Source organism: Thiocapsa sp. UBA6158 (assembly GCF_002423035.1).
Taxonomy (GTDB): domain Bacteria; phylum Pseudomonadota; class Gammaproteobacteria; order Chromatiales; family Chromatiaceae; genus Thiocapsa.
In genome coordinates this window covers 1-80,880 of sequence record NZ_DIUM01000008.1, presented here as the reverse complement: position 1 = coordinate 80,880, position 80,880 = coordinate 1, and the positions used below count along the sequence as shown (strand labels likewise).

The following is an 80,880-nucleotide window of genomic DNA, read 5'->3' as shown; positions in this document are numbered from 1 at the left end:
GCTTGGCCGCGACCTTGGCGATCGGAAACCCGGTCGCCTTGGAGGCGAGCGCCGAGGAGCGCGACACCCGCGGGTTCATCTCGATGATGATCATCCGACCGTCGGCCGGGTTGATCGCGAACTGCACGTTCGACCCGCCCGTATCCACCCCGATCTCGCGCAACACCGCGATCGAGGCATCGCGCATGATCNNAGATGATGATGCAGTTGTCCGCGCGATCGCGGACCACCTCCATCTCGAACTCCTTCCAGCCCAGCGCCGACTCCTCGATCAGGAGCTCCTTGGTCGGGGAGAGATCCAGACCGCGCCGACAGATCTCCTCGAACTCTTCCTGGTTGTAGGCGATACCGCCGCCGCTGCCGCCCATGGTAAAGGAGGGCCGAATGATCGTCGGGAAGCCGATCGAGGCCTGAACCTGGATCGCCTCTTCCAGACTGTGGGCAATCGCCGAGCGGGGCATGTCCAGCCCGATCTTGCGCATCGCCTTGCGAAAGAGATCGCGGTCCTCGGCCTTGTCGATCGCCTCGCGCGAGGCGCCGATCAGCTCCACACCAAAGCGCTCGAGCACGCCCTCGCGCACCAAGTCGAGTGCGCAGTTCAGCGCCGTCTGGCCGCCCATGGTCGGCAGCAGCGCATCCGGGCGCTCGCGCTCGATGATGGCCGAGACCGCGCGCCAAGTGACCGGCTCAATATAAGTGGCATCCGCCATTTCGGGGTCGGTCATGATGGTGGCGGGATTGGAGTTCACCAGGATGACCCGGTAACCCTCCTCGCGCAGCGCCTTGCAGGCTTGCGCGCCGGAGTAGTCAAACTCGCACGCCTGACCGATCACGATCGGCCCGGAGCCGATGATCAGGATGCTGGAGATGTCGGTACGCTTAGGCATGGGGATTCATTCGCCGGTTAAACCGCGCCGAGCGCGGTATGCGATGTTTTTGGATGGGGTCGGCTCCGGCAGACTTGACGAGCGCTGGAGCCGGCGCGGTTTAAACGATTAGAAAACAGATCATTTTAGACCGCGTCCCCGCTAACGGCCGTGGATGCGCCAAGCGTCGAACACACTCGAGAATCAGCATCTCGCTCCGGGCGCGGTTTAGGCCTTGCGGGCGCGCATGAGCTCGATGAAACGATCGAAGAGCGGTGCGAGATCATGGGGCCCCGGACTGGCCTCGGGATGACCCTGAAATCCGAATGCGGGGCGATCCCGATGCCGGATGCCCTGCAGACTGCCGTCGAACAAGGAGCGATGGGTGGCCTCGACCGTCGGGGGCAGACTCTCCTCGTCGACCGCGAAGCCGTGGTTCTGGCTGCTGATCATGACCTCGCCCGTGGCGAGATCCTGCACCGGATGATTGGCGCCGTGATGGCCGAACTTCATCTTCAGCGTGCGCGCGCCGCAGGCGAGACCCAGCAGCTGGTGGCCGAGACAGATGCCGAAGAGCGGCATGTCGGTGTCGAGCAGCTCGCGGATCGCCTCGATCGCATAATCACAGGGCTCCGGATCGCCCGGACCGTTGGAGAGAAACACCCCGTCCGGCTTCAGACCCAGTACCGTCATCGCGGGCATGTGCGCAGGGACGACCGTGACATGACAGCCGCGCGCGGCCAGCATCCGCAGGATGTTGCGCTTGATGCCGTAGTCGTAGGCGACGACATGCAAGGGCAGACGATCGCCGACCGGATGAATGGACTCGGGATGGCCCTCGCCCAGTTCCCAGACGCCCTGGGTCCAGGGGTAGGTCTCGGACGTCGAGACCTCTTTCGCCAGATCCATGCCCTTAAGGCCCGGAAAACCCTGTGCGGCGCGCAGAGCCACCGCCTCGTCGATCCCGTCGCCGGCCTGAAGACAGCCGTTCTGGGCGCCCTTCTCGCGCAGCAGACGGGTTAACCGTCGGGTATCGATATCGGCGATGCCGACGATGCCCTGGCGCCGCAGATAGGCGTCGAGACGCTCGGTCATGCGGAAGTTGCTGGGCAGGATCGGCAGGTCGCGGATGATGAGGCCGGCGGCCTGAACGCGGTCGGACTCCTCGTCCTCCGGGTTGGTCCCGACATTGCCGATGTGGGGGTAGGTCAGGGTGACGAGCTGGCGCAGATACGAGGGATCGGTGAGGATCTCCTGATATCCGGACATGGCGGTGTTGAACACCACCTCGCCGACGCTCGATCCATCGGCGCCGATCGACGTTCCCCGGAAGACGGAGCCGTCCTCCAGCACGAGTACCGCGGGTTTTATCAAGGGTTTCTCCGGTCCGGGCGGGGGCGTGCAAGGGCCGAGACGCAAACGAGGGCGACGGCGCAATGACGCTTGGGCGGGCACACGGGCACCGCCCTGACCCGCCGGAATTCTAAAGAAGCCGCGCTCGAGTGTCCATGTGCACCGTGACGATCGCCGGTGACTTTATGGAAGGGCGGGACACCGCGGAGTCGGGGCGAAACCCGAAGTTCTGCCGGCAGCCAAGCCCGAAGCGAGACCTGCGTCTCGGACGCGGTTTAGAGCGCCTGCCGTGCCCAAGCGATGATCCCGTTCATGTCCATCGCGCCGGCCGTGCGCGCAACCTCCGCACCCCCACGAAACAGCGCCAGTGTCGGGATGCTGCGGATGCCGTAACGCGCACCTAGCGCCTGCGCCTCCTCGGTGTTGACCTTCACCAGACGCAGGTTCGGCTCGAGCCGAGCAGCGGCGGCCTCGAAGGCCGGCGCCATCATCCGGCAGGGTCCGCACCAGGGTGCCCAGAAATCCACCAAAAGCGGCAGATCGCTGCGCGAGAGATGACGCGCAAAGCGCAACTCGTCCAGCGCGAGCGGCTGGCCGAGAAACAGCGGACCGTGACACTTGCCGCATTTCGCGGCGGCACCGAGACGCTCCCGAGGGACCCGATTGACCGCGTCGCAGGCGGGGCAGACAACGTGAAGTGATTCGGACATAGCGATGACTCCTTGCGGTTGTTTCCGGAGACCCGGCTCGATCGGCTTGAATCGACCTCATCCGACAGCTATGTTCGACGGTTAGATCCACGCCATCCGATCCGTCTTTATGGAGTGTCCCGATCATGGCCGATTCACCGTACATTGTGACCGTCACGGCGGAGAATTTTCAGGCGGTCGTCGTGGAGGGCTCGTTCGAGCGTCCCGTCCTCGTCGATTTCTGGGCCGACTGGTGTGCGCCCTGCCGCATGCTGATGCCCATCCTCGCCAATCTGGCCGCCGAGTACCGCGGGCGCTTCATTCTGGCTAAGGTCAACACCGAAGAGCAACAGGCGTTGGCCGCCGAGTTCGGTATCCGCAGCCTCCCGACGGTGCAGTTGTTCAAGTCCGGGCGACCCGTGGATCAGTTCATGGGCGCCCTTCCCGAGGGTCAGATCCGCGAATTCATCGACCAACACATCCCGCGTGCCTCCGACGGGCTTTTGGCACAGGCGCAGGGGCTGCTGGTCGCGGGCGATCTCGACGGCGCCCGGACCCTGATCGATCGGGCACGAGAGGCGGATCCGGAGAACGCCCGCCTGGCGCTCGCCGAGCTTCAACTCTTGGCGGCTCGGGGCGAGCTTGCCGAGGCGCAGGCGGCGCTCGACAAGCTCCCGATCGAGCTTGCAGGCGAGCCCGAGGTCTTGGCGCTGCGTGGACAGCTGCGGTTCGCGACGGCACTCGAAGACGCTCCATCGGAATCGGACCTGATCGCGCAACTCTCGGATGACCCCAAGGACAGCCTGGCCCGCTACCAGCTTGCCGCACACCAGGTCATGCGCGGTGATTATGCGTCGGCGCTGGAGAATCTTCTGACCCTCATGAAACGCGACCGCGCCTTTCAGGAAGACGCCGCACGCAAAGGGATGCTGGCGGTCTTCGATCTGCTCGGCGGCGGCGACCTGGTCGCCGGGTATCGCGCCAAGATGATGAATGCGCTTTACTGAGTCGCGTCTCGAGCGATCCTCTCGGGTCCGAGGTGCTTTCGGCCTTGCGCGCGACAATGGCCTTTGAGCGACGCGACTCCGGATTTTTAGATGATTTTCGAGAAAGGATCCGCCGGCGTGTAGGGGCGAATGAATTCGATTCCACATCACCGCAGGTCTTCCAGACATGTGAAATCGTGATGCCCATTCTGCGACATCACCTTCAGTGGCGTCGGTCGCGGGGTCATTCGGCTCGATTTCGAAATAGAGCGAGGTCTTCCCAAGGATGGCCGCGCCATTGCGGTACATCAGACGTGGCCGGGCCCCGGGACGCGTCGCGGCATCCGCACACGCCGGCGACGGCAATCAGGATGTCTCCCGAAAACACCAAGGGGACGTAGGGACGCAACCAGCGCGGGATGCCGGCTTCCTGAAAGAGGTTCTTGAGGGTGCGCCGGCGGGACATCAGGCTCGGTCGGCAGCTCTGGCCGGTCGCGCCGAAACGCACCGTCGGAGCCGGCTCCGAGCCGTCGCTGACATCCTCCCATTGCAGCCATCCGAGCCCGGCCGGAAGCTCGAGCACTGGAGGCATCCCGCCCGGCGCACGAGGGATCCTCGATGCACCGGGCGGCGGCGGCAAGGGAGCAAGGGCGAAGAGGTCGTCACGATAGCGACGCACCTCGCAGCCCGACCAGGCGACCAGCGGATCGGCATCCGCACGGGCCGGAAGGACCTCGTCGAGGATGCGCGCGAGATGACGCGTGTCGGGCAGCACGAATCCGCGTCGACGCAGCCACAGTCGCAATATGGCCTTGCGGTGCGGGAGTTCCAGCGACCCGAGCGCCCGGATGCCGAGCGTACCCGGATGCCCGCCGGCGCACGCCTCCAGGAGCTCTGCCGCCACACCATCGACCAGTTGCGCCGCCTCGGCACAATGCCCCGCACTGCGCGCGAGGGTCACGGAGAGTCCCGGCCAGCGCAAGCGCAGCAAGGGGAGGACGCTGTTGCGCAGATAATTGCGGTCCATCAGCAGCGATGCGTTGCTCGGATCCTCGATCCACGACAGCCCGAAGGAGCGGACATACTGCTCCAACACCGCCCTCGGGACATCCAGCAGGGGCCGCACCAGACGGCCTCGCCCGAGACCCGCCTCCCGCGGCATCGCCGCCAACCCGTGAACCCCGCTCCCGCGCAAGAGTGCGAGCAGCAGCGTCTCGGCCTGATCGTCCTGATTGTGTGCCGTCAGCATGAGATCGCCCGGTCGCAGCACGTCGGCGAGGGCGCAATAGCGTGCCTCGCGCGCCGTCGCCTCGAGACTCGCTCCGTGGATGGGTTTGAGATTCAGACGGCGCACCACGAGAGGGACGCCGAGGGCGTCGCAGATGCGCCGACAGTGTTCGGCCCAACCAAGAGAGTCGGGGTGAAGACCGTGGTCGATGTGAATGGCCCGCAGTGTGCCGGGCGGGTGATCAGCTCGGGTGGCGGCCGCGTGAAGCAAAGCAGTCGAATCGGTTCCGCCGCTGAAGGCGACCCAGCCGTCGCCGCACGGGCCGAGTCGGCGCAGCGCCTCGGCCACGTGCTCCGGGACGCGCCCGGTCATGGCCTCACCGCGGCGCCGGACGTTCGTCCTTGAACTTGCCGTAGCCCATCAGGCGCTTGTAGCGCGCGGCGATCAGCACATCCGGATCGGTCCCGCACAGCTCGTCGAGACGGGTCAGGAGCGCTGCTTTGATCGAGGCGGCGGTCGCCTCCGGGTTGCGGTGTGCGCCGCCGAGCGGCTCCTTGATGATCTGATCGATCAGACCCTGCTCGAGGAGCTTGTCCGAGGTGATGGCCATCGCCTCGGCGGCGAGCTGGGCCTTCTCGGCGCTCTTCCAGAGGATGGAGGCACAGCCCTCGGGCGAGATCACGGAATAGGTACTGAACTGCAACATACCCAACCAGTCGCCGACGCCGATGGCCAGCGCGCCGCCCGAGCCGCCCTCGCCGACGACCGTGCAGAGGATCGGCGTGCGCAGCCTGGACATCTCGCGCAGGTTGCGCGCGATCGCCTCGCTCTGGCCGCGCTCCTCGGCACCGACACCCGGATAGGCGCCCGGCGTATCGATGAAGGTCAGGATCGGCAGACTGAAGCGCTCCGCCATCTCCATCAGACGCAACGCCTTGCGATAGCCTTCGGGACGCGGCATCCCGAAGTTGCGCAGGATCTTCTCCTTGGTGTCGCGGCCCTTCTGATGACCGATCACCATCACAGGCCGACCTTCGATCCGGGCCAACCCGCCGACGATGGCGGGGTCGTCCGCAAAGGCCCGATCCCCGTGCAGCTCGTGGAACTCGTCGAAGATCCGCCGCACGTAGTCCAGCAGATAGGGGCGCTGCGGATGCCGCGAGAGCTGCGAGATCTGCCAAGGAGTGAGCGCGGAGAAGATGGAGTCGGTCAGCGCGACACACTTGATATGAAGCCGCTCGATCTCTTCTTGGATGTTCAGCTCGTTGTCGAAGCGGACGAGCCGCAGCTCTTCGATCTTGGCCTCGAGCTCTGCGATGGGCTGTTCGAAGTCGAGAAAGTTCAGGTCCATAACCACAGGATCGTCGTTGGAAGCTGCGGGAGTCTGGCATTGCCGTCCTGCGAGTTCAAGCCGCCATCGACGATCTTCGGGTTGCCGGCATGGAGCGCAACAATGCGCAAGGCTGCGGGATGCGCGCACCCGGGCGATCGACCCGCACCGGATGAGCGACTAAAGCGCGTCAGCTCGGACGTTCGAGGATCTGGCCGAAGCAGCTCCATTCCGAAAACGACGCATACCGCTGCTGACGGGGTTTAGATGCGAATGACACCGGCCTCGAGCAAACCCACGAGGATCAGGTAGATCCCGATGACGTAGTTGAGGATGTTGGGCTTGACCAGGATGAGCACACCGGCAACCAGCGCGATGATGGGCTGCGCCTTCACCGCCTGCCCCTGATAGACCAGCAGGAGCCCGAGCGTCCCGACCGCGAGCAGGTAGATCGCAACGGCGTAGTTGAGGACGCGCGGAACGATCAGGATGATCAGGCCCGCCACGATCGCGAGCACGGCCTGCAACGGCCACTGCACGAGGAAGCTCGGGATCTCCATCGGCGTGTCACCTCTGCGTGTATGGTTGAAGCCCGGGATGCGGCCTCGATACGGGCGGATCGCGAGGACTCGGGGCCACTCGGGCGGATCAGGGGCTCGCCGCTCCGACGAGATCCTCCAGGATTCGCCCCATCAGACGATTGGCCTCGGCGTAGACGGCCGCATCGACCCGGCGAATCGCCGCCTCGGTCTGGATCCAAGCCGCGGGCACCAGCTCATCCCCGCAGTGACCGAGGATCGCCGCGGCGCTCTCCGGCGTGGCTTCCAGGTGGAACTGGAGCCCGACCACCTGCCCGCCGAAGCGGAACGCCTGGTTCTCGCAGGCCGCGCTGCGCGCCAGTCGCACCGCGCCGGGCGGCAGATCGAAGGTCTCGCCGTGCCAGTGGAAGACCAGGCTTTCGGCCGGAAACCGACAACAAGCGTCACCCGGGACCGCATCCTCGGAAACCCCTTGAATCGGAAACCAGCCGATCTCCTTCTCCGCATTGGGATAGACGCGGGCACCGAGTGCGTTTGCGATCAGTTGTGCGCCCAGACAAACCCCGAGCACCCGGACCCCGTGTGCGATCGCCTCGCGCAGAAACTGCTTCTCGGCACACAGCCAAGACAGCTGTGCCTCGTCGTTGACGCTCATCGGACCGCCCATGACGATGACCAGGTCGAGGCCATCCACCGGCGGGAGCAGGCCGTCGTCGTAGAAGCGCGTGTAGTCCGGGGTCACGCCGCGCGCCGCCAACCAAGGCGCCATCGAGCCGATGCCCTCGAACGGGACGTGTTGCAGAACCTGAACCCTCATCGATGGCCTCTTTGGCGGATGGTCATGTCGGCGGCGGCCCGCCTCGATGTGTGCGGCCGGCGCGCGCGGGTTCATTTGAAACGCAAAGGCGCGAATGACGCAAAGGGTTTTCGGTGCCGGTCGCGACCCGGTTGCGGATAGAATGGCGCCCGCCCATGACAGGATGTAGATCACCGATGCTGTCCATCGAAAACCTCTCGAAGCGTTTCGACACCTCACTGGATCACCCCCTCTTCGAGCAGGTCTCTTTGAGCCTCTCCCCGGGCGAATCGGTCGCCGTGATGGGCGAGTCCGGCGTGGGCAAGTCGACCCTGCTGAACTGCATCGCGGGTCTCGAGCCGGTCGACGGCGGCCGCATCCGGTTGCGCGACACCGAGGTGACCGCACTCGACGAGGATGCCTGCTCGCGGCTGCGTCGGCGCGAGCTGGGATTCGTGTTCCAGGCGTTCCATGTCCTGCCGCACCTGACCTTGGCCCAGAACGTCGCTCTGCCGCTGTGGCTGCTCGACGAGAAGGAGGCCCTCGCCGACCGTCGCGCCCGCGCCATGCTCGAGCGGGTCGGACTGGGTCGGCGCGGCGACGACTGGCCACGTCATCTCTCGGGCGGCGAGCTGCAGCGTGTCGCCATCGCCCGCGCATTGGTGCATACGCCGGCGGTCGTGCTTTGCGACGAGCCGACCGGGAACCTGGACCCGGATCGCGCACAGGGCGTGCTCGAGTTGCTCTTCGAGGGCATTCATAACGCCGGTGCAATCGGGATCCTGGTCACGCATTCGCGCGCGGCGGCCGCCCATGCCGATCGCATCCTGCGGCTGACCGCGAGCGGACTGGTCGAGGATGCGGGATAGGACGATGGGCCTCCTCGGATCCGACAACAGTGCTGCCCTGCGGCATGTCTTTCTCGCCAGTCTTCGGCGGCGCCGTTTGGCAACCGCGCTGTCTCTGCTCGCAATCGCGCTCGGCGTGGCGCTCGGGCTGGCGGTGCAGCTCATCCATACCGCCGCGCTCGACGAGCTCGATCGCGGGATGCGCTTGTTGAGCGGCGAGGCCGATCTTCAGGTGGTCGGTCCGCGCAGCGGCTTCGACGACGCGCTCTATGCGCGGATCGCCCTGCATCCGGCGGTGGCTGCGGCGAGTCCGCTCCTGGAGATTCAGGCACGGCTGCCGGGTCGCGACGAGACGTTGCGGGTGTTCGGGATCGATCTCTTCCGCGTCGCGCAGGTCACCCCTTCGTTGCTGCCCGTGGCCGAGACAGCAGAGACGAAGACGGACGATGCCCCCGAAAGCTCCGACGCGGATCGACCCGATCGACTCGCTGCACTCCAGCCCGATGCCGTCTTTTTGAGCCCTGCCGCGGCCACGCGACTCGGGCTGGATGCCGGGGATGAGGTCGCGGTCCAGGTCGGGCTCGGCGAGGCGCGTCTGCGGGTCGCCGGATCCGTGCCCGGCGCGGGGGTCGGGCAGGTGCTGGCCGTGATGGACATCGCAGGTGCCCAGGAGACCTTCGATCGGATCGGTCGCCTCACCCGGATCGATCTGAGACTCGCACCGGGGATCGAGCGCGGGTCGGTGCCGAAGCAATTGCGTACCCTGCTGCCGCCGGGCGTCACACTCCTGACACCGGAGGAGACGGCCTCCGAGGTCACGGGCGTGTCGCGCGCCTATCGGGTCAATCTGACCATGCTTGCCGCCATCGCGCTCCTGACCGGCGGCTTCCTGGTCTTCTCGACACAGTGGCTCGCGGTCGTGCGCAGACGCCGCGAATTCGCCTTCCTGCGCGCGCTCGGGCTCGACCGCGGGAGCCTGCGGCGCGGGTTGCTGGCGGAGGGCGCCTTGCTGGGGGTGGTCGGCGGCGTGATCGGCGTGATCCTGGCCTATCTGCTGACCGCGCTGGCCTTCAGCCTGATCGGCGGCGATCTAGGCGCGGGTTTCTTCCGAGGCGTCGCCCCGCAGATGCGCGTCGAGCCGTTGCTGACCCTGGCCTATCTCGCGCTCGGCGTGCTGGCGGGCGTGGCCGGCACCTGGTTGCCGGCTCGCGAGGCCGCGCAGATGGTGCCCGCCCGCGGCCTGCGGGCGGGCGACGAGGCCGAGGTCTATCAGGCACGTCCGCGCTGGGGTGCGGCACTGATCGCCCTGATCCTGGCCGCCTTGCTCTGTCTGCTGCCACCGGTCGGCGGTGTTCCGGTGTCGGGTTATCTCGCCGTCGCACTCATCCTGGTCGGCGCCGTTCTCGCGATTCCGGGGGCCACGGTCGGGGCGATGCGGCTCTTGCCGGCGCGGGGCTCGCTCGTCACCCGGTTGGCACGGGCGCGCCTCGCCGCGGCCCCGGGTCAGGCGGTCGTGGCGGGTGTCGGGGTTGTCGCCAGCGTCGCACTGGCGGTGTCGATGGCGATCATGGTCGACTCGTTCCGTGACTCGCTCGACGACTGGCTGACCCGGATGCTCCCCGCGGATCTCTATCTACGCGCATCCGACTCGGGCGCGAGCGGCTATCTGGATCCGGACGCCGTCGCGCGCGTAGCCGCGCTGCCGGGCGTGGCGGCGGTACGCCCGGTGCGCTTCGAGAGCCTGCGCATCGGCGAGGTACGCGAGGCGATCGCGCTGATCGCCCGACCGGTTCAGGACACCTCGGGTCTTCCGCTCGTCGCCGGTACGCTCGATCCACCCGACGGGCCGGGTACGGATCCGCCGACCTGGATCTCGGAGGCCCTGGCCGATCGGCTGGACCTCGGGGTCGGGGATCCACTCGCCCTGCCCATCGGCGAGCAGCTGCAAATCTTTCGCGTCGTCGGCATCTGGCGGGATTACGCACGCCAGCAAGGAGCGGCGGTGATCGAGCTTGCGACCTTCCGCGCCTTGACCGGCGATCGGCGTACCAATGATCTGGGTCTGACACTGGCGCCCAAGGCCGATCCCGTCCAGGTGATGACCGCCATCCGTGCAACACTCGGCGATCGGGTCAGCGAGATGATTTTGCCCGGAGAGCTGCGCGGCATGATCCTCCAGGTCTTCGATCGCACCTTTCTGGCGACTTATCTGATGCTGGCTGTCGCGGTGACGATCGGGCTCTTCGGCATCGGGACCACCTTCGCCGCGCTTGCGAGCAGTCGTCGCAAGGAGTTCGGGATCCTGCGTCATCTGGGTCTGCCGCGATGCCGGATCGGTGCACTCCTGGCCTTGGAGGCGGCACTGACCGCCGCGGTCGGCGTCGGCGTCGGCCTGGTCGCCGGCGGAGCGATCGCGCTGATCCTGATCGAGGTCATCAACCCACAGAGTTTTCACTGGAGCATGGACATGCAGCTTCCGTTCGGCCTGCTGCTGGTTTTCGGCTCGGCGATGATCCTACTCGCCGCGCTCGCCGCCAGACTCGCGGGTCGGCAGGCGATGCGGCAGGACGCGGTACTCGCGGTTCGGGAGGATTGGTGATGCGCGCCTGGCTTGCGCTGGTCCTGATGCTGGGCTGGCCGATCTCGTCCGTCGCGGCGAGCGACTTTGCCACGGTCGTCGAGGGGCGTTCCTTGGCCTTTCCCGCGGACACGGGCGCGCATCCGGATTTCCGCACCGAATGGTGGTACATCACCGGCTGGCTGACCGACGAGACCGGCAGCGAGCGTGGATTCCAGGTCACCTTCTTTCGGGTCGGGACCGGCATCGGCGCGGACAATCCGAGCCGCTTCGCACCGCGCCAGCTCATCCTGGCCCATGCGGCAATCGCCGATCCGGCCGCCGGGGCCTTGATCCATGCCGAGCGCATCGAGCGTGCGCTCGATCCCGTGGCCGGTGCAGCCGTCGGGCGGACCCGCGCCTGGATCGGCGATTGGGAGCTGGTGCTGGAGGAGGAGGGCACGCAGTATCGGACCCGCATCAGGTCCGACGCCTTCGATCTTGACCTCGCGCTGGCGCCGCCCGGCCCGCCCCTTCTCAACGGCCGCGAGGGCTTCAGCCAGAAGACGCCGGATCCGAGCAATGCGAGCTACTACTACAGCCGTCCGCAACTCGCCGTCGACGGGCGCATCCGCATCGAGAGGGCGGACCTGAAGGTCAGCGGACATGCCTGGCTCGATCATGAGTGGTCGAGCGAGATCATGCCCGCAGAGGCGCGAGGCTGGGACTGGATCGGCATCAACCTGCACGACGGCGGCTCGCTGATGGCCTTCCGGATGCGCACGGACGACGGCTCGCCGCTCTGGGCGGCCGCGACGCTGCAGGAGGGCACCGCGCCGGCGCGGATCCTCGTACCCGAGCAGGTGCGCCTTCTCCCTCGGCGCCGCTGGCAGTCGCCGCGCACGGGCGCCGAGTATCCCGTCGAGTGGACCCTGGAGATCGAGGGGCGGACCCTCCGCCTGGAACCTTTGATGGACGACCAGGAGCTCGACGGTCGACGCTCGACCGGCGTCGTCTATTGGGAAGGTGCGGTCAGAGTTTACGACGATGAGCGTGAGATCGGACGCGGATATTTGGAGATGACGGGATATGCGCAACGGCCGGACAACCTCTGAATAAACCGCATCCGGCATGACATGTGAGGAGCGAGTGGGCACGCGGGATCCCGGGTGCGGGCGACGTCGGCTGTGACGCGGTTTATGATTTGATTTCGGGGGATGCGGGCCGGAGATTTTGCCGAGCCGTGCGAGGCACAACCAAATGTCGCCTCGTAGGTTGGGCAAAGCGCAGCGTGCCCAACGGCTCCCTGCCATTCTGGCGCGGGATCGGGTCAGAGGGGACCAGAGGCCCCCGTCTGCCCACAGAACCGTGCGTACGGGTCCGTACACGGCTCCTCACGCAAGGCGTATCCACTGACTCACATCAAACCAGTGCGGTAACTGCTTGTCCGAACGAATGGCTTGTCCCAACTCCCCAATGAACCAGCCGACCGGGTAGGCCCGTGTCACCGCGAAGGTGTTTGAGAGCGCCCAGCGGCCCTTGTTGGAGAACACTGCGCCGGCCGCCTGGCGGCGTGGTACGCCACGCTTGACCAGTTTGCGGAAGAGATTGCGCCGGCTCTTTTGTTGATCCACCAGGCGGGACCGCAATCGTCGCCGAATATGGGCTTCGATCTTCTTGAGCTGGGCGGGGTAGTAGGTCATCGCAAAATAGCTCGACCAGCCCACGTACCAGCTGTTGATCCGCTCGATGCTCGTCTCCAGAGCCAGGTGGGTACCCCGCGGGGTCAGTTCCTTGACCTTGTCCATTGCCGCTTGCAGGGCCTTGCGGGAAATTGCAATGGTATCCCCCACAATGGTTAGCCCCGGAAACTTGACCCGATCCGAACGGGCCACTTGGCTTTTGTCGCGGTTCACCACCAGTTTCAATCTCTTCTCGATGTATCCGCCGATACTCGCCATCACCCGCTCGGCCGCCTTGGGCGTCTTCACGAAGATGTTGCAGTCGTCGGCGAACCGGCAAAATTCAAGGCCGCGTCGTTCCAGCTCCTTATCCAGCTCGTCCAGGACGATGTTGCTGAGCAGGGGACTGAGCGGACTGCCTTGAACGGCCCCTTCCGTGGAGGGGGTCACCAGGCCGTTGGCCATGATGCCGCTGCGCAGGATCAGCCCGACCAGGCGCAGGATGCGCGTGTCGGGAATCGTCTGACCCAGGCGGGCGATCAGCCGATCATGGTGAATTCGGTCGAAGAATTTCGACAGATCCAAATCCACCACATAGGGCTTACCCCCGGCCACGATCCGCCGAGCCGACTCAAGCGCCTGGCCTTGGCTCCGCCCGGGGCGAAAACCGTAGCTGTGCGCGGAGAACAGCGGCTCGAAGATCGGCTCCAACAGCAATTTCAGAGTGGCCTGAACCACCCGATCACGCACCGTCGGCACCCCCAACAGGCGGATGCCGTGGCCACCGGGCTTGGGGATCTCCACCCGTCGCACCGGTGAGGGTTTGTAAGTCCAGCTTTCCAACTCCGCGGTCAGCCGGCTTAGCTCTTCGTCCAGACGTCACTCGAACTCGGCAATCGTCACCCCATCAATGCCGGGGGCTCCTTTGTTCTTCCTCACGTTCCGGAATCCCGCCGCCAGGTATGCCCCGGCACACAGGTCCTCGAAGAGTCTGCGCTCGTCAGTCAATAGGTCTCTTCCGCTCATTTCACTCATCTCTTTGCATGGGCCTGTCAGCAACCACGCCGACGATTCACCCGATGTCTACGTCTCGGACACTCGCCGGCCCCACTTGGGCTGGTCTCGGACCCACAGTCTGTAACAAGCTTCATCGACCGCTTACGTGTTCAGCCCTTCACCTCCGACGTCCCTGTCGCTGACCCGGTGTTTTACCCTCGGCGGCGTCACCGCAACCTCATCGGCACCGGACTTTACGATGACTACGGCTTCGTCTGCAGGCCCCCGTCCCATCACGCACGCGTCTCCGCGTCGCTTAGGGCTTAAGGTGTCGGAGTTACACCGACCCGGAATCGACGGCCCTTCACCGGGTAAGCTAGTCGCCTCTGTTCCCGCCCACCGACCTTCTCTACGCACAGGGATTACGAGGAGATGATCGGGCTTCGGTGGTCCAAGGCACCTCGCCCAACCCTGTACGCCTCATCAAAGGTTCGCTCTCGCTTAGGTGGCGAGTTTGGACTCCGGCTTCCTTCAGATCCCTCATTGGCTCCCCTCCGGTAGCGGCCTTGCCATCACCCTCCTCCGTAAGGGGCAGGGGGAGTTTCTTCGGGCACCCTTGCCTTCGCCTACGTGTTCCCCTCTCCCAAGGGCCACGGTTGGACTTGCACCAACTAGCCGACTAGCATGCCGGTCACACTTGGGCACGCTGCGCTTCGCCCAACCTACCTTCAATTGCCGTTTTCGGGCTCGACGATTGCCCTGATGCGGCCCTTCGCGAGGCGTGCCTCGATGAGTGTGCCGGGCGGAGCTTCCTCGGGTGCTCGCACGATCTCGCCGTCCGGCAGGCGGGTGACGATGGCGTAACCGCGGGCGATTGTCGCCAGAGGGCTGCGGGCCTCCAAGCCGGCGACGGCACGCATCAACCGCTCGAGCCGTGTCTCGGCGAGACGCGTGCGGGCGCGGGCCAGGCGCTCGGCGAGCGCATCGACGGCGATTCCGAGCCCCTCCAGACGTCGTCCCGGCGAGACGAACATCAGACGCGCCGCCGCCGGGCGCAATCGAGACTTCGCCCGCGCCAGCCGATTCGATAGGAGCGAGACCAAGCGCTGCTCGAGCTGGTCCAGACGCTGCGCACGCTGCTGCAGGCGCGCGGCCGGGTGGAGCAACGCCAAGTGACGCACGACGGCGTTCAGCCGCTGGCGGGCGGCGAGGCGATGACGCGCATGGGCCGCGTCCAGACGCCGACTCAAGGCGACCAGGCGGTGACGCAAATGCTCGCCCGAGGGCGCCACCAGCTCGGCCGCTGCCGAGGGCGTGGCCGCACGTCGGTCGGCGACCAGATCGGCGATGCTGATGTCGCTCTCGTGCCCGACCCCGGTGACGACCGGGATGGCGGAGGCGCGAATCGCACGCGCGAGGGCCTCGTCGTTGAAGGCGTTGAGGTCTTCGAGAGAGCCACCGCCGCGGGCCAGGATGAGCACGTCACACTCGGCGCGGCCATTGGCCGCCGCCAACGCGGCGAGCAGCGACGCCGGGGCGGCCTCGCCCTGCACCTGAGCCGGATAGATGACCACGGGCAAGGCCGCGAACCGGCGCTTCAAGACGGCGAGCAGATCGCGCACCGCGGCCCCGGTGGGCGAGGTGATCAGACCGACCTGTCGCGGGAAGGCAGGAATCGGCTGTTTGGCGACCTCGTCGAAGAGACCTTCCGCGGCCAGCTTGCGCTTCAAGCGCTCGAACTCGAGCCTGAGCGCACCCTCGCCACCCGGCTCCATGTAGTCGATGACCAATTGAAAATCGCCGCGCGGCTCGAAGAGCGTCACCCGGCCGCGCACCAACACCTCTTGACCGTTCGTCGGGCGGAAGTTCAGGAGCATCCGCTTGGGCCGAAACATGGCACACCGAACCTGAGCCGCTGCATCCTTGAGCGTGAAATAGATGTGGCCCGAAGCCGGCTGGGCCAGATTCGACAGCTCGCCTTGGACCCAAAGCACGGGGAAGCTCCCGTCGAGCACCGCCCGCACCTCGCTCGCCAAACGGGCCACGCTGTAGATATCGCGGTGATCGTCGAGGGCACGGGCAGATCGTTCGAGCGGCATGGGCAGGATTCGCAATCAAAGGCTTCGATGAGATCGACGTCGGACGGAGTTTACCTGCGCCCGTTGAAATTCTATACTTTCGGGTTATTTTCCTGTTCTGGTCACTGATTGCGGAGCCTCCCCCATGCGCCTGATCCAGGAAGCACTCACCTTCGACGACGTCCTCCTTGTTCCGGCGCACTCGCGGGTGCTCCCGAACGAGGTCGATTTCCAGACCAAGCTGACCCGCGGAATTTCGCTCAAGATTCCCCTTGTCTCGGCCGCGATGGATACCGTCACGGAGGCGCGCCTGGCGATCGCAATGGCGCTGGAGGGCGGCATCGGGATCATCCACAAAAACATGAACGCCGAGCGCCAGGCCCGCGAGGTCATGGCGGTCAAACGCTACGAGAGCGGGATCATCCGCAACCCCATCACGGTCGGCCCCGGAACCAGCATCGGCGAGGTGATGAAGCTCACCCACGCGCACAACATCTCGGGCGTGCCGGTCACGGAGAACGGCCTGCTGGTCGGCATCGTCACGGGGCGGGATCTGCGCTTCGAGACCCGCATGGCCGAGCCGGTCTCGACCATCATGACCCCGCAGGAACGCCTGGTGACGGTGCGTGAAGGGGCAAGTCGCGAGGATGTGGTACGGCTGCTTCACGAACACCGTATCGAGAAGGTCCTGGTGATCAACGACCGCTTCGAGCTGCGCGGCCTCATCACGGTCAAGGACATCCAGAAGGCGAAGGACTTCCCGAAGGCCTCGCGCGACGCCCAGGAGCGGTTGCGCTGCGGGGCGGCCGTGAGCGTCGGCAAGGGAACAGACGAGCGCGTCGCCGCCCTGGTCGAGGCCGGGGTGGACGTGATCGTGGTCGATACGGCACACGGACACTCCCAGGGTGTGCTGGATCGGGTCGAGTGGGTCAAGGTCCGCTACCCGGAGGTTCAGGTCATCGGCGGCAACATCGCGACGGCGGATGCTGCCCGTGCGCTGGTCGACGCAGGTGCCGATGCGGTGAAGGTCGGCATCGGGCCCGGCTCCATCTGCACCACCCGTATCGTCGCCGGTGTCGGCGTCCCGCAGATCACGGCGGTCGCCAACGTCACCGAGGCGCTGGAGGGCACGGGCGTCCCCCTGATCGCCGACGGCGGTCTGCGCTTCTCCGGCGATGTCGCCAAGGTCATCGCTGCCGGAGCCAACAGCGTCATGATCGGCGGACTCTTCGCCGGCACCGACGAGGCACCGGGCGAGGTCGAGATCTATCAAGGACGCTCCTACAAGTCCTATCGCGGGATGGGCTCGCTCGGTGCCATGGGCTCTTCGGAAGGCTCCAGCGATCGCTACTTCCAGGAAAATACCGAGAAGGAAAAGCTGGTCCCGGAGGGCATCGAGGGTCGCGTGCCTTACAAGGGCAGCGTGCTGAACGTCATCCATCAGCTCGTCGGTGGTCTTGGCTCGAGCATGGGCTACACCGGATGCGCGACGATCGAGGAGATGCGCACCAAGCCCCAGTTCGTGCGCGTCAGCACGGCGGGGATGCGCGAGTCGCATGTCCATGACGTGCAGATCACGAAAGAAGCGCCCAACTATCGCATCGACAGTTGACGTCATGTTCCGGATTGCGCTCGGGGCGCAATCCGGCGCATGCCATCAAGATGCTTTTTTATGATCCTGGCATACCCTAAGGTGATTTCCGGGAATGGATCGGCTGGCGTATCGGTGCGAATTTATTCGCACGCACAGCCCTTCAGTTCATTCGGGCATGCGCAGACGGGACGCTGATTTCCGTAAATCACCTTAAAGATGCCGTTGCGACCGATCATCGTCGCCCCCTTGCGGAACCCTCTCCACGCCATGACCAATATCCACGCCGATCGCATTCTGATCCTCGACTTCGGGTCGCAGTACACTCAACTGATCGCGCGCCGTGTGCGCGAGGCAGGGGTTTACTGCGAGCTGCACCCGCATGACATGGGTGCGTCGGCGATCCGTGATTTCGCACCGAGCGGCGTCATCCTCTCCGGTGGTCACCAGTCCGTCCATCAAGAGGAGACACCGCGCGCGGATCCTCTGGTGTTCGAGCTAGGCGTGCCCGTGCTGGGCATCTGTTACGGCATGCAGACAATGGCAGCCCAACTCGGCGGCAGCGTCGCGCCTGCGACCCATCGCGAATACGGCTATGCCCAGGTGCGAGCACGCGGGCACTCGCGCCTGCTGCGCGATATCGAAGATCACACCAGCCCGGAGGGCTACGGCCTGCTGGACGTCTGGATGAGCCACGGCGATCGGGTCGAAGCCCTCCCCGCGGGCTTTCAGGTCATCGCCGAGACCACCAACGCGCCCTTGGCCGGCATTGCCGACGAGGAGCGCCGCTTCTACGGCGTGCAGTTCCATCCGGAGGTGACCCACACCCGCCAAGGCCAGCGGATCATCGAACGCTTTATTCGTGAGATCTGCGGCTGCGGACGTCTCTGGACGCCGGGCAACATCATCGAGGACAGCATCGCCAAGGTGCGCGATCAGGTCGGCAGCGACGCCGTCCTGCTCGGGCTTTCGGGCGGCGTGGACTCCAGCGTCGTCGCCGCCCTGCTCCACCGCGCCATCGGCAGCCAGCTGACCTGCGTCTTCGTCGACAACGGCCTGCTGCGGCTCGGCGAGGGCGATCAGGTCATGAGCACCTTCGCACGCCATATGGGCGTGCGGGTGATCCGAGTCGACGCCGAGGACCGCTTCCTCGGCCGTCTCAAGGGCGTGACCGACCCGGAGCAGAAGCGCAAGATCATCGGCAACACCTTTATCGAGGTGTTCGACGACGAGGCGAGCAAGCTCGCAAACGTGCAATGGCTTGCCCAGGGCACCATCTACCCGGACGTGATCGAATCCGCCGGGGCCAAATCCGGCAAGGCCACCGTCATCAAGTCACACCACAACGTGGGCGGACTGCCGGAAGAGATGAACCTCAAGCTCGTCGAGCCACTACGCGAGCTCTTCAAGGACGAGGTCCGCAAGATCGGCATCGAGCTCGGCCTGCCCTCCGAGATGGTCTATCGCCATCCCTTCCCCGGGCCCGGCCTCGGCGTGCGCATCCTGGGCGAGGTCCACAAGGACGACGCCGTCACCCTGCGCAAGGCCGACCACATCTTCATCGACGAGCTGCGCCGCGCCGGCCTCTACGATCAGGTCTCTCAAGCCTTTGCCGTTTTCCTGCCGGTACGCTCCGTCGGCGTCGTCGGCGACAAGCGCCAATACGCGCATGTCATCGCGTTGCGTGCTGTGGAAACACTCGATTTCATGACCGCGCGTTGGGCGCACCTCCCCTACGAGCTCCTGGACTTGGTGTGCCGGCGCATCGTCAACGAGGTGCCCGGCGTCTCCCGCGTCGTCTACGACATCACCGGCAAACCGCCGGGGACGATCGAGTGGGAGTGACCGCGCAGCATAGAAGGCCGTAGCCGAACAAGATCGGCCCAGGTAGCGCGTCGCTCCTTAGACCGGCTACTTTGGGGACTCGTGACACCCGCTCCGTGGTGTCACGCATGCCCTAGGAGCTCCGCGCCACCTGCCGATTCGGCCGCATTCCCAAACCAGATCTGCGATCGCAATGTCATGGATCGAGCGCAAACCTCCGCCGAGGCGCGTGCCTCGTCAGCGGAGCGCGGGAGCACGGCCGAATACTTCGGAAGCCGCGCGGCTCAGCTTAATTGATGGACCCTTCAAACGACACCGACGAGCACTGGATGCAATTGGCCCTGACCCTCGCCGACCGCGCCGCGGCGGAGGGCGAGGTCCCGGTCGGCGCGGTCTTGGTCCTGAACGACGCGGTCATCGGCGAGGGCTGGAACCGGCCGATCGGGACCCACGATGCAACCGCCCATGCCGAGATCCAGGCCCTTCGCGACGCTGGGCAACGCCTCGGGAACTACCGCCTCCCCGGCACGACCCTCTACGTCACCCTCGAGCCCTGCGTCATGTGCGCCGGCGCCATCATCCATGCACGCGTCGGCGAGGTGGTCTTCGGCGCATCGGATCCGAAGGCAGGCGCCTGCGGGAGCCTCTTCGACATCCTGCCGTCGGACGGGCGATTCAATCACCGCACCGGATGCCGCGGAGGCATCCTCGCCGAGGCGTGCGGCGAGACGCTGCGTAGCTTCTTCCAATCCAGGCGCCGACGACAGACGATAGACAAGTCAGGTTCATCGACTTACACTTAACAGCTTGTCGAAAGCGAGGAACTCGCACGACCGACAATCCTGGAGAGGTGCCGGAGTGGCCGAACGGGCTTGACTCGAAATCAAGAGAAGGCGCAAGCCTTCCGTGGGTTCGAATCCCACCCTCTCCGCCATTCAGAAAAAAACAGCCTTTAGATTCAGCGCCTTGAAAATCTCTGCCTGATCCAGTCCACCTCTGAGTCCACCTTTCTGCATTTGCTTGACCGGTTTTCGGCCTGGATTGACCCTCTTTCGAACCGTCGGTGCAACAACAACCCATGTAAAAACGGGAAAACGAGAGCGCGCCGAGGTCGAACTCCTCCCCGGTTGCGAGAGTCGCTCGGAGGGACCCGAGTCTTACCCCGTGCCCTCGTTCACGTCGACGTCTGTGGTCTGCGCCGACGCCTTCATCATGCGGGTGATGCCGCTGGCGTTGAGGACCGCGACCGCGCCTCGGAGCCGGATCGTCGGGTCAGGGTAACGAAGACTCTCCTCGATCACGTCGAGTGCAAGGTGAAGCATTTCGCCCATGCGACCGATGACCTCGCTGTGCGCGTCGGCGGTGATCCGCTGCACCAGCGCCGCGAATGCCGGTTTCCTTCTCCACCTGCTGATGGTCGATTCGTCGACGCCGACTTCATCGGCCACGTCGCACGCCTTGCAGCCGCACGCGAGCTGTCGCGCCGCCTCGATCTGCACCTCGGTCAGTCCGCTGTTGATGTCGACCGGCTCGGTCATGACGATGCCCTCGGTGCGATTTTCAAGAAACGCTGAGAATTTTTTGCTCTAGCCTACCAGCGCACGCGCAAAACCCGGCTCGTTGACCTCCTCAACGGGACCCGTGCCTTCGTGAGCGCCTCTCTGAGCCGTCGCCACGCCTTGCCTTTGATCCTGCCGCCTGTTGCTGCGCCGGCTCCTCTGGCGGGAGCCATGCCTTTAGGATGGTCTGCATCGTGTCGAGCGTGGGTGATTCGATTCGGTCTGTCATGCGGGTCGAGGGAAAAAGGGGCCAGGCTCAATTCATTCAAAATAGCAACTCGCCCTGCCCCGCAGCATCGGCCGATGGCGGCTCGTCCTGCTTGCGCGGCCTGCCCCGCTTACGCAATTCACGGCGCTGGCCGGTCATCGCTTCAATCTCCCGGTAGAAGCGATCGTTGCCGATGGGTTGATCTTGGTTGATGGCCAGCCGCAGATCGCCGAGCGGTTGGTCCTCGAGCGCTCCGCCGAACAGCTCCCGATAGGCGGCACGACGCGTTTCCTCGCCATTGCCGAGTCCGAGGTAGAGCGCATGCGGCGTCAGCAACGCGTCCGCCTCGCCGAGCGCGTTGGCCCGGTAGCTGGACCAGCGGTAAAGGGCGGGGCCCGCCACTAGGCCTGCGCGCACGGGGTTCAGCTCGATGTAGCGCTGGCAGAGCAGCAGATAGGTGTCGGCCTGGACCAGGGAGGATTTGTAGCGGCCGTCCCAGAGGGTGCCGGTCCGCCCGTAGGTGTGGTTGACGTACTGCACGTAGCGACGGCCGACCGAGATCAGCACCTGCGGCACGCGCTTGGCCTCTTCCGGCGTCAGCAGCAGATGGACATGGTTGGTCATCAGCACGTAGGCGTGCAGCCGGCAGCGCTCGCGCATCAGTGCCTCGTGCAGCCAACCGAGGTAGGCACGCCGGTCTTGGTCGTCGAAGAAGCACGCCGCGCGGTTGTGGCCGCGCTGCACGATGTGCAGCGGCAAGCCGTCGATATGGATGCGTGTGCGGCGGGGCATGGGGCGCAAGCATAGCAGAAAGTGAGCCTGGCCCCTTTTTCCCCCCGAGTCCTCTCCCCCTGCCCCGCCCCACCGCACGGCGCATCCCAATAAAGCACCCCCATCGGCAAGCCCAGCAGTCGATGCCTGAGATTGATCAAGCGCCCCGAGCCGGCAGTCGCAGAGCAGGATCGCCCGATCCGCGCCCTGCTCCACACACTCGACGAAGCCCTCGGCGGTCTTCGGTGGACCCATGGTCAGCACAGGTCACCGTGCCCCCGAAGCGCTCCTTCGGTCGGGCCGGCATCTCCATGGGCGGTTAATGGCGCAGACGCCCCGTGCCGAGACGCGCATTGCGGCGACAGTGTGCTTGGGATACGGTGTTCGACGACGAGGCATGGTAGGCCGCCTGCCCAAGAAACCCGCCGTATGTTTGATCTCTCGCTCATCAGCCCACCGCAGACCGAGATCCGGCGACCGACTCCCGAAAGCCAGCGGCGACAGCATGTCGAACGATCACGCGCCCCCCGCAAGCCCCCTACCCGTCCAGACGCTCGGCACCATGGGTGCGCAGATCACGCAGGTCGTGTCCTTGCTCGGGCGTTTCGGGCTGGGGTTCCGCCTTCATGACGCAGGCCGGCCGATTCCCGGCTCCTATTGGGGTGAATCGGAAGCCGGTCTGGTCGGCGACGTCCTGCATGCTACACCCGAGACGCCTCTGCACTCGGTTCTGCACGAGGCAGGGCATTGGATCTGCATGGACCCGGATCGGCGCGAGCGCCTGCATACGGATGCCGGCGGCGACGACCCGGAAGAGAATGCAGTCTGTTATCTCCAAGTGCTGCTGGCGGACGCCGTCCCTGGTCTCGGGCGCGAGCGCCTCTTCGCCGACATGGATGCCTGGGGTTACAGCTTTCGGCTGGGTTCGACCAAGCGTTGGTTCGAGCAGGATGCCGAGGATGCACGACTCTGGCTCCTGGCGCATGGCCTCGTCGATTCGGCGGATCGCCCGACGTGGCGGGTGCGCCAATGTCCTCCGCCGTCCTATACTTGAGAGATCGGATCCCCGCTGATGTAGGAGTCACCGATGCGTATCGCTCACCTGACCGTCGCGGTTTTGATCATCGTCGCTTCCGCCCCGACCTTCGCATGGGGTCCGTACGGACCGCCACCGCCCGGAGCGGCCTACCTTCCGGCCCCATCGTCCGGCGGATGGGGCGGCCCCGGTCCCTTCGGGGATCCGAATATGCCCTACGGGTGGGAGCCCTTCGGACCGGCGCCATTCATGGGCACGCCTGCGTTGCCTGCGCCGTGGAGCAACCCCTTCGCAGCACAATCGAACGCGCCTTCCGCGCAGCCCGCGGCCTCGAGCCGGCAGGCGAGACATCTGTCGATCGCGCGGCGAGCAACCCCCGACGCCTACCTCGTCGAGATCAGGCTTGCGAACATCGATCCCGCGCAGGTTCAAATCAGTTCAAGAGGGCGCGGATTGAGGATTGCCTATCGGACACGGGCCGAAGAGTATCGGGAAAACGGCTTCGGCGCGGGTGACGGCCGGGGCTACAGTGTCGTGAGCGGGTCGGCGAGTCAGCGTCTGACCTTGCCGCCGGACGCCGACGTCGCGGCCATGTCGCGCGAGGTGACCTCGGACCGGATCCAGCTGCGCATCCCGCGTATGGATCTGCGCCGATCGGCGCCTTGGCTTGGCCCATCGGTGCCCGAGCGTAACGCGAAATCAGGCCAGGACGCAGCTGCACCGGAGTGAGCAGTCATCCCATCGGCTATAGCCGAGGTGGTTTTCGGGGAGCATCGACCAACCCGGGGCGACTCAAGTTGCCCCTAACCCTCGCCCCCTGCCCGGCACTTCACTTACCGCCAACGATCAACCCATCAATCAGGAAACGCCGATGCCGTTCGATACACCTCAGGATGCCGAGGATGCCTTCTACGATGCGCTCGAGGCGGGCGACCCTGCGGCCATGGCCGAGGTTTGGGAGGACTCTGAGGGCATCGCCTGTCTCCTGCCGATGACGCCGCTGGTGATGGGGCGCGAGGTACTGCAGCTGTGGCGATCCATCTTCGAGCAAGCCGGGGCCTTCGACATCCAGGTGCGTCACCTCGCCTGGATCGAGGCCGGAGAGACCGCAATCCACCTGATCGAAGAACGGATGCAGAGCGGGGCACCGGGTCAGCCGGGCCCCGCGATCTATGGCACCAACGTCTTCAGGAAAGGGGCCGATGGCTGGCGCCTGCTGATCCACCAGAACTCGCCGACGCCGCAGGCGCCGAATGCACCGGGGGCTTGAGATCGGACCCGATCACGATGGGCTCGCCGTACGCCTCGATCGGCGCGTCCATATCGCAACGCTCGGCTGTCGGCTCAACGAGGCCGAATCCGAAGAGTGGGCCGAGCGTTTTCGCGACGCGGGTTTTCGCGTGGTCGATGCGAACGCCCCAGCCGACCTGGTGGTCGTCAACACCTGCGCCGTCACACAGGAGGCGGTGCGTAAATCGCGCGGGGTCCTGCGGCGCAGCCAACGCGCCAACCCGGGGGCGCGACTGATCGTCAGCGGCTGTCTCGCCACGCTCGGGGACGGGGCCATTTCGGCCGAGACCGGGGTCGATCTGATCGTCGCCAATCGCGACAAGGACCGCTTGGTCGAGATCGCGCTCGCCACCCTGAGCCTTCCGGCCATGCCCGAGACGGCCGCAACCGACGCCGCCGGAGCACTCTTCGCGCGCGGCCGTCAGCGTGCCTTCATCAAGATCCAGGATGGCTGTCGCTACAGCTGTACCTTCTGCATCACCACCGTCGCGCGGGGCGCGGAGCGCAGCCGGACCCAGGCCGAGATCATCGGCGCCATCCAACGGCTGGTCGAGCAGGGCATCCGCGAGGTGGTCCTGACCGGCGTGCATCTCGGCGGATACGGCAGCGACTCGGGCAGCACGCTCTCCGAGCTGATCGCGCGCATCCTCGGCGAGACCGGGGTCCCCCGTCTGCGCCTCGGCTCGTTGGAACCTTGGGATCTCGGCGATGCCTTCTGGCGATGCTTCGAGGATCCGCGCCTCATGCCGCATCTGCACCTGCCGCTGCAAAGCGGCTCTGACCGCGTCCTGCGACGCATGGCGCGGCGCTGCAAGACGGCGCAGTTCGCGAGCCTGGTCGAGCAGGGTCGTGCGCGCGTGCCGGACCTCAACATCACGACCGACATCATCGTCGGCTTCCCCGGCGAGGGTTCAGAGGACTGGGACGAGACGCTCGCCTTCGCCGAGTCGATGCGATTCGGTCATATTCATGCCTTTGCCTACTCGCCACGGACCGGCACGCAGGCGGCCGAGATGCCGGGACGGGTCGATAGCCAAACCAAACGTCGACGCTTGGACGCGCTGAAGGAGCTTGAGCTGCGCATGCGCGACGGGGTCCTGCGCGAGCAGATCGGCAAGACCGTCGAGATCCTCTGCGAGGGCAACCCCGACGGCGAGCGGCGGGAGACCCGATTCGGCTACACCCCCAACTACCTGCCGGTGCAGATCACGACGCACGGCACTGCGATCGAAGGCAATCAACTCGTCAAGGTCGGGCTTTCCGGATTGGACGGACGCGCGCTGGCCGGACGGCCGACGCAGCGGTGAACAAGCCGACCTGACCGAAACACCCGAGACCGGACTCAGAGGCCCCGATCGATCTGCTGCGCACGAGCCGCATTGAGCTCGGTAGCGACATAGGCAAGCGCGAGGCCCATCTCGCGCGTCCAGGACAGCTCGATGCGCCAGGCCGACGACGGCGTCCAGACATGCATGGCGACGCCTTCACCGCGACGGATCGCGACCAGACGGCGCCCGGGCGTGGTCGCATCGGGGGAGAAGCGGCTGCGGTCTTCGCCGAGACCATAGATGTCGCGCAAGGCGGCATAGGTCTCCTCGTAACGCAGTTGTGTGGAGACACCGAAGGCGCGCACGACCTTGTAGATCTTGCGGTTGAAGGCAAGCACATAAAGGCGGTCCGGACCATCCACGAACACCAGGGCCAAACTCGCGTCCTGCTCCTGGCGCACGAGCGGAGGCGGGACGCTCTGCAGCAGCGGCCCGACATCTCCGCCCAAACAGTAACGCCCGAATACCATCTTGAGGCACGGCTCGTTGGCGAAGACACCTGACGAGGCAAACGCAGCGATGAGAAGGGTGATTATCGCGGCGATTCGGATTCCCGTTGTTCTGCACATGATGTCTCCGAAGCAATCTTGAGAGGCGCGGGCCATCATCGGCTGCACCCGGCACCTTGAGCGATGAGTGCCGCGCCTTCTCCGACAAGCGGCGTCGCCGCCTCGCGAGTCAACGGATGTAGCGCCAGAGGCGCTCCCCAGAGCCGCTCCATCACCGCGGCGACCTTGGTCGGCTCGCCGCTCGTCCAGAAGCGCTCGGTCCCGACACGGCCGGGCGGCGCCAGCAATCCGGCCTCGCCCAAACGACGATGAACCTGCCGCGCAACGGCAGCGCCGGAGTCCAGCACGGTCGTCCGGGGTCCGGCGATCTCGCCGATCAGCTTGCCCAGGTGGGGATAGTGGGTGCAGCCCAAGACCAGGGTATCGGCACCCTGCGCCAAAAGCGGCTCGAGGTAGGCCGCCAACAGGGTTCGCGTGCGTTCGCCCTCCAGGTCACCGGCCTCGACCCGCTCGACCAGACCCGGACAGGCCTGGAGGAGGATCTCCGGTCCCTCCCCCATGCGCGCGAGCAGCTGCTTGAAGGTGTGGCTTCCCAGGGTCTGTCGCGTCGCCAGAACACCGACCACGCCCGAGCGGGTCTGCTCGATGGCCGGCTTGACCGCGGGTTCCATGGCGATCACCGGCACCGGATACCGGGTCCGAAGCACCCGGGCCGCTGCGCCCGTCGCGGTATTGCAGGCCACGACGATCGCCTTCGCCCCGCGTGCGAGCAGACGCTCGGTGACGGCAACGGCGCGCAGTTCGATCGCCTCGGCAGACTGATCGCCGTAGGGTGCATAGGCGGAGTCGGCGACATAGAGCAGATCTTCGTGCGGCAGCGCGCGACGGATCTCGCGCAGGACCGAGAGACCGCCGACACCCGAGTCGAAGACGCCGATGGGCTGATGCGACGTCATCGCGTGAGTGCTCTTGCCGAAGCCTGTTTTCGGGACATGATGTGAGGCATCAGGATCGCCGTGTTGATTAAAAAAGAGTTTAAACCGCGCCAGCTCCGATAGTCGTCGGAGCTGGCGCGGTCAAGCCACTCCGACACATGACGCATACCGCGCCGGACAGGGTTTAGCCCGGCTCCGCATCGCCGTTCGAGTTCGAAGGCGGACTCACAGATCGAACCGCGCCCAGACCGGACAATGATCCGAGGGCTTGTCCATGCCGCGAATGGCATAGTCGATATCGGCATCCAACAGGCGCTCGCGCAGGGGCGCGGTCACCAACAGATGATCGATGCGCAGACCATGCTTGGGGTCACGCTCGAAGCCGCGCGAGCGATAATCAAACCAGCTGAAGCGGTCGCCGACCTCGGGGTGCACCGTGCGATAGGCGTCAACCAGACCCCAATCGGTCAAGGTCTCGAGCCATTCGCGCTCCTCCGGGAGGAAGCTGCATTTGCCGGTGCGCAGCCAGCGCTTGGCGTTGTCCGCCCCGATGCCGATATCCAGGTCGAGCGGTGCGACATTCATATCGCCCAGCACCACGAGGTTCTGATCGGGCGTGCAGAAGTCGCGCAGATAGGCGGTGAGATCCGCATAGAACTTGCGCTTGTTCGGGAACTTGATCGGATGGTCACGGCTCTCGCCCTGCGGAAAGTAGCCGTTGATGACCGTGATGTCGCCCCCGTCGGGCAAGGGGTAGCGCCCGATGATGGCGCGACGCTGCGCGTCCTCGGCGTCCCCCGGAAAGCCTCTGATGACTGCAAGCGGCTCGACCTTGCTCAAGAGCGCGACACCGTAGTGCGACTTTTGACCGTAGAAGTGCGTCGCAAACCCAAGCCCCCGCACGAGATCGACCGGAAAGGCGTCGTCGGCAACCTTGCACTCCTGCAGACCAAGGACATCCGGATCATGGGCAGCCTTGATCGCTTCGAGCTGATGAGGTCGCGCACGAATTCCATTGATATTAAAGGAGATAATCTTGAACACGACGAAGACGCTCGCTCACCTCGTTGGCCGACATTGCGCGAAAAGGCTACCACGGCGACGGCGGTCATCCAAACCGGTCGTCCGCTGCGTTCGAGCTGCAGGATCCCGATCGAGTCGACGACTCCGGCTGGTGTATCTTGGAGACTCCCACAACAGCCGACCCGCTCTTATGAAGGCGATGATCCTCGCTGCCGGCCGCGGCAATCGAATGCGTCCCCTGACCGACCAAGTACCCAAGCCTCTACTCGAAGCCGGCGGTCGCCCCTTGATTCAATATCACTTGGAACGTCTGGCTGCGGCCGACATCCGCGACGTCGTGATCAACCACGCCCATCTCGGCGAGCAGATCGAGGCAGCACTGGGTGACGGCAGTCGATTCGGCGTCCACATCCGTTACTCACCCGAGCAAACGGCCCTGGAGACCGGCGGAGGCATCTTCAAAGCCCTACCGCTCCTTGGCCCGGACCCCTTCCTGGTGATCAACGGCGACATCTGGTCCGATATCGATCCGATCGGCCTGCACCTCGCAGGAACCGACCTCGCTCACCTGGTGCTGGTCGACAATCCACCTCACCACCCGAGCGGTGATTTCATCTTGACGGGCGGCCGGGTCCGAGTCGAGGGCGACCAAGACGAGCGAGAGAGGGAGAGGCGTCTGACCTTCAGCGGGGTCGGCGTCTACAGCCCGAGCCTGTTCGCAGGGTGTCGCCCGGGGGCCTTTGCGCTGGCACCGCTGCTTCGAGACGCAATGGCGCAGGGCCGTGTCGGCGGAGAGCATCACCGCGGATACTGGCTCGACATCGGCACGCCCGAGCGGCTCGCCGATCTGGATCGACTCCTTCGAGAGTGATCGCAGAGCGCTCGGCATACCCCCTCGACGCCTATCGAGTGGCCCGAGATCCGACCATAATGAAGCCTAAGTCAACCGTCACGGGGGACGAGGGATGGGCCAGGAGATTGCGGGGACGCATTTCACCCACCAGGACTTCGTCGAGTTCGCCGCCCGGCTGCGCGAGGAGACGGCGCTCTTGGAGGACTGGCTCGACTGCGATCGGTTCGAGACATCCGAGCCGACCGCGGGATTCGAGCTCGAGGCTTGCCTCGTCGATCCGCAGATGGAGCCGGCACCGCGGGTGGAGTCGCTGCTCGCAGTCCTGAACGACCCCTTAGTCGTCGCGGAGCTCGCGACCTTCAACGCGGAGATCAACGGCTCGCCGATGCCGCTGACGGGTGACTGTCTGTCTCGACTCGCGACCGAGCTGAGCGAGACGCTGCAACGCTGCGACCGCGTCGCGCAGACGCTGGGGACGCGTCTTCTGGCGATCGGCATCCTGCCGACCGTGCGCCCTCAGCATCTGGGCCTCTGCGCGATGACACCCCGACGGCGTTACCGCGCCCTCAACGAACAGATCTTCGCCTTGCGCCACGACCGCCCCCTGAGGCTCGAGATCGCGGGTCGCGACCGTCTCGCGCTGGAGTGGCACGATGTCATGTTGGAGGCAGCCGCGACCTCGTTTCAGATCCACCTCAAGGTGACACCGGGGGAAGCGGCGCGCGTCTACAACGCCTCGAAGCTCATCAGCGGACCCATGGTCGCCATCACGGCCAATTCGCCCTACCTCTTCGGACATGACCTCTGGGACGAGACCCGGATCCCGCTGTTCGAGCAGGCGGTCTCCCCGGGCGGCCCCATCCTGCAGGAACGCGTGAGCTTCGGCTTCCGGTATGCCGAGCGTTCCATCATGGAGACCTTTCGCGCGAACCTGGACCGCTATCCGGTCCTGCTCCCGCACCTCATGGCGGAGGAACCGCAGGCGTTGGCCCATCTGCGTCTTCACAATGGTACCATTTGGCGTTGGAACCGCCCGCTGATCGGCTTCGATGCGGCACGGCGAGCGCATCTGCGCATCGAGCACCGTGTGGTTCCGGCCGGTCCGACGGTGTCGGACATGATCGCCAATGCGGCCTTGTATCTCGGTGCCGTGCGCGATCTGGCCGATCAACCCGAGCCGCCTGAATCGCGGATCCCCTTCCTGCACACCCGCGCGGCCTTTTATGCCTGTGCACGCGAAGGACTGGATGCCGAGATTCAGTGGCTCGACGGCGCGATCCTGCCGGTCACAGGCATCCTCCGAGAGGATCTCTTGCCCCGAGCGCGGCGCGGGCTTCAGGCTGCAGGCATCGACCCGCTGGAGATCGCGCATTGGCTCGGCATCCTCGAGCGGCGGCTCGAAACGGGCCGAAGCGGCGCGCGTTGGCAACGCGCCTGGGTCGCGCGTCATGGCCCCGACATGGCCGGCCTGACCGGCGCCTACCTGGAGCAGCAGGGCTCGGGGCGGCCGGTACACGAGTGGGCCTTGCTCGGCTGATCGCATCGCGCCGAAGCCACGGATCACTCGCATCGACCACGACAGGCTCGACGGATACCCACACCAACTCGCGAATCGACGACCAAGACGCCATGCTCCAAGAGTTCGATCATCTTCCCGAAGGCATCCTCGAGGCCAAAAGCCATGAGCTGGATCGGCTGCTCGGCGCGCCGACCTTGATCCATCTGCCCGGCGCCCGCGAGCCCGCACTCTTCGTATCGGTACTCATGCACGGCAACGAGACGGTCGGGTGGGAGGCGATCCGCGCTCTGCTGCGCGAACGGCTCGAACGCTTCGGCGAGCTGCGCTTGCCGCGCGCTCTGAGCATCTTCATCGGCAATGTGAGCGCGGCGGCATCGGGGGTGCGGCGTCTGCCCGGACAACCGGACTACAACCGAGTCTGGCCCGGCACCGATCGCGCTCACACCCCCGAGCAGGATCTCATGGCGGAGGTCGTGCGCATCATGGCCGAACGCGGACTCTTCGCCAGTCTGGACATCCACAACAACACAGGCTCGAATCCGCATTACGCTTGCGTGAATCGAATCGACAACCGGTTTCTGAACCTCGCCAATCTGTTCGGGCGCATCGTCGTCTATTTCACCCGACCGGTCGGGGTACAGTCGCTTGCCATGGCCGAGCTGTGTCCGTCCGTCACGGTGGAATGCGGCAAGGTCGGGGAGCAGCAGGGGATCGAGCACGCCCGCGGCTTCATCGAAGCCGCGTTGCATCTCGCTCGCATCTCGCCCCATCCGGTCGCCCCGCAGGATATCGATCTCTTCCACACGGTTGCCCAGGTGAAGATCCGAGAGGATGTCGGGTTCGGATTCTCTCCGGAGGAGGCCGACCTTCAGCTCAATCCGGCCTTGGAGCATCTCAACTTCTGCGAGCTGCCCCGAGGCATGGCCTTCGGTCGCATCGCGCCGGGCTTGGGGATCGGTCTGGACGTGCGCGACGAGCACGGCAGGGATGTCGGCGAGCGCTATTTCCACGTCGAAGACCATGAGCTGCGTCTACGACAACCCGTGATGCCCTCGATGCTGACGAGCAACCAGGTCGTCATCCGCCAGGATTGTCTCGGTTATTTGATGGAACGCTACAGCGACCATCTACCGACCCAAGACTGAGGCGATTTCAGGAACCTTCCATGCCAGTTTGTGCTGACGACAGGAAGCACAACTCGCGCGAACGGTTGCTCGTGCCTCGCACGGCCCGGCACAACCTGCGGCACTCGGCGCTGCCGCGCCGGGGCGCTGTCGCCGCGGCCCGCCGTCAACCCTCCGCCGACGTCGCACTGTCGAGGACGTCGCTCGCCTGACGATCGGCATGGTAAGAGGAGCGCACCATGGGCGCGCTCGCGACGCCGGAGAACCCGATCGACTCGGCGAAGCGTCCGAGGTCTTTGAACTCGTCCGGGGTCCAATAGCGCTTCACGGGCAGGTGGTCGCGACTGGGCTGAAGATACTGGCCCAAGGTGAGCATGTCACAACCGTGGGTGCGCAAATCCCGCAGGGTCATCTCCACCTCCTCGCATGTCTCCCCGAGACCGAGCATCAACCCCGACTTGGTCGGCACGCCGGGATGAGCCGCCTTGAAGGCGGCGAGCAACCGCAACGAACCCGCGTAGTCCGCGCCCGGGCGCGCCTCTCGATAGAGCCGCGGAACCGTCTCGAGATTGTGGTTGAAGACATCCGGCACCCCGGCTCCCACGAATTGCGCAAGCGCTAGCGCCTCGCGCCCGCGGAAATCAGGCACCAGGACCTCGAGCTTGATTGCCGGACCGCGCTCCCGAACCGCAGCCAGACAAGCCGCGAAATGCGCGGCTCCGCCGTCGCGAAGATCGTCGCGATCCACCGATGTAATCACGACATAACGAAGGCCCATGGCCGCGATCGACTCGGCCAGGTGTCGCGGCTCGTCCGGATCGACAGGCTGCGGACGCCCGTGGGCCACGTCGCAGAAGGGGCAGCGCCGCGTGCAGATATCGCCCAGGATCATGAAGGTCGCGGTGCCGTGATTGAAGCACTCGCCCAGGTTCGGGCACATCGCCTCTTCGCAGACGGTCGCCAGCTTGCCCTTGCGCAGCAGACTCTTGATCCGGCTGACCCCTGCCCCGACGGGCGCCTTGGCCCGGATCCACGCGGGTTTGCGAAGGATCTCGGTTGCGGGCTCGATCTTCACCGGGATACGCGAGACCTTGTCGTGTCCGCGCTGGTGGGTTTCGGGGGTCGTTCGCGAAGGGGCGTGGAGCGATTGTTCGGGAGGCATGGCTGATCTCGGGAAAGCTCAAGAGAACAAGCGACATGATACGCATGCCCGGCGGGCGGACAAAACGTCTGCGGGGTGCTGTCGCGCGCGGCTGTCGATCGTGCGCCGGAGCCGATCGGAGCGCAGCGCGACCGATGGTCATTGGCCGCGATCGGGTGACGGGTTGGGGGTTGCTCGGCCGATCACCAGGTCGGTCTCGGTCAAGCTCGCCTGTCCGCGCGTCCGCTTCGCCGAACCGGCCCGTCGGCAGCCGATTCAGCGGGGGAACAGACGATTCATCAGCAGGCCGAACCAGGGCGTAAACCACTCGGGGCGACGCGCCAGAGCGCGCTGGATAGCCGGGACGGACATCCAGCGCCAAGCCCCGATCTCGGACGGATCAGGCCGGAGATCCCCGGCGTAAACGCCGAAGAAGACATGGAGATACTCATGCTCGATCAGACCCGATGCTTGGTCCTCGGCACGGTAGACGAGCTGGGTGCGCTCGACGAGCGGCACCCGGATTCCGAACTCTTCCTTCAGGCGACGGCCCGCAGCCTGCATCGTCGGCTCATCCGGCCTGGGATGGCCGCAACAGGTATTGGACCAACACGTCGCGAAGTGATACTTGGCATCGGCGCGTCGCTGCAGCAGGAGCCGGTCGGCCGCATCGAAGACCAGGATCGAGAAGGCTCGGTGCAATTGACCGTCGCGATGCACGGCGATCTTGCCGGCGCTACCGAGGGTCAGATCCCGGTCATCGACCAAGATCACCTGCTCGCAGGCGTCACGCTGCGCTGCGCGCTCCAGGGCGTCGGCGGCAAGCGGCGGTACGAATCGGGCACTCAAGGATAACCTCCAACGAAACATCTCATCGGGACGTCGCCGTCATGCGACTCAGGTACTGCAACCGAAGGTGTCGATCGCGGCACGCAGCTCGGCATGATGCCGGGCATGATCCTCGATCGAGATGCCGGCAGTGATGGCATCCCACGCCTGACGGAGGCTGGCGGCACCGCCGCGAGGCCCCATCGGGTGCCCGAAGACCCCGCGTCCCGGCACGAAGCCGAAATCACGCGTTCCGAGCGTGTCATGAACCCGCTTCAGCGTGCCGGCCCAATCGCTCCCGCCGGGCACCGGCAGACTCGGGCGCAGATGGCCCATCGGCTCGAGGCAGGCGGCGGCGTTGCGACACACCTCGGCGTCCGACATGAACATTCGCCCGCCGAAGCCCGGCATAATGATGACATCGAATCCGGCCAGTCGCTGCAGCTTGGTCATGACCAGGGAGCTGATGCCGAAATGTTCCAAGCGACTCAGCGCCGCAAGCATCGGGAAATGCGCCACCAAGGGCACTCGTGTGTGTTGCGCCAGCATCCGAACGGCACTCAAGCCCACCGGAAGAGCGTTTACGAGCAGGGCATTGGCACCGTTGCCGACAGCCGCGTCGTGCAGATCGCTCAATCGATCCACCTCGTCTGTGACGTTGGCCAGGTAGCCCTTCGGCGTGCCCGTCTGCGCTTCCGCGCGCCGCCGGGCGGCACCCAACAGTGCGGAGCGTCGTTCAAGGCTACACCAGTCGGTATCGCAAAGCATCTCGTCGTCTTTGGCGACATCCAGTCCGCCCAGCCATCCCTGGAGGGCAAGCTCGGCCATATCCTCCGGCGCCAATCCGATATTGGGCTTGATCACCCCGAAGAAGATCGGGCGGTCGTAGACCCCGAGCAAGTCGCGAAAACCTTCGACACCGTAGCGTGGCCCGTCGAAACGCCTCAAATAGGCATCCGGGAAATGAATGTCGAGCAACTTCACGACAGGGGCACCCGGCGAGAAGAAGGTGCCTTCGCCGCAGACCGCACTCAGGAGGTTCGGAATACGAGGACCGAAGTTGCGGTGGGGATGGGCGATGCGGACACGACACGCATGAATCTTGCCTTCGCCAGGCGCATTCAACCCGTAGCTGAAGTCCTGCAGGGTCGCATCGACGGCGAGTTGGACGACCTTTGCACCGAATTCCGCGCGCAAGTCCTCCGCCGAGCCGACCCGGCGCCACTGGGCGGTCGACTGCTCCGAGCAGAAATGTGCGACTGCAACGCGCGGGTCTCCCCGACACTCCATGTAATAGTCGAGACCTAGATAGGCGTCGGGATCCAGGGTATCCGCATCCGCGAAAAACCCTTCGAGATCGGCTGCCGTCATCCGCTATTGCTCTCCGCTGATCTGCATCAGAAGCCGACGCTCGTCGCGCGGGCCATCCAATTCAATGAAAAAGATCGATTGCCATCCACCGAGGAGCAAACATCCATCGGCAATCGGGATGGTTTCAGAGGCGTTCATGAAGAGTCCGAGCAGGTGGGAATGCGCGTTGAGTCGGCCGTCGACCGGGTCACGATTATGACGGAAATCCGTCTCGGCGGGAACGAGGCGGTGGAGGAAATCGAGCATATCGCGCTGCAACATCTGCTCTTTTTCGTTCAAGCAGACGAATGCGGTCGTGTGGGGTGAGAAGAGGGTCACTTGACCCTGCATGACACCGCTGTTTTGAAAGGCTGTTCGTACAATCGCCGTTATATCGATGATTTCGATCGGTGCGGCCGTGCTCAGGAGAATCGATTCGCAGGGGAAGAACATGCGGAACGCTTCGGGCGGAGTGATTGGAGCGTTGCGATCAGGGGCGGCGCCGACATTGCATGCCGCCCGCCCGAGACCGCAACTCCCGGCCTGATTTAACGGCCGGCAGGCAGGGGAGCCATCTGTGCGGCAGGCGTCACGGCAGCAGCCTTACCGGAGGCAGGCGCGCCGTCGGACAGCCAATTGAAGTCGGCCGTGCTGAGCAGGATGAAGTGGATCAACAGTCCGAGCACCAAGAGGAAACCGAACAAAGCCACCAGCGTTCTGCGCGGATCAAAGATCTGCCAAATTTTGTGCATGAGTTTATCTCCTGAAGACATAAAGCGGGACGGTGCAGATCGCTGCGCTCCTCCCGTCGGAATCCATCGCGAGTCTAAGGCGCTCGACTACAGCCAGGGGCGCCAGAGCCACGCAAGGATGTGAGCGACAATGACGACGCCGAAGAAGCCGGTCATGCTCTGCACGAAGATACCGTGAAATTCCTTCGCCTCTTCTTCGGTCAGACCGGACGTGCTTTTCACTTCAGCCATGGAATTACCCTCACTTGTCATGTTTTGGCCAGTTGGCCGTTACCGCGAACTTCCCCGCGGCGGGGACCACAGTGGAGCGGACCGCCCGTGCGCCCTTTGCGGCGACTCGGACGCTCCCGATGCGAACACCGGACTAAACGCCCCCGAGCCAGTTGAAGCCCGGACTGCTGAGCAGGATAAAATGGATCAACAAAGCCAGGACGAGCAAGAATGCGAACAAGCCTGCGAGTGTTCTGCGCGGATCGAAGATCTGCCAAATTTTGTGCATCTGTGTACTCCAGTGACTATCAGATGGGTGCTGCTGTATCAGCAAACGCCCGGCGGGCCTTCAATCGTTGCCCCGCTGCTCGGCCAGAACCAAGGAAGGGCACGGCCTGCTGAACCATCTCACCCGACGTGCGCCGGACCGGAATCCGGCGCTGCTTGTGGCCTCCGTGCCTTCGTCAGCCAGCCAAGCCGGCCGACGCGCTACAACGGCTTCGGCTGGGCCGCGGGCGCTGCGTCTGCCGCGGGCTCGACCGGAGGCGCTTCCTCGGGCGCCGCGGTCAGGGTCGGACCTGCAAGTGCGGGGTAGTCCTTGAGCATCTGAGCGCCGTAAAGTGGCTTATAAGCGCCCTGATGGCAGGTCGCGCAGCTCACACGGTAGGGGTCGCCTAACGGACCCTTCCGCGTTTCGGGCAACATCTCGTTCAACGGCCAGATGTATTCTTGGTTCATCTCACGCACATGCCGGATCGCATACCAAGCGGTGGTGCGCTGCGGGGTGCTCTGATCCCAAGCGAAGAAAGACCGACTGTTGTGGCAGAAGGTGCAGTTGACGCCGAGTGCGTCGGACATATGCATCATCAAGCCGTAGGTCCACTCTGCTTGCTTGGTCGAAGCCAAGTTGCCGCTCGGTAGGGCCGAATCGCCGATTACGCGGATCTCGTTCGCCTGATCGAGGAACGGCGTGAAGGGGTCGAACGGCAAGGACGCGTAGGCAACCGTCGATGAAGCAATGTTCTGGCCTGTCGGAGCCACACCGGATGGCAGATTCGGACCCGGATCAGTGGTCCAGACGTACTCGGGTACCGGCTTGCCCCGGTGACAGGTATAGCAAGTGACGCCCGTATCGGCGACATGGTCCTTCCATGCCGAATTGGCCTGCTGCGTCATCTCGAACATCTTGCGCGATACGACCTTCGTATAGATGTCATCCGACGCCCAGTTGCCGGGCACATGGCAGTAGTTGCAGCCCTGCTCGGGAGCGACCCAAGTCGTGACGGCTACCATCAGGCGGGTGAAATCCGCAACGGTGAGATCACTCAGGACCTGAACATTTTCATAGACCGCGGAGACCTTCGGCCCACCCGGCGGCGCCGCCGGAATAACCTCGGGAGGCTGGTTTGCTTTATAGCTTCGAGCCAGATCGCCGGGGTTCTGGACATGCTCCATCGCAAGACCGCGATAACCCAATTGCACCGTCTCGGGGGGCGGAGCTTCACAGCCCGCAACAAACACAGAAGCAACGACAGCCGCGAGTGGAATCGACGTGTAAGTGGACATCTTCATTGCGAAACCCCCTGCAACAGCGTCGGATCCACAGCGCCGTCAAGCGGATAGACGGGAGCGACACCATGCTTCACGGCCCACAGATACCAGTTGTCGACCACCGTGCCGGTCAGGAGAATCCCGATGCCTGCGGTGATGACTGTCAAGACTGCGAACCACCACGCCCAGCGATGAATCGATTCCATCGTGGCATTGAAGCCCATCGTCCAGCGCCAGAAGAGTGCTGCGCGCTCGGCTGCCGTGCCGCGATGCGTGATCTGGTCGATCTCGCGATCGCCACCGAACCGGCTGACGGCGAGGATCGTCGCGCCATGCATGGCAAACAGCAGGGCCGAGCCATACAGGAAGGCAATCGAGAGCATATGGAACGGGTTGTAATACAGGTTCCCGTACCGAATCGAGAAGGCTGCGGTCCAGTCCAGGTGAGGGAAGATACCGAAAGGCACCGCCTCCGCCCAACTTCCCATCAACACCGGGCGAATAAAACCCAGGCTCAGATAGAAGAAGATCGCCGCTGCAAACGCCCACGACAGCCACTGACTCAAACCCAGATCCGCTGCCCGCTTGTAGGTCCGGATCCACCAAAGGATAATGGAGGTAGTCAGGAAGAACCCGGCGATCAACCACCAGCCGCCGTCACCCAAAGGAGGGATGCTGAGGCCGTAGGACGGTGGTGGCGGCTCAAGTGCCAGCCAGAAGAAGTTCTTCACAAACTCTATCGGGCTCCAATTTACGGAAGCCGCCATGTTGAAGCCGATGATCTCGATGGCGATGAAGCCGAAGAGCAAGGATGCAACACCGGTGAATCCAAGATAGATGGGGCCGATCTGAGCATCACCGAGCTTACCTGCCCAATAGGAGAAGATCGGCTTGCCGATACGCGGCAGATTGCCTTTCGGCATAGGCGTTCCGGGATAAGCCGGAGAGCGCACCTGCACGCTTGTAAAAATGTTCTGATATTCAGCCATTGTTGTCTCCTAGACCCTACCAGAGCGGAAGCTCAAGCCACCAGTTCCACCATTCCGGCCAACCGCGCGTCCAGAAGGGTCCGCTGATCACGATACAGACGGCGCTCCAAAAAACCGCGCTCAGCGCCAGGAAGAGACCTAGACGATGGATACCAAGTGCGCCGACGGAGTAGCCGATCAAATCCCGGAAGAAGGTATTCTCGTGCTCGCCGGTCTTGACCGGTTCACCCTTCTTGGGATTGGTCACCGACAGGATCAAAGAGCCGTGCATCGCCAGCGCTAAAGTTGTGGTGAAGAAGAAAGTGATCGCGAGCATGTGGGCCGGGTTGTAATGGAAATGCAGGTATTGGTAACCTACATTCGAAACCCAGTCTAAGTGGCTCATGATTCCGTACGGGAAGCCATGACCCCACGCACCCATCAAGATGGGACGAATCACTACGAGCGTCACAAAGGCACCGATCGCGAAACTGAAGGCGAAGGGGACGTGGAAACCGATTCCGAGCTTGCGGGAAATCTCGACCTGCCTCAGCGCCCAGGAGACGAATGCCCCGATCGCGCAGAGTGTAATGAACTGCCAAAGACCGCCCTGGTCGAGTGGAGCCATTCCTAGGCCGTAGCTGAGATCCGGGGGAGCGATGTTGATCTGCCAGATATTGAATGTCTGCAGCTCAGGCGTCGGACCGAGGGTGGCGCCCCAGACGATCAAGAGCGTACCTAACAATGCGAAGAAGAACGCCGAGACTCCGAAGAAGCCGACATAGAACGGCCCCACCCAGAAGTCGAATAGGTCTCCCCCTATCAGCGTCCCGCCACGGACGCGGTATTTTTTCTCAAAACTGAGCATGGCCATCGTAAAATCCTCTGCTGGGGAGGCATCCGATTCGGCTGCCTCCTCTTAGCACTGTCGGCGGTAGGTGGGGCCTGGCGAATGGGTCCAGCCTCCCCTGCCACCCCCGTAAAGGACGCTATTGCCTTTGCGGCACAACGGGCGTCACTTGCATCTGACTGACCGCGGACTTGGCGGGGATGCCGTCTTCGAGCCAGTTGAAATCTGCAGTGCTGAGCAGAACCATGTGAATGGCCAGACCAAGGACGATCAGGAACGCAAAAAGAGCGACCAGGATGCGACGCGGATCCATGATCAGCCAGATTTTCCACAAGCTTTCGGTCGAGAACATATTCATTTCTCCTGGAATCAGGACGAGTTAGATGACCGTGCGACCGGCACCCTCGGGCGCCAGCGCTGAATTGGTTTTTTCTACAGCCAAGGGCGCCACAGCCACGCCAGGATGTGTGCAACGATGACGATTCCGAAGAAGGTGGTCATGCTCTGCACGAAGATCCCGTGGAACTCTTTCGCTTCTTCTTCGGTCATGCCGGACATGCTGGTGTTTTCAGCCATTGATCGATCCTCCAGTAGGAGATGAACCTAAGTAACGCCGCACCGACCCCGTGCGGCGGGGGTTTCGTCGCGGACCAACGGACCGCGACGGAGAAGCTGCTCGAAACGCCCGACCAGCCACTCGACTCCATCGTCCCGAATAAAGAGACGGGCAACTGATGTCGCGCGGGGCATGCGCTCCGTTCGACAAGTGAAACTCGCCAGCACCCGGCGAAATACCTCGCCCGTGAACCTCGACCTCCGCGGGAGTTTTGCGCGACGCAACCGGCGAGAGGCTCGGAACGTCGAATCTCGGATTGTTCAGGTCGGGTCTCACGGGTCCGGTACGAAAGCTTTGCAGGGTGACTGGATTACGTGTCAGTCTAGCTTGACTGACGTAGATGTCAATCTACATTTACACCCATTTGCGCCGCAGCTGCGCCCGGACAATCAACAGGCGCCACCCGCGCCCCGAGGGCGTGAGCTTGCCGGAGAAATGGCTGCGAAAACAGCTACGGAGGGTGTCGCGGCGAGCCAGTCGAGCCGGCGGCGCCGGCACAGAGCAGCAGCGCGGCGCGGCCGTGTCGCACGGCAGGCGACGAGACGGAGCCGGCAGACCCGGCGGGGTTGGATCGGGGATACGCACCACCACGAGCGCTGCGCGCTGTTGCGCGCGGGGCAGCGGCTTGCGCCGAACAGTAGAGGCGACAGCTAGAGCGAGCGCCGGGCCTCGAGGACGCGATCGAGACTCACCCGCTCATCCCCTGCATTGCGCGAGGCGCGCTCGGCGGCATCGCGCAGGCGCTTGGCGGCCGAGATGCGCACCAATACGGGCTGGGAATCGACGATGCGGTCAAATGCCGAGAGTGCGTCCTCGCCCCAGGGCAGCTCGCGATGGAGTCGGGCCGGGGTGGCGTCGACCTTGTCGAGATCGGTGCCGAGCGGAATGATGTTGAAGAGGGCATCGAAGAGGGCGTTGCAGACCTCCTGGACGAGGTAGGTCGCACCCGAGTAGCCCATGAAGGGCGTGCCGGTGTGACGTCGGATCACGGTGCCCGGGAACGACGCCGGGATGTAGGTCGCACGGGCGCCGATCTCGGACAGGTACATGCGCTCGTTGTAGCTGCCGAAGACGATCAGCGGCGTCTTCTTGTGCACCGCCTCGCGTACGGCATCGTTGTCCGGCTTCACGCCTGCCCTGCGCGAGAAGGCGAAATTGCACGGCAAACCCAGCTCGTCTTCGAGGAAATGACGCAGGCCCCGCGCATAAGTATCGGTGGCCACGACACCGAAACTGGCCGTGCCGAAGAAGTCCTGCGTGACCGACCGCCAGAGATCCCAGATCGGCTTGATGGTCGTGTGCTTTTCGCGCTCGATGAAGGGCTCGGGGTCCAGCTCGAGCAGCTCGCCGAGCGTGCGCAGAAACTTGGTCGTGCTGTGCAGACCGATCGGGGCCTGGATAAAGGGCCGCTCGAGCGCCTCGCAGAGGCTGCGCCCGAACTCGCGGTACATGCAGATGTTGACCTCTGCATTGACCAACTCGGGCACTCGATCCAGATGGCTCCCCAGCGGGAAGACCTGATTGACCGTCGCTCCGATCCCTTCCACCAGACGCCGGATCTCGGCGAGATCGGACGGGGTGTTGAAGGTTCCGTACATGGGTCCGATGATGTTCACGCGCGGGGGCTCGCCCGGCTTGCGCGGCTTGGCCTTGGGCATCCCGCCCTTCTTCAGGCCGTACTGACTCCACAGCCAGTACATGGCACGATTGGCACTCTGCCACTGATCCTCGTCGATGGTGCGCGGCAGGAAGCGATGGATATTGGTCCCTTCGGGCGTGACACCGCCGCCGATCATCTCGGCAATCGAGCCGGTGACCACCACGGCGGGGCGCTCGGGGTCCAGGGTGGCATAGGCGCGACGCATCGCCTCCTCGGTCCCCTTCTGGCCCAGCTCCTCCTCGCCCAGACCGGTGACGACCACCGGCAGCTCATGCGGCGGCAACCCGTCCGTGTAGTGCAGTACGGCGGTCACCGGGAGGTTCTCGCAGCCGACCGGTCCGTCGATGATGACCTGCAGGCCCTTGACGGCCGCAAACACGTAGACGGAGCCCCAATAACCGCCGGCGCGGTCGAGGTCGTTGATCAACATGAGTAAAACGTCCTCGTGACCGGACTCAAAGTGGCTTGACGACTGGGGAGAGGGCAGGCGCGGCGACCGACACGGGCGACTGATCCCAGATCCCGCAGGTCTCGCCCGCACCCACGCCATCGAAGAAGCTGCGCATGGCGGTGAATCGATGCCGATTGGCCAGCGCGGTATTAATGACCTGGGCCAGAGAACCGGCACCCGCGGGACCCATCAGCGGACGCGCCGAGATGAGATTGGTGAAATAGAGCGCCGGGATGCTCATCTCCTTGGCCGCTTGCACGACCGGCGTGGTCCCGATCGCGAGATCCGGCTCCAGCGCCTTCACTGCCGCGATGTCCTGCTCCAGAGACGCACGGAACTGAACCGGCACCCCGCGCGACTCGAGCCAAGCCAGATCCGCTTCGGACCAGGGTGTGCGCCCGCAGGCGGTGCCGACATAGGGAACATCCGCACCGGACTCGATCAGCAGACGCGCGACCAGCAGCTCGGAACCCTCGTAACCGGAGACCGTGACCCGGCCCTTGATCGGGCTGCCCGACAGGGCGCCGGCGATGGCCGGCAGGATCTTGTTCTTGGCCAGATCGACCTTGGCCTGTGCGATCCCGCAGGCCGCTCCAATCGCGTCGAGCCAGCTCGCGGTGCCCTCGCACCCGACCGGTGCCGAGCCGACGATGGGGCGACCCGCCAGGGCAAACTCGCGCGCGCTCGCGGTGTATTGAGGATGAATCGCCGCGGCAACCCGACAATCGAGCGCGCCGTACAGCTCGCGCCATTCGCGGGTCGGCACGACCGGACCGGGCGCCAGCCCCATGGGCTCGAGCATCATCCCGATCCCGACCGGGTCGGCCGGGAACATCTCACCGAGCAGGGTCACGGTCGGCCGCTCGCTGCGACCGCCGCGCGGTGCCTGCACCGGGCCTTGCTCGGCCTCGGTGCGCGCATACTGAAGCATGGCGCCGGCGAGCACGTCCTTCGCCTCGGCATGGGTCGGCACCCCGAATCCGGGCACGTCGATGCCGAGAATACGCACGCCGTTGAGCTCTTTGGGCAAGAGACGCAAGGGTACGCCGGAGGCGGTCGGCACGCAGAGGTTGATCACCACGACGGTATCGTAGTGATCCGGATCGGCGAGCTTGAGTACCGCCTCGCGCACGTCCTCGAAGAGCGCACCCGAGACCAGGGTCTCCGAGTCGAAGGGCACATAACCGACCGAGCGACGTGCGCCGTAGAAATGGGAGGTAAAGGTCAAACCGTAGACACAACAGCCGGAGCCTGCGAGTACCATGGCCGTGCGCCGCATGCGCAGCCCGACCCGCAAGGCGCCGAACGCCGGACACATGGTCTGGGGTTGATCGTGCGGTCCCTTCGGATAGTCCCGCGCGTAGCGCTCCAGCAACTCGCGGTTTCCCGCTGCGGCCGCGGCGGCGTGCAAGGTCTCGACGCCGCCGTGACAGCCACCGCCCTGCCCCGCGTCGGCCGCGCGATCACTGATCGGACCTTCGGCCTCGGATGGCTTAGACATCGTCGTAGATCACCTCGAGCGAGGGTTTCTTGAAGGTCGCGGCGCTGCACATGTCTTCGGGTGTCGCCGGCTCGAGCACGACATGACGACCGACCACGTCGCCCGTGAAGAGCCCCAGCAGGCCGTCCTGATCCAGCGGTTTGGGATGGATCGGCGGCGCCAGGCCCACGTTGGTCGCCAACTCTTCGAACAGCGGACCCCAGCGATCGCCCGGTCGGCCGATGATCTCGTAGTTCGCGCTCTTGCGCCGGATCTCGTCGTGGGCCGGTATGGTTGCAAGGATCGGGATCTCCACCGCCTTGGCAAAGGCTTGCGCCTCCCCGGTGCCGTCGTCCTTGTTGATCACCATGCCGGCCACACCGACGTTGCCGCCCAACCCTCGGAAATACTCGACCGCCGAGCAGACGTTGTTGGCGACATAGAGCGATTGCAGGTCGTTCGATCCGACCACGATCACCTTCTGACAGAGATCGCGCGCGATCGGCAGACCGAAGCCGCCGCAGACCACGTCGCCCAAGAAGTCGAGCAGGACATAGTCGAAGTCCCACTCGTGAAAACCCAGGCCTTCGAGCAGCTCGAAGCCGTGGATGATGCCGCGACCGCCGCATCCACGCCCCACGTCCGGACCGCCCAGCTCCATCGCGAAGACACCGTCGCGCTTGAAGCAGACGTCGCCGATGCTGACCTTGTCGCCGGCGCGTTTCTTCTCGCCCGAGGTCCCCAGGATGGTCGGACAGGCACGCCCGCCGAACAGTAGTGTCGTGGTGTCGCTCTTGGGGTCGCAGCCGATCAACAGGACCTTCTTGCCCTGCTGCGCCATCATGTAGGACAGGTTTGCCAGGGTGAAGCTCTTACCGATGCCGCCCTTGCCGTAGATCGCGATGATCTGGGTCTCCTTGATGGAGGGCGTGGCGATCGAGGGTGCGCCGACCGGATCCTTGGCCGATTGGCGCGCGGGCGCCAATGCGGGACTCTTGACGGATACACTCACGAGATCGATCTCCAATCCAAGATCATTTTCAGACAGTTGGGGTCACCGAACGCGGTGCGATAGGCCGCATCGGCATGGGTCGCGGGCTCGCGATGGGTGATGAGCCCGTCGAGTGAAAGGCGTCCCGAATCGACCAGTTCCTTGACCGCGACGATATCCGGCGGACGCCATTCGGCGGCGACTTGGATGCGCGTCTCGCGCATGAAGGCCGGCGGGAACGAGAAGGACAGAGGTTGGCTGTAGAAACCGGCGAGGATGACCTCCCCGCCCGGTGCCATGCGTGCGATCAAGGTATCGAGGATCCCCGAGTCGCCGCTGACGTCGCAGATGCGCCGATAGTCCGTGCGATGATCCTGATCCGGCGCGACGACTTGGTAGCCGTGGCCTTCGGCGCCGTGCGCGCGCTCCGGGTTCGTCTCCCAGACCGTCGGGCGAGCGCCCTCGGCCAAGGCCGCGATCCGCGCCACCAGTCGACCCAGCACGCCGTGACCGATGACGAGGTCGACAGGGCCGGCACTCAGACCGCCGATGGCGTGATAGGCCGTTGCCGCCAATGCGAGCAGCACGGCATCCTCCCCGAGCGCATCGCCGACCGGCACGGCACGCTCGCCGGGGAGCACGATGCGCGAGGCCGCTCCGCCGAACAGACCGCGCGCCTCGTTGTAGCAGCGCGCTCCGGGCACGAAGACGCGCTGACCGACCTCGAGCCCCGACCGATCGCCGGCCCAGGTCACGCGACCGACCGACTCGTAGCCGGGCACCAACGGATAGCCCATGCCGGGAAAGCTCGGCATGCGCCCGGACCAGAGCAGACGCTCGGTACCCGTGCTGATGCCGCTCCATTCGATCGCGACCATGACGTCCGCGTCGCCCGGCGCGGTGAGCGTCAGCGGTTTGAGGGCAAGGGATTCAGGCTGATCGAGAACGACGGCGAGGGTATCGAGGTTCAATGTTCGACCCTGATAGTGACAGTCAAAGACTTTGGAGTTTAACCCAACTCAAGCACGTCCGGCAGAAGCTGCCGGACTTTTCCATCGGACCGAGCTCACGCCATCCGTGTCGCGGCCAACAATCGCGTTAGGATTGGTCGCACGGTCGGCACCAGACGCACCGGATCGAAGACGTTGAGCCGCAGCATGTTTTCGATCTCCACCGGGGTGCGCGGTCGCCCGCTGCCCATGGCGAGGAGATAGAAACCGAAATAGGCGTCGCCGATCGGCTCGGCGCCGGGCGTACCGGACATCGGCTCGGCAACCAGAAGGGTTCCGCCGCTCGGCAGGACGCGCCGCGCGGCCTTGATGATCGCGAGCGCCTCTTCATCGTCGTGATCATGCAGCACCCGCACGAGAGAGACGACATCCGCACCCTCCGGCAAGGGATCGCGCATCACGTCGCCGCCGACCGCGGTCGCCCGATCCGCGAGCCCTTCGCGCTCGAAACGGGCACGCGCACGCTCGGCAACCGCAGGCAGATCGAACAGGATGACCTTCAGGTGCGGCCAACGCTTGGCGGCCGTCACCAGAAAGGTGCCGTCGCCGCCGCCGACGTCCAGGAGACATTGGTGGCCCTTCAACGAGTAGGCATCCAGCACATCGCCGGCGATCAGGGACTGGCTGTCGGACATGAGCGCCGTATAGCCGTCGATCGACTGCTCATCCACGCTCGCTGCGTCGGTGTTGGCCGCGTAAGACCAATAGCTCGACAAGGCCGTGCGCTCCACCTCGCCACGCAGCAGGGCGACCGGATCGGCGAGATCCGAATAGACCATCGCATGATGCTCGACCATGGCGGCGATCCCGGGGTTTCCGATCATGGCCGCGCCCAGCTCGCCCAGGGCGTAGCGCTTGTCCTCGCACAAGGCGACCAGACGCAGACTCACCGCTGCGCGCAGCAGGCGAATCGCACCTTCGGGCGGAAGCGCCATCCGCTTCGCCAGCGCGTCCGCGCTCTGCGGACCCTCCGCAAGGATCTCGAACAGCTTCAGGCGCACACACGCGAACAAGATCTGCGAGTAGACGAACCCGGCGACGATGTCGAACAGCTCGCGCGCGCGTCTCTGTGCGATCGGGCGGGTCAAGGGAAAGGCCGAGGCCCACCGCTGAAAAGAGCTGCTTGCCAGCAAACGGTTGCGCACAGCCAACCAGGAATCGAAGATCGACACGTCAACAACCTCGATGTATGAATGAGAAGGCCAAAGGCTAAACCGCGCCCGGTGCGGTATGCGATGTTTTCGGATGGGATCGGCCCCGGCAGATTTCACGACCGCTGGACACGGCGCGACTCAAGCGCGATCGGCGAGACCCTTGGGCATGATGTGGCGCGCCTCGGACATCAGGACCTCGGCGAGCTGCGCGGACCCCGGACAAGGCGGGATCGCATCGATGGCACCCTTCACCAGACCGCGAAGCAGCGCGACCGCGCCGTCCACGCCGAGCTCCCCTGCGGCGCTCGGGCGGTTCAGCACGGCATCGCGACCGACCGGCTTGCCGACCTCTTGCGCACTGGCGGCGACGTCGCGCAGATCGTCCGCGACCTGGTAGGCTTCGCCGATCTTGTCGCCGACCACACGCCAAGCGTCGGCATCGGCGCCGGCCACTTGAGCGCCGGCGGCGGTGGCGGCGGCAAAGAGCGCGCCCGTCTTCGCACGGTGATAATCTGCAACCGAGACCTTGGGTTCGCACTCCCAGGCCTGACCGGCGACGATGCCGGACGGCATCCCGACAGCTCGGCTGACGGTCATCAGCAGCGGCGCCAAACGCTCGGGGCTGTTGCCCAAGACGCGGGCAAGATGCTCGAAGGCGAGGACGATCAAGGCATCGCCGGCCAGTACGGCCAACGGCTCGCCGTAGGCCCGATGGACCGAGGGCAAACCCCGGCGCAACGGGGAATCGTCGAAACAGGGAAGGTCGTCATGGACCAGGGATGCGCAGTGCAGCAGCTCGATGGAGACGCCCGCGGCATCCGCCGCCTCGACATCCCGGCTTCCACAGGCCGCAGCGACCGCCAAACAGAGCCTCGGTCGCACGCGCGCACCGCCCGGAAAGACAGCATGGCGAACCGCCTCTGCAAGCCGTGGCGGACAGGCCGCCGTCGTGACCGACTCCAAGGCCGCTGCCAATGCCTGCTCGATTCGCATGGTTGGGTCCATCGCCGCTCCCCCGGTCGCCGCCGATCTGTAAATATTAGTTGACACTGACAAGTGTCATGTACAATAGACACGGACGCCAACGGCGTCAAATACAAATCGAAAGAGAGGCCATCATCGGATGCCCACAAAGAAAGTGATCGTCGTCGGCGCCGGCATCGGCGGACTCGTCACCGCGGTTCAACTGGCCTCGCGCGGCCTTGAGGTGCGTGTCCTCGAACGGGCTGCGGCCCCCGGCGGAAAGATGCGGGAGGTCGTGGTCGGCGATCGACACATCGACGCAGGACCGACGGTCTTCACGATGCGCTGGATCTTCGAGGAGATCTTCGCCGAGGCGGGCGCATCCCTGACGGACTATCTGACGCTCGAACCGTTCGAGATCTTAGCACGCCACGCTTGGAGCGAGCATGAGCGCTTCGACCTCTATGCCGACGAGGAGCGCACCATCGAGGCGATCGGCGATTTCGCCGGCGCGGCCGAGGCGAAACGCTACCGCGGCTTTTGCGAGCACGCGCGCACCATCTTCGAGACGCTCGACGGCCCCTTCATCCGCTCCTCGCGTCCGAACCCCCTCAGTCTGGTCAGTCGCTGCGGGATCAGCGGCTTTCCGGGCCTGCGTCGCATCAAGCCATTCGACAGCCTCTGGCAGTCACTCGGCGAGCACTTCAAGGATCAGCGTCTGCGCCAACTCTTCGGGCGCTATTCGACCTATTGCGGCTCCTCGCCCTTCCTCGCACCCGCAACCCTGATGCTGATCGCCCATGTGGAGCGCCAAGGCGTCTGGTCGGTCGAGGGCGGCATGCACCAAACGGCCGTCGCCCTGGCGCGGCTGGCCGAATCGCTCGGCGCAAGCATCACTTACGGGGCCGACGTGGCCGAGATCTTGGTCGAGCGCGGACGCGCGCGCGGGGTTCGACTCGGCTCGGGCGAGTCGCTCCGAGCCGACGCCGTCGTCTTCAACGGCGACGCCGCCGCGCTCGCCGCCGGGAACTTGGGGTCAGGTGTCGGACAGGCCGTGGCCAAGACTGCACCGTCCGAGCGCTCGCTCTCCGCCATCACCTGGAACCTGGTCGCACGCACCGAGGGCTTCCCGCTGTTGCGCCACAGCGTCTTCTTCTGTCGGGACTACCCGGCCGAGTTCGAGGACATCTTCGGCCGCGGCCAGGTCCCGCGCGAGGGCACCGTTTACATCTGCGCTCAGGATCGCGGCGCCCACGACGACGCCGCACCGCAGGGGCCCGAGCGCCTACTCTGCCTTCTCAACGCCCCGGCAAAGGGCGATCGGCACCCATTCGACACCGCGGAGATCGAGCAATGCGAGCAGCGGGCATTCTCACTCCTGGAGCGCTGTGGGCTCCAGGTTCATCGGATACCCGAGACGAGCGTCGTGACGACGCCGGCCGGCTTCAACCAGCTCTTCCCGGCGACGGGCGGGGCACTCTACGGCCAAGCGTCACACGGATGGAGGGCCTCATTCACGCGTCCGCCGTCGCGCAGCAAGGTGCCGGGGCTCTATCTGGCGGGGGGGAGCGCGCATCCGGGAGCCGGGGTGCCGATGGCGGCGATGTCGGGACGCCTGGCGGCAGCGACGCTGCTCGCGGACCTTGCTTCGACCTGAGGATCACGCCGGGCGGCTATCTCTGGTGGTATCTGGATGCGTTGAGCGACGACGGCGACCATGGTCTGACCATCATCGCCATGCTCGGCAGCGTCTTCTCACCCTACTACGCGTGGGCGCGGCGGCGCGGCAATCCGGACCCGCTCGATCACTGCGCGCTCAATGTTGCGCTCTACGGGAAGGCCGGAAAACGCTGGACCATGACAGAGCGCGGGCGCAAGGCACTGCGCCAGTCGCCGGGGCGACTCGACATCGGCCCGAGCCACCTGACCTGGGACGGTACGGCGCTGACCATCGAGGTCAACGAGATCACCGCACCCATCCCCTCGCGGGTGCGCGGACGGATTCGGGTGATCCCGGCCGCCGTCAACACGCGCGAGTTCACGCTCGATCCGGCGGGACGTCATGTCTGGTGGCCGATCGCGCCCATCTCGCGCGTCGAGGTCGATCTGGAAAAACCGGCGTTGCGCTGGAGCGGACACGCCTATCTCGACTCCAATCGCGGAGAGGAGCCGCTCGAAGACGCCTTCCAGTGTTGGGACTGGTCGCGCGCCAATACGCCGTCGGGCACCACCATGCTCTACGACGTGACCGCGCGTCACGGGACCGGCGCCGGCTTAGCGCTGCGCTTCAATGCCTCGGGCGAGGTGGATGAATTCACGCCACCGCCGCGGGTGCGCCTGCCCACGACCGGGATCTGGCGCATCAAGCGCGGGACCCAGTGCGAGCCGGGACATGACGCGCGTGTCGTGGCGACGCTGGAAGACACGCCCTTCTACGCGCGCTCGCTCGTGGAGACACGCCTGGCCGGCGAGACCGCGACCTGCGTGCACGAGAGCCTCTCGCTCGATCGCTTTGCCTCGCGCATTGTCCAGTTGATGCTGCCGTTTCGAATGCCGCGGATCGGGAGTTGAAACACCGCCGGGACGCGTCGACAGACGGCTTGCGGATTAAACCGCCAGGGCCCGGATCGAGATCCGATCGTACTTGCCCGAATCCAGAAGCGGGAGCGCCGGAACCCGCTTGAATGTGCGAGGCCGCTCGGCACCCGAGAGGGCACCGCAGCACCAGCGTTCGAACGCCGGCTCGTCGAGATCGCCGCTGTAGACCACCACCAAGCGATGCCCCCAGACCGCGTCATCGAGTGCGACGACAGCCAGATCCGCGACGCCGGGGGCCGCGCGGAGCAGCCCATCCACACGGGTCAGCGAGATGTTGTTGCCGCCGATGACCAGGACGTCGTCGGCGCGGCCGACAACGCAGAGCTCGCCGGCCGCGTCGATGCCGCCCAGGTCCGAGGTCTCGAACCAACCCGCCTCGAGCCCCTGACCGGGAAGGCGTGCGGGGTTGGCGTAGCCGGCCATCACCATGGGTCCGCGGACCCGCAGTCGGTTCGGGCCTTCGAGTCCGTCGCGCCGATCGATCTCCACACCCGGAAGCAAGGGACCCACGCGGCCGTCGGAGGGGACGCGCTCCAGCGCATGCGCCGAGGTCGCGATCTGAGACGTGGTCTCGGTCATGCCGTAGGTGAGGAAGAGCGGCCATCCGGCATCAAGTGCGCGCTCGGCCAGCACCGGACTCAGGGCTTGCCCACCCACCAGAACGACACGCAGCGACGGCGGCGGCGCGACGCCCGTCTCGAGCAGGCGACCCAACATCGGCGGCACCAGAGAAATATGCGTCACTGGACAACGCTGCAGATCCTCGGCAACGGCCTGCGCATCGAATCCCTCATGCAGGATCAGCCCCCCGCGGGCGAGCGCCCAGCGATGAATGATCGCCAGACCGCCGATATGGCTCAGACGCAAACAACCGAGCCAGACATCATCGGACCCGAAACCGAGGCGCCGATTCACAGCCGCAGCCGAGACGAGGAGATTCTCGCGGGTCAACATCACGACCTTGGATCCGCCGCTGCTGCCGCTGGTCTTCACGAGCAGGGCGAGCTCCGAATCCGAGGACCAGGGGCGCGCAGATACGGGCCCGACCGCATGCTTGATCGGGACCAGGGTCCTGGACTCGGGACACCAACGCCACTCCGCCCCGGTCGACGTCGCCAGCTCCAGGAGCTCGTTCGGGGTTAGACCGGTGCGATACGGCAGCAATGCCGCCCCGACCCGCATGAGCGCCAAGGTCATCGTCACCGACTCGATCGCGGGGGTATCCGGACAGAGGACGACCTGTCCCGGCCGAAGCCCCTGATGCGTCAGCGCGGCAACAGTCTCGCCAACAGGCGCGTCGCGCCCGACACGATCTCGTCGGGCACGATCCAGAAGGATGCCGCCGTGAATACCGAATGAATCAGACAAGGGGTGTGACGAACTGGATCGATTGCGACCGAATCGAGAGAGGCGGAGTCAGCAGCCGACGCAATCGAGACTACCAGCGGACCTCGAAGACGCAGGATTCAGCACCGTTGGCCTGGCAGGCAATCTCGGTGACACGCGCGTTCGGATGCACAAGGCGGGAGAACAGGCGCTCGAAGCTCCCGGCATAGAAATCACAAAGAGGCTCGTTGGCCATAGCGCCCCGGCAAATCGGACCATCCGTCACCGATAGCCTGGTCGGACGACCGGGCGTGCCGTCGAAGACGCCGCTGCCGACAAAAGTCCAAGCGTTGCGGCGAACGGCCGAGATCAGAACGCGGCTCGCCAAACGTGCCGGCAGGATCGTGAGGAGGCGCTGGACCGGACGCGGGATGCGATTGGCGAGGAGATAATCGCCCGTACGCAATCCCGCATCGTGCGACACCGGTCGGGCAACCTCGAGGCCCAATTCATCGCGCAGCGCGGCTTGGAGCCGGGTCACCTCGCGCTCGTCGACCATCTCGCTCGGGAGCGCCTTCAGATAGCGCTCGAGATCGGCGGCTCGAAACACTCGGGTAACGGCATCGTGGCCGCGAGCCGACTCCAATGCCTCGGCGACGCGGATCACGGCATTGGGTCCGACCCGTGCGGTTGCACCGAAATCGCTCGGCGCGTTCATAGCCCGGCCGTCGCGCGCCACTGGGTGCTTCCCCAGTCGACGGACGCGTCCTGCTCGACGCAGAGTCCGTGCAGCAGATAACGGCCTTCCTCGGTGACCCGAATCCCGTCGTCCGTCACCTCGAGCAAGCCGCGTCCGCCGTCGCGACAGAGGCTCTCGTATTCGCGCTCCAAGCCGTGCGCGGATGACGCGGGGAGCTCGAGGTTGCACATGAGATACAGGATGGCCTCCCGACGGCGCCGATCCTGATCGCTCAGCCGACGTCCCCAGGACACGGGAAGCAGCCCGGAAGACACGCAATGCTGCCAGGTCTTGAGGTCCGGCGCGTTCTGAACCAGCGCGCCGCCGACCTCGCCGATCCCGCTCGGCCCGAAGGCGAGCACCTGCTTGGCCGGCATCGGGGTGTAGCCGATCGCGTTGCGATAGAGTCGACGCTCGTCCTGAGCACTCGTCAGCTCGTCGGCCTCGCGCGCGAAGACGTCCAGGCCGACCCAGCGATAACCGGCTGCCGTGAAGGACTGAACGGCCTGATGGAACAAGGCCAGCTTCTCGGCCACCGAGGGCAGATGATCCGCACTGATGGCGTGCTGATGGGGCCTGCTCACGGGGTCATGGGCGTAGCTGAAACAAGCGATCCGGTCGGGCCCGAGCGCGACGATTTGGTCGAGTGTCGCCTGGAACCCCTCCGGCGTCTGGAAGGGCAAGCCGTAAATCAGATCGAGATTGATGCTCTCGAATCCGGTGTCGCGCGCCGTCAGAAAGACGTCGCGCACCATGTCGAGTGACTGGACGCGGCCGATCGCGCGCTGCACGTCCGAGTTGAGGTCCTGCACGCCGAAACTGATGCGCTTGAACCCGAGCCCGTAGAGAAGATCGAGCTGCCCTGCCGAGGTCCGGCGCGGGTTGCATTCGATCGAGGTACAGGCTTGCCCGGCAATTCGAAAGTGGCGCTCGACGATCTCGATCAGTCGAGCCAGTTGAGGCTCGTTGAGATGATTCGGCGTGCCGCCTCCGACGTGGAGCTGATCGGTGACCCGGCCGCGGCCGATGATGTCGGTGACGAGCCCCATCTCCCGGTCGAGGGTATCGAGGTACTGGTCGACCTTCTCTTCGCTGTGGGTGATCGTCGTGTTGCACGCACAGTAGAGACAGCGCACGTGACAGAAGGGCACGTGCACGTAGACCGAAACCTGCTCGTCGGGGCTGTCGCGCAGCCCCATGAGCGCTTCTTTGTAGTTCGAGTCCGAGAAGGCCGCGTCACCGCCCATTTGCGAGGTTGCCAAGACGCACCCCGGAGGCAAATGTCCGAACCGCTCGAGAAGCTCGACCGGTAGGCTTGAAGGGAGTGGAGGCGCCATGTCTTGAACCCGGTTAGTCAGGTTGGACTGCTGTCATCTTGGGCTTGGAGACGGCGGATTTGATCGGCAGATCCGATTCCGAAACCTGCAGATCATCCGGGGCACCGCATGCCACGATCTTGACCGGCGTCCCTTTGAAGTTCATGTCCGCGGACAGCTCGGGACGATCTCGCTTCAACTGAGCGATCTCATCGGCGGTCAGAACCTTGGACGCATCGAAGCCCAGATCCACCTCGGCCGACATCCCCTTCATCTTGAGCCGCTCGAGGTCGTAGAATTTCTTCGAGGCCGTGGTCTTGGCAAAGGCCTTGAGGCAGCCGAGCATGTAACGTCTACGAAACTTGTCCTTGATCCAAGGATACTCCAAGAAGCTCTTGCGCATGTAGAAGCGCGCATAATTCTTCAGGACGCCCTTGAGCACCTGCTCGCGCGTCATCGCCTCGGGCTTCATGATCGGCGTGACGAAATTGTACTTGGAGTAGTCGCGAACCTCCACCCTGTCGCCCAACTCCTCGAACAGCTCCGCGAAGGGCCACGGCGTGTACATGTTCCAGTTCGCCATATCGGGCTTCCAGTCCTGGGCGAGCTTGTAGGTCTCCTCGATGGTCTCGGGCGTCTCGTTCTCGAGACCCATGATGAACTGGACCTCGGCGACGATTCCGGCCTGCTGCAGGAGCTTGACCGCCAACTTGTTCTGCTCGACCGTGGTCTGCTTGCGGAAGGTATCGAGGTTCAACTGCGAGACCGCCTCGGTGCCGAGCGAGACATGAACCAGACCGGCTTTGCGGTACAAGGGCAGCAGGTCGCGGTCGCGCATGATGTCGGTCACGCGGGTGTTGATACCCCAGTGCAGCGGGAGATCGCGCTTGATCAACTCTTCGCAGAGTGCAACGAACTTCTTCTGGAAAATCGTCGGTTCCTCGTCGGCGAGGATCATGAAGCCGACGTTGTAGTCGCGAACCAGGGTCTCGATTTCGTCGACGAATTTCTTGGGATCGCGATGACGATATTTACGCCAGAACTTCCACTGCGAGCAAAAACGGCAGGTGAAGGGACAGCCACGCGCGAAGTTCGGCACGGCGACCCGACAGTTGAGCGGGGTATAGATGTACTTGTCCCAGTCGAGCAGGGACCAATCCGGCGTCAGGGTGTCCAGATCCTCGATGACGGGACGCGCAGGGGTTGCGACGACCTGGCCGTCGTCGTCGATGTAGGCGATACCCCAGATGCGCTTGCGATCTTGCCGATGGGTGCCCGCCTCGATGGATTGCAGGAGCGCGACCGCGATCTCCTCGCCCTCGCCACGCACGATGTAGTCGATCCAGGGCGCCTCGCTGAAGACCTGCGTATACATGAAGGTCGGATGGATGCCGCCGAGCACGGTGACGCAGTCCGGGAGCACCTCTTTGGCGATCTGGAGCGTAGTCTGCGCCTTGTAGATCTGCGGGGTGATGGCGGTCGCCAGAACGACGTCGGGCCGGTTGACGCGGATGATCTCGCGCAGCTTGTCGTCCGGAATATCGTAGGTCATCGCATCGATGAACCGGATGTTCGTCATGCCCGCGTGCTTGAGCGCACCGCCGATATAGGCGACCCAGCCGGGTGGCCAGTTTCCCGCGATTTCCGCACCACCACAGTGATAGTTCGGCTGGATCATCAATATACGCATGAGAATTCCTCAGGGACGGGTCGAACGGGCAACGGCCATTCGAGCCTGATCGCATCAGTCCGATCTCGGGCATAGCCGAGCCCTTCGTGCCGGCGGTATCAGCGATGACACCGGGACAGGATGCCGCCGCGCAGCGATGGCCTTGAGCTCTGCTCTATCCGAATCGGGTCGTTTGGTGTCGCGCCATCCGGGCGCGCATTGCTCTCTACCTTAGCTGATTCCCGACCAGCTCGATATGATTCGCGTCAACCGAGGCGGGCGCTACGACATCGCCTCTCCGACCCTCCCCTTGCCCGAAGTGCGAGTAAGCCTAGCCCAGTCTACGACCGGGATCAAAGCGCGCCGCAACACTGACGCACCCCGATCCTATGTTCACGGAAGCTCCGTGATCGGGGTCCCGCCGCGACCGCGCTCGACGGGGCGACGGGGTGGCGGCGAGGTCGCCTGGTGCCGCGACGAGGTTCGGGAGGCGACCATTCTCCGGGGCGATCCATCGGAACGCGTTCCGTTCCGCCCCTTGCCTCTATCCGCTTCCCCGCCCGATTCCCCGTCGTCATCCCGCGAGGGCAACGCCCAGGCCCAGAGCGCTTCGTCCGGCAAGGGAAGCACGAGGAACCAGTGCTCGAGGATCCCCAATGCCAAAAGGCTCGCCACCAGGATCAGGCTGACGACCTCGAACTCGCTCACACCCGGACTCAGCGCCCGGGACACCATCAGAACCACGATCAGGGTGGACACGGTCACCGAGATCGGAAACAAGAGGTTCATGCTCCGCTTGGGCATGTAGGACTTCAGGTAGGCCAGATGCTCGGGCAGCCAGTCGTTCAGGTTGGGAACACCCAGAAACAGATTAAGCTTGGCGCTCCAACGCATCAGCCAAAGCACGACAAAGGTCCAGGTTCCGACCTGATTGGGCTCGCCCCATGAGATCACGACCAAGAAGGCCACCGCCGAGAGGACCGCAAACTCGTGATAGAGACTGGTCAGAATAGCGAGACCGAACCGCTTCCAGGCCACACAGCCGGGTGGGCACGGCGTCTTGCGCGGCCCGGTCAATAGACCGGTGAAATAACTCATCTCCAAGACGCCCCAGACCACCACGCCGGAGGTGAAGGCGATGTAGGCCGCGCTCAGAGAGGCTGAGGTACTGCTGACGACCAGCGCAAAAACGGCAAATGCCAGCACCGCGCTGCCGCCGAGCATCGTCCACCCGAAGGTGCGGCCCGGCAGATTGTCCAGATAGAGCACCACACCCGTGCTGAACCACCAGAGCCCGAGCGCGAAAAGAACGGGGTAACCATATTCGAGCATGAAATGCGCCCTATTCTCTGGCCGATGGCGATCGGAATGCCTCCGCTTCCGGGATCACCCCTGCACTGCAGCGAAGGACCTCGCCTACGCCGAATCGAGGATCAACCGACGCGATTGCTCGGATGGAGCCGATCCCGAGGGACGCGGGATGTCGAGGTCGGGAAGCCGGGATCATAGCAGGCGAGACGTCGCGCGAGCAGGGTTCGCTTCGTCACGAGGGCGGCCGGAGCAAAGGGCGTCGCTCGCCCCGAGACCCGGCCGCAAGCCTCACTGCACCGGCGGCGATGCCGATAGGAATCGGCCGACGGCAGCCTCGTTGGTCGGGCCGAATGCCCTGAGATCGATGAAGAAGTCGGTCGTTTGATCCTCCAACGTAAAACGACCGTTCTCGCGAAGACTCAGCCGATAAGGCCCGTCCAGAGCGACGTCGTGCATCCGACGCTCGCGCTCGAGCGTACGAAGCACGCCGCGGATGAAACCGTCCTCGCCCGGCGGAAGTGTCTCCAACAGCGCCCCGGACTCGGCATCGTAGACCGCGAGATCACCCTGGCCGACCTCGACGAAACTCAGATCGCGAACCGCAACCTCGGGCGAGACGGGAGCCTGGCTTGGGTCGAAGCCGGTGAGCCTCGCGACAGCAACCGCCAGGATCGTGAAACCGATCAAGGAGGCAACCGCGATCAGGATGCCCCGCGGAAACGGGCGATCATGCAATTCAGTCAAGATTCAACCTCTTCAGGATGTCAGTGCAGCGTCGGATCCAGTGCGGTCGTCCGTGCCCGCTTCGGCGTGCTCCGAGCCCTTTTCGCTTTGGGCCAGATAGCGGTTGAGTGCATCCGAGAGGATCCCGGCGACCCGAGCTACATCGGGAATTGCCCGTAGCATCGGCTGCGGTTTGGTGAAATGCCAGGGACGCACATGCGGCCAGAGGACCGTGTAGGAGGTGCGCGTCGATGCGACCAGAACGATGGGGATGTCCCCGGTCTCATCGCGGTGCCGCTTCATCTGCGCGGAGTGGATCTGCGCAAATGGAAAGTTCACGATCATCGGCAGTGCCACACCGAAACGCATCACCAAGCGGCGCGTTGTAATGGTGTAGACCGTGGACCTCGCCATGGCCCAAGCAAGCAGCAGAAGGCCGCCGATCGAGACGAGGGCGAGTGCCGTGATCCAGAGCGCGCCGACCACGACCTCGCCCGTCGTCTCCCCCGCGGAGAGATCCGCGAAGATCCGCCACACCAGAATGATGGCGAAATAGACGGCGACCTTCCGGATATGAAAGGCGCGCCGCGCCAAAGCGCTCCAGCGCGGTGCACCCTGCCAGAGCATCTCCTCGCCGGGGGGAAGATGCTCGGGCAAGCCCCGAATGGGCTCGAACTCATACTCTCTCACAGCAGAGGCTCAGACCGATCCGCAGCTGCGTAAAGTTGGCCACCGGCATAGTAGGCGCAGATCTTGTCCTCTTCGTAGAGGGTGATCTGATCGGGCTTGGCCAGACCCGGCACGTTCGCGAAGTGCTTGCCGGCAATCGACTTGACGTTGACCTTGCCGTTCTTCTTGTCGAAGCGCGTGAAGTTGATCGGCAGCAGAACCTGCTTGCCGCCCTTCGCCACCTTCAACTCAAGGTAACGGATCTGCGGCTCGGAACGGTCGACCCAGACGTCGGTCACGGTTCCGCCGACTTCGCCGTCGAATCCGACAACCGTCATACCACGCGGATCAGGATCCTTCTCGGCGATCGAGAAATCGGTGGCGACGCGTAGCGGGACGATCTTAGGTGCGCCCTCGAAGGTCAGATCCGGATGCTTCTCCCGGTCCGGGGAAGCGGACGGACCGAATCCAGACAGCATCGGATCACCGTTCGGGATGAGCGGGGAGCCCGCGTACGGCTGCGCCGGCGTGGCGTTGATCTTCTCGGCGGCCTCGACACGCGGCACCGTGACGGTTCCACCGTTGTGCGGAAGCAGATAGGTCTTCGGCTGCGGCATCGACGGGAAGCCTTCGATCTTGATCTTACCGCCGCGGGTGGATTCGAGCGGATAGCCTTCCCGCTTGTTTTCGCGATGCAGGTGGAAGATCAGTCCGGCAAAGAAGAACCAGAAGACATAGAGCACGAGCTGGGCGACGTCGATATAGCTGGTGATGGCTGCTGACATGATGTGACCTCCTCAGGACGAAAGACTAACCGGGCAAACCGATTAGGCCGAAGCGCGATGACCGTTGTTGATCGGATTCGCTCGCGGGAGCGACAAGCCGGTCAATGTCGACCAACGTGGGAAAAACCGCTCTGGATCTCGATGTGATTGACGACTCCCTAGCCTATAAAAGGACCGGCCGAGGCCGGGCCGAAACCACGCCCGAGTGCCTTGCCGCAACCATCCGCGGCATCGTCTGCAGGGGCGCACGGACGGCAGTCTCGAAACACTGCACTCGACTGCTCACGCGGGCACCAACTCGAGTGCCTGCGACGTATAAAAACCGACTGCAATCCGCCGGGTGCGCTGCGGCTGCCAGCCCGCGAGGGCCGGCTCGGCGGCCAGGAGCGCACGCAGCCGATCCGGTCCGACCGGCACGATCGCAGGCGATCGGTTGCCGCGCGGAAAGAGCTGCCCGACGGCGTGCATGATCGCCAGCGCAGGCGTCTTCGGCGCGAAAGTAAAGAGGATCGAGCCGCCGGTCCGCCCGGCCAGGCCGGCCAGCACCGCCACCACATCCGCCGGCACGTAATGGATCAAGGAATCCATGGCGACCACATGATCGAAGCGGCCGTGCGCCGGGTCGAGCATGTCGCCGGCCTCGAAATGGACCGACCCGGGGCCGAGATCCTTCGGGGTGCGTTCCTGCGCGATCTGGATCAGGGTCGGTGCGACGTCGATGGCGACGACCTCCGCGCCCCGCCGCGCCGCCTCGAAGGCCAGCGCACCCGTCCCGCAACCGGCGTCGAGCAGACGCTTGCCGGTCAGATCGGCGGGCAGCCAGTCCAACAGGGTCGCCCGCATGTCGTCGCGACCCGCGCGCACGGTGGCCCGGATGCGGCTGACCTTTACGTCGGATGTCAGCTTGCGCCAGGCGTCGGCGGCGGTGCGATCGAAGTAGGTTTCGATCTCTTCGCGGCGCTCTTGATACGAGCCGTTGGCCATCAATCGAACCCCAGAAAATCAAAGATATCGCGGTCGCGCATGGGCTGCGCGTCCAGTGGCTCGACCCCGTCCCACAGCATCTGGGCCAGGCGAAGATACTCGGACTTGGCATGCTCGAGCCCGTCTGCATCGTCCATCTCGAACAGGGTCGACTTCTTCAGGCGACTGCGCCGGATGACATCGAGGTCCGGCAGGTGGGCGAGCCGTTTGAGACCCACTGCGTCGTTGAAGCGATCGATCTCGTCGGTGTTCACACTGCGGTTGGCGATGACGCCGCCGATGCGCACGCCGTAATGCTTGGCCTTGGCCTGGATCGCCGCGGCGATGCGGTTCATCGCGAAGATCGAATCGAAGTCGTTGGCCGTGACGATCAGCGCACGCTCGGCATGTTGCAGCGGCGCGGCAAACCCGCCGCAGACCACGTCGCCGAGGACATCGAAGACCACGACGTCGGTGTCTTCGAGCAGGTGATGCTGCTTAAGCAGCTTCACGGTCTGGCCGACGACATAGCCGCCGCAGCCGGTGCCGGCCGGCGGACCGCCCGCCTCCACGCACATCACGCCGTTATAGCCTTCGTAGACGTAATCGCTCGGGCGCAGCTCCTCGGCATGGAAGTCCACGGATTCGAGGATATCGATCACCGTCGGCACCAAGCACTTGGTCAGGGTAAAGGTCGAGTCGTGCTTCGGATCGCAGCCGATCTGCAGGACGCGCTTGCCGAGCTTGGAAAAGGCGACCGACAGGTTCGAGGAGGTCGTGCTCTTGCCGATGCCGCCCTTGCCGTAGACGGCAAAGACCTTGGCCGTATCGATCCGGATATCCGGATCGAGCTGGACCTGGACACTGCCCTCCCCGTCCGGGTGCCGTGAAACGTCGCCGAGCATGCCGGCCGGGATCTCTTGGATCGTCACGCGGCGGCCTCCTCGACAATCCCTTCGAGCCGATCTTCAAGCTCCTCGCCGGCCAGACGCAGCGCCTCGAGCGTAGCCGCATCGGGCGACCAATAATTGCGCTCGTGGGCCTCGATCAACCGGTTCGCAACCTTCGCCGAAGCCGTCGGGTTGAGCTGCGCCAGACGATTGCGCATCTCCTCGTCGAGCACATAGGTCTCGGTGAGCTGCTGATAGACCCAGGGCGCAACCTGGCCGGTGGTGGCCGACCAACCCATGGTGTTGGTCACATGGACCTCGATCTGGCGCACACCTTCGTAACCGTGCTTGAGCATGCCCTCGTACCACTTGGGATTGAGCATGCGGGTGCGCGTTTCGAGCGCGACCTGCTCGGCCAGGGTGCGGACCACGCCGTCGCCGCGGGTCTGATCGCCGATATAGACGGGGACGTCGTCACCCTTGAAGCGACCCACCGCGCGGGTGATCCCGCCGAGCGTGTCGAAATAATGGTCGACGGTGGTCACGCCCAGCTCGACCGAGTCGAGATTCTGGTAAGCCAACTGTACGGTGGAGAGCACGCTCTTGAGCAGCTCGGCCTGACGGACCGGTTGCCCTGAACGCCCGTAGGCGAAGCACTTGCGACGCGTATAGGTCTCGGCCAGCTCGTCCTCGCCGTCCCAACTGCTGCTGTCGACCAGGTAGTTGACGTTGGCGCCGTAGGCCCCGTCGGCGTTGCTGAAGACACGCAGCGAGGCGGTCTCCAGATCGCAGCCCTGCGCCTCTTGGTAGGCGAGTGCGTGCTTACGCACGAAATTCTGCTCGAGCGGCTCGTCGGCCTGGGCAGCCAAGAAGGCGGCCTCGGCCAACAGACGGGTCTGCAGGGGCAGCAGATCGCGGAAGATACCTGAGAGCGTCATGACGACGTCGACACGCGGACGGCCCAGCTCTTCGAGCGGGATCAGGGTCGCGCCGGCCAGACGGCCATAGTTGTCAAAACGCGGGAGCGCGCCGAGCAGCGACAGGGCCTGCCCGATGGGTCCGCCTTCGGTCTTGAGGTTGTCGGTCCCCCAGAGTACGAGCGCGATGGTCTCGGGGAAGCCGTTGCCCTCCTCCGACATGTGACGCTCGAGCAGACGCCGGGCCTGGCGCGCGCCGTCCTTGACCGCGTAGGCGCTCGGCAGACGGAAGGGGTCGAAACCGTGCAGGTTGCGCCCGGTCGGCAGGATCGCCGGTGTGCGCAACAGATCGCCGCCCGGCGCGGGGGGAATGAAGCCGCCGTCGAGCGCGTGCAGAATCGCCGGGGTCTCGGTGTCCTGAATCAGGAGCCGGTCGGTCTCGGCCAGCTCGCGGAACAGCTCGACGTTCTCGTGGGACGTGGCCATCCCGCCGGCCTTGAGCGCCTTTTCGGGCGTCTTGCCGGCGACCAGCGCCTCGATGGCAGCGCGCGTCGGGTGCATGTCTTTGGAGGCTTCGGCGACCGCGAGCAGCAGGTCGAGCCGCTCCTCTTCGCTCGGTGCCTCGCCGACGACATGCAGTCCGTGCGGGATCAGGGTGTACTCGAGCTCCAGCACCTTGTCCTGGAGCGTGGCGATGCGGCTCTCCGCATCGTCGTTCCAGGTCGGCTCGAGATCCGCCAGATCGAGCTCGGCGGCCTGGGCCTGAATCAACACGGCCAGCTCGGCGCGCTCGTCTTTCTCCTCGGGGGGCAGAGCACGCATGCGCTCCATCGAGCCCTTCAGATCGATCAGCCCCTTGTAGAGCCCGGCGTGGGCGATCGGGGGCGTGATGTAGCTGATCAGGGTCGCCGCGGCACGCCGCTTGGCGATGGTGCCCTCGGACGGGTTGTTCGAGGCGTAGAGATAGACGTTGGGCAGGTCCGTGATCAGACGATCCGGCCAGCAGGCGCCCGAGAGACCGGCCTGCTTGCCGGGCATGAATTCCAATGCGCCGTGGGTCCCGAAGTGCAGCACCGCATGGGCGCCGAAGTCGTCGCGGATCCAGCGATAGAAGGCCGAGAAGGCATGTGTCGGGGTGAACCCCTTCTCGAAGAGCAACCGCATGGGATCGCCCTCGTAGCCGAAGGCGGGCTGGATACCGACAAAGACGTTGCCGAACTGGGCGCCGAGCACGAACAGCGAGCCGCCGTCGGTCTGCTGCTTGCCGGGTGCCGAGCCCCATTGGGCCTCGATCTCGGCCAGGTAAGGCTCGCGTCGGACATGATCGTCGACCGGGATGCGGACATGCACGTTGGCGTGGGAGCCGAAACGTCCGGAGTTGCCGTTGACGATCTGCTCGCGCAGCGCGTCGACATCCTTGGGCACATCGACCTTGTAGCCTTCCGCGTGCATCGTCTCGAGGGTGTGATAGAGCGAGGCGAAGACGGACAGATAGGCGGCCGTGCCGGTGTTGCCGGCGTTCGGCGGGAAGTTGAACAGCACGATGGCGACCTTGCGCTCGGCGCGCTTGGTCCGACGCAGACGCACCAGACGCTCAACACGCGAGGCCAGACGTTGCGCGCGCTCGGTGTGCGACTGCATGTCGCGTGCGCCGTCGCCCGAGCCGCCGCCGCTGCGCCCGCCGTAGACCATGGAGCCAGTCGCACCGTCAAGCTCCGGGATGGCGACCATCATGGTTGCCTCGACCGCGAGCAGACCCTGGCTCGACGCCTCCCACTGGTCCACATGCTGGAATTCGACCGCCAGGGTGGACAGATAGGGGACGTCCAGCTTGGTCAGGATCGCTTCGGCCGCCTTGGAGTCGTTGTAGGCCGGTCCGCCGACCAGCGAGAAGCCGGTGAGCGAGATGACCGCATCGACCGTCGCCTTGCCGTCCTGCAGGAAGAACCGCTCGATCGCCGGGCGCGCATCCAGACCGCTTGCAAACGCCGGGATGACCTGCAGGCCGCGTGCTTCGAGCGCCTCGATCACACCATTGTAGTGGGCGGCGTTGCCGGCCAGCACGTAGGAGCGCATGAGCAGCAGACCGACGCGACCATTGGGACGGCCGTTGACGGGCGGTAGGCTCGCGATCTGATCCGAGATCCGGCCCTTCATCTTCGGGTGATAGAGCCCGACGTCCGGATACTCGACCGGTGGCGCGGCCTTGATGGTGCCGCGCAGATGGCGCCTCGGGCCGTCCGCGTAGCGGTCGACCAGGAACCGGATCATGTTGCCCAGGTTCTCGTCCGAGCCGGCCAGCCAATACTGAAGCGTCAGGAAGTAGGCGCGCACGTCTTGGGCGGTGCCCGGGATGAAGCGCAGCAGCTTGGGGATACGTCGCAGCATCGACATCTGCTGGGCGCCCGCACTCTGCTTTTTCTCCTTGCCGCCGCGCAGACGCTTGAGCAGCGCCATCGGGCCACCCGGAGAGCCGTCCATCTTGAAGCCGCCGAGCCGCGTCATCTTCATCAGCTCGCCGGCCGACATGCAGACGATCATGGCGTCGCAGTCGTCGCGACGCGCCGCCAGCGCGGGCAGGATGGGTTTGAAGTGCTCTTCCATGACCAGCATGGTGATCATGATGATGTCACCGCGCGCGATGTCCTCGCGACAACGCTCGAGCAGCTCCGGGGAATCGGCCCATTCGGTCGCCGCATGCAGCGTCAACTGCAGGCCGGGCAGCTCGCGCTGCAGGGACGGGCGCGCCCGCTCGGTGGTGCCGGAGAGGTGCCCGTCGAGATTTACAATGACGACACGGATCGGGGTGATGTCCGTGGTCGTGGCGCGCTTGTCAGCGGCCGAAGTGCGCTTTGGCATCGTAGAGCGTCTCCACAGTGATGGTCTGGATGCCCTGTTCCGCCGCGAAGCGCTCGGTATTCCGACGCGCCTTGCCGCGCACGAAGAACGGGATCTTTTTCAGCTCCTGCTCGGCTTCCGCTGCCCAAATGACGGTGGAAGCATCGGCCTGAGCCGGCGAATCGACTGGCGAATCCGCCGGTTCGGCCGCTGCATGCGACTCGGATCCGGCCTCGGCCGGCCGACTCGCTCCGACCCGTGATCCGAGATGCGACGCCGTGGCCGCATCGTGAAACTCGAAGTCCTCCCGGAACATGGTGATGAGATGCTCTTCGAGCCCCATCATCAGGGGGTGGACCCAGGTATCGAACATCACGTTCGCACCTTCGAAACCCATCTGCGGCGCATACCGCGCCGGAAAATCCTGGACATGCACGGGCGCCGAGATCACCGCGCAGGGGATACCCAACCGCTTGGCGATGTGGCGCTCCATCTGGGTGCCCAACATCAGCTCGGGTTGCAGCTCCGCCGCCCGCTTCTCGACCTCGAGATAATCGTCCGTGATCAGCGGCTCGACGCCGTAGCGCTTGGCGCACTCGCGCACGTCGCGCGCAAACTCGCGGGCATAGGTCCCGATGCCGACGACGGTAAAGCCCAGCTCTTCGGCGCACATCCGTGCCGCGGCGACCGCATGGGTGGCGTCGGCGAAGATGAAGACACGCTTGCCGGTCAGGTAGGTCGAATCGACGGATCGCGAGTACCAGGGCATTCTAGACGAAATCGGCGACTTGGCATCAGTCACGTCGATCCCCGCGATGCGCCCGACCTCGTCGAGAAAATCGCGGGTCGCGCCGATCCCGATCGGCACCGTCTTCACCGTCGGCTGACCGAACATGCGCTCCAGCCACAGACAGGTCTGGTCGGCCGTCTCGGGATAGAGACAGACGTTGAAATCTGCCTCCGGGATCCGGAGCAGGTCTTCGGGCGTGGCGCCCAAGGGCGCGACCACATGAACATCCACGCCGACCGACGCGAGCAGCCGAGTGACCTCTTCGACATCGTCGCGGCAGCGAAAGCCCAGCGCCGTGGGGCCGAGCAGATTCGCACGCGCACGCCGATCGGTCGGTCTGGGCTCGGGATGACGTCCTGCTTCCGGGACGCGGGGCTTGAGCAGACCACGGACCAGATGATAGAAGGTCTCGTTGGCGCCCCAGCATTCTTTGCGGGCATAGGCCGGCAGCTCGAGCGACAGAACCGGTACAGGCAGACCCATCCCGCGGGCCAGGGCACCGGGCTGATCCTGGATCAGCTCGGCCGTGCAAGCCTCGCCGACTAGGAGGACGCGCGGTTTGAAGCGCTCGAAGGCCTCGCCGACGCTGGTCTTGACCAGCTCCGCGGTATCGCTGCCCAGCTCGCGCGCCTGGAAGCTGGTGTAAGTCACGGGCGGGCGCGTTGCGCGCCGCTCGATCATGGTGAAGAGCAGATCGGCGTAGGTGTCGCCCTGCGGGGCATGCAAAACCAGATGCACGCCTTCCATGGAGGCGACGACACGCATCGCGCCGATGTGCGGAGGTCCTTCGTATGACCATAGTGTGAGCTGCATGGCGTCAGACCCGCAACAAGGCAGCACGCCGTAGCGGCCGCGCGAAGAGCTCGGCAAGATCGGCGGCTTGATCGAAGCCATGCACCGGCGTAAACACCAGCTCGATGGACCACTTGGTCCGCAGGCCCTCGGACTCCAGCGGATTGGCAAGCCCCAGACCGCAGACCGTGAGATCGGGTCGATCCTCGCGCAGACGATCGAGCTGGCGTTCGAGATCCTGACCCTCGGTCAGGCGCACGCCTTCGGGCAGGAGGCGCATCTCCTCGGCCATGAGCTGACGATCGAGGAACGGCGTACCGACCTCGACCAGCTCCATGCCGCATTCGCGCTGCAGGAAGCGCGCGAGCGGGATCTCGAGCTGCGAGTCCGGTAGAAAGCTGATGCGCTTGCCTGCGAGCGCTTCGCGATGATGCGCCAGTCCGCGCTGCGCCCGCGCGATCGCCGGCGCCGTCACGGCCTCGAGCACCTCGCCCGACACGCCCCATGCCTCGGTCGCCGCACGCAGCCAGCCGAGCGTGCCTTCGACACCGAAGGGATAGGGCGCGGTCAGCAGGTTGGCCCCCCGCGCCTGACAGGCACGCGCCGTCTCCCCTAAAAAGGGCTGGGCCAGCAGGACCTTGGTCCCGCTGCCCAGGGGAGGAAACTCGGTGGTCCGACGCGGCGGCAGGAAGTGCACCGGATCGATCCCCAGCTCGGCGAACAGCCGTGCGAATTGATCTTCGACCACGTCGGGCAAGGTGCCGAGGACCAGCAGCGAGCGCTCGCCGTTCGGAAGTTGCGGCAGCTCGGGCACCAGCGCCTTCAGACAGGCGTCCTCGCCTTGCGTAAAGGTGGTCTCCAGACCGCTCGCCGAATAGTCGAGGATCCGTACCCGTCCGCGATAAACGCCGGACAGACGCTCGGCGGCCTTCGCCAAGTCAAGCTTGATGACCTCCGACGGGCAGGAGCCGACCAGGAAGAGTGTGCCGATATCGGGACGCCGCTCCAGGACCTCGGCGACCACGCGATCCAGCTCGGCGTTGCAGTCGGCCAAGCCGGCGAGGTCGCGCTCATGCAGGATCGCGGTGGCAAAGCGCGGCTCGGCGAAGATCATCACACCCGCCGCGGACTGCAGCAGGTGCGCACAGGTGCGCGAGCCGACGACGAGAAAGAAGGCATCCTGGATCTTGCGGTGCAGCCAGACGATCCCGGCCAGGCCGCAGAACACCTGCCGCTGGCCGCGCTCGCGCGTGACGACCGGGAGTGAGTCGCCGGTGGCGGGAGCACGATCGGCAGCGTGGGACAGGCTCATTCTGCCGCCTCCGCGAGGGTATCGCGGTCCTTCGCCTGGTCGCGCGCTTGGTCAAGCCTGGCGGCGCGCAACTTGATCAGGAACTGCCCGGCATTGATGACATAAGCCGCATAAGCCGCGAGCGCCAGCCACATGAGCCCCTGCGTATCGAGCGCGGCAGTGGCGAGCGCGATCAGATAGGCCGTATGCAGGGCCAGCACCAGCATGCTGAAGACGTCTTCCCAAAAGAAGGCCGGCGCGAAGAGATAGCGTCCGAAGACCACGCGCTCCCAGATCGCGCCGGTGATCATGATCGCGTAGAGCAAGAGCGTCTTCACGACGATCGAGACGATCGCGGCGAACTCCCCCTCGCCAGTCGCCAAATAGCGCAGTACCAGATAAAGGCTCACCAGGAAGACCAGAAACTGCACCGGCGCAAGAATGCCCTGGACCAGCGTCCACGGGGACTCATCGCGGCGGAGGCGCTCCTCCGGGGTGTAAAGAGGTCTGCGTTGCTGCGGTTGCATTCGAGGATGATTCATCATCAGTGGACGAACTAGGGTATGATCCGCCGTCGCATTCGACATATGACGAATCTAGTCCGCTTTCAGGGATGCGTCAACCAAACTTTACGTAAACCTGACTTGACAACCCCGCACCAGGCACCACAATAGGGTAGCGAGCCCGACCGTGGCGAACCGGCGTTTCTGCATTGCCATCGGCAGCAGCCGCGCCCCGCAGCTGGCGTATGCCTGCTGCGGCAAGCTCCCCCTGACTCGGACTCCGCACAACTGCGGCACTCGGACGATCCCGAACGGATCGGCAGGGCGGCACGCACCTCGCGCCTCGGCGTGTTATTCGTTGACGACGGTCGTCCCCGAGCAGCGCAAGCGGTCTCTTGTGATCATCGATACAAGACAGGATTCGGCCGAAGCCGGAAGCCGCGTCGGGCGATGCGCTCGAGGCCGAGGGACGCCACGATGCAGGTGTCGGATGCCCACGGGCATGTCGCCCTGTCGGGGATGTTCCGGCGAGCCAGCCGCGATCGGCACCGAAAACGGGTTGCGCGGGCGCGCCCGGAGGCATTGGAGGGTCTGGTCGTCGTGAGTCCGTTCAGAGCCCCGAAGGAATCGTTCGGCACACTCGATGCCGACACGGCGGCGGCGCTGGTCGAAGGCGCAACCGACATCGCGGTCGTGGTCGACCAGGCGGGAATCGTCTGCGACATCTCCTTCGGCAGCGAGGACCTTTCAAGCGAGCTCAGCAGGGACTGGATCGGGCAGCCCTGGCTGACCACCGTGCTGCCGGAGAGCCGCGCGAACCTGGAAGCCTTGCTCAGCGAGGCATCCGACTCCCGCGTCACCCGCTGGCAACAGGTCAATCATCCCTCCGTGCGCGGGACCGACATCCCGATCCAGTACCGGGCCTTGCGTCTCGGCACCAGTGTCGTGGCCCTGGGGCGCAACCTCCAGGGTATGGCCGCCCTGCAACAACAGCTCGTCGACGCCCAGCAAGCACTTGAGCGCGACTACTGGCGCTTCCGCCAAGTCGAGACCCGTTACCGGCTGCTGTTTCGCATGGTTTCGGAGGCCATCCTCATCATCGATGCGCCGACCCAGCGGGTCGTGGAGGCGAATCCCGCGGCCGGACAGCTCCTCGGCGAGTCCCCGACGCGGGTCATCGGCCGCCACTTCCCGGAAGGGTTCGACACCGAAGGCACACAGGCGATCAACGGCCTGTTGGCCGGTGTGCGTGCCGCCGGGCGGGCCGACGACGTGCGAGCCAAGTTGGCCGACGGCATGCAGGAGTTCCTGGTATCAGCCTCGCTGCTGCGTCAGGAGAACCTCTCGTTCCTCTTGGTGCGGCTCTCCCCGATCGTCGCCGAGACCGCCACCTCGACCCTGCCGGAGAACCGGGCACGCTATCTTCGTGTCCTCGAGAACGCACCGGACTGCATCGTCATCACGGATGCGGACGGGCGGATCCTGAGTGCGAACAACACCTTCCTGGCCTTGACCGAGATCGCCGCGGAGCAGCAGGCGCGGGGCGAGTCGCTCGACCGTTGGCTCGGACGTCCGGGCGTCGACCTGAATGTCTTGATGGCCAACCTGCGTCAACACGACACGGTTCGGCTCTTCGCAACCACCTTGCGCGGCGAGTACGGCTCCACCACGGATATCGAGATCTCCGCCGCGGCGGTACGCAACGGGGAGCGCCCCTATTTCGGTTTCTTCATCCGTGATGTCGGTCGCCGGCTCCATGCCGAGCAGCCGACGAGCCCGGAGCAGCCGCGCTGGCTCGATCAACTCACCGACCGGGTCGGGCGGGTTCCCCTCAAGGAACTGGTGCGCGAGTCGACCGATACCATCGAGCGGCTCTGCATCGAGGCGGCCCTGAAGCTGACAGGCGACAACCGCGCCTCGGCGGCCGAGCTCCTGGGGTTGAGCCGCCAAAGCCTATACGTCAAAATCGATCGATACGGCATTACCGACCAAGCAGCCGAGCCATCGGCGCCAAACGACAAGTGAGCGGCATGAATCGAAGCGCGTTACCCACGGCGGCGTCCGCATACCCGTCCATGCCCGCGATCTTAGAAGTGTCGCACCCCATCACCTGGTTCCCGCCGATGTGGGCCTTCGCGTGCGGGGTCGTCTCATCCGGCGCGCCGGTCCTGCAGCAGTGGTGGCTCCTGCTCGCAGGCGTGCTCTTGGCCGGCCCCCTGATGTGCGGAACGAGTCAAGTCGTCAATGACTGGTACGACCGTCATGTGGACGCCATCAACGAGCCGAACCGCCCGATCCCCTCGGGTCGAATCCCGGGGCGCTGGGGCCTCTATCTCTCGCTGATCTGGACCGCGGTCTCGCTGCTGCTCGCCTGGGTGCTCGGGCCCTGGGTCTTCGGGGCGTCGCTCATCGGCATGGCTCTGGCGTGGGCCTACAGCGCACCGCCCTTCCGCCTCAAGGGCAACGGCTGGTGGGGGAACCTCGCCGTCGGCTTCTCTTACGAAGGATTGGCCTGGGTCACCGGGGCGGCCGTCATGCTCGGCGGCGCCATGCCGGACTGGCGGATCCTCGCACTCGCCGTGCTCTACAGCATCGGCGCGCACGGCATCATGACGCTCAACGATTTCAAGGCGATCGAGGGCGACAAGCAGATGAACGTGCGCTCGCTGCCGGTTCAGCTCGGTGTCGACGGGGCCGCACGCCTGGCCAGTATCGTTATGGCCGTGCCTCAGGCCATCGTGATCGCGCTCTTGTTCGCCTGGGACAAGCCGGCCCACGCCATCGCCGTCGGCGTGGTCCTGCTGATCCAACTGCTTCTGATGGTTCGCTTTCTGCAGAGTCCGCGCGAGCGGGCCACCTGGTTCAGCGGTCTCGGCGTCAGCGTCTACGTCACCGGGATGATGATCAGCGCCTTCGCCGTGCGTGGGCTTCTCGCTTGAGTCAAACCCCACAGTACGCTTGATCGCGCCTGCCCGGCGCTCTTGCCCCGGGCTTTGAAACACTTCGATTTACCCAACCTCAAGGCCAGCATTCGATGACAACTCTTGAAACATTCGACGTCGCGATCGTCGGCGGCGGGCCCGCCGGTGCCACCGCTGCAACCGATCTGGCCAGGCGCGGCCGTCGCGTCCTCCTGCTCGATCGCGGCGGGCGCATCAAGCCGTGCGGCGGCGCCATTCCCCCGCAGGCGATGCGTGAGTTCGATATCCCGGAGTCCATGCTGGCGAATCAGGTCAACTCAGCCCGCATGGTCTCCCCGTCCGACCAGCGTGTGGACATGCCCATCAACGGCGGCTATGTCGGCATGGTGGATCGCGAGCATTTCGATGAGTGGCTGCGCGAACGTGCCGCGCAAGCCGGAGCCGAGCGGCGCACCGGCACCTTCGAGGCGGTCGAGCGCGACACCGACGGCGTCGCCCTGATCCGCTATCGACCGGGCGCGGGTCGCAGCGGCAACGAGTCCGAGCGCGTCCGTGCCCGCGCCGTGATCGGTGCCGACGGGGCGCACTCGGCAGTCGGCAAACAGTGTGTTCCGGGCGCGGACAAGATCAAATATGTCGCCGCCTATCATGAGATCGTGCGGACCCCGGCCAACGGCGGTCCGGCCGATTTCGACGGCACGCGCTGCGATGTCTACTATCAGGGCGACATCTCGCCGGACTTCTACGGCTGGGTCTTCCCCCACGGCGACACGACCAGCGTCGGCGTAGGTACCGCGGTGGATGGCTTCTCGCTGAAGAGCGCAACCACCGAGCTGCGTCGCCGCGCCGGGCTCGAGCACGCCGAGACACTGCGTCGCGAGGGCGCGCCGATCCCGTTGAAACCGCTCAAGCGCTGGGACAACGGACGTGACCTGGTGCTGGCGGGCGATGCCGCCGGGGTGGTGGCTCCAGCCTCGGGCGAAGGCATCTATTACGCCTTGGTCGGCGGACGGCTGGCCGGTGACGCGGTCGACACCTTTCTCTCCACCGGCGATGCACGCGCACTCAAGAGCGCACGGGCACACTTCATGAAGGCCCACGGCAAGGTCTTCTGGGTCCTGGGGATGATGCAGTACTTTTGGTATTCCAGCGACAAGCGTCGCGAGCGTTTCGTGAGCATGTGCAAAGACCCGGACGTGCAGTCGCTGACCTGGGATGCCTACATGAACAAGCGTCTGGTCCGCGCCAAGCCGGCGGCCCATCTGCGGGTCTTCTTCAAGGATATGGCGCACCTCTTGGGTTTTGTCTCGGCGCGCTGACGCGTCGCGATCGCGGCGAGCACACCGGGAGGCGCCATCATGGCCGAGCTCTTCGCAAGCGGGCGCTTGATCGATCTCATCCTCGGCCTGGTCGTGATCGAGGCGATCGCACTGACGGTGCTCCACCGCCTGACGGGAAAAGGTGTCGCGCCGCGCGACCTGGTCGGCCTGCTGCTCGCGGGCGCCTTCCTATTGGTCGCGGTGCGTTTTGCCTTGACCGGTGCCGACTGGGTCTGGATCGGAGCCTGGCTGGCCTTGGCCCTGATCGCTCATCTCGCCGATTTAGCCCTGCGCTGGCGCCCCTGAATGATCCGCGCGCCGAATGATCGGCGTCAGTTGCCGGCAGGCGGATCGCTCTTCGTGTTGTGCGCCGAATACCAGGCGAGATGCTCGAGGAGCTGGGTGGTGCGCTGGACCGATGACTGAACGGCATCGACCAGTGCGGGCACCCGGCCCAAATCGACGCCGTTGGTCACCTCGAGCGCGGCAAGCTGCGCATTCCCGACAATCGCCGAGAGTAGCTCGCGGTACAGCGGGTTGGCGCTCCATTGCAGCTGCTGGCGCATCAGTTTTTGCTGCTCCAACAGACCCTCCTGGACCCGATGCCGGGCATCCTCGGCCCTCTTGCGCTCGCTCAGGTCGGTCAGCAAGAGCACGAAGCCCAAGACCCGCTCCGGCGAGGAAAAGACCGGATCGGCGCGCACCAGAAACGTGCGAAGGCCGACGCCCCGGGTGTTCAACTCCACCTCGCCACGCCAAGCGCGACGATGCGTCACCAGCTCATGGAGACGGCGGCGTGCCTCAGACTGCGTCGGCTCCGAGAACAAGGCCAGCAGATCATCCAGGCATCTTGGACACGCTTGATCAGGATGCAGGAGCCGCTCAAAGGACTCTGTGGTCAGCAGAAAAACGCCCTCCGCATCGGCAATGAGGATCGGCTGCTCGGAGACACTGACCTGAGAGCGGACTTGGGCAAGCTGCGCCTGGGCGATGAGCACACGGACCGAGCGAAACTGCTGGATGACGTCCGCGACGGATTCGCCGATCAGTCTGGCCGTGGCCAGATTCGCGGAGGTCCAGGGATCGGATGTGCCTTCGACCACCTGATGCCATTGCGCGAAGGAACGCCGCGGCGAAAGCTGCGAAGGATCCTCTCCGCTGAAGGCCGGCTTGAAGGGATTGCCGCCCCAGGTGACGGTGCGTACGCGCTCGGGCCGACACCAGATGAGATACTCGCCGGTGCAGCTCGACACCGGCGCCGCGAGGATCCCGCTCGCCACCGGGGTCAAATAGGCCAGCCGAGGCTCGTCGCGGCGCAACGAGGCGGTCGCCATCACAGCACGCTGCGGCTGAGCATCCAGCCAGGCGCCGATCTCGCGTAGGTCACGGGTTCCGGGAACGTCTCCCGTCGTCAGAATTCTGCCGTCGCAGAGCAGGGCCGCTCCCGCCGCATCGACGCTCTGCAGCAGGGTTCGGTGGTCGTCGAAGAGGGCGGAAGTCCAGTCGCCCTCGCGCGAGATCGCCTCGACCATCCGCTGCTCGAGCCGCCGCACCGACAGCTCGGCCTGGGCCTGGACAAAGCTCTCGAGGGCGGCGATCCGTGTCGCCACCGCCTCGGCCAGAAGCTCGCAGACCGCCCGAATCTCGTACTGCACGAAGCGCGGCCTGCGATGATGGCAGGCGATGAGTCCCCACAACCTGCCGCCGACCAGGAGCGAAGCGACCAGGGTCGCCCCGACGCCCATGTTCTTCAAATACTGGATGTGGATCGGCGACATGCTGCGCAGGCTGCACAGCGACATATCCAGATCCTCGCCCGTGACGGGCGAGGCCCGGGGGTGGAGACGCACGGGCTCGTAGTCCACATCGACCAGAAGACGGATCCGATTGCGCTCGTAGAGTCGACGTGCGATTTGAGGGATATCCGAGTCGGGGTAACGATTGCCGAGGTAGGCGTCGAGCTCGGGCTCGCGCTGCTCGGAAAAGACCTCGCCGTGGCCCTCGTCGTCGAACCGATAGACCATGACCCGATCGTAGCCGGAGATCGACTTGAAGATCCGGGCGGCGTCGTCGCACAAGGACCGCAACGACGCCGAGGCGATGATCGTCTGCAGCGCCGCATTGATCCGGCCCGACAGATCGACGGCAGCACCCGAGGGCTCAAGCTCGACGACCAATCCACCCGCCGGCGGACGATGCACGATGGCATCGAAATCACGCCCCGGGTGCGCCTCCACCGGTATTCGCAACACCAGCGGGATCTGCCCTAGATCATCGTCGAGTCTGGAACGGACCCGCGCGGCCAAGATGGGCACGAGGTCGACAAGAGGACATCCGATCGGATCCCGGTCGAGCCGCAACAGGGAGCGCGCATTCTCACTCGCCTGAATCACGACAAGATCCGGCTCCGACAAAACGATCAGGGCGCCGTGGGGTTGAATGGATGCGGCGAGCTGAATCTGCTCGCGCTCGCAATTGGATAGATCGGCGTGCCCGAACGCCGGCGAGGAGATGAGATCGGGGGTCAAGTAGCTGCACTCCGATGCTTAGGGCCGATGTCCTGGATCCGTAACCGTGTCCTGATCCATCCCGTACCGCTTGAGCTTGACGTAGAGGCTTTGGCGACTCAGACCCAACAGGTCCGCGGTTGCGGTGCGGTTGCCGCGCGTGAGCGCCAATGCCTCTTCGATATAGTGCTGCTCGAGCACGCTGACCGCCTCCTTCACCAAGGCGCGCAAGGGGCCTTTTCCGATCCGACCGGTCAAGGCGGTCAAGCGCCCGCCGAGACGCTCGTCGTTGTCTCGCCGCGGCAGACGCCTGCCGACATCGCGGAACAAGATGCCGATAGAGGTCGGATCGCTGTTCAGATCGCCGGCCGCCGAGATCTCGACCTCCGTCTCGGCGCCGAGATCGCCGCGGAGACTAGTCAAGAATGGACGGACGACGCCGAGTCGCGCGATCGTCGTCAACAGCACGCCCATATCGGCGCCCGGCCGATCGAGCCAGCGCCCCAGGCTCTGCTGCAACACCCCGCCCGAGGTCGGCATTTGAACGAGATCGAGGAAGGCCGGGTTGACCCAGCGAATCAAGCCATCTCGATCGACCACGACGAATCCGTCGGGCAAGCGCTCGATCAGGATGTCCGTAAACGCCCCGTCGGCAGACTGCCGAGACGCCGACAACTCTCTGGTGGCGATCAGTTGCAGAAGGTACAGTGAACCGAACTCGGACGCGAGCCGCGACGCACGCACCATCCAAGCGGCTCGCTCCGGCCCGAGATGCAGCAGAATACCCGGGGCGCTGCCCTGATCGTCGAGCCGTTGGAGCATCGCGTGAAAGACGTCGCGCTCACCGTCGACCAACTCGGCGGAAAAGTCTTTGCCGACCAACGGCCGACGCCCGGCGGTTGTACCACCGAGGGCGCGCGACGCAGCGGGGTTGATGTCCTGGATCGCCAGACCGTTGACGCGCAACAGAATCACCGCATCGCTGGAGGATCCGAACAAGAGCCGATACCGGGTCTCGACCTCGCGCAGCTTCCAATAGTCCCGCTCCATCGTTTGCTGCGCCTCGACGAGACGCGTCTGCAACTCGGTCACGGCCTGGAGACTGCGGCCGATGGCGATAAGACCGGCATCGCCGCCCAAACGCACTGCGGTATACTCGATCGGAAGACGCAACCCGGACGGAAAGATTTGGTTGACCTGCCGAAAGGCCGAGACACCCGAGTGCCGAGCGTCGTCGACGAGACTCTGCAGGCCTTCGCTTCCGAACGACTCGACCGTCTCGACCCAGGGACGCCCGACCCAGGCATCCAGCGCCTCGCCACGGATCGCGGGCGACAACGCGGCCCGTTGGATCACGCCGGCGTGATCGAGGAAGATGGTGACGTCGGGCTGGGCCAGATTGGTCATAGACATGGACGCATGGGCCTGATCACACTTCAATAATCACCGCTTCGCGGATGGACTTCAACCGAAATCGGCCTGAACAAGGATCCTGACCGGTGCCTGCGGCCATTCCCCGGGTTACACTAGGCCGACGGCGCTCGACAGCACGCCCTCGTAGCTCAGTTGGATAGAGCGATCGCCTCCTAAGCGGTAGGTCACAGGTTCAATTCCTGTCGAGGGCGCCAAATTCCCATCCGTGACCGCCGGCACACTCACCGCGCACCTGCGAGCCGACGCACCCGATTCGGGCCATCCATCGAGGCGTATACGTATCCGCTAGCCGGGGCTACGCCCGCGACGAACTCCCCGAAACGACCTCGTAGAGCCCGCGCAAGACCAAATCAGGCATCACTCGCGCGGGCCGGTCCATCGCCGGAATCAGACGCTCGGCGTCGCCGCCGGTCAAGATCAGCGCCGGGGGAGTCTGCGTCTGACACTCGAGTCGATCGCAGAGCCGAGTTGTCAGGGCCGCGATGGCCTGAAGGCTGCCCGCCGCGACGGCAGGTCCCGTATCGGTCGCCCAGGGTTGATCGGTTGGCTCGGAGGCGATCCGCGGGATGAGGGTTCCGGCCAGAAGGCTCGCACGCATCATCTCGACCCCGGGGAGGATCAGACCGCCGAGATGGCGCCCGTCGGCAAGCAGGAGGTCGAAGGTGGCCGCGGTTCCGGCATCCACGACCAACACCGCCTCGGGGACAAGACGATGGGCGGCGACCAGGGCGAGCCAGCGATCGACACCGAAGCGCTCCGGCTCGGGATAAGCGATACGCAAGGCGCCGAAGTGCGCTCGGGTCCGTACGAATTCGACCTCGAGTCCCCAGTAGGCATGAGTCGCGCGGCTGATCGCCGCGGCGACCGCCGGACCGCCCACGTTGCTCGCGACGATGCGCTCGGGTACCTCCAGCCGCTCCCAGTCGGCGAGTAGATCGAGCGGCACCGCTGCGCCGTGGCGCACGATCTGCACCTCACCCGGAGGGCCGCCGTCCGACAGCGCCCAGCGCAGGTTGGTGTTTCCGATATCAAGCAGCAGTATCATCGCCTGCCCTCGCCTCCGACATCTGCCTCGACCTCGCGTCTCAAGCTGACCTCTCCCGCATGGAATCGCATTTCCCCGTCTGCGGTATCGAGCCGTAAGGCGCCGTCCGAAGCGATCCCGAGCACCCTGCCCCGAATCTCACGGTCAGCGAACAGGAGGCGCACCGACTCGCCGCGAAAGGCGTCGAACTCAGCCCAAAGCGCGAGGAACGGGGTCAGGCCCTCGCGACCGAAGCGCTCGAATGCGTCGATCAGTGCATCGGCAACCAGCGCCGCCAAAGTGTTGCGACCGACCCGAGGACCACCGAGCACCTCGGCAAGATCGACCCACGGCTGATCGATGGCCCGCCCCTGATCGGGTGCCATCCGTACATTGATCCCAACCCCAACCACCAGAGTGCTGGGGCCTCGAGCCTCGCCGGCCACCTCCAAGAGCATCCCGCCGAGCTTACGCCGACCCCAGAGCAGATCGTTCGGCCATTTGAGCGCAAGCCCCTCTGCCCCGATCCGACGCAGCACGTCCGCCACGACGGCCCCCGCGACCAAGCTGAAGCCGCCCAAGGCGGCCGGCGGTGTGCTGTATCGCCAGAGCATGGACAGATAGAGACTGGCCCCGAAAGGCGAAATCCAGGGGCGCCCGAGACGCCCCCGTCCGGCGGTCTGGCACTCCGCGAGGCAAAGCGTTCCGGAGGGCGCACCCGTCGCCGCCTCGCGCATCAGGTAGCGATTGGTCGAGTCGATCTTCGCGCGAATCTCCAGACGCGCGATCGCCCGGCGAGCGCCCGGGGACAGCGCCGCGAGGATCCGCTCCGCGTCGAGGAGCTCCGGGCGTGCGTCCGGGTCATGCAACCTCGAGCCGGGTGTCACGCCTCGCGATCCCCGCCGTCGCGGACAACACTGGCGAGCCAACGCGTGCGGGCCTCGAGCACCTCCGGCGGCACCTCATCCAAGAGCATCAAGTCACAGGTATCGGAACGTGCCGGAGCCGGGATGGCGAGCACTTCGATCAACTCGTCGCGCCGAAACAGATGCATCCTGACCCCGGACGGCGCCGAAAGACGCGCGACCAGGGACTCCAAATTCTCCGCGGTCGCGCGCAGGCCGTCGACCGCGACCACGACGTCTCCCGGGGCGATTCCCGCGCGCTCGCCCGGCCCGCCGCGGATGACATTCTGCACGATCGCCTCGGACGCGCCCGGACGCAGGCGCAGATCCAGGCTCGGGCGCGCCTCCCGATGCTCGAAGGATTCCGGACACCCGCCTTGGTCCTTCGGCCCGTCCGCGGGGCGCAGCCGCATCGCGACTCCGACCCCCGCCAAGAGCGGCTCGAGATCAAGCTCCGCAGTGCTGTCCAGGGCGGCCGAGAAGAAGCCGTCGAGATCGAGTCCCGAAACTTCGGCCGCGATCGCCTCGATCCCATGCTCCGGAACGCCGAGACCGGTGCGGCCATAGCGGTTCCAGAGCGCGCGCATGACGTCGTCGAGCGATGCCCTGCCCTGCGTCCCCGCACGAATGGTCAAATCCAGCACCAAGGCGACCAAGGCGCCCTTGACGTAATAGCTCACGATGGCGTTCGGTGCGTTTTCGTCTTGCTTATAGAACTTGGTCCAGGCATCGAAGCTCGACTCGGCCAGGCTCTGCACCCCGCGCCCCGGGGTTCGCATCAGGCGGGTGATGGTCGCGGCGAGCAAGCCGAGATAGGTCCGGGCGTCGATACAAGCGCTGCGCACCAAGGCGAGCTCGTCGTAGTACGAGGTGATGCCTTCGAAGGCCCAAAGCGTGCGCGTATGAATCTCCCGATCCAGCCCGCCATCCATCAGCGCTGCAGGCCGAATGCGCTTGACATGCCAGAGATGGAAATACTCGTGACTGCACAGGCCCAAGAAGCGGACGTATGCATCGGTGCGCTTCTCGTCGGCCGGATGGGGTAGATCGTTGCGCGAGCAGAGCAAGCTGGTGGAGAAGCGATGCTCCAATCCCCCGTAGCCCTCGCCCAGCGCAGTCACCAGGAAGAGATAGCGGTCGATCGGCAATTCACCGAACAGGGCCGCGTGCTCGGCACAAATACGCAGGAGGTCGCTCGCGAGTCGTGCCTTATCGGCACGCTGGCGGCCCGTGATCACCATGCGATGCGGCACGCCCGCGAGATCGAACGCGACACACTCGAAGCATCCCATTTCGACCGGATGATCGATCAGGTCGTCATAGCTCTCGGCGCGATAGAGCCCGAAACCGCGCGAATCGATCCGCTCCGGCACCAGGCTGGTTGCGACCTCCCAATCTCCCTCGACTCGCCCGTCCGGCGGCAATAGGTCGATGAGACAGGGGTGGCCGTCCAGACCCCGAGCCCGCATCAGTAGAGCGGAGCCGTTGAAATAGGCGTGCGTCGTATCGAGATGCGCCGCTCGAACCGAGAGCTCCCACGCATAAACCTGATAACGCACCCGGATCGCACTGCCCGCCGTCCGACAGATCCAGGTCTGTTTGTCGCGCTTTCGACACTCGAGCGGTGTTCCGTCGGACGATTCGGCGACCAGCGCCAGGACATTCCTCGCGAAGTCCCGAATCATATAACTGCCGGGAATCCACGCAGGCAATGACAGCTCGAGGAGCTCGGCGCCCGAATTCGGGATCTCGATTTCGACGTTGAATTGGTGGGCTTGCGTAGAGGCGGGGCGAACGCGATAAATCAGGTCGAGCGACATCGGGAGTGGGCGCAGTGCAGTGAGGGAAGAACACGCTTTCTCGGGTGTTCGAGGCCGGCCTCGAAAACGACCTCGGGGCAATGCCCCGAAGCCGAAGTCAGCTTACCAGCGCGGCCCGCGCGAGGGACGCTCGCCGCGCGGCTTGGCCTGGTTGACCTTCAGGTTGCGGCCCTTCAGCGGCGTCTCGTTCAGCCCCTTGATAGCAGCATCGGCCTCGGAGTTGTTCGGCATCTCGACAAAGCCGAAGCCCTTGGATTCGCCGGTGAACTTGTCGGTGATCAGGTTCACGCTCGAGATCTCGCCATAGGCGGAGAATGCGGTCTTCAGCTCGTCTTGGGTCACGCCGTAGGCCAGGTTGCCAACGTAAATATTCATCATTCAAGAGTTCCGTGAGAGCGCATTGAAGAGAAAGAGAGAACGGTCGAAAAATCAATACGCAACTGTTTCGACGGTCTTTGTCCCCAACCGTTGGAGACGAAGGTGTCGCGGGGGCGGGAGACCCGCTTCCCCGCAAGGGCTTGGAAACGCTTAAGGCGTCACGGCGCGCCCGCGCCGGTCACCGCCACGCCATGGGCGTTTTGCCGCAGGCGAAGTACTCGCAGTCGGCTTGCGTGCCGGTCGGCTCGGCCCACGCGAATCGCGGCGACCGCCGAGGCTGCGATCGGGCTCGCATTCGGGCGGAACCAGCGACGGCTCGAAACCGACCACGGGATTCATCGCAATCTCTTTGCGCAGGAGTCGCTGTATCCCCTGCAACAAACCCCGTTCATCGTGACTGACCAAGGATAACGCCTTGCCGCCGGCACCTGCTCGACCGGTTCGTCCGATACGGTGAACATAGTCTTCGGCCACGTTCGGCAGCTCGAAGTTCACCACTTGGGGCAAATCGACGATATCCAATCCCCGCGCGGCGATATCGGTCGCCACCAACGCCCGGACACTCCCGCGCTTAAAATCGTCCAAGGCGCGTGTTCGTGCCGATTGGCTCTTGTTGCCGTGGATGGCGGCGGCCGTGATGCCCTCTCGGCCCAAGTGCTCGACCAGCCGATTGGCACCGGCCTTGGTTCGTGTAAACACCAGCACCTGATGCCATCCCTCGCTGCGAAAGAGGTGCGCAAGCAGATCGCGCTTGCGAGCCTTGTCGACCGGATGGGCCGCCTGCGTGACGGACTCCGCGGCCGTGTTGCGGCGTGCGACTTCAATCAGCTTCGGGCGCTTGAGCAGTCCGTCGGCCAGACGCCTGATGTCGTCGGAGTAGGTCGCTGAAAACAGCAGATTCTGACGCCGCTCGGGGAGCAGCTGAATGATGCGCCGGATATCGTGGATGAAGCCCATAT

The 80,880-nt window shown here is 65.0% G+C and carries 73 protein-coding genes, 2 tRNA genes and 2 pseudogenes; 23 read left to right on the top strand and 54 right to left on the bottom strand.

Features of this window, described 5'->3' with window-relative positions; genetic code table 11:
- The 3 genes and pseudogenes from carB to trxC all read right to left on the bottom strand — a co-directional run.
- Window positions 1-887: pseudogene (gene carB / locus B4N44_RS01650) on the bottom strand (carbamoyl phosphate synthase large subunit); the annotation flags it as partial.
- A gap of 207 nt (window positions 888-1,094) precedes the next feature.
- Window positions 1,095-2,240 (bottom strand): glutamine-hydrolyzing carbamoyl-phosphate synthase small subunit, encoded by a 1,146-nt coding sequence (carA, locus tag B4N44_RS01645; protein WP_296696168.1) that lies wholly within the window; start codon window positions 2,238-2,240, stop codon window positions 1,095-1,097.
- Between the two features lie 254 nt (window positions 2,241-2,494).
- Complete coding sequence (gene trxC, locus B4N44_RS01640) at window positions 2,495-2,929, bottom strand: thioredoxin TrxC (RefSeq protein ID WP_296696165.1); 435 nt, start codon at window positions 2,927-2,929, stop codon at window positions 2,495-2,497.
- Between the two features lie 125 nt (window positions 2,930-3,054).
- On the opposite strand from trxC, the gene trxA reads away from it, so the two are divergent.
- Complete coding sequence (gene trxA, locus B4N44_RS01635) at window positions 3,055-3,915, top strand: thioredoxin (protein ID WP_296696161.1); 861 nt, start codon at window positions 3,055-3,057, stop codon at window positions 3,913-3,915.
- Window positions 3,916-4,138: 223 nt separating this feature from the next.
- Here the strand turns inward: trxA and tilS are convergent, their stop codons facing one another.
- From tilS to B4N44_RS01610, 5 genes and pseudogenes are all read right to left on the bottom strand, one after another.
- Complete coding sequence (gene tilS / locus B4N44_RS01630) at window positions 4,139-5,494, bottom strand: tRNA lysidine(34) synthetase TilS (RefSeq protein WP_296696158.1); 1,356 nt, start codon at window positions 5,492-5,494, stop codon at window positions 4,139-4,141.
- A gap of 4 nt (window positions 5,495-5,498) precedes the next feature.
- Entirely contained in the window at window positions 5,499-6,473 is a 975-nt protein-coding gene (accA, locus tag B4N44_RS01625; RefSeq protein WP_296696156.1) for an acetyl-CoA carboxylase carboxyl transferase subunit alpha, read from the bottom strand.
- A gap of 242 nt (window positions 6,474-6,715) precedes the next feature.
- Complete coding sequence (locus tag B4N44_RS01620) at window positions 6,716-6,868, bottom strand: DUF3096 domain-containing protein (RefSeq protein ID WP_245731873.1); 153 nt, start codon at window positions 6,866-6,868, stop codon at window positions 6,716-6,718.
- Window positions 6,869-6,880: 12 nt separating this feature from the next.
- Window positions 6,881-7,012 (bottom strand): annotated as a pseudogene (locus B4N44_RS01615) (DUF3096 domain-containing protein); the annotation flags it as partial.
- A gap of 88 nt (window positions 7,013-7,100) precedes the next feature.
- A complete protein-coding gene (locus B4N44_RS01610) occupies window positions 7,101-7,808 on the bottom strand; it encodes a type 1 glutamine amidotransferase (protein ID WP_296696153.1) in 708 nt (235 codons plus the stop codon).
- 176 nt (window positions 7,809-7,984) lie between these two features.
- Between B4N44_RS01610 and B4N44_RS01605 the strand changes: the two genes are divergently transcribed.
- From B4N44_RS01605 to B4N44_RS01595, 3 genes are read left to right on the top strand one after another with little or no spacing between them, the layout of a single operon-like run.
- Complete coding sequence (locus tag B4N44_RS01605; protein WP_296696148.1) at window positions 7,985-8,656, top strand: ABC transporter ATP-binding protein; 672 nt, start codon at window positions 7,985-7,987, stop codon at window positions 8,654-8,656.
- Between the two features lie 4 nt (window positions 8,657-8,660).
- Entirely contained in the window at window positions 8,661-11,234 is a 2,574-nt protein-coding gene (locus B4N44_RS01600; protein ID WP_296696145.1) for an ABC transporter permease, read from the top strand.
- Window positions 11,234-12,307: a lipocalin-like domain-containing protein gene (locus tag B4N44_RS01595; RefSeq protein ID WP_296696141.1), complete on the top strand. Its 1,074-nt coding sequence runs from the start codon at window positions 11,234-11,236 to the stop codon at window positions 12,305-12,307. The genes B4N44_RS01600 and B4N44_RS01595 overlap by 1 nt, the downstream gene beginning before the upstream one ends.
- 279 nt (window positions 12,308-12,586) lie before the next feature.
- Here the strand turns inward: B4N44_RS01595 and ltrA are convergent, their stop codons facing one another.
- Window positions 12,587-13,750 (bottom strand): group II intron reverse transcriptase/maturase, encoded by a 1,164-nt coding sequence (gene ltrA / locus B4N44_RS01590; protein WP_296696189.1) that lies wholly within the window; start codon window positions 13,748-13,750, stop codon window positions 12,587-12,589.
- An 848-nt stretch (window positions 13,751-14,598) separates the two neighbouring features.
- Window positions 14,599-15,969 carry an exodeoxyribonuclease VII large subunit gene (gene xseA, locus B4N44_RS01585; RefSeq protein WP_296696137.1) on the bottom strand — a complete coding sequence of 457 codons (1,371 nt, stop codon included), beginning with the start codon at window positions 15,967-15,969 and terminating at the stop codon, window positions 14,599-14,601.
- Window positions 15,970-16,093: 124 nt separating this feature from the next.
- Between xseA and guaB the strand changes: the two genes are divergently transcribed.
- The 4 genes from guaB to B4N44_RS01565 all read left to right on the top strand — a co-directional run bounded on the left by guaB (window position 16,094) and on the right by B4N44_RS01565 (window position 20,297).
- On the top strand, window positions 16,094-17,560 hold the full coding sequence (gene guaB, locus B4N44_RS01580; protein ID WP_296696134.1) for an IMP dehydrogenase: 1,467 nt from the start codon (window positions 16,094-16,096) through the stop codon (window positions 17,558-17,560).
- Window positions 17,561-17,809: 249 nt separating this feature from the next.
- Window positions 17,810-19,384, top strand: a complete 1,575-nt coding sequence (gene guaA, locus B4N44_RS01575) for a glutamine-hydrolyzing GMP synthase (RefSeq protein ID WP_296696132.1) — start codon at window positions 17,810-17,812, stop codon at window positions 19,382-19,384.
- Window positions 19,385-19,659: 275 nt separating this feature from the next.
- Entirely contained in the window at window positions 19,660-20,166 is a 507-nt protein-coding gene (gene tadA / locus B4N44_RS01570; protein ID WP_296696130.1) for a tRNA adenosine(34) deaminase TadA, read from the top strand.
- Window positions 20,167-20,207: 41 nt separating this feature from the next.
- Window positions 20,208-20,297 (top strand) — tRNA-Ser (locus B4N44_RS01565).
- Window positions 20,298-20,520: 223 nt separating this feature from the next.
- Here the strand turns inward: B4N44_RS01565 and B4N44_RS01560 are convergent.
- On the bottom strand, window positions 20,521-20,901 hold the full coding sequence (locus B4N44_RS01560) for a hypothetical protein (protein WP_296696127.1): 381 nt from the start codon (window positions 20,899-20,901) through the stop codon (window positions 20,521-20,523).
- A 286-nt stretch (window positions 20,902-21,187) separates the two neighbouring features.
- Window positions 21,188-21,922, bottom strand: a complete 735-nt coding sequence (locus B4N44_RS01555; RefSeq protein ID WP_296696124.1) for a transposase — start codon at window positions 21,920-21,922, stop codon at window positions 21,188-21,190.
- A 484-nt stretch (window positions 21,923-22,406) separates the two neighbouring features.
- Here B4N44_RS01555 and B4N44_RS01550 point away from each other — a divergent pair, with 484 nt between their 5' ends.
- The 4 genes from B4N44_RS01550 to mtaB all read left to right on the top strand — a co-directional run bounded on the left by B4N44_RS01550 (window position 22,407) and on the right by mtaB (window position 25,534).
- The gene (locus B4N44_RS01550; RefSeq protein ID WP_414718109.1) at window positions 22,407-22,955 is read left to right on the top strand and encodes a hypothetical protein; all 549 of its coding nucleotides are present in this window, start codon (window positions 22,407-22,409) and stop codon (window positions 22,953-22,955) included.
- Between the two features lie 33 nt (window positions 22,956-22,988).
- Entirely contained in the window at window positions 22,989-23,666 is a 678-nt protein-coding gene (locus B4N44_RS01545) for an Hsp20/alpha crystallin family protein (RefSeq protein ID WP_296696121.1), read from the top strand.
- A gap of 142 nt (window positions 23,667-23,808) precedes the next feature.
- Complete coding sequence (locus B4N44_RS01540; RefSeq protein WP_296696119.1) at window positions 23,809-24,207, top strand: YybH family protein; 399 nt, start codon at window positions 23,809-23,811, stop codon at window positions 24,205-24,207.
- A complete protein-coding gene (gene mtaB / locus B4N44_RS01535) occupies window positions 24,191-25,534 on the top strand; it encodes a tRNA (N(6)-L-threonylcarbamoyladenosine(37)-C(2))-methylthiotransferase MtaB (RefSeq protein ID WP_296696115.1) in 1,344 nt (447 codons plus the stop codon). The genes B4N44_RS01540 and mtaB overlap by 17 nt, the downstream gene beginning before the upstream one ends.
- Window positions 25,535-25,569: 35 nt before the next feature.
- On the opposite strand, the gene B4N44_RS01530 is transcribed toward mtaB, so the two are convergent.
- From B4N44_RS01530 to xthA, 3 genes are all read right to left on the bottom strand, one after another.
- Window positions 25,570-26,025 carry a hypothetical protein gene (locus tag B4N44_RS01530; RefSeq protein WP_296696111.1) on the bottom strand — a complete coding sequence of 152 codons (456 nt, stop codon included), beginning with the start codon at window positions 26,023-26,025 and terminating at the stop codon, window positions 25,570-25,572.
- 134 nt (window positions 26,026-26,159) lie between these two features.
- Complete coding sequence (gene murI, locus B4N44_RS01525) at window positions 26,160-27,020, bottom strand: glutamate racemase (RefSeq protein ID WP_296696107.1); 861 nt, start codon at window positions 27,018-27,020, stop codon at window positions 26,160-26,162.
- A gap of 204 nt (window positions 27,021-27,224) precedes the next feature.
- Entirely contained in the window at window positions 27,225-28,043 is an 819-nt protein-coding gene (gene xthA, locus B4N44_RS01520) for an exodeoxyribonuclease III (protein ID WP_296696103.1), read from the bottom strand.
- Window positions 28,044-28,212: 169 nt separating this feature from the next.
- Here xthA and murU point away from each other — a divergent pair, with 169 nt between their 5' ends.
- The 3 genes from murU (at window position 28,213) to B4N44_RS01505 (ending at window position 31,539) form a co-directional block, all read left to right on the top strand.
- Window positions 28,213-28,893: an N-acetylmuramate alpha-1-phosphate uridylyltransferase MurU gene (murU, locus tag B4N44_RS01515; RefSeq protein WP_296696101.1), complete on the top strand. Its 681-nt coding sequence runs from the start codon at window positions 28,213-28,215 to the stop codon at window positions 28,891-28,893.
- A gap of 94 nt (window positions 28,894-28,987) precedes the next feature.
- Entirely contained in the window at window positions 28,988-30,412 is a 1,425-nt protein-coding gene (locus tag B4N44_RS01510; RefSeq protein WP_296696099.1) for a glutamate-cysteine ligase family protein, read from the top strand.
- 92 nt (window positions 30,413-30,504) lie between these two features.
- On the top strand, window positions 30,505-31,539 hold the full coding sequence (locus tag B4N44_RS01505; RefSeq protein ID WP_296696098.1) for a M14 family metallopeptidase: 1,035 nt from the start codon (window positions 30,505-30,507) through the stop codon (window positions 31,537-31,539).
- Window positions 31,540-31,684: 145 nt separating this feature from the next.
- Here B4N44_RS01505 and lipA read toward each other — a convergent pair whose 3' ends face one another.
- The 12 genes from lipA to pufB (B4N44_RS01445) all read right to left on the bottom strand — a co-directional run bounded on the left by lipA (window position 31,685) and on the right by pufB (B4N44_RS01445) (window position 39,744).
- Entirely contained in the window at window positions 31,685-32,680 is a 996-nt protein-coding gene (gene lipA, locus B4N44_RS01500; protein ID WP_296696096.1) for a lipoyl synthase, read from the bottom strand.
- 255 nt (window positions 32,681-32,935) lie between these two features.
- Complete coding sequence (idi, locus tag B4N44_RS01495; protein WP_296696094.1) at window positions 32,936-33,508, bottom strand: isopentenyl-diphosphate Delta-isomerase; 573 nt, start codon at window positions 33,506-33,508, stop codon at window positions 32,936-32,938.
- Window positions 33,509-33,556: 48 nt separating this feature from the next.
- Window positions 33,557-34,858: a RuBisCO large subunit C-terminal-like domain-containing protein gene (locus B4N44_RS01490; RefSeq protein WP_296696091.1), complete on the bottom strand. Its 1,302-nt coding sequence runs from the start codon at window positions 34,856-34,858 to the stop codon at window positions 33,557-33,559.
- A gap of 3 nt (window positions 34,859-34,861) precedes the next feature.
- Complete coding sequence (locus B4N44_RS01485; RefSeq protein ID WP_296696086.1) at window positions 34,862-35,290, bottom strand: secondary thiamine-phosphate synthase enzyme YjbQ; 429 nt, start codon at window positions 35,288-35,290, stop codon at window positions 34,862-34,864.
- 95 nt (window positions 35,291-35,385) lie between these two features.
- On the bottom strand, window positions 35,386-35,589 hold the full coding sequence (gene pufA / locus B4N44_RS01480) for a light-harvesting antenna LH1, alpha subunit (protein WP_296696084.1): 204 nt from the start codon (window positions 35,587-35,589) through the stop codon (window positions 35,386-35,388).
- A gap of 87 nt (window positions 35,590-35,676) precedes the next feature.
- On the bottom strand, window positions 35,677-35,820 hold the full coding sequence (gene pufB, locus B4N44_RS01475; protein WP_120795963.1) for a light-harvesting antenna LH1, beta subunit: 144 nt from the start codon (window positions 35,818-35,820) through the stop codon (window positions 35,677-35,679).
- A 133-nt stretch (window positions 35,821-35,953) separates the two neighbouring features.
- Window positions 35,954-36,088: a light-harvesting antenna LH1, alpha subunit gene (gene pufA / locus B4N44_RS01470; RefSeq protein ID WP_296696079.1), complete on the bottom strand. Its 135-nt coding sequence runs from the start codon at window positions 36,086-36,088 to the stop codon at window positions 35,954-35,956.
- Window positions 36,089-36,288: 200 nt separating this feature from the next.
- On the bottom strand, window positions 36,289-37,371 hold the full coding sequence (gene pufC, locus B4N44_RS01465) for a photosynthetic reaction center cytochrome PufC (protein WP_296696078.1): 1,083 nt from the start codon (window positions 37,369-37,371) through the stop codon (window positions 36,289-36,291).
- Window positions 37,368-38,339: a photosynthetic reaction center subunit M gene (pufM, locus tag B4N44_RS01460; RefSeq protein ID WP_296696075.1), complete on the bottom strand. Its 972-nt coding sequence runs from the start codon at window positions 38,337-38,339 to the stop codon at window positions 37,368-37,370. Before pufM ends, pufC begins: the two co-directional genes overlap by 4 nt.
- A gap of 16 nt (window positions 38,340-38,355) precedes the next feature.
- Entirely contained in the window at window positions 38,356-39,192 is an 837-nt protein-coding gene (gene pufL, locus B4N44_RS01455) for a photosynthetic reaction center subunit L (RefSeq protein ID WP_296696073.1), read from the bottom strand.
- Between the two features lie 115 nt (window positions 39,193-39,307).
- Window positions 39,308-39,520: a light-harvesting antenna LH1, alpha subunit gene (gene pufA, locus B4N44_RS01450; protein ID WP_296696071.1), complete on the bottom strand. Its 213-nt coding sequence runs from the start codon at window positions 39,518-39,520 to the stop codon at window positions 39,308-39,310.
- An 80-nt stretch (window positions 39,521-39,600) separates the two neighbouring features.
- Window positions 39,601-39,744: a light-harvesting antenna LH1, beta subunit gene (gene pufB, locus B4N44_RS01445; protein WP_093033233.1), complete on the bottom strand. Its 144-nt coding sequence runs from the start codon at window positions 39,742-39,744 to the stop codon at window positions 39,601-39,603.
- Window positions 39,745-39,765: 21 nt separating this feature from the next.
- On the opposite strand from pufB (B4N44_RS01445), the gene B4N44_RS01440 reads away from it, so the two are divergent.
- Window positions 39,766-39,903 (top strand): hypothetical protein, encoded by a 138-nt coding sequence (locus B4N44_RS01440; RefSeq protein WP_296696061.1) that lies wholly within the window; start codon window positions 39,766-39,768, stop codon window positions 39,901-39,903.
- A 531-nt stretch (window positions 39,904-40,434) separates the two neighbouring features.
- On the opposite strand, the gene bchZ is transcribed toward B4N44_RS01440, so the two are convergent.
- From bchZ to B4N44_RS01410, 6 genes are all read right to left on the bottom strand, one after another.
- The gene (gene bchZ, locus B4N44_RS01435; RefSeq protein WP_296696059.1) at window positions 40,435-41,874 is read right to left on the bottom strand and encodes a chlorophyllide a reductase subunit Z; all 1,440 of its coding nucleotides are present in this window, start codon (window positions 41,872-41,874) and stop codon (window positions 40,435-40,437) included.
- Window positions 41,875-41,899: 25 nt separating this feature from the next.
- The gene (gene bchY / locus B4N44_RS01430; protein WP_296696057.1) at window positions 41,900-43,396 is read right to left on the bottom strand and encodes a chlorophyllide a reductase subunit Y; all 1,497 of its coding nucleotides are present in this window, start codon (window positions 43,394-43,396) and stop codon (window positions 41,900-41,902) included.
- Window positions 43,389-44,387 carry a chlorophyllide a reductase iron protein subunit X gene (locus tag B4N44_RS01425; RefSeq protein ID WP_414718108.1) on the bottom strand — a complete coding sequence of 333 codons (999 nt, stop codon included), beginning with the start codon at window positions 44,385-44,387 and terminating at the stop codon, window positions 43,389-43,391. Before B4N44_RS01425 ends, bchY begins: the two co-directional genes overlap by 8 nt.
- The gene (gene bchC, locus B4N44_RS01420; protein WP_296696054.1) at window positions 44,384-45,337 is read right to left on the bottom strand and encodes a chlorophyll synthesis pathway protein BchC; all 954 of its coding nucleotides are present in this window, start codon (window positions 45,335-45,337) and stop codon (window positions 44,384-44,386) included. The genes B4N44_RS01425 and bchC overlap by 4 nt, the downstream gene beginning before the upstream one ends.
- A gap of 95 nt (window positions 45,338-45,432) precedes the next feature.
- Window positions 45,433-46,548, bottom strand: a complete 1,116-nt coding sequence (locus tag B4N44_RS01415) for a methyltransferase (protein ID WP_296696051.1) — start codon at window positions 46,546-46,548, stop codon at window positions 45,433-45,435.
- Window positions 46,549-46,668: 120 nt separating this feature from the next.
- Complete coding sequence (locus tag B4N44_RS01410) at window positions 46,669-47,535, bottom strand: polyprenyl synthetase family protein (protein ID WP_296696048.1); 867 nt, start codon at window positions 47,533-47,535, stop codon at window positions 46,669-46,671.
- A 118-nt stretch (window positions 47,536-47,653) separates the two neighbouring features.
- Between B4N44_RS01410 and crtD the strand changes: the two genes are divergently transcribed.
- Both crtD and B4N44_RS01400 read left to right on the top strand, forming a co-directional pair.
- The gene (crtD, locus tag B4N44_RS01405) at window positions 47,654-49,150 is read left to right on the top strand and encodes a 1-hydroxycarotenoid 3,4-desaturase CrtD (RefSeq protein WP_296696044.1); all 1,497 of its coding nucleotides are present in this window, start codon (window positions 47,654-47,656) and stop codon (window positions 49,148-49,150) included.
- Between the two features lie 41 nt (window positions 49,151-49,191).
- On the top strand, window positions 49,192-50,064 hold the full coding sequence (locus B4N44_RS01400; protein ID WP_296696042.1) for a carotenoid 1,2-hydratase: 873 nt from the start codon (window positions 49,192-49,194) through the stop codon (window positions 50,062-50,064).
- A gap of 36 nt (window positions 50,065-50,100) precedes the next feature.
- Here B4N44_RS01400 and B4N44_RS01395 read toward each other — a convergent pair whose 3' ends face one another.
- From B4N44_RS01395 to bchF, 14 genes are all read right to left on the bottom strand, one after another.
- Entirely contained in the window at window positions 50,101-51,459 is a 1,359-nt protein-coding gene (locus B4N44_RS01395; protein ID WP_296696039.1) for an AMP-binding protein, read from the bottom strand.
- Between the two features lie 70 nt (window positions 51,460-51,529).
- A complete protein-coding gene (bchJ, locus tag B4N44_RS01390) occupies window positions 51,530-52,135 on the bottom strand; it encodes a bacteriochlorophyll 4-vinyl reductase (RefSeq protein ID WP_296696038.1) in 606 nt (201 codons plus the stop codon).
- A complete protein-coding gene (gene hemN, locus B4N44_RS01385; RefSeq protein WP_296696035.1) occupies window positions 52,132-53,418 on the bottom strand; it encodes an oxygen-independent coproporphyrinogen III oxidase in 1,287 nt (428 codons plus the stop codon). Before hemN ends, bchJ begins: the two co-directional genes overlap by 4 nt.
- A gap of 88 nt (window positions 53,419-53,506) precedes the next feature.
- Entirely contained in the window at window positions 53,507-55,162 is a 1,656-nt protein-coding gene (bchE, locus tag B4N44_RS01380; protein ID WP_296696033.1) for a magnesium-protoporphyrin IX monomethyl ester anaerobic oxidative cyclase, read from the bottom strand.
- Window positions 55,163-55,534: 372 nt separating this feature from the next.
- Window positions 55,535-56,473 carry a putative photosynthetic complex assembly protein PuhE gene (gene puhE, locus B4N44_RS01375; protein ID WP_296696030.1) on the bottom strand — a complete coding sequence of 313 codons (939 nt, stop codon included), beginning with the start codon at window positions 56,471-56,473 and terminating at the stop codon, window positions 55,535-55,537.
- Window positions 56,474-56,740: 267 nt separating this feature from the next.
- On the bottom strand, window positions 56,741-57,196 hold the full coding sequence (gene puhC / locus B4N44_RS01370; protein ID WP_296696028.1) for a photosynthetic complex assembly protein PuhC: 456 nt from the start codon (window positions 57,194-57,196) through the stop codon (window positions 56,741-56,743).
- 12 nt (window positions 57,197-57,208) lie between these two features.
- The gene (puhB, locus tag B4N44_RS01365) at window positions 57,209-57,865 is read right to left on the bottom strand and encodes a photosynthetic complex putative assembly protein PuhB (protein WP_296696026.1); all 657 of its coding nucleotides are present in this window, start codon (window positions 57,863-57,865) and stop codon (window positions 57,209-57,211) included.
- On the bottom strand, window positions 57,862-58,629 hold the full coding sequence (gene puhA / locus B4N44_RS01360) for a photosynthetic reaction center subunit H (RefSeq protein ID WP_296696024.1): 768 nt from the start codon (window positions 58,627-58,629) through the stop codon (window positions 57,862-57,864). Before puhA ends, puhB begins: the two co-directional genes overlap by 4 nt.
- 282 nt (window positions 58,630-58,911) lie before the next feature.
- The gene (gene bchM, locus B4N44_RS01355) at window positions 58,912-59,613 is read right to left on the bottom strand and encodes a magnesium protoporphyrin IX methyltransferase (protein ID WP_296696021.1); all 702 of its coding nucleotides are present in this window, start codon (window positions 59,611-59,613) and stop codon (window positions 58,912-58,914) included.
- The gene (bchL, locus tag B4N44_RS01350; protein ID WP_414718107.1) at window positions 59,613-60,524 is read right to left on the bottom strand and encodes a ferredoxin:protochlorophyllide reductase (ATP-dependent) iron-sulfur ATP-binding protein; all 912 of its coding nucleotides are present in this window, start codon (window positions 60,522-60,524) and stop codon (window positions 59,613-59,615) included. The genes bchM and bchL overlap by 1 nt, the downstream gene beginning before the upstream one ends.
- Window positions 60,521-64,258: a magnesium chelatase subunit H gene (locus tag B4N44_RS01345; protein WP_296696018.1), complete on the bottom strand. Its 3,738-nt coding sequence runs from the start codon at window positions 64,256-64,258 to the stop codon at window positions 60,521-60,523. Before B4N44_RS01345 ends, bchL begins: the two co-directional genes overlap by 4 nt.
- Complete coding sequence (bchB, locus tag B4N44_RS01340; protein WP_296696015.1) at window positions 64,233-65,840, bottom strand: ferredoxin:protochlorophyllide reductase (ATP-dependent) subunit B; 1,608 nt, start codon at window positions 65,838-65,840, stop codon at window positions 64,233-64,235. The genes B4N44_RS01345 and bchB overlap by 26 nt, the downstream gene beginning before the upstream one ends.
- 4 nt (window positions 65,841-65,844) lie before the next feature.
- Window positions 65,845-67,131, bottom strand: coding sequence for a ferredoxin:protochlorophyllide reductase (ATP-dependent) subunit N (locus B4N44_RS01335; protein ID WP_296696012.1), 1,287 nt, complete (start codon window positions 67,129-67,131; stop codon window positions 65,845-65,847).
- Window positions 67,128-67,637 (bottom strand): 2-vinyl bacteriochlorophyllide hydratase, encoded by a 510-nt coding sequence (gene bchF, locus B4N44_RS01330; protein ID WP_296696010.1) that lies wholly within the window; start codon window positions 67,635-67,637, stop codon window positions 67,128-67,130. The genes B4N44_RS01335 and bchF overlap by 4 nt, the downstream gene beginning before the upstream one ends.
- 576 nt (window positions 67,638-68,213) lie before the next feature.
- Here bchF and ppsR (B4N44_RS01325) point away from each other — a divergent pair.
- The 4 genes from ppsR (B4N44_RS01325) to B4N44_RS01310 all read left to right on the top strand — a co-directional run bounded on the left by ppsR (B4N44_RS01325) (window position 68,214) and on the right by B4N44_RS01310 (window position 72,159).
- Window positions 68,214-69,638, top strand: a complete 1,425-nt coding sequence (ppsR, locus tag B4N44_RS01325; protein WP_296696176.1) for a transcriptional regulator PpsR — start codon at window positions 68,214-68,216, stop codon at window positions 69,636-69,638.
- A 5-nt stretch (window positions 69,639-69,643) separates the two neighbouring features.
- Complete coding sequence (gene chlG / locus B4N44_RS01320; RefSeq protein ID WP_296696008.1) at window positions 69,644-70,552, top strand: chlorophyll synthase ChlG; 909 nt, start codon at window positions 69,644-69,646, stop codon at window positions 70,550-70,552.
- A gap of 95 nt (window positions 70,553-70,647) precedes the next feature.
- The gene (locus B4N44_RS01315; protein ID WP_296696006.1) at window positions 70,648-71,853 is read left to right on the top strand and encodes a geranylgeranyl diphosphate reductase; all 1,206 of its coding nucleotides are present in this window, start codon (window positions 70,648-70,650) and stop codon (window positions 71,851-71,853) included.
- A gap of 39 nt (window positions 71,854-71,892) precedes the next feature.
- Window positions 71,893-72,159, top strand: coding sequence for a hypothetical protein (locus B4N44_RS01310; RefSeq protein WP_296696003.1), 267 nt, complete (start codon window positions 71,893-71,895; stop codon window positions 72,157-72,159).
- 26 nt (window positions 72,160-72,185) lie between these two features.
- On the opposite strand, the gene B4N44_RS01305 is transcribed toward B4N44_RS01310, so the two are convergent.
- Window positions 72,186-74,381 (bottom strand): GAF domain-containing protein, encoded by a 2,196-nt coding sequence (locus tag B4N44_RS01305; RefSeq protein WP_296696000.1) that lies wholly within the window; start codon window positions 74,379-74,381, stop codon window positions 72,186-72,188.
- 18 nt (window positions 74,382-74,399) lie between these two features.
- On the bottom strand, window positions 74,400-75,773 hold the full coding sequence (gene ppsR, locus B4N44_RS01300) for a transcriptional regulator PpsR (protein WP_296695999.1): 1,374 nt from the start codon (window positions 75,771-75,773) through the stop codon (window positions 74,400-74,402).
- Window positions 75,774-75,911: 138 nt separating this feature from the next.
- Between ppsR (B4N44_RS01300) and B4N44_RS01295 the strand changes: the two genes are divergently transcribed.
- Window positions 75,912-75,988: transfer RNA gene (locus tag B4N44_RS01295), tRNA-Arg, on the top strand.
- A 101-nt stretch (window positions 75,989-76,089) separates the two neighbouring features.
- Here B4N44_RS01295 and B4N44_RS01290 read toward each other — a convergent pair.
- From B4N44_RS01290 to B4N44_RS01270, 5 genes are all read right to left on the bottom strand, one after another.
- Window positions 76,090-76,839, bottom strand: a complete 750-nt coding sequence (locus tag B4N44_RS01290) for a type III pantothenate kinase (RefSeq protein ID WP_296695997.1) — start codon at window positions 76,837-76,839, stop codon at window positions 76,090-76,092.
- Window positions 76,836-77,705 carry a biotin--[acetyl-CoA-carboxylase] ligase gene (locus tag B4N44_RS01285; protein ID WP_296695995.1) on the bottom strand — a complete coding sequence of 290 codons (870 nt, stop codon included), beginning with the start codon at window positions 77,703-77,705 and terminating at the stop codon, window positions 76,836-76,838. The genes B4N44_RS01290 and B4N44_RS01285 overlap by 4 nt, the downstream gene beginning before the upstream one ends.
- Window positions 77,702-79,543 carry a M61 family metallopeptidase gene (locus B4N44_RS01280; protein ID WP_296695993.1) on the bottom strand — a complete coding sequence of 614 codons (1,842 nt, stop codon included), beginning with the start codon at window positions 79,541-79,543 and terminating at the stop codon, window positions 77,702-77,704. Before B4N44_RS01280 ends, B4N44_RS01285 begins: the two co-directional genes overlap by 4 nt.
- A 102-nt stretch (window positions 79,544-79,645) precedes the next feature.
- Window positions 79,646-79,918: an RNA recognition motif domain-containing protein gene (locus tag B4N44_RS01275; RefSeq protein ID WP_007191936.1), complete on the bottom strand. Its 273-nt coding sequence runs from the start codon at window positions 79,916-79,918 to the stop codon at window positions 79,646-79,648.
- A 153-nt stretch (window positions 79,919-80,071) separates the two neighbouring features.
- Window positions 80,072-80,880: helicase-related protein (locus tag B4N44_RS01270; RefSeq protein ID WP_296695991.1), on the bottom strand; the 809-nt coding region annotated here is incomplete at its 5' end.

Coding starts and splice junctions, on each gene's coding strand:
- pufL (WP_296696073.1), bottom strand. CDS start 39,192: ATGGCCATGCTCAGTTTTGAGAAAAAATACCGCGTCCGTGGCGGGACG.
- puhE (WP_296696030.1), bottom strand. CDS start 56,473: ATGCTCGAATATGGTTACCCCGTTCTTTTCGCGCTCGGGCTCTGGTGG.
- B4N44_RS01335 (WP_296696012.1), bottom strand. CDS start 67,131: ATGAGCCTGTCCCACGCTGCCGATCGTGCTCCCGCCACCGGCGACTCA.
- tilS (WP_296696158.1), bottom strand. CDS start 5,494: ATGACCGGGCGCGTCCCGGAGCACGTGGCCGAGGCGCTGCGCCGACTC.
- B4N44_RS01510 (WP_296696099.1), top strand. CDS start 28,988: ATGGGCCAGGAGATTGCGGGGACGCATTTCACCCACCAGGACTTCGTC.
- B4N44_RS01315 (WP_296696006.1), top strand. CDS start 70,648: ATGACAACTCTTGAAACATTCGACGTCGCGATCGTCGGCGGCGGGCCC.
- tadA (WP_296696130.1), top strand. CDS start 19,660: ATGGACCCTTCAAACGACACCGACGAGCACTGGATGCAATTGGCCCTG.
- B4N44_RS01410 (WP_296696048.1), bottom strand. CDS start 47,535: ATGGACCCAACCATGCGAATCGAGCAGGCATTGGCAGCGGCCTTGGAG.
- pufA (WP_296696079.1), bottom strand. CDS start 36,088: ATGCACAAAATTTGGCAGATCTTCGATCCGCGCAGAACACTCGCAGGC.
- bchM (WP_296696021.1), bottom strand. CDS start 59,613: ATGGCCAACGGCTCGTATCAAGAGCGCCGCGAAGAGATCGAAACCTAC.
- B4N44_RS01545 (WP_296696121.1), top strand. CDS start 22,989: ATGCGTATCGCTCACCTGACCGTCGCGGTTTTGATCATCGTCGCTTCC.
- pufA (WP_296696084.1), bottom strand. CDS start 35,589: ATGCACAAAATTTGGCAGATCTTTGATCCGCGCAGAACGCTGGTGGCT.
- B4N44_RS01485 (WP_296696086.1), bottom strand. CDS start 35,290: ATGTTCTTCCCCTGCGAATCGATTCTCCTGAGCACGGCCGCACCGATC.
- trxC (WP_296696165.1), bottom strand. CDS start 2,929: ATGTCCGAATCACTTCACGTTGTCTGCCCCGCCTGCGACGCGGTCAAT.
- B4N44_RS01310 (WP_296696003.1), top strand. CDS start 71,893: ATGGCCGAGCTCTTCGCAAGCGGGCGCTTGATCGATCTCATCCTCGGC.
- pufB (WP_093033233.1), bottom strand. CDS start 39,744: ATGGCTGAAAACACCAGCATGTCCGGCATGACCGAAGAAGAAGCGAAA.
- B4N44_RS01505 (WP_296696098.1), top strand. CDS start 30,505: ATGCTCCAAGAGTTCGATCATCTTCCCGAAGGCATCCTCGAGGCCAAA.
- B4N44_RS01280 (WP_296695993.1), bottom strand. CDS start 79,543: ATGTCGCTCGACCTGATTTATCGCGTTCGCCCCGCCTCTACGCAAGCC.
- B4N44_RS01440 (WP_296696061.1), top strand. CDS start 39,766: ATGAACCTAAGTAACGCCGCACCGACCCCGTGCGGCGGGGGTTTCGTC.
- B4N44_RS01600 (WP_296696145.1), top strand. CDS start 8,661: ATGGGCCTCCTCGGATCCGACAACAGTGCTGCCCTGCGGCATGTCTTT.
- bchE (WP_296696033.1), bottom strand. CDS start 55,162: ATGCGTATATTGATGATCCAGCCGAACTATCACTGTGGTGGTGCGGAA.
- pufB (WP_120795963.1), bottom strand. CDS start 35,820: ATGGCTGAAGTGAAAAGCACGTCCGGTCTGACCGAAGAAGAGGCGAAG.
- murI (WP_296696107.1), bottom strand. CDS start 27,020: ATGACGTCGCATCAGCCCATCGGCGTCTTCGACTCGGGTGTCGGCGGT.
- bchZ (WP_296696059.1), bottom strand. CDS start 41,874: ATGTTGATCAACGACCTCGACCGCGCCGGCGGTTATTGGGGCTCCGTC.
- B4N44_RS01530 (WP_296696111.1), bottom strand. CDS start 26,025: ATGGTATTCGGGCGTTACTGTTTGGGCGGAGATGTCGGGCCGCTGCTG.
- murU (WP_296696101.1), top strand. CDS start 28,213: ATGAAGGCGATGATCCTCGCTGCCGGCCGCGGCAATCGAATGCGTCCC.
- B4N44_RS01275 (WP_007191936.1), bottom strand. CDS start 79,918: ATGAATATTTACGTTGGCAACCTGGCCTACGGCGTGACCCAAGACGAG.
- accA (WP_296696156.1), bottom strand. CDS start 6,473: ATGGACCTGAACTTTCTCGACTTCGAACAGCCCATCGCAGAGCTCGAG.
- pufM (WP_296696075.1), bottom strand. CDS start 38,339: ATGGCTGAATATCAGAACATTTTTACAAGCGTGCAGGTGCGCTCTCCG.
- B4N44_RS01550 (WP_414718109.1), top strand. CDS start 22,407: ATGTCGAACGATCACGCGCCCCCCGCAAGCCCCCTACCCGTCCAGACG.
- puhA (WP_296696024.1), bottom strand. CDS start 58,629: ATGTCAGCAGCCATCACCAGCTATATCGACGTCGCCCAGCTCGTGCTC.
- bchF (WP_296696010.1), bottom strand. CDS start 67,637: ATGCAACCGCAGCAACGCAGACCTCTTTACACCCCGGAGGAGCGCCTC.
- B4N44_RS01560 (WP_296696127.1), bottom strand. CDS start 20,901: ATGACCGAGCCGGTCGACATCAACAGCGGACTGACCGAGGTGCAGATC.
- chlG (WP_296696008.1), top strand. CDS start 69,644: ATGAATCGAAGCGCGTTACCCACGGCGGCGTCCGCATACCCGTCCATG.
- B4N44_RS01595 (WP_296696141.1), top strand. CDS start 11,234: ATGCGCGCCTGGCTTGCGCTGGTCCTGATGCTGGGCTGGCCGATCTCG.
- guaA (WP_296696132.1), top strand. CDS start 17,810: ATGACCAATATCCACGCCGATCGCATTCTGATCCTCGACTTCGGGTCG.
- B4N44_RS01605 (WP_296696148.1), top strand. CDS start 7,985: ATGCTGTCCATCGAAAACCTCTCGAAGCGTTTCGACACCTCACTGGAT.
- B4N44_RS01540 (WP_296696119.1), top strand. CDS start 23,809: ATGCCGTTCGATACACCTCAGGATGCCGAGGATGCCTTCTACGATGCG.
- B4N44_RS01290 (WP_296695997.1), bottom strand. CDS start 76,839: ATGATACTGCTGCTTGATATCGGAAACACCAACCTGCGCTGGGCGCTG.
- bchB (WP_296696015.1), bottom strand. CDS start 65,840: ATGCAGCTCACACTATGGTCATACGAAGGACCTCCGCACATCGGCGCG.
- guaB (WP_296696134.1), top strand. CDS start 16,094: ATGCGCCTGATCCAGGAAGCACTCACCTTCGACGACGTCCTCCTTGTT.
- bchJ (WP_296696038.1), bottom strand. CDS start 52,135: ATGAACGCGCCGAGCGATTTCGGTGCAACCGCACGGGTCGGACCCAAT.
- pufC (WP_296696078.1), bottom strand. CDS start 37,371: ATGAAGATGTCCACTTACACGTCGATTCCACTCGCGGCTGTCGTTGCT.
- lipA (WP_296696096.1), bottom strand. CDS start 32,680: ATGCCTCCCGAACAATCGCTCCACGCCCCTTCGCGAACGACCCCCGAA.
- crtD (WP_296696044.1), top strand. CDS start 47,654: ATGCCCACAAAGAAAGTGATCGTCGTCGGCGCCGGCATCGGCGGACTC.
- B4N44_RS01610 (WP_296696153.1), bottom strand. CDS start 7,808: ATGAGGGTTCAGGTTCTGCAACACGTCCCGTTCGAGGGCATCGGCTCG.
- B4N44_RS01490 (WP_296696091.1), bottom strand. CDS start 34,858: ATGACGGCAGCCGATCTCGAAGGGTTTTTCGCGGATGCGGATACCCTG.
- trxA (WP_296696161.1), top strand. CDS start 3,055: ATGGCCGATTCACCGTACATTGTGACCGTCACGGCGGAGAATTTTCAG.
- mtaB (WP_296696115.1), top strand. CDS start 24,191: ATGCACCGGGGGCTTGAGATCGGACCCGATCACGATGGGCTCGCCGTA.
- bchY (WP_296696057.1), bottom strand. CDS start 43,396: ATGTCTAAGCCATCCGAGGCCGAAGGTCCGATCAGTGATCGCGCGGCC.
- B4N44_RS01345 (WP_296696018.1), bottom strand. CDS start 64,258: ATGCCAAAGCGCACTTCGGCCGCTGACAAGCGCGCCACGACCACGGAC.
- xseA (WP_296696137.1), bottom strand. CDS start 15,969: ATGCCGCTCGAACGATCTGCCCGTGCCCTCGACGATCACCGCGATATC.
- B4N44_RS01555 (WP_296696124.1), bottom strand. CDS start 21,922: ATGCCCCGCCGCACACGCATCCATATCGACGGCTTGCCGCTGCACATC.
- pufA (WP_296696071.1), bottom strand. CDS start 39,520: ATGTTCTCGACCGAAAGCTTGTGGAAAATCTGGCTGATCATGGATCCG.
- ppsR (WP_296695999.1), bottom strand. CDS start 75,773: ATGTCTATGACCAATCTGGCCCAGCCCGACGTCACCATCTTCCTCGAT.